The organism is Dyella choica, from assembly GCF_003977665.1.
Taxonomy (GTDB): domain Bacteria; phylum Pseudomonadota; class Gammaproteobacteria; order Xanthomonadales; family Rhodanobacteraceae; genus Dyella_B; species Dyella_B choica.
The window spans coordinates 1-115,343 of sequence record NZ_RYYV01000004.1 but is presented as its reverse complement, the minus strand read 5'-3'; the positions used below and the strand labels follow the sequence as shown (position 1 = coordinate 115,343).

89 protein-coding genes and 1 pseudogene (1 of these 90 running past the window's edge) are annotated in these 115,343 nt (G+C 59.8%); 45 read left to right on the top strand and 45 right to left on the bottom strand.

The features are described from left to right. The 6 genes from EKH80_RS06665 to EKH80_RS24435 all read right to left on the bottom strand — a co-directional run. Positions 1-84, bottom strand: the beginning of a protein-coding gene (locus EKH80_RS06665; protein WP_126683951.1) for a fimbria/pilus outer membrane usher protein. It extends 2,253 nt beyond the left edge of the window; 84 of the gene's 2,337 nt are visible here — the first part of the coding sequence; its start codon is at positions 82-84; the stop codon falls past the left edge of the window. 3 nt (positions 85-87) lie between these two features. Further along, complete coding sequence (locus tag EKH80_RS06660; protein ID WP_230473467.1) at positions 88-807, bottom strand: fimbrial biogenesis chaperone; 720 nt, start codon at positions 805-807, stop codon at positions 88-90. A 14-nt stretch (positions 808-821) separates the two neighbouring features. Beyond that, a complete protein-coding gene (locus EKH80_RS06655; protein WP_126683950.1) occupies positions 822-1,346 on the bottom strand; it encodes a Csu type fimbrial protein in 525 nt (174 codons plus the stop codon). 282 nt (positions 1,347-1,628) lie between these two features. Further along, a complete protein-coding gene (locus EKH80_RS06650) occupies positions 1,629-3,914 on the bottom strand; it encodes an FdhF/YdeP family oxidoreductase (protein WP_126683949.1) in 2,286 nt (761 codons plus the stop codon). Positions 3,915-3,980: 66 nt separating this feature from the next. After that, positions 3,981-6,803 (bottom strand): type 2 lanthipeptide synthetase LanM family protein, encoded by a 2,823-nt coding sequence (locus EKH80_RS06645; RefSeq protein WP_158628780.1) that lies wholly within the window; start codon positions 6,801-6,803, stop codon positions 3,981-3,983. A 92-nt stretch (positions 6,804-6,895) separates the two neighbouring features. After that, positions 6,896-7,090, bottom strand: coding sequence for a DUF6229 family protein (locus EKH80_RS24435; RefSeq protein ID WP_425481133.1), 195 nt, complete (start codon positions 7,088-7,090; stop codon positions 6,896-6,898). Positions 7,091-7,805: 715 nt separating this feature from the next. Between EKH80_RS24435 and EKH80_RS06640 the strand changes: the two genes are divergently transcribed. Then, positions 7,806-8,771 carry an alpha/beta fold hydrolase gene (locus EKH80_RS06640; protein WP_158628779.1) on the top strand — a complete coding sequence of 322 codons (966 nt, stop codon included), beginning with the start codon at positions 7,806-7,808 and terminating at the stop codon, positions 8,769-8,771. A gap of 25 nt (positions 8,772-8,796) precedes the next feature. Here EKH80_RS06640 and EKH80_RS06635 read toward each other — a convergent pair whose 3' ends face one another. Continuing rightward, the gene (locus EKH80_RS06635) at positions 8,797-10,260 is read right to left on the bottom strand and encodes an asparagine synthase-related protein (protein WP_158628778.1); all 1,464 of its coding nucleotides are present in this window, start codon (positions 10,258-10,260) and stop codon (positions 8,797-8,799) included. A 707-nt stretch (positions 10,261-10,967) separates the two neighbouring features. Between EKH80_RS06635 and EKH80_RS06630 the strand changes: the two genes are divergently transcribed. The 3 genes from EKH80_RS06630 (at position 10,968) to EKH80_RS06620 (ending at position 13,627) form a co-directional block, all read left to right on the top strand. After that, entirely contained in the window at positions 10,968-11,780 is an 813-nt protein-coding gene (locus EKH80_RS06630) for a helix-turn-helix domain-containing protein (RefSeq protein ID WP_126683945.1), read from the top strand. Positions 11,781-11,816: 36 nt separating this feature from the next. Beyond that, positions 11,817-12,761, top strand: coding sequence for a nitroreductase family protein (locus tag EKH80_RS06625; protein WP_126683944.1), 945 nt, complete (start codon positions 11,817-11,819; stop codon positions 12,759-12,761). Positions 12,762-12,844: 83 nt separating this feature from the next. After that, entirely contained in the window at positions 12,845-13,627 is a 783-nt protein-coding gene (locus EKH80_RS06620; RefSeq protein WP_126683943.1) for an NIPSNAP family protein, read from the top strand. Between the two features lie 163 nt (positions 13,628-13,790). Here EKH80_RS06620 and EKH80_RS06615 read toward each other — a convergent pair whose 3' ends face one another. The 6 genes from EKH80_RS06615 to EKH80_RS06590 form a co-directional block, all read right to left on the bottom strand. After that, positions 13,791-14,639, bottom strand: a complete 849-nt coding sequence (locus EKH80_RS06615; RefSeq protein WP_126683942.1) for a sulfotransferase family protein — start codon at positions 14,637-14,639, stop codon at positions 13,791-13,793. A gap of 65 nt (positions 14,640-14,704) precedes the next feature. Continuing rightward, a complete protein-coding gene (locus EKH80_RS06610) occupies positions 14,705-15,712 on the bottom strand; it encodes a LacI family DNA-binding transcriptional regulator (protein ID WP_126683941.1) in 1,008 nt (335 codons plus the stop codon). Between the two features lie 16 nt (positions 15,713-15,728). Then, complete coding sequence (locus EKH80_RS06605) at positions 15,729-18,431, bottom strand: glycoside hydrolase family 2 protein (RefSeq protein ID WP_230473466.1); 2,703 nt, start codon at positions 18,429-18,431, stop codon at positions 15,729-15,731. Positions 18,432-18,435: 4 nt separating this feature from the next. Next, positions 18,436-19,824 carry an APC family permease gene (locus EKH80_RS06600; protein WP_126683940.1) on the bottom strand — a complete coding sequence of 463 codons (1,389 nt, stop codon included), beginning with the start codon at positions 19,822-19,824 and terminating at the stop codon, positions 18,436-18,438. Positions 19,825-19,931: 107 nt separating this feature from the next. Beyond that, positions 19,932-23,138 (bottom strand): TonB-dependent receptor, encoded by a 3,207-nt coding sequence (locus tag EKH80_RS06595; protein WP_126683939.1) that lies wholly within the window; start codon positions 23,136-23,138, stop codon positions 19,932-19,934. A 204-nt stretch (positions 23,139-23,342) separates the two neighbouring features. Further along, entirely contained in the window at positions 23,343-24,359 is a 1,017-nt protein-coding gene (locus EKH80_RS06590; protein ID WP_126683938.1) for a glucokinase, read from the bottom strand. Between the two features lie 516 nt (positions 24,360-24,875). On the opposite strand from EKH80_RS06590, the gene EKH80_RS06585 reads away from it, so the two are divergent. Continuing rightward, the gene (locus EKH80_RS06585) at positions 24,876-25,340 is read left to right on the top strand and encodes an SRPBCC family protein (RefSeq protein ID WP_126683937.1); all 465 of its coding nucleotides are present in this window, start codon (positions 24,876-24,878) and stop codon (positions 25,338-25,340) included. 132 nt (positions 25,341-25,472) lie between these two features. Here the strand turns inward: EKH80_RS06585 and EKH80_RS06580 are convergent, their stop codons facing one another. Continuing rightward, positions 25,473-26,267: a GntR family transcriptional regulator gene (locus EKH80_RS06580; protein ID WP_126683936.1), complete on the bottom strand. Its 795-nt coding sequence runs from the start codon at positions 26,265-26,267 to the stop codon at positions 25,473-25,475. Between the two features lie 136 nt (positions 26,268-26,403). Here EKH80_RS06580 and EKH80_RS06575 point away from each other — a divergent pair, with 136 nt between their 5' ends. From EKH80_RS06575 to EKH80_RS06565, 3 genes are all read left to right on the top strand, one after another. Next, positions 26,404-26,976 (top strand): YbhB/YbcL family Raf kinase inhibitor-like protein, encoded by a 573-nt coding sequence (locus EKH80_RS06575; RefSeq protein ID WP_126683935.1) that lies wholly within the window; start codon positions 26,404-26,406, stop codon positions 26,974-26,976. A 35-nt stretch (positions 26,977-27,011) separates the two neighbouring features. After that, on the top strand, positions 27,012-27,908 hold the full coding sequence (locus EKH80_RS06570; RefSeq protein ID WP_126683934.1) for an AraC family transcriptional regulator: 897 nt from the start codon (positions 27,012-27,014) through the stop codon (positions 27,906-27,908). Between the two features lie 261 nt (positions 27,909-28,169). Further along, positions 28,170-28,892 (top strand): alpha/beta fold hydrolase, encoded by a 723-nt coding sequence (locus tag EKH80_RS06565; protein ID WP_230473464.1) that lies wholly within the window; start codon positions 28,170-28,172, stop codon positions 28,890-28,892. 126 nt (positions 28,893-29,018) lie between these two features. On the opposite strand, the gene EKH80_RS06560 is transcribed toward EKH80_RS06565, so the two are convergent. Beyond that, positions 29,019-30,029: a tetratricopeptide repeat protein gene (locus tag EKH80_RS06560; protein ID WP_126683933.1), complete on the bottom strand. Its 1,011-nt coding sequence runs from the start codon at positions 30,027-30,029 to the stop codon at positions 29,019-29,021. 284 nt (positions 30,030-30,313) lie between these two features. On the opposite strand from EKH80_RS06560, the gene EKH80_RS06555 reads away from it, so the two are divergent. The 3 genes from EKH80_RS06555 (at position 30,314) to EKH80_RS06545 (ending at position 32,664) form a co-directional block, all read left to right on the top strand. After that, complete coding sequence (locus EKH80_RS06555; protein ID WP_329955471.1) at positions 30,314-31,213, top strand: SOS response-associated peptidase family protein; 900 nt, start codon at positions 30,314-30,316, stop codon at positions 31,211-31,213. A 116-nt stretch (positions 31,214-31,329) separates the two neighbouring features. Beyond that, a complete protein-coding gene (locus EKH80_RS06550; RefSeq protein WP_126683931.1) occupies positions 31,330-31,635 on the top strand; it encodes a hypothetical protein in 306 nt (101 codons plus the stop codon). Positions 31,636-31,776: 141 nt separating this feature from the next. After that, entirely contained in the window at positions 31,777-32,664 is an 888-nt protein-coding gene (locus EKH80_RS06545) for a phytanoyl-CoA dioxygenase family protein (protein ID WP_158628777.1), read from the top strand. Between the two features lie 585 nt (positions 32,665-33,249). On the opposite strand, the gene EKH80_RS06540 is transcribed toward EKH80_RS06545, so the two are convergent. Continuing rightward, positions 33,250-37,137, bottom strand: coding sequence for an ATP-binding protein (locus EKH80_RS06540; protein WP_158628776.1), 3,888 nt, complete (start codon positions 37,135-37,137; stop codon positions 33,250-33,252). A gap of 102 nt (positions 37,138-37,239) precedes the next feature. On the opposite strand from EKH80_RS06540, the pseudogene EKH80_RS24430 reads away from it, so the two are divergent. The 3 genes and pseudogenes from EKH80_RS24430 to EKH80_RS06510 form a co-directional block, all read left to right on the top strand. Next, positions 37,240-37,359: pseudogene (locus tag EKH80_RS24430) on the top strand (ESPR-type extended signal peptide-containing protein); the annotation flags it as partial. Between the two features lie 6 nt (positions 37,360-37,365). After that, on the top strand, positions 37,366-43,242 hold the full coding sequence (locus EKH80_RS24065; protein WP_268991830.1) for an autotransporter-associated beta strand repeat-containing protein: 5,877 nt from the start codon (positions 37,366-37,368) through the stop codon (positions 43,240-43,242). Positions 43,243-43,571: 329 nt separating this feature from the next. Continuing rightward, positions 43,572-44,600: a transposase gene (locus EKH80_RS06510; protein ID WP_196240346.1), complete on the top strand. Its 1,029-nt coding sequence runs from the start codon at positions 43,572-43,574 to the stop codon at positions 44,598-44,600. Positions 44,601-45,053: 453 nt separating this feature from the next. Here EKH80_RS06510 and EKH80_RS23955 read toward each other — a convergent pair whose 3' ends face one another. Next, entirely contained in the window at positions 45,054-45,761 is a 708-nt protein-coding gene (locus tag EKH80_RS23955) for a helix-turn-helix domain-containing protein (RefSeq protein WP_196240345.1), read from the bottom strand. A gap of 131 nt (positions 45,762-45,892) precedes the next feature. Here EKH80_RS23955 and EKH80_RS06500 point away from each other — a divergent pair, with 131 nt between their 5' ends. From EKH80_RS06500 to EKH80_RS06460, 9 genes are all read left to right on the top strand, one after another. After that, a complete protein-coding gene (locus tag EKH80_RS06500) occupies positions 45,893-46,819 on the top strand; it encodes a pyridoxal-phosphate dependent enzyme (RefSeq protein ID WP_126683928.1) in 927 nt (308 codons plus the stop codon). Positions 46,820-47,108: 289 nt separating this feature from the next. Then, entirely contained in the window at positions 47,109-47,558 is a 450-nt protein-coding gene (locus EKH80_RS06495) for a hypothetical protein (RefSeq protein WP_126683927.1), read from the top strand. Between the two features lie 207 nt (positions 47,559-47,765). Further along, the gene (locus EKH80_RS06490) at positions 47,766-48,686 is read left to right on the top strand and encodes a hypothetical protein (RefSeq protein WP_126683926.1); all 921 of its coding nucleotides are present in this window, start codon (positions 47,766-47,768) and stop codon (positions 48,684-48,686) included. Positions 48,687-48,737: 51 nt separating this feature from the next. Next, positions 48,738-49,118, top strand: coding sequence for a hypothetical protein (locus EKH80_RS06485; protein ID WP_126683925.1), 381 nt, complete (start codon positions 48,738-48,740; stop codon positions 49,116-49,118). 71 nt (positions 49,119-49,189) lie between these two features. Beyond that, positions 49,190-49,969: a carbamoyltransferase N-terminal domain-containing protein gene (locus EKH80_RS06480; RefSeq protein ID WP_158628774.1), complete on the top strand. Its 780-nt coding sequence runs from the start codon at positions 49,190-49,192 to the stop codon at positions 49,967-49,969. After that, the gene (locus EKH80_RS06475) at positions 49,941-50,588 is read left to right on the top strand and encodes a DUF6445 family protein (RefSeq protein ID WP_126683923.1); all 648 of its coding nucleotides are present in this window, start codon (positions 49,941-49,943) and stop codon (positions 50,586-50,588) included. Before EKH80_RS06480 ends, EKH80_RS06475 begins: the two co-directional genes overlap by 29 nt. 52 nt (positions 50,589-50,640) lie before the next feature. Then, positions 50,641-51,375, top strand: coding sequence for a heme oxygenase-like domain-containing protein (locus EKH80_RS06470; protein ID WP_126683922.1), 735 nt, complete (start codon positions 50,641-50,643; stop codon positions 51,373-51,375). A 39-nt stretch (positions 51,376-51,414) separates the two neighbouring features. Next, the gene (locus EKH80_RS06465; RefSeq protein ID WP_126683921.1) at positions 51,415-52,629 is read left to right on the top strand and encodes a cytochrome P450; all 1,215 of its coding nucleotides are present in this window, start codon (positions 51,415-51,417) and stop codon (positions 52,627-52,629) included. 455 nt (positions 52,630-53,084) lie between these two features. Beyond that, positions 53,085-54,371: a glycoside hydrolase family 27 protein gene (locus EKH80_RS06460; protein WP_230473463.1), complete on the top strand. Its 1,287-nt coding sequence runs from the start codon at positions 53,085-53,087 to the stop codon at positions 54,369-54,371. 162 nt (positions 54,372-54,533) lie between these two features. Here EKH80_RS06460 and EKH80_RS06455 read toward each other — a convergent pair whose 3' ends face one another. From EKH80_RS06455 to EKH80_RS06445, 3 genes are all read right to left on the bottom strand, one after another. Further along, positions 54,534-55,403 (bottom strand): single stranded DNA-binding domain-containing protein, encoded by an 870-nt coding sequence (locus EKH80_RS06455; RefSeq protein ID WP_126683920.1) that lies wholly within the window; start codon positions 55,401-55,403, stop codon positions 54,534-54,536. A 48-nt stretch (positions 55,404-55,451) separates the two neighbouring features. Next, positions 55,452-56,123: a hypothetical protein gene (locus EKH80_RS06450; RefSeq protein ID WP_126683919.1), complete on the bottom strand. Its 672-nt coding sequence runs from the start codon at positions 56,121-56,123 to the stop codon at positions 55,452-55,454. A gap of 533 nt (positions 56,124-56,656) precedes the next feature. Further along, on the bottom strand, positions 56,657-58,411 hold the full coding sequence (locus tag EKH80_RS06445; RefSeq protein ID WP_230473462.1) for an aspartyl protease family protein: 1,755 nt from the start codon (positions 58,409-58,411) through the stop codon (positions 56,657-56,659). A gap of 339 nt (positions 58,412-58,750) precedes the next feature. Between EKH80_RS06445 and EKH80_RS06440 the strand changes: the two genes are divergently transcribed. Continuing rightward, complete coding sequence (locus tag EKH80_RS06440) at positions 58,751-61,237, top strand: hypothetical protein (protein WP_126683918.1); 2,487 nt, start codon at positions 58,751-58,753, stop codon at positions 61,235-61,237. A gap of 402 nt (positions 61,238-61,639) precedes the next feature. Then, on the top strand, positions 61,640-62,245 hold the full coding sequence (locus tag EKH80_RS06435) for a hypothetical protein (RefSeq protein WP_126683917.1): 606 nt from the start codon (positions 61,640-61,642) through the stop codon (positions 62,243-62,245). A 284-nt stretch (positions 62,246-62,529) separates the two neighbouring features. On the opposite strand, the gene EKH80_RS06430 is transcribed toward EKH80_RS06435, so the two are convergent. Further along, positions 62,530-64,047: a right-handed parallel beta-helix repeat-containing protein gene (locus EKH80_RS06430; protein ID WP_230473461.1), complete on the bottom strand. Its 1,518-nt coding sequence runs from the start codon at positions 64,045-64,047 to the stop codon at positions 62,530-62,532. A gap of 342 nt (positions 64,048-64,389) precedes the next feature. Between EKH80_RS06430 and EKH80_RS06425 the strand changes: the two genes are divergently transcribed. After that, a complete protein-coding gene (locus EKH80_RS06425; protein ID WP_230473460.1) occupies positions 64,390-65,142 on the top strand; it encodes a hypothetical protein in 753 nt (250 codons plus the stop codon). Between the two features lie 127 nt (positions 65,143-65,269). Here the strand turns inward: EKH80_RS06425 and EKH80_RS24060 are convergent, their stop codons facing one another. The 4 genes from EKH80_RS24060 to EKH80_RS06405 all read right to left on the bottom strand — a co-directional run bounded on the left by EKH80_RS24060 (position 65,270) and on the right by EKH80_RS06405 (position 67,955). Next, positions 65,270-65,818, bottom strand: coding sequence for a hypothetical protein (locus EKH80_RS24060; RefSeq protein ID WP_158628773.1), 549 nt, complete (start codon positions 65,816-65,818; stop codon positions 65,270-65,272). 57 nt (positions 65,819-65,875) lie between these two features. Continuing rightward, positions 65,876-66,031 (bottom strand): hypothetical protein, encoded by a 156-nt coding sequence (locus EKH80_RS06415; RefSeq protein WP_230473459.1) that lies wholly within the window; start codon positions 66,029-66,031, stop codon positions 65,876-65,878. Between the two features lie 50 nt (positions 66,032-66,081). Beyond that, positions 66,082-67,011: an MBL fold metallo-hydrolase gene (locus EKH80_RS06410; RefSeq protein WP_126683914.1), complete on the bottom strand. Its 930-nt coding sequence runs from the start codon at positions 67,009-67,011 to the stop codon at positions 66,082-66,084. A gap of 341 nt (positions 67,012-67,352) precedes the next feature. After that, a complete protein-coding gene (locus tag EKH80_RS06405; RefSeq protein ID WP_126683913.1) occupies positions 67,353-67,955 on the bottom strand; it encodes a TetR/AcrR family transcriptional regulator in 603 nt (200 codons plus the stop codon). Between the two features lie 140 nt (positions 67,956-68,095). On the opposite strand from EKH80_RS06405, the gene EKH80_RS06400 reads away from it, so the two are divergent. Then, positions 68,096-69,118, top strand: a complete 1,023-nt coding sequence (locus tag EKH80_RS06400; protein WP_158628772.1) for an SAM-dependent methyltransferase — start codon at positions 68,096-68,098, stop codon at positions 69,116-69,118. Between the two features lie 166 nt (positions 69,119-69,284). Here EKH80_RS06400 and EKH80_RS06395 read toward each other — a convergent pair whose 3' ends face one another. Continuing rightward, positions 69,285-69,653: a nuclear transport factor 2 family protein gene (locus EKH80_RS06395; RefSeq protein WP_126683911.1), complete on the bottom strand. Its 369-nt coding sequence runs from the start codon at positions 69,651-69,653 to the stop codon at positions 69,285-69,287. A gap of 130 nt (positions 69,654-69,783) precedes the next feature. Between EKH80_RS06395 and EKH80_RS06390 the strand changes: the two genes are divergently transcribed. After that, positions 69,784-70,665 (top strand): LysR family transcriptional regulator, encoded by an 882-nt coding sequence (locus EKH80_RS06390; protein WP_126683910.1) that lies wholly within the window; start codon positions 69,784-69,786, stop codon positions 70,663-70,665. On the opposite strand, the gene EKH80_RS06385 is transcribed toward EKH80_RS06390, so the two are convergent. Continuing rightward, positions 70,592-71,245, bottom strand: coding sequence for a hypothetical protein (locus EKH80_RS06385; RefSeq protein ID WP_126683909.1), 654 nt, complete (start codon positions 71,243-71,245; stop codon positions 70,592-70,594). The two genes, EKH80_RS06390 and EKH80_RS06385, sit on opposite strands and share 74 nt — an antisense overlap. A 390-nt stretch (positions 71,246-71,635) precedes the next feature. Here EKH80_RS06385 and EKH80_RS06380 point away from each other — a divergent pair, with 390 nt between their 5' ends. Then, positions 71,636-73,540, top strand: coding sequence for a hypothetical protein (locus tag EKH80_RS06380; RefSeq protein WP_230473458.1), 1,905 nt, complete (start codon positions 71,636-71,638; stop codon positions 73,538-73,540). A 12-nt stretch (positions 73,541-73,552) separates the two neighbouring features. Then, complete coding sequence (locus EKH80_RS06375; protein ID WP_126683908.1) at positions 73,553-75,160, top strand: hypothetical protein; 1,608 nt, start codon at positions 73,553-73,555, stop codon at positions 75,158-75,160. Positions 75,161-75,296: 136 nt separating this feature from the next. On the opposite strand, the gene EKH80_RS06370 is transcribed toward EKH80_RS06375, so the two are convergent. Then, positions 75,297-76,313: a S41 family peptidase gene (locus EKH80_RS06370; RefSeq protein ID WP_126683907.1), complete on the bottom strand. Its 1,017-nt coding sequence runs from the start codon at positions 76,311-76,313 to the stop codon at positions 75,297-75,299. An 87-nt stretch (positions 76,314-76,400) separates the two neighbouring features. Next, the gene (locus EKH80_RS06365; RefSeq protein WP_126683906.1) at positions 76,401-76,958 is read right to left on the bottom strand and encodes a MarR family winged helix-turn-helix transcriptional regulator; all 558 of its coding nucleotides are present in this window, start codon (positions 76,956-76,958) and stop codon (positions 76,401-76,403) included. 200 nt (positions 76,959-77,158) lie between these two features. Between EKH80_RS06365 and EKH80_RS06360 the strand changes: the two genes are divergently transcribed. The 4 genes from EKH80_RS06360 (at position 77,159) to EKH80_RS06345 (ending at position 82,547) form a co-directional block, all read left to right on the top strand. Further along, complete coding sequence (locus EKH80_RS06360; protein WP_230473457.1) at positions 77,159-78,352, top strand: WD40/YVTN/BNR-like repeat-containing protein; 1,194 nt, start codon at positions 77,159-77,161, stop codon at positions 78,350-78,352. A 99-nt stretch (positions 78,353-78,451) separates the two neighbouring features. Then, positions 78,452-79,258 carry a 3-oxoadipate enol-lactonase gene (pcaD, locus tag EKH80_RS06355; RefSeq protein ID WP_126683904.1) on the top strand — a complete coding sequence of 269 codons (807 nt, stop codon included), beginning with the start codon at positions 78,452-78,454 and terminating at the stop codon, positions 79,256-79,258. 949 nt (positions 79,259-80,207) lie between these two features. Continuing rightward, a complete protein-coding gene (locus EKH80_RS23770; protein WP_158628771.1) occupies positions 80,208-80,369 on the top strand; it encodes a hypothetical protein in 162 nt (53 codons plus the stop codon). Positions 80,370-80,432: 63 nt separating this feature from the next. Then, positions 80,433-82,547, top strand: a complete 2,115-nt coding sequence (locus EKH80_RS06345) for a carboxypeptidase-like regulatory domain-containing protein (RefSeq protein ID WP_126683903.1) — start codon at positions 80,433-80,435, stop codon at positions 82,545-82,547. 538 nt (positions 82,548-83,085) lie between these two features. On the opposite strand, the gene EKH80_RS06340 is transcribed toward EKH80_RS06345, so the two are convergent. Then, positions 83,086-85,377 (bottom strand): eCIS core domain-containing protein, encoded by a 2,292-nt coding sequence (locus EKH80_RS06340; RefSeq protein WP_158628770.1) that lies wholly within the window; start codon positions 85,375-85,377, stop codon positions 83,086-83,088. 58 nt (positions 85,378-85,435) lie between these two features. Then, positions 85,436-86,512 (bottom strand): DUF6765 family protein, encoded by a 1,077-nt coding sequence (locus tag EKH80_RS06335; RefSeq protein WP_126683901.1) that lies wholly within the window; start codon positions 86,510-86,512, stop codon positions 85,436-85,438. 329 nt (positions 86,513-86,841) lie between these two features. On the opposite strand from EKH80_RS06335, the gene EKH80_RS06330 reads away from it, so the two are divergent. Both EKH80_RS06330 and EKH80_RS06325 read left to right on the top strand, forming a co-directional pair. After that, positions 86,842-87,270 (top strand): GCN5 family acetyltransferase, encoded by a 429-nt coding sequence (locus EKH80_RS06330; RefSeq protein WP_126683900.1) that lies wholly within the window; start codon positions 86,842-86,844, stop codon positions 87,268-87,270. Between the two features lie 85 nt (positions 87,271-87,355). Next, positions 87,356-87,802 carry an SMI1/KNR4 family protein gene (locus EKH80_RS06325; protein WP_126683899.1) on the top strand — a complete coding sequence of 149 codons (447 nt, stop codon included), beginning with the start codon at positions 87,356-87,358 and terminating at the stop codon, positions 87,800-87,802. A gap of 35 nt (positions 87,803-87,837) precedes the next feature. Here EKH80_RS06325 and EKH80_RS06320 read toward each other — a convergent pair whose 3' ends face one another. After that, positions 87,838-88,278: a hypothetical protein gene (locus EKH80_RS06320; RefSeq protein ID WP_126683898.1), complete on the bottom strand. Its 441-nt coding sequence runs from the start codon at positions 88,276-88,278 to the stop codon at positions 87,838-87,840. A gap of 298 nt (positions 88,279-88,576) precedes the next feature. On the opposite strand from EKH80_RS06320, the gene EKH80_RS06315 reads away from it, so the two are divergent. Further along, positions 88,577-88,984, top strand: coding sequence for a hypothetical protein (locus tag EKH80_RS06315; protein WP_126683897.1), 408 nt, complete (start codon positions 88,577-88,579; stop codon positions 88,982-88,984). 372 nt (positions 88,985-89,356) lie between these two features. Next, complete coding sequence (locus EKH80_RS06310; RefSeq protein WP_126683896.1) at positions 89,357-89,710, top strand: hypothetical protein; 354 nt, start codon at positions 89,357-89,359, stop codon at positions 89,708-89,710. A 120-nt stretch (positions 89,711-89,830) separates the two neighbouring features. On the opposite strand, the gene EKH80_RS06305 is transcribed toward EKH80_RS06310, so the two are convergent. Next, positions 89,831-91,390, bottom strand: a complete 1,560-nt coding sequence (locus EKH80_RS06305) for an MFS transporter (RefSeq protein WP_126683895.1) — start codon at positions 91,388-91,390, stop codon at positions 89,831-89,833. A 221-nt stretch (positions 91,391-91,611) separates the two neighbouring features. Between EKH80_RS06305 and EKH80_RS06300 the strand changes: the two genes are divergently transcribed. Continuing rightward, the gene (locus tag EKH80_RS06300; RefSeq protein ID WP_126683894.1) at positions 91,612-92,481 is read left to right on the top strand and encodes a LysR family transcriptional regulator; all 870 of its coding nucleotides are present in this window, start codon (positions 91,612-91,614) and stop codon (positions 92,479-92,481) included. Between the two features lie 307 nt (positions 92,482-92,788). Next, positions 92,789-93,262, top strand: coding sequence for a Fic/DOC family protein (locus EKH80_RS06295; protein WP_126683893.1), 474 nt, complete (start codon positions 92,789-92,791; stop codon positions 93,260-93,262). On the opposite strand, the gene EKH80_RS06290 is transcribed toward EKH80_RS06295, so the two are convergent. Then, the gene (locus EKH80_RS06290) at positions 93,249-94,031 is read right to left on the bottom strand and encodes a hypothetical protein (RefSeq protein ID WP_126683892.1); all 783 of its coding nucleotides are present in this window, start codon (positions 94,029-94,031) and stop codon (positions 93,249-93,251) included. The two genes, EKH80_RS06295 and EKH80_RS06290, sit on opposite strands and share 14 nt — an antisense overlap. A gap of 779 nt (positions 94,032-94,810) precedes the next feature. Next, on the bottom strand, positions 94,811-97,093 hold the full coding sequence (locus EKH80_RS06285) for an RCC1 domain-containing protein (protein ID WP_158628769.1): 2,283 nt from the start codon (positions 97,091-97,093) through the stop codon (positions 94,811-94,813). A gap of 126 nt (positions 97,094-97,219) precedes the next feature. Between EKH80_RS06285 and EKH80_RS06280 the strand changes: the two genes are divergently transcribed. Next, a complete protein-coding gene (locus EKH80_RS06280; protein ID WP_126683890.1) occupies positions 97,220-99,118 on the top strand; it encodes an eCIS core domain-containing protein in 1,899 nt (632 codons plus the stop codon). Positions 99,119-99,344: 226 nt separating this feature from the next. On the opposite strand, the gene EKH80_RS06275 is transcribed toward EKH80_RS06280, so the two are convergent. Beyond that, positions 99,345-100,034 (bottom strand): DUF4386 domain-containing protein, encoded by a 690-nt coding sequence (locus tag EKH80_RS06275; protein ID WP_126683889.1) that lies wholly within the window; start codon positions 100,032-100,034, stop codon positions 99,345-99,347. 237 nt (positions 100,035-100,271) lie between these two features. Further along, positions 100,272-100,592: a hypothetical protein gene (locus EKH80_RS06270; protein ID WP_126683888.1), complete on the bottom strand. Its 321-nt coding sequence runs from the start codon at positions 100,590-100,592 to the stop codon at positions 100,272-100,274. 767 nt (positions 100,593-101,359) lie between these two features. Here EKH80_RS06270 and EKH80_RS06265 point away from each other — a divergent pair. Then, entirely contained in the window at positions 101,360-102,310 is a 951-nt protein-coding gene (locus EKH80_RS06265) for a hypothetical protein (RefSeq protein WP_126683887.1), read from the top strand. 45 nt (positions 102,311-102,355) lie between these two features. On the opposite strand, the gene EKH80_RS06260 is transcribed toward EKH80_RS06265, so the two are convergent. The 8 genes from EKH80_RS06260 to EKH80_RS06225 all read right to left on the bottom strand — a co-directional run bounded on the left by EKH80_RS06260 (position 102,356) and on the right by EKH80_RS06225 (position 109,034). After that, positions 102,356-103,591 carry an SIR2 family protein gene (locus EKH80_RS06260; protein WP_126683886.1) on the bottom strand — a complete coding sequence of 412 codons (1,236 nt, stop codon included), beginning with the start codon at positions 103,589-103,591 and terminating at the stop codon, positions 102,356-102,358. Positions 103,592-103,806: 215 nt separating this feature from the next. Continuing rightward, entirely contained in the window at positions 103,807-104,361 is a 555-nt protein-coding gene (locus tag EKH80_RS06255; protein WP_126683885.1) for a hypothetical protein, read from the bottom strand. Between the two features lie 33 nt (positions 104,362-104,394). After that, positions 104,395-105,171: a hypothetical protein gene (locus tag EKH80_RS06250; protein ID WP_126683884.1), complete on the bottom strand. Its 777-nt coding sequence runs from the start codon at positions 105,169-105,171 to the stop codon at positions 104,395-104,397. 9 nt (positions 105,172-105,180) lie between these two features. Further along, entirely contained in the window at positions 105,181-106,080 is a 900-nt protein-coding gene (locus EKH80_RS06245; protein WP_126683883.1) for a CBASS oligonucleotide cyclase, read from the bottom strand. Further along, a complete protein-coding gene (locus tag EKH80_RS06240; RefSeq protein ID WP_126683882.1) occupies positions 106,080-106,580 on the bottom strand; it encodes an HORMA domain containing protein in 501 nt (166 codons plus the stop codon). The genes EKH80_RS06245 and EKH80_RS06240 overlap by 1 nt, the downstream gene beginning before the upstream one ends. After that, positions 106,577-107,056, bottom strand: a complete 480-nt coding sequence (locus tag EKH80_RS06235; protein ID WP_126683881.1) for a hypothetical protein — start codon at positions 107,054-107,056, stop codon at positions 106,577-106,579. Before EKH80_RS06235 ends, EKH80_RS06240 begins: the two co-directional genes overlap by 4 nt. Then, complete coding sequence (locus tag EKH80_RS06230; RefSeq protein ID WP_230473456.1) at positions 107,053-107,976, bottom strand: AAA family ATPase; 924 nt, start codon at positions 107,974-107,976, stop codon at positions 107,053-107,055. Before EKH80_RS06230 ends, EKH80_RS06235 begins: the two co-directional genes overlap by 4 nt. Before the next feature lie 572 nt (positions 107,977-108,548). After that, positions 108,549-109,034: a winged helix-turn-helix transcriptional regulator gene (locus EKH80_RS06225; RefSeq protein WP_126683880.1), complete on the bottom strand. Its 486-nt coding sequence runs from the start codon at positions 109,032-109,034 to the stop codon at positions 108,549-108,551. 116 nt (positions 109,035-109,150) lie between these two features. Between EKH80_RS06225 and EKH80_RS06220 the strand changes: the two genes are divergently transcribed. From EKH80_RS06220 to EKH80_RS06210, 3 genes are read left to right on the top strand one after another with little or no spacing between them, the layout of a single operon-like run. Further along, positions 109,151-112,333, top strand: a complete 3,183-nt coding sequence (locus EKH80_RS06220) for an efflux RND transporter permease subunit (RefSeq protein ID WP_126683879.1) — start codon at positions 109,151-109,153, stop codon at positions 112,331-112,333. Positions 112,334-112,345: 12 nt separating this feature from the next. Further along, positions 112,346-113,572: an efflux RND transporter periplasmic adaptor subunit gene (locus tag EKH80_RS06215; protein ID WP_126683878.1), complete on the top strand. Its 1,227-nt coding sequence runs from the start codon at positions 112,346-112,348 to the stop codon at positions 113,570-113,572. After that, positions 113,569-115,035, top strand: a complete 1,467-nt coding sequence (locus EKH80_RS06210) for an efflux transporter outer membrane subunit (RefSeq protein WP_126683877.1) — start codon at positions 113,569-113,571, stop codon at positions 115,033-115,035. The genes EKH80_RS06215 and EKH80_RS06210 overlap by 4 nt, the downstream gene beginning before the upstream one ends. Positions 115,036-115,343 lie beyond the last annotated feature (308 nt).

The following is a 115,343-nucleotide window of genomic DNA, read 5'->3' as shown; positions in this document are numbered from 1 at the left end:
GGCTGCCCGTCCTGGGAGCGCCATGAGCGCGCCGGCCAACGCCATACCCAGCAACGCTTCGCAGCGGGCTCGGTGATCGGCCACGCGTCAGGGTGACGTGTCGATGACGGCATGGTCTTCAACCGCTAATGCGTTGACGTTGGCGCGGATGACGATAGGTGTCTTGAGCGCACCCTGGCTGTCCAGATTTACCCGCCACTGCATCGACCGGCCGGCCAGTGCGTAGCCGAGCAAGCCCTTGTCCACCGTGCTGGCTTTGCCATCGGCAGCTATGAACTGCACCATGCTGATGCGTGCCCTGCGCCTTCCGGTATTGGTGACTCGCAACCACCAGCCGTCTGCGCCATGTCGCACATGCCAGCTCAGTGTCGGTGCCCCCGTCATGCCCTCCGGTTCGACGAACACCGGCACGGAGTAGCGCAGCCGTATCGTCACGCCATTTTCGCCGGCGTTATCGGCAGCAGGCAGCTCATCGATCAAAAGGCGGTAGCTTTGCTCTTCGATGGGATTTCCCTGCTCGCTTCGTACCAGCCGGACGTACTGCTCGCCGTGCGCAGGAATTTCGATCAGCGGCGGGCTGGCCACCAGCTCCTGGGTGGCGGACAAGTTGTCCTGACTGCCACCCTGTTCCCAACGAAAAACGCGCACCTGCCCGTACAAAGACTGGTCGCCAGGGTTGCGCAGAGTAAGGATGGCGGCCCCTTCGCTGTGCCGCAGCTCGATCATCACGGGGGAAATCTGCAGCGACGACGCTCGCCCGATACCGCAAAGCGTCAGCATCCCCACCGCAAGCAGCAGGCGTCGCACAGGCGCGCCCGTACTCAGAAATAGACCGTTGCGGTAACGGTGGTTTGGTACGTATCGGGTTTGGGGGTCGATTGCACAGGCACCTGGCCGTACACCGTGATGGACTGCGCGGAGCCCGTTCCGGTGCCACCTACTGTGTTGGTGCCTTGTGTATTACCCCATGTAGTCGTGTGGCCGCTGTCCTGGTAGAGATCGAAGTTAACGGTGGTGCCCGTGTTGCCGGTCGCCGTGCCTGCCATCAACCGGGCAGTAACCGTCGAACCCGTCACTGTGCCTGCATCCAAGCCGACGTTGTAGGGCGTGGTGTTGCTGCATGTGACCGACAGCGTCGTCTGCTGATTGATGGCGGCTGTCAGTACACCCGTGCTGCCGAAATTCAGCGGATTGGCGGTGATGCTGCAATTGGCCTGCAGGGTCAGAGTGACATTGAAGGTCGAGGTACTGGTGCCGTTGCTGTAAACGGTTGCAGCAATCGGTGTCGGCAACGTTCCTGCGATCACAGCCGCAGCCAGCGCAAAGCCTAGCCAGTGGCGCTTCATGGAGAGCCCCCCCTCAAGTTGCGGAATGATCAAGCAGCATGCCCGTCACGCACAACTTCCACACCGCTTCCTGGGCATGAACGGCTTTATCTTTCTCGCATTTAAATGCAAGGTCAAGTATCGCCTGGCGATGCCCCGAGGTGTAGGCTGGGATGGCAATCCCAGCATCGGGGCTCCGCACGGAGAGCTGGGAATATCATCCCAGCCTACGCCCACACTCGGGCAAGGCGCCCGCATGGGCTGATGGTCTCGCATCTTGCGTTGTAGTCGTTCTGCAAATAGTTACGCGCCTGCTACGCGTGACACGCGAACCGGAATCGACTTGTAGGAGGGCGTGCCGCTCACTTTGTCGATGTAGCTAAGCGGCACCAGGCAATTGCCTTCCGGGTAGTAGGTGGCCACCGCACCGCGGGCGATCTTGTAGGCAACGGCGATGACCTTGCTCAGGCAACGTTCCTGGCCCTGGCCGAAGGCGGTTTCCACGCGGATTTCGTCGCCCTCCGCGATGCCCCGTTCGGCGAGGTCGGCCTCGTTCATGAACACGACGTCGCGTCGCCCGAAAACGCCGCGATAGCGGTCGTCGAGGCTGTAGATGGTGGTGTTGTACTGGTCGTGGCTGCGGATGGTGGTGAGCTTCAGGATGGTCGGATCGGTGCGGGCGGGATCTTCTTCCAGGCCACGGAAGAGCAGGAATTCAGCTTTGCCCGAGGGCGTGTTCCAGATGCGTTCGGTGGGCGGCAGCGGCAGCCTGAATCCGCCCGGATGACGGATACGTTCGTTGTAGTTTTCAAAATCGGGAAAGACCGATTCGATGGCGTCGCGAATCCGGTCGTAATCGGCGATCAGCTCCATCCATGCCACGCGGCTGTCCGGCAGCGTGGCGGCGGCCAGGCCGGCGACGATGGCGGGTTCCGAGCGCAGCGCTTCCGACGCAGGCGTCAGCTTGCCGCGCGACGCATGCACCATCGACATCGAATCTTCCACCGTCACCGCCTGCGGACCGCTCGCTTGCATGTCCCGCTCGGTACGTCCCAGGCAAGGCAACAGGAAAGTGTGCTTGCCGGTGAGCAGGTGCGAGCGGTTGAGCTTGGTGGCGATATGCACCGAGAGCTCCAGGCGACGCATCGCGGGAAAGCACGCCTGCGCATCGGGCAAGGCCACGGCAAGATTCCCGCCCAGGCAGATCAATGCCTTCGAACGGCCATCGACGATCGCCTGCATGGCCGCGACCGCATCATGACCGTGCCTGGCCGGCGGGCGGAAGCCAAAGGTTTTTTCGATCCTATCCAGCAGGCCGGCCGTGGGCTTTTCGGTGATGCCGACCGTGCGATCGCCTTGCACATTCGAATGCCCGCGTAACGGACAAATACCGGCGCCTGGCTTGCCGAAATTGCCGCGCAACAGCAACAGATTGGCAATCTGCTGCACGTTCTGCGTTCCCATGCTGTGCTGGGTCATGCCCATGCCGTAGGTGACGATGGTCGCGTTCGATTGGGCGTAGGCATCGGCGACGGCGCGCAATTCGGATTCGCTCAGGCCCGACGTGGCCACGATGGCCGGCCAGGTTGTTGCGCGCAGATCGGCAGCAAGGGCTTCAAAACCGTGGGTGTGCGTCTTGATGAAAGCGTGATCGAGCACGGTCGAGCCGGGATCCGCTGCCGCGTCCATCTCCAGCAGCGCTTTCATGATGCCCTTGAGAGCGGCCGCATCCCCGCCGACCTTGACCTGCAGATAGGTCGATGCAATCGGCGTCGACCCGAGCGTGGCCATCTCAAGCGGGTCCTGCGGATCGGCAAAGCGTTCCAGCGCGCGCTCGCGCAGCGGATTGAACACGATGATGGGCGCGCCCCGGCGCGCCACTTCGTGCAGCGTGCCCATCATGCGCGGATGGTTGGTGCCGGGGTTGTGACCCATGGCGATGATCAGTTCGCAATGATCGAAATCATCCAGCGACACCGTGCCCTTGCCGATGCCGATCGATTGCGGCAAGCCCACGCTCGTCGCTTCATGGCACATGTTCGAGCAATCCGGGAAATTGTTCGTGCCGTATTCGCGCGCAAAGATCTGATAGAGGAAGGCCGCCTCGTTGGAGGCCCGTCCCGAGGTATAGAACTCGACCGTATCCGGCTCCGTCATGCCGCGCAGGATTTCGCCGATGCGCGCAAAGGCCTCGTCCCAGCCGATCGCCTCGTAGATGTCCTTCTGCGCGTTGTAGACCATGGGATGCGTCAGGCGCCCCTGGTCTTCCAATTGATAATCGCTCCATGCACGTAGCGAAGTGACGGTGTTCCTGGCGAAGAAGGTCGGCGGCGCGCGCTTGGTGGTGGCTTCCCAGGTGACGGCCTTGGCGCCGTTCTCGCAGAACTGGAAGGTCGACGTGTACTTCTTGTCCGGCCACGCACAGCCGGGGCAGTCGAATCCCTCCGGCTTGTTGGTGCGCAGCAAGGTTGCGGTCGCTTCGCCGGCTTCCATTTGCTCGCGTACGGCCCGGGCCGTTGCGCGTAAAGCGCCCCAGCCGCCGGCGGGATTGTCGTAGGGGCGAATGCCTGGAATCTGTTTATCGGCCATGGCGCCACCTCAGATGTTTCAAGCCTGGCCATGATAGCGAATAAACCAATCAAGCCGATGTTTGGCTCATCGCTCCAATAGCAGCGGCGAGGGCAGGGTGCATTGCCGATGCAATCGGCTCAGGCCGTGGACCGCACCAGCAAGCCCATTCATCAGGCCCGGGGTGAAGGCAGCGCGTGCCCGGCCGGTGACTATCCCGCGATTCTCTTCGATCGACGAAACGATCTGCGCCACCGATTCGTTCAGATCTTCGGCACAAGCAACCGGGTCCAGTGCGGCAGCGCGCAACTGCAGCTCCCACAGCGAAAAATCCCCATGGCACAAGGTGTGGCTGATGCCCCACTTGCCGCGTGCGGCGGCAATCGCGCGCCGCAGCCTGTGCAAGTGGTGCGCATCGCCGACGCGGGCATACAGATCCGCTGAGGCGAGGCCGATGCCAACGCTGCCATTGCACCATGTGTCATGGCTCTTATTGAGTTGCGGGTAACGTTTGTCGATCCAGTTGCCGCAGCTTTCCTCGTAAAGCGAATCTTCGAACGCGAACGCCGCGTCAGCCAGCACGCCCCAGCGGGCGCGCTCGTCTTCGCTGCCCGCTTGCGATGAGGCAAGGCGCGCGAGCGCCCAGCCGATGCCGGTGGCGCCGTGGGAAAACCCGCCTATCGCCTGCTCAAAACGGGTCATCCAGCGCGCGCCGATCGCATCGACGACCGCGGTTTTTTCCAGGTGCTGTCCAGCGCATGCGGCCAGCGCCAGCCAGCGCGTATCACGGGTGGCCTCAGCCAAGCTCAGCAGCGGTACGATAACGCCGGCCGCACCGTCGATGACGTCGAAGCCATCCTCAGCGCGAAATCCCCTTGCTTCCAGTGCTTCGGCGCTGGCCACCGCGCGTGCGATCAGCTCCGGGCGCCGCAGCAGGTCGCGCAAGGTCAGCCACGTCCAGATTTGCGCGCCGTAGCCCTCAAAACCGCCGATGCTTCTTGGCGGCTGGATGGCTTCAAGCGACACGAGGGTGCGCAGCGCGCCGTCCAGCGCCTCTTCGGTACCCGGCACCGGGTTCGCGCGGCCGTCTTCGACTTCGCGCAAATAACCCGCGAGCGCCACCGTGACGCCGCCAAGCCCGAAGTAGAGATCGCCTTGCAGGGGTTGAATGAACCAGCCTTCGCTGGTGGTTTCCGGCGTAATCCATGTCATCGAGCCGTCGGCACCGGGCACGGCGAGCCTCAGCAGGCGTTCCACCACATCCGCCGCCAGTTGGCGGCGACGTGCATCCAGCTGTTCGCCATGCGGTGCTTGCGCACGGCAAAGGCGGTCGTCACTGATCGGGTCCGGCAGATTGCCGCGCCGGTTGAGTTCGGTCGTAACCAGCGCGCTGCGTATGGTCAGCTCTTCCAGATCGATACGCATCACGCGCCAATCCGCCAGGGCGGCGTTGATCCGCGTGCGGGCCAGCGGGGCGACGAAAACCGGAATATCGCCGTACAGCAGATCGTCGATCGCGCCGCTTATTTCCTCGGGGGTGGATGAGGTCACCGAGGTGAGGGCGGCGTTGCGGGTGAAAAGGTCGCGGGCGCGTTCGATCGCCTTGGCCTCATCGTGCAGCGACGCCGGATGCCACAACATGCGGCCAATCTCCGCATAAGACTGGGTCGGAAGACGAAGATCGCGCACCGGGCAGCCTTCGAAGTCGAGCAGCCATGCTTCAAGCACGCCTTTTGCGTCGAGTTCGCGCAAGCTGTTGGAGGCGGCCAGGAATCCTTCGCTGATCTGGTTCCAGTACGTGGAAACCTGGGGAAGGGCGCTGGGATGGTTCTGGGAATGGACGATGTCGGTGTCGACCAGCTTCAGTCGAGCCTCGGTCGTGCCTGCATCGACGATAACGGGAATCTGCACCTTCGGTTGCTGGTCAGGCAGCGCCCCGGCTGCCGAAAGGTCGGCCCCGTCGAAGCCTTCGCCCGACGCACGAAACGGCACTATGCCAGTGCGCAAGACCGAGCCGGCGATCAGCGCCTGTGCCGCATCGTGGGCTTGTCCGCCTCCCGAAGCGGCGGGTTTGGGAATGACGGCGAACAGGCTTTCAGCGTCGATGACCACCGGCACAGGGCCGGCAGCGATAAGGTTCTCGTGATGAATATCGGTGCCGCCGAGCAGGCGCAGCACCGCCAGCCAATGGCCAAGCCGCAGATAGAACGCGCGCAGCTCCTCTTCGCCCTCGCAATAGCGATGGACCACGAACGACGCCCAACCGTAGTCGCCCTGGTCGACCACCTTGGGCACGCAGATGCGTTCGGCGGTCTCGCCGAACACGCGCTGCAAAAACCTATCCAATGCAAGGTCGACTCGCAGCGAGCGCGGTTTGTACATGACTTCGCCCGCTTCCAGAGACAGCCGCGCGACGGCCTGGCCGCCGGCATGCAGATCGCCTTGTCCCAGGCTCAGAGCGGTGAGGCGTCCTGCAGGGCGTTCGAAGAAGCACGCCAACAGGCTGCGATCGGCGGCAAAGCGGGTTGCGAGCGTTTGGATCGCGCGGGCTTGCTGATCAAGGGATCGTTGCAGGCGACTATGTAGCGACGGGTAGCGTCGATCCAGATGAGCGGTGAATTCGGCTTGCTGCGCGATTTCGACAAATTGATCGTGACGGTCCGCGTCGCTTTCCGCGGTGAGCCAACCGCATCGATTGGCCGCGTGCAATTCCAGCAATAGCACGCGGTTTAGCTTGAGGCGTGCGTTGGAACGCAGCGCTTCGTCAGCGGTCTTGCGGATCAGCGACACTTCGCCGGCATCCAGCCCGGTGACTGCGGTAAGACACTGCTCCAAAGCAGCGCGTGCGGAAGCGGTGAAGTGGTCAATGATCGGTGCGAAGGCGTCGGCAGTACGAGTCTCGGCCATCATTCGATTCGGCGCCTTCCTTATGATGAGGCGAGGGGACATGGAAAAGGCCAACACACGACCGGATTCAGCGGTGTGTTGGCCTCGGTGGAAAATCAGCAACAACTGCAGCCGGAAGCGCAGGACTGCGTTGTCCTAAACATGGTGTCGATCCTCTCGGCACTCGCCCGAGTGGTCATTTTTTTCTCGGTGGAGCCATCCACAAAGAGCGGGCCGGCCGGGTTGCCCAAGCCGCTGATGCTATCGGCGCCTTCGAGCCAAGCGGAAACGACATTATCATTCTGCTGCATAGCTGAACTCCTTCGTAGGTCATGAAGAAAGGAATTCGGTCGCGATTTTTTCGATACCCGCAGGCACCGAAAAGCCGCTGCCGAATGCTAGCGTTCAAAATGTACGCAGCGGCCCCTATCCCAAGCCGGGATTCATGACGCTTGCACCATTGCTCCCCTGGGGCGGACGCCGCTTCGTAACGATGAGTCGACAAATGTGTAGATGGCGTGTAGACGCCGTCATCCCGTTCCGAGGCCTGGGCGGGACACGGCCTAAACGCCGTGGCAAACACTTGATGTTCGATGCCTTCGCGTGAATCCAGGTAACAAGCGCCTTAATAGTGAGTTCAAGGCGAGATCGAAGAGCTAACCGGAAACGGCCTTTCTCCCCTGTACACAGGGGAGGGTTGGGGTGGAGTTGTACGAGCTTGCCGCACTGTTTGAGTTCATCGCGAGCTTGCTTCACCCCACCCCAGCCCTCCCCTACTACACGTAGGGGAGGGAGCCGATGCCCGCCAGTTGAGACATGGCGCTAATCAGGTGCAAGCAGGGGCCGGAATGACGGCATGGTTGTCAGTAGTGCCTAGCGATAGGCACTGGAAACCAGCAGGACGAACTGATATCCAGCCTCCCTGCGCGAAGTGGTCGCGTTTTGGTTAGGGATGATGCCCCGATGTCCATATTGCGTCGAACGGCTCGCTTTCTTATCGCCCACCTATTTCTTCTCGCATGGCTCGTGTCGCCCATCGCTGAAGCCACCGCCAACACAGAGGATGTCTTCGACCAACTGCAGGAAAATGGATGGTATCTGCCTGCGCCGGGAACGCATGACGGGATCTACGTCACCGAGCTTGGCCATGGCCCCGCCGTGGTGGTGCTGCACGGCGGGCCCGGCGGAGACTTCAGCTATCTCGTCGATGCCGTTCGGCCGCTCGCCAACCGATACCGGTTCATTCTGTTCGATCAGCGAGGCAGCCTGCTGTCCCCCGTGCCGGAAGAAAAACTCAAGAGCCTCTCTCTTGCCCAACTGGTGGACGATCTGGAAGCCTTGCGCAACGCCTTGGGCGAACCAAAGCTTGTTCTGCTTGGCCACTCCGAAGGCACGCTGCTGGCCCTCAGCTACTATCAAAAATTTCCGCAACGGGTTTCCCGGCTGATACTCACCGGGGCGTTTCCGCCCGCCACGGACCCGGGCATGACCCTGGACGACCTATGGAAACCGGTGACCGCTCGACTCAAGGCATTGCAGGGGCGTCCGGAGGTCGCCAGGCTCATGCAGGAGGCGGGCATCCCTGACGACGGTCGCCCGGATGCATTGAGCCCTCGATTGAGGTGGCAGCGAACCAAGCTCGTGGATTGGGCCTCCATCAACGTATGCCGCCTGAAGAACTGGCGCACATGGAAAGGTGGCGGGGTCTACTACAACACCGCCGTATCCCAAGCCATCGGCAACAGCGATCCTGAGCAATACGATTTTGTCAGCACCCTGCGACAAAGCCCCGTGCCCGTCGAAGTCATTCAGGGCGATCAGGACTTCGTCGATCCCGGCGCGTCACGTTGGCAGGCGATAAGCCATTCGCTGCCCGTCGTGCATGTGTCGGTCATCAAGCAGGCGTGTCACTACAGTTGGATCGACGACTCGCACGCATTCACGGCCGATCTTTCATCTGCCTTGCGGGGATTAGCAGCCGGTACGCGCTAGGAGCTGAGTCCATTGGGCTTTGCCGTTATGATTTACGCTCGCTTTCGGCTTGAGCGGCAGCTCCGGCACCATGTGTGCGGTTGAGCAACCAGGGTAGGGTGACAGCGAGCAGATAGAACTTGGACGCGAAGTACTTGTTGCCCAAAAACCGGCGGTTCGCGTCCAGCCAGGCCGGAGCACCCGGCATCACGTCGCGAGCCTGTTCGGCAAAGGTGCGCACCTGGTCGAAGCGGCGGCTGGCCAGGCCACGCAGGTCGAAGCGAAAGCTGCCCTTGGATTGCACGTAGGGCAGGTCCTTGAAGTGTCGCGCGATGTACTTGCGCATCAGCACCTTGTTCACGCCGCCGGGGCCGATCAGGTATTCATCGGGAACATGATGGAAAACCCAGTCGCGCAACTGTTCGTCGCAGTAGGGATAGACCAGCCGGAGCGCCACGGCCCTGGCCATGTACATGCCTTTGGCGAGCATCCCTGATTCATAGATGGTGCACGTAATGCGGCGCACCGCTTCCTTGGATCGAGCCGCATCGATGTCAGGGTAAAACTGTTCGAGGCGTCGCCGTGAGAGAATTGATATGTCGCACCCGAGCAGGGCATCCACTTCCGCATCGCTGAAACGCGAGCCGGGAAGGAGTCGCTCGAAAATATTCATCTGCAGTGTCGACAGCACAAAGCAAAGCTTGAAGCTGCGGCTGACCCATTTCGATGTGAACAGCGCCTGCGGCAAACGAATGCCGCACGCCAACAGCGCAAGCAATCGGTCCGTGTTGTGCATAGGCGTGCCGAAATATTCGTCTGTGCCAAGGCCGTCGATGATGCCGTCGCCGCTCTGTGCGTGAACTTCCGTCACCAAATCGGCGTAGGACAGCGCGGCGAAATCGGCGGTCAGCAAAGGGATGCGCGGGAGCATGGCGAGATAGCGATCGTAGGCGCGCTCCGGATTGCACGCCAGCGCCTCGTGACGCAGCCCAAGCTTCTTTGCGACGAACTTCGCGGATGGAATTTCATTCTCCTCGCTGCCGCCCAGATAAGTGAAGCAGGTCGTGTCGGGGCGCGTCTCGGCCAGCGCGATGGCCAACGTCGTGGAATCCTTGCCGCCACTTTGAAGCAGCCATGGGGCGTGCATGCGTGCCGTGGTGCGTGCGATCGAATTGCACAGCAGACGGTGATACGTCTCCAGCAGCTGGTTTTCGTCGACCGTTCCAGACGTTGGGCGCGAATGAGCCAACGCCGACTGAAACGCGTAGTGGTACTGCGGAGTGGCGTGCATGTCCTGCGCCGGGTCGAAACCGGTACCGGCAAGTTTCACATTCCGATAAATGGAATGCGGCGGATAGACGATCGAATTGCGTAGCAGGTCGGCGAGTGACACGAGGTCCAGCGAGACCTCGCCGCCCTGGAACCGCTCGAGCGGTGAGAAATCGATTTCGCTAAGATAAGGCGAGGTGGCGATCTGAATGTTCAATTGGCCGGGGGTTCCGGAGCTCAAGGCAAAGCTCGTTGCTTGAATGGAGCTCTCGTCTATCTGGGAATCTTTCATGGCTCGAAACCTTGACCCGCTTCTTCGGTTACCTTGGCTGCGGTCGAGGTTGCCGGCGCCGCAATGTTCGACGGAGTGGCCGAGATCATGAGCCGGCAGCACCTCTGCCGGACCACGCTTCTTGCCGGCAACCGAATTCACAGCTTGAGCGATCGTGGGCGCGCATCGAAAACAGGATGCCGCTGCGCGCACCGGCATCGGTGCTTCCTGGTCGAGTTGCCTGATTCCCGAGGAGCATCGAAGCCGCGGAGCGGCTCGTTGCCTTCGCACCGCCCATGACCCTTCGATAGGACATAAAGGCACTCCCGCGCCGCGTTACGCTAGTGCGCCATAGGGAATAAACCCAGCATTGCGATGCGAGACATCGCAGTTGGTGCATCTCCCCATTGGCAGGTACCGGGCGGTAGTGTGATCTTAGTCGCGCTTCTGTGGATTTCCGGTATAGGTACGGGGGTACCCGTTAGCATGCGTGAACCTGACGTCGAAGGCAGGTATTTCGGCCTTTTCCAGCCGTCGAACGGGATCTGAGCGTATTTCGGTACCACGCCGGCATTGCGGTTACCGCAGAGTGCCTTCTCCGGATGACCAAGGACGATAGACCGCTCTTATCGCATTTATGATGCCCCCACCCGACGCGATCTTTTCCGAATAATGCAATGCGCATTGCCCACCGTCTCCCGGCCCCCTCGTTAAGTTTGTTCGTCGACCGCTATTGGAGCTGGGAGAGCGACGGCGGTGCGCTGCTGCGACTGCTGCCGCTGATGCCCAGCCCCGGTGGATTGGAGATCTTCTTCCACTACGCCACACCGTTCGCCGTCGGTACGGATACGCAGATGCAAACCCTGCCGCATGCGCATGTTGTGTGTGTGCGCAGCCGGCCGGTCGAACTATTCCAGCATGGCCCACTCGGTTTCGTCGCCGTGCGCGTGCGGGCGGGTGCGGGGCAGCGGCTTACCGGCATGCCGACGGCGCTGCTCTGCGACCGCTTCACGGATGCGGCAGACATCTGGGGGCCGGCAGTCCATACGCTGCTGCAACAATTGGCTGAAGCGGCCGATATGAATGTGCGCGCCGCCATACTCGATCGTTTCCTGTCCGCACGCCTGCAGCCCGCAGGGCAGGGGGTCAACGTCCAGCATGCCATCAGCCGCCTGCTGCAGCAGGCTCTTCGGGTCGAAACCTTGGCCAACGAGATTGGGATAAGCACGCGGCACTTGGAAAACCGCTTCCACGACGCCACCGGCATTTCCCCAGCACGCTTCCGGCGCCTGGCTCGCCTGCGCCGCTCACTGCGCGAACTGCTGCTGGCACCGCCTGACTCGCTTCTTACCGAACTGATCGATCCGGCTTACTTCGACCAGGCCCAGCAAGTGCGCGAATTCCGCGAGCTCACCGGCTTCAGCCCGGGCGAACTACGCCGCGCCGCGCCCACCTATTCGCATTTCTACAATCGCCCCTGGCCGCGATGATCGAAGCTGAGGGCTCCCCATCCCAGGAGTCCAGCCATGATCTTCGTTGCCGACCTGCAGGCCCGCGCGGACGCGATCGATGCCGTGCATGATCTGCTCAGCGAGCTTGCCGTCCATACCGCCACCGAGGAGGGTGTGCTTGCCTATAGCGTGCGGCAGCACCTGGACGACCCCTCGCGCTTCCAGGTCAGCGAACACTATCGCGACAGCAACGCATGGGAAAACCATTTGGCCAGCCCGTACGTAAAGGCCGCGCTGGACCGTCTCCCGCTATTGCTGCAGGCGCCACTGACGCTGTCCAGCTATGCGGAAAAGGCCGCGCTGCCGGCCAGTAGCACCGAATTGTCCGTCTCGTCGGCCATCCGCCAGCGCCGCGCGGTTCGGCACTACCGGCCGGATCCCGTCGATTCACACATTCTCGATGAGCTGATCGGACTGACCTTGGCAGCCCCATCAAGCTGGAATCTGCAGGATCGCCAGCTGGTGGTGGTGACCAGCCCGGAAGGCCGCGCCGCCCTGACCCTGGCGACCGGTGGCCAGCCGCAGCCGCAGGAGGCGCCGGTGGTCGTGGTGTTCCTGGCTGATTGCCTTGCGCATACGCGTGATCGCAGCGATATCTGGCAGCAGGCCCGCGCCAACGGAGCCTGGAGCGCGGACTTCGCCACAAACTTCGCTACGGCATCGCAGGAGTTCCAGGAAGCTTTGGCCGCGCGCGGTGCCCTGCGCGAATACGCGATCAAAGACGCCATGATCGCGGCAAGTTTCTTCATGCTCGCCGCACAGAGCCATGGCTTGGCCACCTCGCCCATGAACGGTTGGGACGAGGCGCTGGTCAAGCGCGCCATCGGCGCCGAGCATCGCAACGATCTCGCTGTCGCCCTGCTGGTTTCGCTGGGCCATGCCGCGGAACAGCCGCTGCCGCCTGGACGCCGTCCGGCGGCATTCAACGTGTTCCACGAGCGAGTGCCCGGTCAGCCGTGAGCTCAGTCAAGCAGATATAGGGCTCAAAACGTCCTATATCTCGCTTAGGTTGAGCTCGGCCTTTCCACCTGCCGGACCTCCCCATGAATTCAGTGCCCACGACCGTCTCGCCTTTCGGTAGCGCCGCCCCGTGTTCCGATGGCGACAATGCCGAGTGCACGGTCGTCGAGCTGCGGCAATACACTCTTCACCCAGGCCGGCGAGACGTCCTGATCGAACTGTTCGAGCGCGAGTTCGTCGAATCCCAGGAGGCTTTGGGCATGCGCCTGCTCGGGCAGTTTCGTGACCTGGACGATCCCGACAAATTCGTCTGGCTGCGCGGGTTCAAGGACATGCCGTCGCGCCAGGCCGGACTGACCGGGTTCTACACCGGTCCGGTCTGGATGGCGAATCGAAATGCCGCCAATGAAACGATGGTCGATTCGGACAACGTACTGCTGTTGAAGCCGGCTTGGGCGGGCTCCGGCCTGGGGCACCAGCCGCTCAACCGTGCCGCCGCCGGCAGCCGGATCGATCCCCCGGGGCTGGTCGACATTACGGTGTTCTCATTGAAGTCGGCGGCCGATCAGCGCTTGCTGGACTTCTGCAGACAGGATATGACGCGCGTTCTTGAGCACGCTGGCGCACACGTCGTCGCCTGGTACATAACCGAGGACGCGCCCAACAATTTTCCCCGGCTACCGGTTCGGACTGGCGAGAACGTGCTGGTCGGCGTGGCCGTGTTTCGCGACGCGCAGCAATACGATGCGTTCATCACATCGAGCGCCTGGGATCGGTTGATCACCCCGGCCCTCGACGCTTGGTTGACGGGCCAGACTCAATCCATGCGCCTGACCCCCACGCCGCGCTCCACGCTGCACGATTAACGCGATCCATTTTGAATGCGCTGAGCGCGTAGGCTGGGATGATAATCCCAGCTTCCGCGCGGCACCCTGGTGCTGGGATTACCATCCCAGCCTACGCGCTGCCCCACGCCGCGCTCCACGCTGCACGATTGACGTGATCCCTTTTTGAATGCGATGAGCACCCTTACACGATCGGTACCTGGTTGACGTTGTTCTTGGGGTCCTTCCAGAACGCTTCGTTCGCAAAGCGTCCAAAGACTTCGCGCGGCAGCACCGGCTGGCGTTCGATGGACTGCACCTTCGGCCGGACGGCATGCAGGCCGGGCATGCCGACGCGGGCATCGAACTCGTCGGCGTTGTAGGCGATGTGGTCGAAGTCGTGCTCGAACCAGGGTTCGTCCAGGAATCGGTAGACCGCGCGCATGGCTGCAGCCGGATCGCTCACGAGGCTTTCGTAGGTCAGCATCAGCAGGTGGTTTTGCGCATACTGGCCGTAAAACGCTTCCTTGGTGGCCTGGTAGGCGAAGCCCACCATGCCGCGTGGATCGGTCAACGCCTCAACGCGCGAGTACACCGTGGTGTTGGTGTCGAAACGGAACACCTTGCTGACGCTGACCGGCTGCCGCTGCACCAATCGTTCCATGCTGTCCAGCACCCATGCCAGCTGGCGCACGCATGCAATGACTTTCACGCTGGGGAACAGCGTATGGAGCAACTGCATTCGGCTGCACCACAGCCGGCTGGTGTCGAACACCACGCCGGCATCGGCGTCCTGCAACGAGTAGAAGTTCTCGACCAGCCCGCGCAACAGCGCGACGCGCTGCGCGTCGGACACATCGAACGAAAAATCGTTCTTGCTGCTCGCTTCCGCCATCACCACGCCCATGATGTCCGCCAGAGGACTGGTCATGCCTGCGCGGAAGCGAGGATTCTGGTTGAGGATGGCGGCCAGCAGGGTCGTGCCGGAGCGCGGCAGCCCGGAAATGAAATGGAACTTCCGCGCCGGGTTGCCGGCGGCTGGCGTGGCTGACATGGGGCGGTTTCCTCTCGATCGGTGGCTTGGGTTGCAAGGGCATCAGCTACAAGATGGCGCCCGGTTCAGGGCGCAGGCGCGGTCGATGCGCGCATGCGCATTTCGTAGCCGACCTCGACCATGCGGGCTTCGCCCTTGCCCAGCACGCGCAGCAGCAGCTCCTCGGTGGCGCGCTTGCCCATTTCGCGCACGGGCTGGTGAACGGTGGTCAGTGTTGGCCACACCTGCGTCGCGATGTTGGTGTCGTCGAAGCCGCAAATGGAAATCTCGCCGGGCACCGCCACCCCGGCCTCCGCGGCGGCCCAGATCGCGCCGACGGCCATGTCGTCGTCGGCCGCGAAAATGGCGGTGGGCCGCTGCTTCAATGCAAGCAGCTGGCGGGCTGCGGCAACGCCGGACTCGAAGGAAAACCGGCCCTCGACCAGGTAGGCGGGGATTTCCTTCAAGCCCGCTCGCTTCAGGCCGTCGCGGTAACCGGCAAGGCGCCAGATGCCTGCGCCGTGCTTGGGGTCACCGAGGATGTGGGCGATGCGCCGGTGGCCCAGGGATGCAAGGTGCGCCACCATCGCTGCGGCGGCTTCGCGCTCACGCAGCATCACACCGATGCAGTTCTTGGGTTGGCGCGGGGCGATCGAGGCAAACGGAAGCTCGTTCTTGCGCAGGTGATTGAGCAGTTTCGGATGGTCGGTGATGGGGGGAGTAAGGATCAATCCATCGGGCCGGTGCCGCGAGAGGATCCCCTCGACGCGCTCGACGAAGTCCGGCGCCGTCGAGACCAGCGGCTGCACCATCATGCTGTATTGCCTTGCTTCGCATGCCTCCAGCACGCCGGCCTGGACTTCCATGATGTAGCTGGGCGACAGGTTGTCGTAGAGCAGGCCGATCATGAAGGAGCGGTCCGTCGCCAGGCTGCGTGCCGAGGTCAGCGGCCGGTAGTTGAGTTGCGCAATGGCCGCATGTACGCGTTCGCGCACTGCGTCGCGTACATTCGGCTCGTTGTTGAGCACGCGCGACACGGTCTTTTTCGAAGTGCCGGACGCGCGGGCGACATCGTTGATGGTCACGCGTGACATGGAAGCCTTTGTGTCTTCAATGATCCGTTCCCTGCGCGGCGGCCGCCGGAACACTTTGGGCCGGAACGTTCCATCCGCTCACTTCGACGACCGTTGCTGCCGTTCCCCGCGCTTCGTAGCGTGCGGTCAGGGTCATCTGCTCGCCGGGCCAAAGCGTGATGTCATTGTCATTCCACTGTATCGGCAGCGCAAGGTCGCCGTGTGCGCCGCGCTTGATCGACAGGTGTTGGAACAGCGCCACCGCCCTGGACGATGCGGGCACCGACAGCGTGACCGTGGTGACGTCGTCATTGCCCTCGTGCCGTGTGGTTGCGTGGATCTCGCTCGTCGCGGCCGGCAAGGACTGCAGCATGGTCAGGTCCGCGTACTGCGTTACCGGAGTGAGGTACCAGTTCGAATGCGCCCAATCCAGCGCATCCGGCCGGGTGGACAGCCAATAGACGTTGCGGCTGACCGGCTTGCTGTCGGAAGAGGCCAGGTCGAGTTCGATGAAGTAAACGGTCGACAAGCCCGCGACGGCGGGCAGTGCCGCCAACTGCCGCGTGTGGTTTCCTGCCGCGTCGATGTCTTGCAGGTGCTTTTCGTAACGCACGCTGCCGTCCAGGTTGCGCACGCGGATGTTCGCTTGCAGGCCGCGAATATCGTCAAGCGAGTGGTTCACCAGCACGATGCCGTTGGAGTCATACGAATACTGGATGTGCACCCGCTCGTTGGCTTTCTTGGCGCCGAAATAAGCGCCGGCGGGATTCATGAAGTAGTCGTACAGATGCCAGTGCAGCGAGGGCCACGCGTTGTTGAGCATCCAGTAGATGACACCGGTCGCCGGCTTGTCGGCATCCATGTGCGCATTGAACGCCTCGAACTGCGCACGGACGTTGTCGTAGTTGTCGAGCTGCGCTTTGGCGACATAGTCGGCAAGACTCGTGGGCGTGCCATAGCGATGGGCCAGCGCCCGGTCGAACGGCGTCAGCACCGCGAATGGCGACCAGTCCGCGGAGGCGTGGTATTGCCTTGCCTCCGGGTATTTCCACAGGGCCTCCTGCTCCTGCGGAGACAGCATGCGCACGAGGTCTTCCAGGCGCGGGATGTCGGCGCCCGCACTGACCTCGGAGTCGAAGCCGAATGCGCCGCCCAGTTTGTCGGCATACCAATAGGCAGGTGGTATCCAGTCATACGGGCCGGCCATCTTCATGCCGGAAGGTCCGGTTTCGGCGGTCGCCTGGTCAGCCGCCGCCGAGACGATGGGCAACGACCAATCCGCGGCGTGGAGCGCATCGGCGTAGAGCTTTGCGATGCGTGGCGCGGGCGCATTGTCGCTGCCGATCAGGAAGCCGATCACGGAAGGATGGTTGCGCAGCAGGCGTGCCTCGCTGGCCATGGAGTCTTCGGCGATTTTTTCGTCGGCGGCATGCCAGGGTTCGCCGCCGGTCTTGGCGGCCGACTCCCATTTGTCGCAGCATTCCCAGCCCGCCAGGATCAGGATGCCGTTGCGGTCGGCGAGATCGTAAAAGCGCTGGTTCTCCAACTTGCCTTCACTGCGCAGGGTGTTGAGCCCCAGGTTGACGACGTAGTCGAACTCGGCCTCCATGCGCGCGGGGTTGTCGCGCATGAACAGGTCCGGCGCCCAGCCCGCACCGCGGATCAGCACGGGCTTCCCATTGATGAAGAACTGGCGGTAGCCCTGTTGGGTCAGATTCGAACTGACGCTGCGTACGCCAAACGTTGCCGTAGCCCGGTCGGAGGCGGCGCCATCGACCGCAGCGGTCATCTCCAGCTGATACAGCGGATGTTCGCCCATGCCGACCGGCCACCAGATCTTCGGGTGATTCAGCGCGAGGCCAGGCGTTGTCGCGGGTGAGAACGAAACGACTTGCGTCTGTCCGGGCGCGAGGTGGACAGTCTGTTGCATGGGAACGCCAGCCACGGTGCCGGTGATCGTTGTGTCATGCGCCACAGCGTCAAGATTCTTTGCACTCACCTTTACAGTCAGCGTGGCGTGCGCGAGATCGGGCAACGACAGTGTCGAGAGTACCTGTGGAAAGCTCAACTCGACCGGTCCGGTCTGCACGATGTCCACGCCGCGCCACGGGCCCATGTTGTTGTCGGGCGGGGTAGGGTTCCAATCCACCCAGCCGATCGACAGGCTCATTCTTGGATCGGCTGGATGCACGCGCATGGCGAGGACGTTGGCGCCTGCGTGTACCCATGGCGTCACGTCGAATCCGCGCACGGGATAGGCGCCGGCGACCTCGCCGTGGTCGGCGACCAGGTGCCCGTTCACCCAGACGTCGGCGCTCGCGATCATGCCGTTGGCACGCAGCAGCGTGTGCATTCCCGCCCGGTTCTTCGGCAACGTGAATTCGCTGCGGTACCACCAGGGCGTCACGAAGAGGTTGCCGCTCGAATCCGGCACCTGCACCGCGCGCAGATTGTCGCTGTAGAACACGTCGTTCTTGTATACGCCGTTTTCCAACAGTCCGGCCATGACGGTCGCCTGGCCGGTCACCGGGTACCAGCCTTCGGTGGAGAAGCCCGCCGAAGAGATGTCGGCGCCCCTTTGCTGTGCCTTCGCGCTGTCTTGAATCCGCCAATGACCGATGGCGGTGGTGGAGCCGGCATCGACGGCTACCTGGGTGGGTGCGTAGGCCGTTTGGGCGTGCACGGCCGAGACCGCCATCGCCGCCATCATCCCAAACACGTGCCTGGCTGGAGTCTGCATGACGTCACTGATTCCCAAGATAGGTTTCGCGTATTTCAACCGGCGCGAACGGCCAGGACCGGTTGAGCCTGGCCCAAATCGCAAACACCACCAGGCCCACGATGATCCATAGGCCGGACAGGATCAGCGACAGCGTGGAGGCGGACACGTACACATAGATCCAGCCTAGCAATGCGATCACGCAGGGGACGGGATAAAGCCATTGCCGATACGGGCGCTCAAGCTTCGGCTGGCGCTTGCGCAGCACCACCAGCGCGGCGATTTGCGCGATGGACTGCACGACGATGGTTGCGGCCAGCAGCATGTTGATCACTTCGGTCAGATCAAAGAACGTGCCGATGGCCGTTACCACGCCCATGGTGAGCAGCGCCACGTGCGGGAAGGCGTGCCTGGCGTGCAGGCGTGCGAACACGGACAGGAATACTTTGTCCTGCGCCGCCTGGAACGGCACGCGCGAACCACCCAGCAGGCCGGTGAACACCGAGGCGAACGCGGTCACGATGATGAGAACGGTCATGACGGCGGCGGCGAAGTGCCCCCAACTACGCTCCACCACCAGCGAAGCCACCGATTTGGACTGGGCAATGTCCTGCCACGGCGCCACGCCAAGCACGCTGATGTTGAGGAGCAGGTAGACAACCATCATCGCGATCACCGAGACAATGATGGAACCGGGCATCGTCCGGCCCGGACGGCGCAACTCGTCGCCGATGTAGGCGGTGGTGTTGTAGCCGAGGTAGTCGTAGATGCCGATGATCAATCCCGCGCCCAATCCCACGAAGAAGTGGCTGCCGAAGGTTCCGGCCGGGTAGGTAAAGGCGAAGCCCGCATGGAAGTGGGAGAAGCCCGCCGCCGCCACGCCGACGACGGAGACCAACATGATCACCCACAGCGCAATGGTGATCGCGCGAACCGATTCGATGCGCCGGTACAGCAGCCAGGTGACGAGGGCGGTCGCCACCAGGCCGATGAGGTGCACCGGCCACCAGCCCAGGTGGGGGAAGAAGAACTCCAGATACTCCACCATGCCGATGATGCCGGTGGACATCAGCAAGGGGATCGCCAGCAGCATCGTCCAGATGAACAGGAACGGCATCAGTTTGCCGGTGCGATACTGGAACGCTTCGCGCAGGTAGACGTAGGTTCCCCCGGAACCTGGCATGGCCGCCCCGAGTTCGGCCCAGACCAGGCCGTCGGCCACGGCCAGGATGGCGCCCGCGATCCAGCCGATGACGGCCTGCGGACCACCCATTGTGGCGACCATGATGGGAATGGTGATGAATGGCCCGATGCCGCACATCTGGGTCATGTTGATGGCCGTTCCCGAGAACAGGCCGATGGAGCGATGGAAGGCGTGGTCGCGAACGGGCGGGGGCGCGCTGGAGTCCTGCATGCTTGCCTTGTTGTGGTGGGATACGAATGTCTTTACTTGTCATTCCGGCCTTCGCCGGAATGACGATTTGCCTTGAAGCAACGGCTACATGGCGCTGATTTATACGGCTACCACTGGCCGCGTATGCCAAACATGAACATGCGCTCGGAGAAAGTCGAGTGCGCCGGCTGATCGGGCCACACCAGGTAGTAGTGCTGGTACTCGTTGGTGAGGTTGGTTCCATCCAGGAATATTTCGGCGTATTTGTTGATCTTGTAGGAAATCGACGCATCCAGATATTTCTGCGGCGCTTCGTACATCTCCATGCCCGTGATGCCGCCCACGCTGTCCATCACGGCTCGCCGCGAACGGTAGTTGTAGGCGAGGCGAGCCTGGAAGTGGCCGTCCTGGTACCACAGGATGAAATTGCCGGACTTGGTGGAGTTGTCCTGGAAGGGAATCTTCTGGCCGGACAGGTCCCTTTCGCCCGAGTTACTTGGCGCGTAAGTGGCGTTCACCTCCATGCCCGTCTTGGACAGAAAGCCCGGCAGGAAGGTAAAGCCCTGGCGATAATCGAACTCCGCGCCCTTGATGCTGTTGCCGGTGCCCTGCACGGGTTCGGTGATCACGATGCAGTGATTGCGCACCACGCCGTCCTCGTCGGGCAGGGTGCAGTTGGTCACGCTGCCGTTCTTGATGAAACTTTCCACGTTGATGCGGAAGAACGCCAGGCTGAGCATGCTGGTGGGATTGATGTAGTACTCCAGGGATGCGCCATAGTTGGTGGAGCGCCACGGCTTGAGGTTCGGGTTGCCCGTCGAGGTGCCGTTGGAGACACGGAAGATCGGCCCCTGCGGTGTCTCCGCCAGCGAGTAGTTCAACTGCAAGCCGCCCGCCCAGGTACTGAGATCAAGCGGCATCATGTTCTTGGAATAGGCCAGCCGGAACTTCAGGGCGTCGGTCAGGTCCAGCGAAAAATTCAGCGACGGTAGAACGTCGTTGTAGCTGCGCCTGGTGACGGCGGTGCCTGCGTCCGCGGGCTCGTCGCCATACGAACCCGGAGCGCCACTCAAGTGCTGGGTAACGTCCAGATTGGTGTGGATCACGCGCACGCCCACGTTGCCGCTGTACGGCATGTCGCCGAGGGTGCCGTTGAAATCGCCCTGCATATAGCCCGACAGCTCCTTCAGCCCCACGCCCCAGGTCGTTCCCGGCTCGCCCACCTGGACGGTATCGGGGTAGAGCGATTTCCAGTACGAAACCGGATTGATCAGGGCGTTGGGATCGACCGCCCAGAAATTGATGCCCGAGCCGAGCAGGTTGGTGTATTTTTTGAAATTGCCCGACAGCGGTGCCGCGGTATTGGGCATCGATATGGCGGACAGCGGGCCTGCGCGGTAGTAGCCCAGCGCATTGCCTGCGGTGCAGGAGCCGCTATCCATGATCACGTCGGCGCCGACATAGCGTACGAGGCAGCCGTTCGGGTCGGTGGCGCCGATGCCTGCATAGACCGGCGTTTCCAGCGTCCAGCCGACGTTCCTGGCGCTGCGGATACTGTTGCGCACGCCGAATTCGAGCTTGATGCCGTCCTGGAAGTCGTATTGCCCGTCGAAACGCAAGGCGTTCAGCGCCACCTTGCGATCGTAGTCGCCGGAGGATTCCAGCGTTTTCATCGTCCAGCCGTTGGGGTTGGCGAAATCGGCCGCCAGCGAGGAAGGCATGCTGACCGTGATGTAGCGGCCGGCGAAGTTCGCGATGATCGGGATCGTGTTCTGGGGCACGCCGTTGGCGTTGAACACACGGTTGCCGCCCAATTGCGCCGGGTAGACGAAGGTACCGGGCGGCACGGCGCCGGCGGGTACGCCGGGCATCAACACGTTGGGCCACAGTGCGCCATCGGAGTCGGACACGTTGATGTCGGTTTCGACGTTCGACTGGAACGCCGTGTCACGGATGCCGCGCAGGCTCGCCGTGAAAGGTCCGCCGTCGTCGTAGTCCAGCTGGAGATTGAAGTTCTTCGCATTGGAGCTTTTCTGGATGATCTGCGAGTACGACTCCACGTCGCCCGGCCACTTCTCGTACACCTGCGTGGTGAATATCTGCGAGCCCTGCCAGCCGGGCTGCGGCGTGCCGTAGGCGCCGAGGGCGGGGCTTCCGGTATCGCGCGATTGCAGCGGCACATAGGTTGCGCCCTGCCAGTTGGTGGAGTTGAACTGGATGCCGAAATTGCGATCGTACTGGCGCTGTTGCGAGTAGAAGTAGTCGCTGGTCACGCTGAAGCCATCGCCGAGATCCATCTGAAACGACGCATTGCCGGACTTGCGTTTGCGCTGGGTGGTGATCTCATTGATGCCGATGTCCTGGCTGCCCATGAAGACGCCGTTGGACTTGCCGTCGCCATTGACGTCCACGCTGCCATCGGGGTTCTGCACGATCCTCGACGGGATCGGCGCACCGTTCCATGGCGTGAGGAAGCCGTTGTAGCCACCCGCGCTGGCGGCATTCTCGCCGTTGAGCACTACGCCATACTGATCGAGACCCTCGGTGGAGTTCGTCCGCGTGGTGTTGGAGAAGTCAGCGGAGATAAGCAGGCCCCAACGGCCATGGTCGTTGTAGGAAACAAGGCCGTTGGCCTCGGGCCCCAAATGGTGGGTGGTTCTGCCGCGTTCTCCATTGGCCGAATAGCTGTAGGTGAATCCGCTGGGAAGATCCCAGGGGCGGTAGGTATGCAGGTCGATGGCGCCACTGATGCCGCCATCGGTCTCGTTGGCGGTGGACGATTTGACCACGTCGACACCGTGGAACAGCGTGGAAGGCAGCATGGTGAAGTCGGGCTGCTGCGAATCGATCTGGTCCGCCGTGATGAACACTTCGCCATTCAACATGGTGCCGACCTGGGGCAGGCCACGCACGTCTACCGAAGTGCCCACGCCAGCGTCGCGGTTGATCTGCACGCCGGTGACACGCTGCAACGAGTCGGTGATGGTGGTGTCCGGCAGCGCGCCGATGTTTTCCGCCGTGATGCTGTCCTGGATGTTTGCCGCGTCGCGTTTCAGGTCGATGGCGCGCATCTGCGAAGCACGCACGCCGGAGACGGACACGGCCGACAGCATCACCGCGTTTTTCTGGCCGGCGCTGCCGTCGGTTTTCTTGGTGTCGGCCTTTTTGGCGTCAGGAGACGCCGGTGGTGAGGACTGCGTCGTGCTGGCCTGCGTAGCCTGGCCGTCCGACGGGCTATAGACGAATTTCGACGCTGCAGCGGACGTCGACACGACCGCGAACAGCGACATGCTGACGGCAAATGACAATGGATGCTTGCGAAATACGGTGGACATGGGCTCTAACCTCGTTGCTGTTGCCTGTCGAACCTCTGGTGCTGCATGGAATTCAAGAAAAAGCGTGTAGCCCGGCGGTGCCTGCGGGTTCGCACGCCGTCGTGATGCAACTTCTCTTTTGTCCCCAACCAAGGCTTGGTGAGCCCAGGTCAACCATTGGGTGTTACTGCGCGGGACGCACGCCCCGCGGTCCTGCTATGTGGCTCATGCGCGTACGCCACTTGCTGCGGCGTGTCGCAACGTTGCTGTTCCTGACATGCCACGCTCGAGGTACCACTGGGCCGCACCCTGCACGCCGTGCCGGCCATGCTCGGTTACCCACACCGGTACTTGCGCCAGCAGCGTGCGCGCGCTGCGACCGTGCAGGAATCGCTCCTCAAAGGTGCTGTGCTTGAGCAGCTCGAACACGGAAGAGAGGAAGCCGCCAGCCAGATACACGCTCGTGGCCATGAAGGTCATCGCAAGATTGCCGGTGAAGCTGCCCAGCGCGGCACAGAAAATTTCCACGGCCTCCAAGGCATGCATATCGCTGCCCCCGATGGCTGCCGTAGTGACGGCTTCGGGCGTCGCCAACTTTGGCGACTCCCCGTGCAGGGTGCACAGGCTCGTGTAGAGGGTGAGCAGGCCTGGCCCTGACACGAGGTGTTCAAATGCCACATAGCCGCCATCCGGCGCGAGGTGCGCGAGAATTTCGCGCTCACGCACCGAATTCGATGCGAAATCCATCTGGCCGGCTTCGGTCGGCAACACGAAACCGCCGGCCGGACTGGGAACATGCACCGCCGCGCCTAGGCCCGTGCCAGGCCCGATCACCAGGGTCGGGCCACGGGAAGGAGGTGCGCCCGGTCCACACAGGTGGCGGCCACCATGAGCGAGCGAGCCGTCGAGCGCGTAGGCCAGCGCTTCGAAGTCGTTGAGTACGGCAACCTCATCCAAGCCCAGCGCGTTGCGCAGCTGCCTCAGATGGATGGGCCAGGCGAGATTGTCGTTGACGACCTCGTCGCCCACGATCTGGCCGGCGCAAGCGAGCACGCAGTGCTTCAATGGGGCTCGCACATCGGCGTCGATAAAGGTTTGCAGCAGTTTCGGCAGGGTGGGGAACTGCGCACACACGAACACGCGATAGCCGAGTGTTTCAACTACTCGGCTGCCGTCGAGCGACGCGCGCATCAACGCCACTCGCGCGTGCGTGCCGCCAATGTCTGCGGCCAGAAATAGCATTGCCGCGCCCCCCGCATATCGATCCGAATGGTCAACTGCCACGTCCAGCGCACCCCCGGCATTGGAACTGTTTATCAGCCTCCACCGTAATTGACACCGGTGTCAAGTCGTGGCGCAGCATGGGTGGAAAGCGTCAAGGCCGAGCTGGCGCCGGTGCAGGCTCAGGGCTGGGACGCCATCGGTGGTCTGCGCGCACTCTCTTGCGCAGACTGACGCGGCACGCATGACCCAAAGCAGCGTTACGAGGGAAGTCACAACCCAGGCCATGAATGCACAGTCTGCAATCGATTCGGGAAGCGGGGAGCCGCACCATGCGCCTCGATCGTCATGGATCGCCCGTCGCGACGGCATGTTTTGGTGAAGAATGGGGCGTCGAAAGAAGCTCTGATTTATTCAGAGCTTCCGCGGTGCAAGGATGCACACGCGTCTGAAAAAATCCAGGACGGATTTTTTCAGACCATCCCGAAGTGAGATACTCTTGGCATTACCAATGCGCGGCGGCGTGGATTTCCAGTAATGAATCTCTCACTCAACGATGCCAGCGATATTCCTGGCCATTTCAGCGAAGAAGTGGTTTTGGAGCGGCCCGTTTCGGTGGTTTGGGAGCATCTTGTTCGCCCTCAAAGCATGCGCGAATGGCTTGGCGGCGACGATTATGCGGTCGAGGTGGATACGACTTGGGCGTTAGGAAGCGCAATTGTCGTTCGTGGCGTACACCACCTGCCATTTGAAAACAGGGGGGTAGTTCTTGCATTCCGCCCATGCAAAGAGCTGAGCTTCACCCATCTGAGCTCGTTGTCACGTCTCCCGGATCAGTCCTCGAGCTATACGAAGCTTAGCTTCGTGCTCGACGCCGATGGGGACCAAACGATTCTCAAATTCAAGGCCTCCGGATTTCCCACGACAGCCATCTACAGGCATTTACGCTTCTATTGGATGGGAACGATCGGCGCCTTTAAGAAGTATGTAGAGTCGCCATAGTTCTTTTGCAGGGCAACGTCCGCTTTCGATCCATAAGCAACGTGACGGCTGCATCAATGTCGCGCGCAACTCCCCGGCCATTGGCGAACATATGGGCCAAGCTGTCCTCGGCCACCACGCAGAGGCCCTGTATCAGCCGTGCACAATGTAGCCGGCTGACGACATGCTTGCGTCGGCGATGGGCGCATCCATCAACAAACGGCTGCGCTCAGGAACGATCACAACTGTCATATGTTGTATTGGCTTGGCCTTGGCGTCGTATAGCAGGCGCGTGAGTTTCAACAACGGAACTCCCAGGCCTACTTGCAGAAGGTCCGCGTGCGCCGCGTCAGCCGCTATCGCCGTGACTTCCTGGACGGCTCGCCCGACCTTCACGCCGTGTTGCATCAGCAATTTATGCAGCGGCGTTTTCTGTAGCACGGTGCGCGTCAGACGAAGACCGAGGCTATTCGGCAACCATGCGTCGGTCACCATGACTGGCGTGCCAGAAAAACGACGCACACGGATGGCATGCGTGGCAGCGACCTGGGGGGCGATGCCTAAAAGCTCGGCTATCGCAGCCGGAGGTTCCTGCTGCTCCAACTGCAGCACGGTCACCTTGGTCACATCAGCGGTCCGGCGCAAGGAGTCGATAAGGTCGACCGTAGCCGCAGGTCGTGTCAGTACTGAATTGGCAAGTACGAAAGTGCCACGCCCCTGGCGGCGTTCGACTAGCCCCTGTGCCTCAAGATCGTAAAGGGCACGCCGCACGGTGATGCGTGACACCCCAAAGCGCGAGCACAGCTCGTCTTCGGTGGGCAGCATGTCGCCCGCTCCGTAGCTGCCATCCAAAATTCGGGTGCGCAGGGCCAGGAACAGTTGATGATGAAGGGCGGTGCCTCTGGCGCGAAGTAGTTTCTGTGCGGAAGGAGGAGATGGCTCAGGCATGGGGGGATCTTACCCAGTCTGCGCTCACTTGCCTATCGATCCGTTGTTATGTTGATATAACAACATCACGACCCGAGGCGGCCGGCGGCACTCATGGGGAGTGCCAGCCGGCTCAGCCATCGAGAGCATCGCACCTATGATCGGCCGCATTCTTGGACGGCTTTTGCGCGATCGCCATGCAGGCGAGCGCTGGCTGCTGTGGAACGAACTCCCTACCGCCGCTCACGGAGATGGCTCGATGGAGTTGAAATGTGCGGCCTTCGCTCACGGTACGACGATTCCCCGTCGGTATGCCGGAGATGGCGTAGGGGACAATGTGTCGCCTCCGCTCCACTGGACGGGCGTGCCGGACGGTACTGCCGAACTTGTGCTTGTCATGGAAGATCCGGACGCGCCACTGCGTCGACCATTCGTACATCTCATTGCCGCCGGCATCGCACCCGACGGTCCACAGATGGCTGAAGGCGCGCTTGATGGCCAACGTAGCGATACACGGATCATTCTGGGCCTGACCACTTTCGGAAAACCCGGCTATAGCGGGCCACGTGCCCTAGCTGGGCACGGACCGCATCGCTATGTATTCCAACTATTTGCATTGAAGCAGCCTTCCGGGCTGGCTTGGGGTGCACGTCGTAAAGGGCTACCCGGTGCCTTGAGTGGGAAGGTGATCGCCCGTGCGCGACTGGACGGCTACTTCGAGCGTATCTAGTTCGACGAAGCAAAGGCGTCTTCCGATAGGCAGGCATGAGCGTGGACTTATTGACATTCTCTGAATCCGTGCGCCAGCGCTTCCGCTCTCCCACCATTGAGACGGTGTTTGCGCGCCTTACCTCGGCGGATCCGATCGCCATCTCGCGTGTCATAGCGGCACCAACCTGGACTGAGCGGGTGCCCCCCGAGGATGCTTTTACTATCCATATCCAGGTCAGTTCGTCGGCGAAGGCGGAACTATATGTCGATGGCAGGCCACGAAGGTTGCCCATACAGGGGCCGTGCTCCATTCGTATTCTGGACATGAGCACGAGCCCTTATGCGCATATCGAGTCGGACATCGAGTTCATTCGCTTGAATTTCAGCCAGCGAACGCTCGATGAACTGTCATACGACCACGGACAACGGCGAATCCCACGCTTTCAACAGGTCCTGGATGGCGAAGATCAGGTGCTGTATGGCCTTGGTTGCGCCCTGATCGCCCGCTTCAACACGTACGGGCCGGATGACCAGCTTTTCCTCGACTACCTGGCACTAGCCATGCACGCGCACCTCATTAAGACGTACGCGGATATTCGAGGGGAGGCCAGCTGGCGTGGTGGTCTCGCTCCTTGGCAATTTAGGCGTGCGTGCGAAATGATGGCCGCAAACCTGGGAGGGGATATGGGAATCGCTGATCTGGCGATGGCTTGCGAGCTATCGGCAAGCCATTTTGCGGCCGCGTTTCGCCGAACGGCAGGCATGCCTCCTCACCGCTGGCTGATGAACGAGCGAGTCAATCAGGCCAAACGATTACTCAGGAGCGGCCGGTTGAGGCTGGCCGATATCGCGCTTGCTTGCGGATTCTCCGATCAGAGTCATTTGACCCGAGTTTTTCTGCGTATCGAAGGCCAGCCCCCGAGTCGATGGCGGCGGCTGTGCCGGAGTTGATCGTGTCGAACGGCGCGCGACCTCGTACATGCCCTCGCATAGCGATCGGATGAATTCTTTGCCTGGTGGTTCGTCGTGGTTTTGTCCAAAAATCCGCAGCCCTATTCAGGAATGCACGCGCTTCGAGTAAGCAAGATGCGTTGCCGGCCATCTTGTCTACCCTTAAGCGCAGGACTTTCCATCATGAAAACCAGATCCACATTCACCCGGTGCTCGACGCTTGTCACAGCTCCTTTTTTACTATTCAGCATGTGCCTAGCCATGAGCAGCCCATCCGCAGAAGCAGGTTCCGCCGTACGACCACAGGTGAAGAACGTCATTCTCGTGCACGGCGCATGGGCTGACGGCACAAGTTGGTCCAAAATCATTCCTCTGCTCAACGCAAAGGGGATGAACGTCGTTGCCGTACAACTTCCCCTCACGTCGCTGGCTGACGACGCCGCGACCGTCAAGCGAGCCATTGCCCTTGAGGATGGCCCGATCCTTTTGGTCGGACATTCCTACGGTGGAGCGGTCATTACCGAAGCCGGCAATGATCCAAAAGTGCAGGGGCTTGTGTACGTCGCCGCTTTCGCGCCAGACAACGGTCAGTCGGCAGGCTCCCTGGGAGCAACCGTTGCGCCCCCTCCCTTGGCTGCTGAGATCAAGCCGGATGGCGAAGGGTTCCTGAAGCTCACCAAGGACGGCATTTTCGAGAGTTTTGCCCAGGACCTGAGCGCGCCCGAGAAAGCCATTTTGTATGCGGCACAAGCGCCAACCCATGCAAAATCATTAGGTGGGGCCGTCAGCAATGCGGCTTGGCACAGCAAGCCTTCCTGGTACATCGTCGCTTCCAAGGATCGCGCGATTCCGCCCGAGCTCGAGGCCGCCATGGCCGGCAAGATTCATGCAACCACCACAACCATCTCCTCCAGCCACGTTCCGATGCTTTCGCATCCTGATGTGGTGGCCACGGTCATCGAGCAAGCCGCTGGCATGAAGTAGATCCTGGGCCAGTTCGGCAAGGAGTTTGATTGCGCTCATGTAGGCACTTGATGGCGGCCTGTCAGGTGCGAGGTGGCCCGGGACTCGGCAGGTCCCGGGCTCTACTTCAAAGCCCACACTGAAGCGCTACGTCCCGCTCCGTGCCTTCTCCTTGCGCAATTGGGCCAGTCGCTCGCCGCCACGTGCATAACCGTGAGCTATCGCGCGCTGGAACAATGCGATGGCTGCATCAATGTCGCGCGCAACGCCTCGACCATCGGCGAACATGTGGGCCAGGCTGTCCTCGGCCACGCCATTGTCCTGCTTGGCCGATTCGTTGTACCAGAAGAGCGCTCGTTGATAGTCCTGCGGTACACCCTTGCCGTGCTCGTATTTGTCGGCGAGGTTGCACTTGGCGGCGGAGCCGTTGACGAACATCGCGTGCAAACGGAACGAAAAGCCGTCGCGGTATTTATCGACGTAGGGGCCCGGACCTGGCGTTAGCGCGGCGGCGCGGTGATACCACATGACCGCTTTGGCGAGGTCGATCTTGCCTCCGCTTGAGGTGCCGTAATGGTGCTCATAAGCCACGTCGAAGACCATCGCGATTTCCTTGCGCGCGGCGAGCACGTCCAGGATCCACTCGCAATCGTCGACGCGTTCGCGTGGAGTGGGATCTTCTTCCTCGGCCGTCGCCTCCTGTACCTCGGCGTATTCGAACCGCCAGCCGTCTTCGGTATCCGGCGCTGGGCTGAATGTCAGCCACCAATCGGCCTCGCGCGATCCGCCTGACTCCCGGCGCATCGCGTTGATGATGCCGAGCGCCTCCAGACCCTTCGGGTTGAGATTCGGTGTTGCCGGCGCATCGTGGTATGTCACGCGCGTCGTTTCATGCAATTTGAGCACCTGGCTGCCCGCGGGAGCGCCGTCGCCCGCGCGCGTAATGCTTTCCTTGCGGAAGCTGGTGCGGGTTTGTGCCAGCGCGTCGGACTCCGCGGCGCTCTGAATCCGGCAGTGCTTCTTCACGAACAGCATGAAATCGCTGGCGAATTCCTTGAACGTGACCTGCGCGCCGGGTTTCGCGTAAGGGTTGGCGGTGTCTTGAGGTACCAGACCGGGAATCTTCGGCAGCGGCGGCAACACGTTGTCTGGATTCATGAGTCTCTGCTGCGGGAAACGGCGAGAGGCGACGGTATACGAACGGATCGGTCTATGCCAGGGTCAGTGCGGCCCGCTTTGAGACGAGTGCGTACGCTGCCAGATGCCGAACGTTACTGCTCGTCATTCCGACGAAGCGCCTCGGCCTGTGCCGAAATGACGACTCGCTTGCCTCACTCCCTTGAAGCGCTAGACGGCGCACGCGGGTGTACTCTCATGACGTTACCCTGCGGAGCGCTGCCATGTGTTATTCCGCGCAGGTGGTGGCTAGCTACGAGCGATTCGTGCGCGAATTCGGCGCGATCCTCGATATCCATGAGTTCGTCCAGCTGTTCGTCAGGAAGCGGGCGGACGGAGGCTGGGCCAGGCTTCCGAAAGGGATGCGCGACGCGTTTCGGCGTCCGCAAGGGGAGGCGGGCTTTGAGCTGGCCAAACTCGTCGCCGAGGGTGACCGTGAGCTGGAAGCGGCGCTGGAAGCTGAGCTGGCAGCCCAGGAGCAACGCCACGCCAAGGCCGAGTCGGTGCTTGCCAGCCCCAAGCCCACGAAGAAAGCGGTGGAAGACAAGCGCATCGCCAGCAACAAAATCAAAGCGGCTCGCCGCAACCTCGATGACCTGCGCCGGCAGTCGCCCGATCCTAAGGACAGTCGCATTTACCCAGGCAGCTTTGCGCCGGTGATGATCCGTGACCCGAAGGCGCTCGCGCGGACCGTCGTGCCGATGCGCTACCAATGCCGGTTACCGGGCTGGACCGAAGCGATCGAGCGGAAGTACCCGGGCACCTACAATGCCCGTCGTGACAAGCTCGAAGAAACCTGGTTCCAGCTGTTCGGACACCAGCACGGCATCATGATCGTCAGCAAGTTCTACGAGAACGTGGATCGCGGCGGCGAAAACGTGGTCCTGGAATTCACGCCAGACCCTCCCCAAGACATGCTGATCGCATGCCTATGGTCGAAAACCCGCAACAAGGACGGTGCGGATCTATGGTCGTTCGCGGCGATCACCGACGAGCCGCCAGCCGAAGTCATCGCCGCAGGCCACGATCGGTGCATCATCCCGATCAAGCCGGAAAACCTTGACGCGTGGTTGAACCCGAACCCCGGTGATCTGGCCGCGTGCTACGCCATCCTGGATGATCGGCCGCGGCCGTACTATGCGCATCGGGTAGACAAGGCCGCGTAGATCATGGCATGAAGGTTCGCCGCGTGGGCGGTAAAGGTAATCCAGAGTGCTGACGTCAACTTTTATGAGAACATCATGGCCTGGGAATGGCCACGCTTCAAACCTGGATCATGATCTTGATATCCGCGCTTGTCGCCGGCCTCGTGCTTTTGCTGCTCTTGCTGCGCTGGGGTACGCGTGTCGCATTGCACACGCAGCGCCAGCAGGCGGAACAGGAGTCGAAGGTTTTGGCCTTGCTGGCGAATCGTGGCTCATTCACGGGCCAGCCGATGGAGAACCTGGTGCAGGCACTTGGCAGAAACTATCGCTATTCCGGGCTCGATTTCGGCCGATTCATGCTGGAGTGGAAGGTGGGGAAGTTACGCATCATCGGCTGGGGCAAGGAAGATATTTGCGAATCCATTGACGTGGAAGGCCATTAGCCTGGCCGGGGTTGAAAAACTATGGAAGCAGTGAGGCGCACGATGGTCGAGACGGCGACGAGTCTAGGTATCGAGGAGCTGCATACCTACTGGGCTTGCCAGTGCGCGCCCGGATCTGCTGCACCGCTACCGCAGGATGTCGTGAAGACGTTACTGGCAGGCTTGCGTCTCAACGTGCTGGAAACCCTGCGTTATCTGCACCAGCAGCAGCCAAGTTTTGCGCAATTCGAAGCCTGGATTGGCGAATGCAATGGCGGCGAATTGAAAGAAGACTCGCTGGATCGCTTGCGGCGTGCGTTGGCAGGCGAGGCCGTCGGTGCCGAAGTCGGCAATCTCGACCATGTCGAAGGCCTGAGCGCGGACGACCTTGCGCACTGGGACGAGCATGGCTACGTCATCCTGCGCAACGCGATCAGCCCGCAAGCGGCGGAAACCGCGGAGAGGGCCATCTACGATTTTTTGGGGATGGACCGCGACGACACGGAGTCCTGGTATCGCGCATCGCTGGGCCATTCGATCTGGGTGCCGCTGCTGCGGCATCCGGCGCTGGTAGCCAATCGTCTCTCGCCGCGTATTCATAAGGCTCATGCCCAACTGTGGGGGCGCGAAGACCTTTGGGTCACCATCGACCAAGGCGGATTCAATCCGCCGGAGCGCAATAACTGGCTTTTCCCCGGACCGCATTTGCACTGGGATGCCACGCTCGCCGAACCGCACTGCCTTGAGCTGCAGGGCATCCTGTATCTGGCCGACGTTGCCGAAGACCAGGGGGCATTCAGCTGCGTACCGGGCTTTCATCGTACGCTGAAGCAATGGCTGAAAAGCCTTCCCGAAGGCGTGACTGCGCAGGATCATGCGCATCGCACGTTGACGATGAAGCCGATTGCCGCCAAGCGCGGCGACATGATCATCTGGCATCACCTGTTGCCGCATGGCAGCAGCCCGAACCGCGCACAACGACCACGCGTCGTGCAATACATGTCGCTGCGGCCCACGCGTTTTGCCTACACCGAGGAATGGAAGGCTTGATGCGATCGCTTCGCTAGCGACGGCATCCCGGTAGTCAGGGCGCGTTGTCGCTGGGTCCCGGCCTTCGCCGGGACGACGAACTATCAAGCATCACGGCGAATGGCGGGTTCTATCGCTCTGCCTCTACTTGTTGCGCATTCCGACGACCAGCAAATAGCCGCACGCCGGAGGCCACACAGAAAGCTGCACCGGAGATCAGGCCATAGCTGGCCGCCATGGTGATGCCGAGAGGATTCAGAACCTTGTCCGGCTGACCGCTCAGAAACCGCGCGTAGGCATACATGGTCACTGGGCCTAAAAGAGCACACCAAAGGCAAAGCCTTGCGGTTGAAAGCGCTTGCCGAGCCCGGAGCAAGACTGCCATCGGAACAACGCACACGAACGTGACCAGATAAGTGAATGGCACGCCGAAAAGTATGATCAACAGAAGGACTCCCACAACGGCGCCTGGTGGTGACCGGTTGTGGTCGTTTGCACCGATAATGCCGCCGACGAGCCCGATGGCCCCGAGGAGTAGCGCCAGACCTACGGGCACCACCCACGGAGAAATGAGCGCACCCCTCCATAGACTTCGCTTGTGCTGCATCAACAGACCAATCCTATCTTCCAAGAGTGTGTCTCTTCTTCCTCAGTGGCCACCGGCTCGTCGTTGCTGCCTTTTAGTGCTTCCAGCAAGCAGGCAACGCGCATGACATCCGGCGTATCAAAGCCTTCGTGGCAGCGGGCGTAGGTACGTTGAAGCAACGCGAGCGACGTATCAGTCCGTTCACTTGGCAATAGGGCTAGATCGGCGGCTACGCGCAGCTCAAGCAGCAGAGCGTTTTGCTGTTGCGCCAAGGCGAGTGCGCGAACCAGCAGCGCTTTTGCGTCGTCTTCTCGCCTAGGGTCCAGCGTCATGATGCAGGCAGCCTGCTGGCGCAGGAATTCCGGCAGCATGTGGAAGTCTTCGTACGCTTCGGCGCGGGCGATCGTTTCTTCGATGCAGCTTATCGCTTCGGCGAAGCGGCCCAGGCGGAATAGGGCATCGGTCAAGTAGGAGCGGAAAGTGACCACCACCAGTGGCATGGCGATCATGGCAGCCTGAACGCTGCCGTGAATATCGTGCAGGGCCTGTTCGTCACCGCGGACGGCGCGCACCCAGCCTAGCGTGCCGACAGCGACGGCGGCCCACAGTGCCATGGCATGCTCATCGGCCAGCTGCACCAATTCCAGCAGCACGCGCTCGGCTTCTTCGGCGTCGCCGATGTGGCGCTGCAGTTGCGCGGCGAACGCCAGCGCGAAGGCAAGCGAATGTGAATGGCCCAATCGGCGAGCATCGGCCACAGCCTGTGCCATCTGTTTGCGAGCCTCGTCGGGTCGCCCTCGAAAGCAAAGCGTCCAGGCCAGGAAGCAGCGACTGGAAATGCGGCAGTCTTCACCGTACCGGGCGACAAGCTGCTCGCCTTGTACGCTGGCCGGCGTCGCAATTGCGCGCTCCGCGTGGCGGGCGGCATCGTCATGGCGCCCCAGCCAGAACAGGTTGTTGCTGTAGGCGTAGTCCGCCACCAGCTGCTGGGATGGGTCGCCCGATGCGCGTGCGATGCGCTCCAGCCGCTCGGCCAGCTCGATCGGTGCCGAAGTGACGCGCTCGCCAATGCCGCCTTGCCACAGGCCAAATATCACCGGAAAAGTGGTCGCATCGTCCTCGACGTCGTGCATCAATGCCACGGCACGCGTGAATGCCTGTTTCGCCTCCTGGGAGCCGTAGCCCTTCAAGGTGACGCACACGCTGCCGAAACCCGCCTGCAGCGCGAGTTCCAGCCGTGCTTGCTCGCGTTCGTCGCGCAATTGCGGAAGCAGCGCCAGGCCGGCCTGGAAATGATGCGCAGCTTCACGGTCGGCGGAGCGGCGTGCCGCCCAGCGCCCGGCCTTGAGCCACAACTCGATCGCTTCGCGCGCTTCGTCCGCCAGGGCAAGGTGCCGCGCAAGAACTTCGGGTTGGTTTTCCACTAACGCGGAGAACGCTGAGCGAAGACCCTGCACGATGCGCTTGTGATTGGCAACCCGGCCATTGCGTGTCAGCGACTGGTAAGCGGCATCCTGGATCAGCGCATGCTTGAACTGATACGTGCCGTTGCCGGTGCTCAGGACCAGCCCGGCTTGCTGCAAGGCATGCAATGCCTGCTGCAGGCTGGTAGCTTGAAGTGGGGATAGCCATTGCAGCAGGCTCAGGCTGAAATCCCGCCCCAAGGTGGCGGCCAGTTGCGCCGTGGCCTTGGCGTCGGGGCCTTTACTGTCCATGCGGGCCGCAAGCAATTCCTGCAGAGACAGCGATGCCTGTGGAACCGGCGCGTGCGCTTGGGTTTGCGCATTCATGCGCGCCATTTCTTCCACATACAGGGGGATGCCATCGGACCACGCCACGATCTGCTCGACGGCCTTGGGTGCCAGATCGGCTTCAAGTTGACACACAAGGTCCATCGCCTGCGCAGTCGACAACGGTGGCAAATCCAGCGTCGCCTTCGTGTGCTGCCACCCGCAATCCGGCCGGCTGGTCAGCAAGGTCAGCATGGGGGCGGCGGTACCTTGCTGGACATGCGAAGCCAGTACATCGAGCGTGGACGGATCGCACCAATGCAAATCTTCCACGACCAACAGTGTTGGCTTGTCATGCCCTAGAGTCTCAAGCAAGGCAAGCAGCAGTTGAAAGGTCTTCTCGCGTTGTTTGAGCGGTGTCAGGGTGAGTTCGCAGCCGGCTTCACCTTCACCCAGATGCAGCACATCGGTCAGCAGCGATAGCGCTTCCCGCGCCGGCACGGCGTTGGGGAGGGTAGATAACGTGCGCAGGACATCCATCGTCTTGTCGCGCTTTTGCGGCAGCGTGTCGTCGTCGGCAAAGTCGGCTAGCGTCGTGAACAGTGTCAACAGAGGGTGGAAGGGCGTACTGCTGAACTCGGGCAGGCAGCGCAATTCGAAAATGGCCAGAGATTCGTTGGCCAAGCGATCGAGGAGGCTGCGGACCAGGCGTGATTTGCCGATGCCCGCATCGCCCCGGATCAGCAGGCTGGAGCGGTGGCCTTGCCTGGCTTCTTGCCACAGGTTGAACAGCGTCGCCAATTCCGTTTCGCGACCTATCAAGGGGCTGAGGCGGATCGCTGAATCCAGGCGATTGTCGGCACCGGTTGCTCCTTCTACGCGAAAGATCGCAATCGATTTATCGGTGTCCGCGCGACCGAGCGTTCCTTGTGATGAAAGATGGAAGTAGCCGAGGATCAAATGCTGGGTAGGTTCGCTGACCACGACTTGGCCGGCCAGGGCCTTCTCGGTCAAGCCAATTGCGTGGCCGGAAGCGATGCCGGCGGCGTCGGGTTCATCGGATTGCGTGTGGGTGATGACGATGCCGGTGTGAATGCCGATCCGTGCCGCGACCGGAGCTTCGATCTGGCTGAGCATGGACAAGGCGGTGCGCACTGCTGTTCGTGCGGCGTTCTCGCGCGCCAGCGGCAGCCCGAAATAGGCGAGCAGCCGATTGCCATGTGCTATCACCCTATGGCCCGACGCGGACGCCAAAGTGGCATGACAGCGCAGGCGGGGTTGCACCGAGGCATCGGCGATGGCTTCGACGTCTTCTTCGCCAGGCACTTCCAGTTCGCAGCACAGGATGGTGACCAGTCGCCGTTCCGCCATGGCCTTGACCGGCAGTTCGTGCACGGGAGTTGCCATCGTGGCGAGCGAGCCGCTTTGGATCAAAGCGTGCAATTGCTGCGTCTCGGCTTCCGGCGCCAGCCCCAATTCCCGATCAAGCGTCCAGCGGCAGGTTTCGTAGTGCGCGAGCGCTGCGGCGGTGCGGCCGCTCGCTGCCAGCAGCCGCATCACATGACGATGGGCGGCTTCGTTCCAGGCATCCCAATCCAGCATGCGCCTGGCGTGCATCAGCGCCCGATCGAGCTGGCCGGCCGTCTCGCAGTAGTGACGCAGCCGGTCCAGCAGTGCCAGCGCCTGTTGCAACATATGTTGGCGCCGCACCTCCAGCCAATCCTCGAACTCGGGACAATCAGGGAGGGACAAGCCGCTGAGGAACTCGCCTTGATAAAGGGCGGCGGCTTGCTCCATGCGCGTGATGGCCGATTCGTAGTCGGTGTCGTGCGGAACAACCCGGCCATGGGCTGCCGACAGGAACGCTTCGGTGTCCAGCCACAAGCTGTAGCACGGATTGAGCCGTAGCAAATTGCGCTGGGCGATCACCGCAGTCGCATGGCCGGCCTGTTCCAGGCTGGAGCGCAGGTTGGACACGAGCTGGCGCAGATAGCCGGCCGAGCGGGCCGTGAACAGCTCGCCCAGCTTTTCCCGCGTGTGCCATCCGTTTTCCAGGGCGAGGTAGGCCAGCAGGCCCCAGCCTTTGCGATAGGAGGGGCCGCCGACGGGCGCACCGTCGATCTCCATTCGCCATCCACCCAATACCCACAACCGCGCCTGAGGCTTTGTCTCTTGCATGTCCACAGGGCCCCTGTCTCCCTGCCTGTCTTCGCAAATCCCTGTGACGCCTCTGTGACGCCCCGCTTTGACAATCCGCGCCGCCAAAAACAGGGAAATCCAATGAACCGCGTCTATCGAATCGTTTTCAACCAGCATCTTGGCATAACGCAGGTGGTCTCGGAATTAGGCCGTAATGCACGGATCAGCTGTGACGGCCGTCGCGCCCGTTGCGGATGCGCGCACCGGATGGGGCGCATCGCCATCGCGATCACGGCAGCGTTTGCCGTGACGGCCGGCATGCCTGGCTCGGCCTGGGCGACAACCTATACCGGTGCGGCTGGGCTTGGCGGTTCGACCGGTACCGCGCGCAATGTGCCCCCAGGCGACTGGGGCGTTGGGGGGAACGGTGGCGGGGCGGCGGCGCAAAACGGGACTTCGCCCTCTGCGGGGGGATTGGGTGGGGATATGTACGAGGTCGGCGGCCAAGGTACCGCCGGCGGCGGCGGCGGTGGCGGCGGCGGTTCTTACACCCCGTTCAATCTCTATGCGGGCGGTGCGGGTGGCAGCGCCTATCAAGGTTGGGCAGCCGGTGGTGCGGGCGGTACGGGCGGCGCCGGCGGTGGTGGTGGTGGCGGCGGTGGCGGCGGTTATGCCGGTGAGTACCTCGGAACGGCATTCTCCTCGCCGATGTTCATCGGCGGAACCGACCAATATGTAGGTGGCGCTGGCGGTGCCGGTGGCAATGCCGACAGCGGCTTCTCGACGGCATCAGGGGGAAGTGGTGGCTCGGGTGGCGACGGAGCGGTCGGTAGCGCGTTCAACCTCACCGTGTCGTCCGGGGGAGCGAGTGTCGGCGGCAATGGTGGTAACGGCGGATCGAGTGGTGGCGCCGGTGCGACGGGGGGCATTGGAGGGGTCGGAGGGCTCGGTGGCAATGGCGGCGATGGTGTGGGTGGCTCCGCTTTCGCCCTGACCAATCAGGGCAACATCACAGGCGGCAATGGTGGCGCTGGTGGTGCGGCAGGGGGTGGTGGAGCGACTGGCGGCAACGGAGGCACAGGCGGCAACGGTGTTTCGGGATCGGCCATAACCGTGTCGAATACCGGCACCATCACCGGTGGCAATGGGGGTAGTGGCGGCGCTGCCGGTAGTGGCGTTGGTGGTGCGGCGGGCGCCGGTGGCTCGGGCGTCGTTGCGTCGGGCAACTCGACCGTCATCAACGCCGGCACCATCTCCGGTGGCTTTGGCAATGGCGGGGCCGGCGCCCAGGCTGCCGCGGTGAATTTCACCGGCGGCGGCAACACGCTGTTGCTGGAAGCGGGCTCCAGCTTGAGCGGCAATGCCGTCAGTACCGGTGGCGACACGTTGAAGCTGGGCGGTACGGTAAACGGCAGCTTTAACGTGACCAACGTGGTTTCCACGCCATCCGGCAGCCTCGGCGGCGCGCAGTACATCGGGTTCAGCACGTTGCAGGAATCCGGTTCGGCCGTCTGGACGGTCACGGGTACCAACAGCAGTGGGACAGGATGGTTGCTCAATTCTGGCGTGTTGTCGGTGTCATCGACCAACGGCGCCGAACTCGGTCCCTCGGTGACGTTCAACGGCGGCACGCTCAATTTCACCAACAGCAGTGCAGCGACTTACGCTGGAAGCATCGTGGTCGGTGCTGCCGGTGGGACGCTCAACTCCGATGGGGGCAACCCCATGAACTTCGCCAGCAACGAAGTCGCCCTCACCGGCGCGATCAGCGGCGGCGGCGAACTGGTGCTCAACGCCGATCCAGCGAGCACGAATGGCTACGTCCTGTTCAGCGGCGGCACGGGCAAGCAAGCGGTCAGCACCCTTACCGCCGACAACGGCATCGTGCAAATCGGTGATGGCCGCAACGCGGCTGGCGTGGTGGTCGGCAACCTCAACGTCAATGGCATGGCCGAATTGAGCGTGGCCCACAACGGCGTGCTTACGGTGAACGGAACCATCAATACCGCGCCGACGTCCACCTTCGACGTCAGCGGCGAACTGGACGTGACGACGAGCGCGGTCATCAATACTCAAGCCGGGTTCAATGGATCAGGCACGATTTCGGTCGGCCACGGCGCAACGCTGAATCTTCAGCAGGGCTTCTACGGGGAAGGTACGCTTACCGTGACCGGCAGCGGCACGCTGCTCGACACCGGAAGCGCCAGCAACCTGTTCGGCATGACGATCGCCAACGGTGCGACGTTCCGGGTGGGCAGTGGCGGCACGTCCGACGCCATCAACTTGGGTTCCTTCGGCGGTCCGTTCGGTGGCATGAACGACAACGGCACGTTGGTGTGGAACCATTCCGACCAGGCCACTGCGGGATGGTCGATCAACGGCAGCGGCGCATTGATCCAGGAAGGCACGGGCACCCTGACCTTGAGCCAGGCCAACGGCTATACCGGCGGCACCTGGGTGAACAGCGGAAATCTGTCGGTGGTGTCCGGCGGCAGCCTCGGCACCGGCGATTTGTCCATCGCCGACGGTTCGCAAGTTGTCTTCGCCAACGCGTCGCAACAGATTACATCGCTCAATGGCGCCGGTACGCTTCAGCTCAACGGTACCACGCTGCAGATCACGGACAACAGCAACAGCGTTTATTTCGGCGTGGTCAGTGGCAACGGTTCGTTGAGCCACACCGGCAGCGGATCGCTGATACTTGAGGGCAACAGCAACGCCTTCTCCGGCAGCACGACGGTGGCGAGCGGTACCTTGGTCGTCGGCAGCGCGGCCGGCAATGGCGCGGCCTTGGGCGGCAACGTGACGGTGGACGGCGGCGCGACGCTGCGCGGTCATGGCACCATCGGAGGTAGCGTCAATGTGTTGGGCGGCGGCTACCTGGCTCCAGGCTATTCCATCAGCACGCTTACCGTCGATGGCGACCTCAACCTGGCCCAAGGCGGCGGGCTGAACTACGAGTTCGGCGCGCCGGGTGCGAACTTTCAGACCACCGGTACCGGCGACAGCGTGCATGTCGGCGGCAACCTTTCGCTCAATGGAGCCACGCTCAACGTCACCGATGCCGGCGGCATGGGGCCGGGCTTGTACAACGTACTCACTTATGGCGGCACGTTGAGTGAAACCAACGGCGGCCTGACGCTGGGCACCACGCCAGCCGGCGAGACTTTGCAATTGCAGACCCTGACAGGGCAGAAGCAAATCAACCTGATCGATACCACTGGCCTGACGCTGAACTTCTGGAACGCCAATGGCCAGGCGTCTTCAACGCAGATGGGGGGCGGCACCGGCACGTGGTCCAACGCAACGCAGCAATGGACCAATGCGACCGGCAGCGTGCCGAATATCATGCAGCAGCCGCAGCCTGGCTTCGCCATTTTCGGCGGCAGCGCAGGCACGGTGACGGTGGACGCCAGTGCGGGCGGGGTCCAGGCCACGGGTTTGCAGTTCGCATCGAACGGCTATGTACTGAATGGTGGCGCGTTGCAATTGGTGGGCAGCAATGGCAGCGCGCCGGTGATTCGTGTGGGCGACGGTAGCAGTGCCGCGGCCAGCATGAGTGCAACGATCAACAACGTACTGACCGGCAGCGCGGGGTTGACCAAGACCGATGCCGGCACCTTGGTGTTGGCTGGCAATAACACTTACACCGGTGGCACTACGATCAATGGTGGCACCGTGTCCGTGGCGAGTGACGCCAACCTGGGTGCGACGTCCGCCGGTATTACGTTCAACGGAGGTACGCTGGAGAACACCGCAGCATTCACCACCGCGCGGGCAATCAACCTTGCTGGCAATGGCGGCTTGCAGACCGACGCAGACTTTACCGTATCGAATGCGATCACCGGCGGCGGTGCGTTGACCAAGACCGGCGCAGGCACGCTGACGCTCACGGGCGCCAACGGCTATACCGGAACCACCACGATCAATGCCGGCACGCTCGCCTTGTCCGGTAGCGGCAGCATCGCCACCTCCAGCGATGTGATCGTCAACGGCGCATTGGATATCAGTGGCGCAACGAATGTGGCGTCCATTATGTCGCTCGACGGCATCGGCTCGGTGAATCTGGGCAGCCAGCTGCTGATCCTTTCTCGCGCCAGTGGAAGTTTCGCCGGCACCGTCCAGGGCCACGGCGAATTGATACTGGCCAGTGGCAAGGAAGTGCTGATGGGGGCAAACAGCTACACCGGCGGAACCCTGATCACTGCGGGCGCTACCTTGCAGCTTGGCAATGGCGGTGCGACGGGTTCCCTCGCCGGCGATGTCCTCGACACGGGGACGCTGGCGTTCGATCGCAGTGGTGGCGCAAGTTTTGGCGGTGCAATCTCCGGCAGCGGCAGCGTGGTCCAGCAAGGCAGTGGGACCTTGGTATTGACTGGGACCAACAGCTACAGCGGTGGCACCACGATCAATGCCGGCACGTTGCAGTTGGGTAATGGCGGCACCGCAGGCGCCTTCGTCGGTAACGTTGTGAACAACGGTGCGCTGGCGTTCGATCGTGCGGATACGGTGACCTACAGTTCGGTGATCAGCGGCAGCGGCAGCGTGGCGCAGATCGGCGTCGGCACGTTGGTGATGAATGGCGTGAACACCTACACCGGTGGTACTACAGTTCAGTCCGGCACCTTGGAAGTGGGCGACGGCTTGCATGCCAACGCTTCGATTCAAAGTAGCGTGAAGCTGGATGAAGGTGGAACCTTGCGAGGCCACGGCACCATCAACGGTAACGTAACCAGTGATGGTTCGGTCTGGCCGGGTGGTTCGCTCGGCGCACTGACCATCAACGGCAACTACACCCAGAACGCCGATGCGAGCTTGCAGATCGACGTAACACCCACGCAGGCTTCCGAACTGGTGATAACAGGCAACGCCAGCCTTGCAGGCGCGCTGAACCTGATTTATGCGCCAGGCACCTACAACAGCGCGAACTTCACGCTGGTGCAGGCCAAGTCGCTGAGCGGACAGTTTGCTTCGACCACATCGACTGGCTCGGTGCCGACAGGGCTCGATACGAAGCTCTCGTACAGTGCGACGCAGGTTCAATTGACGCTGGGAACAGCAGCCACGCCAACGCCCACTCCATCGCCGACTCCAACGCCGGCACCGGCACCGGCACCGACCCCAACTCCCACTACGACCCCAACGACGGCGCATACTGTGGTCGCACCGCATGACGCCAGCCTGTACACTAACTTGATGCAGGACGCTGGCCTGGCTGGCAGACAATCGCTCGCCACAGTAATCGATGCAACGCTGCGCTCTACCGAAGCAGCGTGCGGTAATACTGATGCATCGCGTAGCAATACCGTTACCTCGGGCTGCGACAGTGGTCTGTGGGTGCAATACAGTGGCACCAGCGATTCGCTAACCGGCAGCAACGGCCTCAACAGCAGCCGGTTCGGCCTGCAAGGTGGCTGGGATCAAGCAGTGGCGGATGTTGCACACCTCGGCGTGGAAGTGGGTTTTGATCGCAGCAACGGCTCTGACCACAACGGTGGCAACGGCTCGATCGACAACGTGCATGGCGGTTTATATGCATTCGGCAATTTGGGTCCGGTGGTGTTGTCAGGCGCCGTCGACCAAGCGCACAGCAGCTACCACATGTATCGCCAGACCGGCGTGGGCCGCGGTATTGCCTCGCCAAGCGGCGAAATCACGTCAGCAGCCCTGCAGGTGGCGTGGCCGTTGACGACGGCGCAGTGGCAGATCACGCCAGCCGCAGGTGCGACATATCAGCACCAGACCCTGGATGCGTTTGGTGAAACCGTGCCAAGCAATAGCCCGTTGGCTTCCGCATTTGCCGTGAGCGGCGCGCATGCCACGTATAACACCATGCAGCCTTACGCGTTGGTGTCATTCTCTCGAGCGTTTGTGGCGCGAGGTGTGAGCTACCTGCCGCAGTTCGAAGTGGGTTATCGCTACGACACGCGCAACTGCAACACACCGGTGGTAAGGGAAACGGCGCAAGACGGAACGATGTTCGCAATACCTGCCGACAACCTGGGCCGCGGCACGGCAACCTTGGGTGCGCGTATCACGGCTAAGGCGGGGGCATCGTGGAGCCTGTACCTGAATTACCAAGGACAGTTCGCCCATCATCTGAGCGACAACGCGCTGAGCGTAGGCTTTGCCAAGCACTTCTGATCAGTTCACAGGCCTCGACACAAGGATGTGTCGGGCATGAATGAGTTAAAACCAGTGAAGATGTATTGAATGTATTGGTGAATGTATTGGGATGAATGTATTGGGACATCCACGAAAATGTATTGGGACATCCACGAAAGGAGATGCATAGGACATGTATTGGGTGTTGGGTGTATTGGGACATCCACGAAACGTGTATTGGCACACAATGTATTGGGACATCCACAGGAGATGCATGTATTGGGACATCCACGAAATGACTTTTCGCCGACAGCCGCGCGCGCCGTTGACTGACATCAGCGGCTTGTGGCGAGGCGTAGTGTGGGGTCATGGCCTACCCACGCAACCAAATCGTCGACTCGGAAACAGAGGGCTTCTTCCACTGTGTTACCCGATGCGTGCGCCGCGCTTTCCTTTGCGGGGAAGACACGTATAACGGTCGCTCTTATGATCATCGGAAGGCTTGGGTGGAAAGACGACTGTTGGAGTTGGCGGAATGCTTTGCGGTCGGGCTGTATGCCTATGCTGTGATGAGCAATCACGTGCACGTAGTGATGCATGTGAATCCGATGGCGTCCAAGAACTGGTCCGACAAAGAAGTGGCCGAACGTTGGGTTCGGTTGTTTCCGGTTCGGGTTGACAATGCGATTGACGAGCGACTGTGCCAGGAAAAGGCGCGGCGCCTGCAAGGCGACTCGGAGCAGATGGTAGAGCTGCGCAGTCGGCTGGGCAGCGTGTCGTGGTTCATGCGCTGCTTGAACGAACCGATTGCCCGCCAGGCCAACCGCGAGGACGGTTGCACGGGGCGTTTCTGGGAGGGGCGTTTCAAATGCCAGGCCTTACTGGATGAGCAGGCGGTATTGGCTTGTATGGTTTATGTGGATTTAAACCCCATTCGCGCAGGCATGGCAACCGAGCTGACTGCCTCGGAGCACACGTCGATTCGCCGTCGTCTTCAGGATGTACAGACCAAGGCGACCTCGCTCAGTGAAGCGTTGCGCCCCTTGGCCGGAATGTTGCTGGCGCCTGTGGTTTCGTTGCGAACTCTCGATTACGTGGAACTGGTGGATTGGAGTGGCCGGATGGTGCGCGATGACAAGCGGGGCTCGATCGCAGCGGAGGTGCCCGCAGTGCTGGCACAGCTCGGCTTGCGCGAACGGCAATGGCGAACGCAAATGTTGGGTATCGAGAGCCAATACTGGCGGGCGGTGGGGACAATGGAGTCCCTGGTGGCGAAGGCGAGAGCCTTGGGGCAGTGTTGGCTGAAGGGGGCAGGAAAGGCAAGGCAACCTGACTACGGATGGGGCTGTCGGGGCATTCGTCCAGTATTCCGTGGTGGCAATGAGCAGATACTTTGACCGGTTTCAGGAAGGAGATGAATCGACGGAATCTTTCAGGGACGGTAAGAAGAGTTTGAGTGGCAGAAATCAGCGAAGAGATGCGCTGAAGGGGTTAAGCATACAAGTTCATGTAAGCCAGCCTCTGGCTTGTAGGCGATTGTGCTTTGCAGTTCAAATAGTGGATGTCCAGAATTAGGCTTGTTCAAATAGTGGATGTCCAGAATTAGGCGGTTCAAATAGTGGATGTCCAGAATTAGGCGGTTCAAATAGTGGATGTCCAGAAAAGACCAATAGTGGATGTCCAGAAAAGACCTCAGAAAAGACCTCCAGAAAAGACCAGAAAAGACCGTCCAGAAAAGACCGGTGATGAGCAATCACGTGCACGTATTGGCCGTTGGACTTGCTCCAGGATCAAGTGGAGAAGTCGAGTTTGTAGTTCAGTAGCTCTATAAGTCGAGCACGCCGCCGCCATTACTGGAACGACTCCAGGCCAAGATGGCGATACGCGTCGGCAAGCTCGCACCACGCCTCGCAGTGCTCGCCGTCGTTCTGCGCCAGCTCGGCCATTGCGAGCAAATAGAGCATCGAATTTTCCGGCAGGTCGAGCAGTTTCAGGAGCACCCCTTTGAGACGGGCGAGTTCGTTACGGACTGTGGCCGGACAGTCCGGGCGCAATGCCTTATTGGCGAGCGAAAGCGCTTCCACATAGCTGCGCAGCTCGTCGCGCGCTTCCAGGGTGTTTGGATAGGCGTGCGGTGCGTCGATCGCGTTGACTTTCGCCAGTTCTTCACGGACGACAAACTGGGGCGCTCCATGCTCCAAAGCCTTGCCATTACTCGCTTCGGGCGCATTGCTGCAGATCAGCTGCTCAGCGGGAACATCAAAGAAACGTGCCAGTTCGCGGGCGATTCTGAACAAGACCGGCTTGCTGGTTTCCGCTCGCTTGATCGATGAAATCGACACCCTGATGTGTCGCAGAGAACATTCGTTCGCCAATTCGTCCTGGCTGAGTTGGCGGCTATATCGCAAATGCTTCAGCAGCTCCGCCTCAAGAACAACGCGGCCTTGTGTGCGAGCACCCTCAAACGTATCGCGACCAGTGGTAGTCACGGCGAATGGATGTCCTGAAGTGTGCGGAGATGTTGACGTTACTTCCGTTTCACAAGCGCCACAAACCATCGAACCCCTTTCAGTGCACAATTTATATACTGCGCGTCGCTCGCCTACAAGACCACGAGCAAAAGCAGAAGAGGGTGTTCAGAAATTTTCGTGTCGACAGCCATTTGGATCGATTCAACACCGAGGGTGACATGATTACTCACTTCGAAACACCACTGTTGGAGTCACGAGCCTTGTCCAGGCGTTGCATGAAAACGATTTCTCTAAAAATGGAGGCGTGGCAACCGACCGGTTCGTTCAAGAATCGCGGCATGGGCTATGCGTGTTCGATCTATCGCGAGCGTGGCGCGGAACGTTTCATTTCATCATCCGGCGGTAATGCCGGCTTGGCCGTGGCTTATGCAGGGCGCAAGCTCGGCGTGCCAGTTGTTGTCGTGGTACCGAAAACGACGCCGGAGCGGGCAAGGCGCCTCATTGCACGGGAAGACGCTGAAGTCATCGTTCATGGCGACAGCTGGAATGAAGCTGATGCCTTCGCACGCAGTCTTGTACATGAAAATGATGCATTCATTCATCCATTCGACGACGAATTGCTTTGGATGGGGCACGCGTCCATGATCGACGAAATCGCGCGGTCGGCGTCTCAACCTGACGCAATCATTCTGTCGGTGGGTGGCGGAGGTTTGTTGTGCGGTGTTATCGAGGGGTTGCGCCGCAATGACTGGCACAACGTGCCGGTGATTGCGGCAGAGACAGTCGGTGCGGATTCCTACGCACAAGCACTGAAAGCGAATCGGGTGGTCAATTTGCCTGCGATTTCCAGCATAGCAACCTCATTGGGTGCCCGCGCGGTTTCGTCCGCGGCGCTGCGTGCGGCGACACAGCATCCGGTCGAGAGCGCGGTAGTAAGCGACGCTGCAGCGGTCGCCGGCTGCCTTGAATTGCTGGAAGAGCACCGCGTAGTGGTCGAGCCGGCCTGTGGCGCATCGGTTGCAGCACTCGACGCCGATCTGCCGGCGCTGCAACGTGCAAGAAATGTAATTGTCATCGTATGCGGCGGAGTCAATGCAAGTGTCGAGCAACTCCATGCATGGAGCCGCACGCTCGCGGTCGCGTGAATCGCATTTCGAGAATCTGATACGAATCTGAACCTTCATTGTGCGGTCGGCATCCCAGACAATGTTTGCTCACGCCGAGGGAGGGCGCAGTGCCGCAGCAGCGTCGCACTAGCAGCCTTCGCATGCCAAGTCATGAACGTGGGCGTAGTGAACGCAGACGTAGTCGTTGGGCACAGTGTCGAATCGATGGCGAGACGTTGGCGGCCGTTCAATCGGATAGCCGTCTTGCGCAGAGATGCGCATCTTGAATGCCGAACGGATCGTCGCATGACCATGATAAGGAGGTGACATGGAAAAGCGTACGAAAAACCCATCTGTTGCACGAGAGCCCGAGTCAGAACTTCAAGGCAAGCCGTCCGGGCCGGAAACTGAACTCCTCGGTGCCCTGGAAAAAGCCGTCGCCGATGCGCAAGGGCTGCTTGGGGCGACGTCGAACCCGTCATGGCCGTACGTGATCGAGGCGCTCAAGGATCCACAAGTCCAAAGTCACTTCATCGAGCACTTGCTCGATGCCGAAGTATTTCGTACGGCTTATTGCCTGAACGGTGAAAGCGATCCGGACGAGGCTCGCATCGTGTTCGAATTCAGCTGCACGGAACGGAAGATTTCCTTGTTCGCGCCGCGCTTTCTGGTCCATTTCAACATCGCCACCCGCCAGGTCTCGCAAATTGAAGATCCGGCCCCGATGCGGATCCCTGTGGGCGGATCCATGCCCGGCATGCAGTACTGCCTCTACTAAGTAAGCAAGCGCTCCCGAACCTGTCGCTGTGCGCCACGCCTCCGCTGGGGCAATCCTCAACGGGGAGTTACTGCGAGCGAAAAACTTGGGGCGGCCGCTAGTTTCTTGAGTGCCGCTCACCGATTGGCATCGAGGTGAGGCGCGGCGCTCGAAGGCCGATGCGGAACCCAGTCTGCGCCATTCATCTATGAATGTGACGGAGGGAACATGAATTACGGCATTCCTGAATTCAATCAACCCAATCTTGCTGGTTACATGAACGTGCCCGGGAACGTGCCTGGAAATGTGCCCGGGAACGTGCCCGGAAACGTGCCTGGAAACGTGCCCGGTGGCATTCCTTGGGGTGGATGGGGTGGACAACCCGGGTTTACGTTCTCGCCCGGTCTGGCAGGATTCGCGCCGGGTCTGGCGGGGCTTGCCCATTACACGCCTGGTCTGGCTGGAATCCATCCGGGCCTGGCAGGGCTAGGCTATACACCCGGTCTGGCCGGATTCCACCCGGGTCTGGCGGGGCTTGCCTATCACACGCCTGGTCTGGCCGGCATCCATCCGGGCCTGGCAGGGCTTGGCTATACGCCCGGCCTGGCCGGATTCCACCCGGGTCTGGCGGGGCTTGCCTATCAGCCGGGTCTAGCCGGCATCCATCCAGGCCTGGCAGGACTTGGCTATACGCCCGGCCTGGCCGGATTCCAACCGGGTCTGGCGGGGCTTGCTTATTACACGCCTGGTCTAGCTGGAATCCATCCGGGCCTGGCGGGGCTCGGCTTTACGCCCGGCCTGGCCGGATTCCACCCGGGTCTGGCGGGGCTTGCCTATCACACGCCTGGTCTAGCCGGGATCCATCCGGGCCTGGGAGGGCTTGGCTATGTGCCTGGTCTAGCCGGATTCAATCCGGGTCTGGCGGGACAGGTCTATGCACCTGGTCTGACCGGGATCATTCCAGGCTTGGCTGGGCTGGTTGCCCCCATGCCGGGTCTGGCGGGACTCGCCTACGCACAACCCCACGTTACGGGCCTCTCGCCGGGTTATGTAGGCCTCGCCGCGCAGCATCCGGGCTTGGCATCTCAGACGTTCCGGGTCCATGTGCCGAGCCTTGCCGGTCCGGTGGCCATGGATGTCGTGAAGTAACGCGACAAAAAACGAAAGGCTGCTGCGTGGGTGTAGGCAGCCTCCCTTCAAATGAGCGAAGACGCGCGCGCCTTAACCCCACTACCGACGCCGACAACAGACACGTCGGCGCCGGTAGATCCTGCAGGCGCGCGCGCACCGGCCGAGGCCGCCGAAGAGCGCGCTGATCCTTCTTTCTCGCAACTGGAAAAGCTGCTGATGATGGTGGCATTCGATCCGGCATTTGCGGAACGTCTCATTGCCTATGGGGAAACCGCCAAGACACGCTATGCATTCGAATTCGAGGAAGGTGCTCTGCTCGACCAGCTGATGTCACACCACGGCGCGGGGATGCGGGCGATGCAAAACGTATTGCGCGCAACGATCGACACCTGCGAATGCCTCGCACGAGAGAATGCGAAGCTTGGAGGTCCGATACGCCGTGGCGTCTGACGAACGATGGAAACTTTTCGGGCCGAGCTGCGGAAGACACATCGACATGCCATCGAAATAGGGAAGAAACGGTGTACACACTTGGCGTCGCTCTCTCGCATCATCCATGTGCCTGCCTGCTGGGAGAGCGGGGCAGTCCGGTCTCGATCGAGGAGGCGCAGTTGAGCGGCCAGTGCGAGCAAGTATTGCCCGGCGACTACGGTTTGCACCCCATGAGCATGCCTGAGCGAAGCGTCGAATATTGTCTGTCGAGCGCTGGCATTGCCTACGTCGACGTCGACGTGATCGTGTTTTGCGACGCAAGCCCCGCAGCGAGTCGGTCGCGCAGACTGACCGTGGCGGACTGCGTGTTGCGGCTGCCGTGCTCGCCGCAATCGCGCATGCTGGTGGTGGACCCTGCATTGGCTCAGGCATATAGTGCTCTGCACGCATCCGGATACGATGAAGCCGCCATCCTCATTATCAGTGGAAGTGAAGGCGGCGCAGTCCGGTTGGGTGGCGCGCCGGGGGCGTTCGTCCCGCCCCTTGAGCGGGCGGATATTTTTCACGCCAGCGCGGGTGGCATCTGCAAGCTTGCACGGGTTTCGCGCGACCAGCTCGACCCATCGGGCGCGCGATCCTCGTTCGAGGAAACGATGTTGAGTTTGAGTGCGCTGGCGTTGGAGAAGACCGGTTGCACCTGTCTATGCCTGGCGGGCGATCCCGCACTGAATCAGGCGTTGTGCTCACGCATCCGCCATGCCTTGCCTGTAAGCGAAGTGTTCGTCCAACCTGCGGTCCACGACGGCACTGCGTTTGGTGCCGCACTATATGGGTGGCAATATGAGCAATCTTCGTCTTTGCATCATTGACAACTTCTATCCCGATCCGGACCTCGTACGGCGCTACGCGCTGTCGCTCCCCTTCAAGGAGATGGAATCGAGCCAGGAAAAAACGTACTACAAGGGTCAGCTTACCATGCCTCAACACGGCTTCAGCCAGGTGGGGCTCGAATTGATTGCAGACCAGTTGCGCAAGCTCATCTACTGGCATATGCCAACTGGGGAGTTTCGATTGATCTTCGAGCGAGAGCAGGACGATCCCGATCGCAAGACCTGGGTTCACTTCGATTCGATGGTGACGCGCTACGCGGCGATCGTCTACTTGAACGAGCCCAGCCAATGCGAAGGCGGCACGGCATTCTATCGCCATCGTGAGACAGGCTGGGATGATGTGCCTGACTTCGAATCTAGCGCTTGGCGCGAAGCGATGGCTCGCACCAACAAGACGCCGGAGACGTTGCTGAAAACGTTTGAGAAAGATGGCTTCGACATCGACAGCAAGTGGGACCAGCTGGCCGCCGTACCCATGCGCTTCAATCGATGCATCGTATTCGATAGCCGCCAATTCCATGCGCGACTGAGCGGATTCGGTCGAAGTTCGGATGATGGCAGGCTCACGCAGAATTTCTTCTTCAATGTCGCAACGTGAGAACTACGACAAACCAAATCCATCCACAAAATTCGAGGAAAAGCGAGTCATCATGAAAACGCCCGAATCAGTCCTCAAGTCTACGCGTCAAGCGATCGAGCAGCTGTTGAACGAAGAGGCGTCCACGTTCGGAGCCACCGTTCCACGCGCCAACCATCTCATCGACGAGAAAGAGAAGCTCGATATCAAATACTATCTGCGGCATCGCGTCGAAACTGTCCGCCGAATCCGAGCCACGGCAGCCACCGACGCGTTGGCGCTCGCCGCGATGGTGCAGGAGGACTACGAAGCGGCAAGGCGGTGGGCCGACTATGTCGAGACCGAAATGAACCATGACCGGCTCTATCTTGCCGATCTGAAGGCTCATGGCTTGTCCGAGACCGCGGTGCTCGGCACGCCGCCGATGCCTGCCACGACCGTGTTGATGCAATTGCTGATGCAACGAATCGCCGAGTTCGGCTCGCTTCCGGCTGTCGCGTACTCGCTGTACGTTGAATGGAATTCCTCGATCGCGTCACGCAAGGTGGTGGAACGTGCCGGCGCCGCGCTCTCCGAAGACCATGTCAAAGGCGCCCGCGCTCACACCGGCATAGACGACAAGGACGGACATTACGATGTGATGGTCGACATCGCGTGTTCGGTCATGCAGGCGCGCCGTTACCCGATGCAAATCCTGGAGGGCCTGATTCGGGAAATTGCCGCCGTATTTCGTGGTTATTTCCACGAACTACACCTCTATGCGGCGCCTGCTGCCAACGGGGATGCACGAGCGCGCCAGGCCGCGTGACCGTCAGCGCAGTCGCCTGCACGACCTGAGCGCGACACCATGCTGCGATTCGATCCACTCGCCGAAGCGCTGCACGAAGCGCCGTACGACTACTACGCGCGCTATCGAAACATTGCCCCGGTTCATTGGGGCAAGCCGGTCAATGCGGGTATCGAAGGCGGCTGGTACGTGCTGGGCAATGCCTTGACGCGTGCCATCCTGGCAGACAGCCGCTTTGGCCGCGAAAGCCATCGCAGCGCCGATCCGGGCCTGCTGCCGCCCGAATTGCAGGAGCTTTATCACCTCGTTGACCACTGGGTCATGTTTCGCGACCCCCCGTATCACACGACGTTGCGGTCGGCGCTGGCCGATGCATTTTCGCGTGATGCACTCCAGGTGATGCACGACCGATGCCGGGACATTGCCTGTGCCATGACGGCGCGGATCGAGCAGCGTGCGAGCCTCGACGTGATGGCTGACTATGCGATTCCCTATGTGCTCACCTGCCTGTGCCTGTTCGTTGGCGTTCCCGTGGAAGACGCGCCGTGGATACGGATGTGGGCAAAGCCGCTCGCGCAAGCGCTCGACGTCAAACGCTCCCCGGACGTCTACGCATGCGCCGCAGAGGCGGCGCGTACCCTGCGGGCGTACGTCGGTGCCCAGCTCAAGCTTGCAGGAGATCGCGACGCCAATACAGTGATCGCGCAGCTCGGCAATGCCATCTCGCTCGGCCGCTTGAGCCGACAGCAAGCCATCGATTCCATCATCCTGATTCTGGTTACGGGCCAGGAAACGAGCCGAAACCTGATCTGCAACGGCGTGCTCTCACTGCTGCGTCATCGGGACGCATTGGTCGAGCTTGCTGCGAACCCCGCCGAAAGGTCGGCTGCAGTGGTCGAAGAGACGCTTCGCTTCGAGTCGCCGGTCCATCTTGCGGGCCGCGTAGTTCGCGAGGACATCGAATGCGAAGGCTACCGCTTCTGCGCCGGCGACTCGGTAGTCTGCTGCCTCGCGGCGGCCAATCGCGACCCGCAGGACGTTGGCGATCCGGATCGATTCGATCCTTCCCGACCGAAGATCCGCCATGTCTCTTTCGGTGCGGGCATCCATACGTGCCTTGGTGTCGGTCTGGCGCGACATGAGGCGCGCGCCGCGTTCGAGTCGCTCGCGCCTGTGTTGTGCCGTGCCGAACTGGTCGACGAGCCTCCTGACTGGCGCCGCTCCGTGTTGTTTCGATCGCTGGAAACGCTATGCATCAGGTTGGGCGATCCATGATGGGGGAGGGCGGCGGACTATCGAGCGCCCGTGCCTGAAGCAAGCTCCTCCCCCTGCTTGCACCTGATTAGCGTTATGTCTCAGCTGGCGAACAACGGCTCCCTCCCCTACGTGTAGTAGGGGAGGGCTGGGGTGGGGTGAAGCAACCTCGCGTTGAACTCAAACACTGCCGCAAGCTCGTGAAACCCCACCCCGGCCCTCCCCTGCAAACAAGGGAGGGTGCCGTTTCCTAAACGTTGCTTCCCGATGGGAAACGTTCGGATGCCTCGGATTTTTCTCCTTATGCAGTTTTCCGCATGCCATGTGCTGCATTCCGCATGCCGCAAAAAAGCAATTTTCTGAGCGTCTCTTGTATGGTAGTAATGTATGACAAATACGCCGTGCATTTCGCGCCGTGCATTCGGAGACCATCGATAATGTTCCCATCAAATTCTGGCCACCGTTGGCGCCCATGGATGCTCAGCATGCTCGTGGTGCTGTCGCTCCTATTGGCGCCGGCTGTGCGAGTTTCGGCGCAGACGCCGCCGGGCAACGAGCCGGACAGCCAGAAGTTGTTCAACATGGAGATGGGGCCGAACCGTTCGATCTTCCGGGAGTCGCATGATCCGACGCGTACCGCCAACGGCCTGGCCAAGACGCCGCCGATGGGGTGGAACAGCTGGAACAAGTTCGGCTGCAACATCGACGAGAGAACCGTGCGTGCCGTCACGGACGCCATGCTGGCAAGCGGCATGCGCGATGCCGGTTATCAGTACGTTGTCATCGACGACTGCTGGCAGGGCAAGCGGGACGCCGATGGCAACATTCTGCCCGATCCTGCCAAGTTCCCCTCAGGCATCAAGGCACTGGCCGACTACGTCCACGCTAAAGGACTTAAGTTCGGCATCTATTCGGACGCGGGCAGCATGACCTGCGGCAGGCACCTTGGCAGCCAGGGCCACGAGTACCAGGACGCACTTGCCTACGCCCGCTGGGGTGTCGACTACTTGAAATACGACTGGTGCTACACCGGCACGCGCAACAGCGAGGAGGCCTACGCACTCATGGCCGATGCGCTGCGCTCCACCGGGCGTGACATCGTCTTCTCGATCTGCGACTGGGGCATCAGCCGGCCCACGATGGTGGACAAGTCCATGCCGTGGGAATGGGGCGAGAAGATCGGCAACCTGTGGCGTACCACTGAGGACATCTACGATGCCTGGGCGGGGCGCAAGGGCACCAGTCTGGGCATGGTCAACATCCTCGACCTCACCGAGCCGCTGTATGGCTACGCCGGTCCGGGGCACTGGAACGACCCGGACATGCTGGAAATCGGCAATGGCGGCATGAGCGACGACGAATACCGTGCGCAATTCAGCCTGTGGGCGATGATCGCTGCGCCCCTGATTGCCGGCAACGACATCGCCCAGATGAGCGATGCGACCCGCGCCACCCTGCTCAATCGCGAGGTGATTGCCGTCGATCAGGATGGCCTGGGTCGCGCGGGGCACCGCGTGCGCAAGGACGACGAGCTGGAAGTGTGGGCCAGGCCGCTGGCCGACGGCGGCCGGGCGGTGGTCCTGTTCAACCGTAGCGAACGGCCGGCGGACATCACGGCGAACTGGACCGACCTGGGTTTTCCGACCACCGTCGCGCTCAAGGTGCGTGACCTGTGGACACACAAGTCGCTGGGCAGCGTCACCGGTCATTTCACGGCGAAGGTGGCGCCGCATGGTGTTGTGATGGTGAAGCTGGGCCAGTGAGCGACATGGCATGGCAGCCCCAGCGCGACATGGCGAACGCTTAAGGAAGCTCTGATTTATTCAGAGCTTCCGCGGTGCAAGGATGCGCGTCTAAGAAATCCAGGACGGATTTTCTCAGGCCATCCTTAAGTTAGCGCCATTAACCGCACCATTCGTAGCGCGTCATGGCGATGCTTTGGCCGCTTCATTGGACAACCAGCGCAAGCGCGAGCGAGAAGTCGGGTCCATGACTACGCGTTCTGGCATGCCACGTAGCAGACCGGTTGCCGTCAGCGACTCTTCAGCCGATGTCAGGCGTGGCGCGAGCTGCTTGTCCAGCGTTGAGTCGTCTTTGACCACGCCCAGCCAGACGAGGAAAGGCCCGTCTGTCCGTATCGGCAATTGCGGGAAGTTGTTCGGCACATCAAGGGAAACCAGTACGCCGGCCGGATGAACGCCCGCGATCTCGTATTTGGCAAATGCCGCTTGAGCCTGTTTGGCAAAAACCTCTTCGCTGCCTTTTTTGATGGTAAAGATTTGCGCCACCACGACGCCATGCGCGCCGTCTTGTTCGGCTACGGGATCGACTGCCGGCAATACGGGGATGCTTTGCTCAGGCCGCAGCGGACGCATTAGCGAGACGTTGTCGCTATCTGGAAGGATAGCGTTCACCTTGCTCCTGTGCTCCTTCCACACAGGTCCGTAATAGAAAGCTGCACTGACGATCGGGCGCGCGCTGATATCCTTGAAGCCGCGTAGCCATGTGAAACGATTGGGATTGCCACGCTCCGTGAATTGGCCGAAAACGATTGCGCCCAACTGCTCGAAGGTTTCGGGAAAGAAAGCTTCGAAGAATTTGACGAAATGCGTTCGCTCACCGTTCGCCGTGACGTAACGACGAAACTCGACCACCTGGAAATCCTGCAGGTGCTTGACGCTGTTCAAGTCGATTGTAGTGGCTTCGTTGACGGGTTCGTGGGGTGTCTGTGCGAAAGCGCCCGGCGTAAGGGAAAGTGCGAGAAGGCCGAGCAGTAGGCGTGCGGTCTGCTTCATGGAACGTCCTTGGAATGGTGGCTTGCGATCAGATGGAGCACCGACGTATCAGCGGGTGAATTCCATGGTCCAATTGGTTTCCCAGGAGCGGCCACCGTCAGCCGAGAATGCTTGCTCCCAGTGGAGTTGGTTCTTGCTGACAACCTTCCAGATGAAGCGCACTGTGATGGGTTTTCCATTGAAAGTGTCCGGTCCCTCGAAGGTGCCGACGTTGCCGGAGAAAGCGCCATTGACGGGTGGTTGCAGAACGCCGGGATCGTTGTGGTTATCGACCCAGTACAAACTCCATTGCCGTGTTTGAGAATGATAGAAGTGCAAGCCAATGCCGACGTAATCCTTCCAGTGCTCGGTACGGTAGTGCTCTTCGTTGCCGATGCCGCCCGGTAGCGGCTGGAATTCGTCAGTGGCGTCGAATTCCACCCATTCATGGGAGCCAGTCAGACGCCCTTGCAAGTGACGGTTGTGCACGTGCCACTTGCCGTAGAGAAAGTCGAAGTCATGAGAGCCATCTTGTGCGCTGGCAACCGGGTTGTTGGCTGGCACTGCGGCTTCGGACGCATCGGAAGGATGGCTGGAAAGGAGCATCGACAGCATCAAGCCGGCCAAGCAGAAAGGAAGAAATCGGTTCGTCATGAAAAAAGTCCCGAGTCGGATAAATGAGGGCAAAGCGAGCGCTATCGCGTTCACCTGGCGCGACACGTTAGGCGGCAAATAGGACAACAGACGTCCTATATTTGGATCCGCTTGGCAGGTGCGGGGGGCGCCGGTGCTATCGAGGGTAGGGCGACGGTGTCAGTGAGTTCTGTTTTAGCCGTCCCAATGGGGATGACGAATCGGTTTCGCACTTGCCATGGAATCAGGCCTGCGCCTATTCAAGCGGCTCAAAAACGAGTTCAAGGCGAGATTGAACAAGCAGCCGGAAACGGCGCCCTCCGCCGTTTGCAGAGCCTGCCCGGGACTCCCCCTGCAAGCACCTGATTGGCGCTATGTCTCAGCTGGCGGGTATCTGCTCCCTCCCCTACGTGTAGTAGGGGGCCGTCCTTTCTTCTCTCCTCCTGCAAGCAGGAGGAGGTAGGGTGGGGCGAAGCAACCTCGCGGCGAACTCAAGCACTGCAGCAAGCTCGTGCAACCCCACCCTAGCCCTCCCCTGCAAGCAGGAGAGGGGGCCGCCCGTCGTGCAGCTGAGACTCGACGCTAATAAAGTGGGGGCGGGCGTAATTGAGGGCCGACGGGCCCCTTCACCTCGGCTTGCCCTATGGCGCAGTCGCGCCCAGCCCATACTTGACAGCGCGCGCCTCGATTTGCGGATCGATGGCATGTGCGGCGACCAGGTCGGCATGGCCTGCATCCGTCTGGCCTTGGCGGATTTTCGCCAGACCCAGGCCGTAGCGCGACCACGCAAATTGCGGCCGTTGCGCCAAGGCCTGCTCGTAGGCCTTGATGGAGTCGGGGTAATGTCCCAGTCGCAACTGCACCAGGCCCAGGCTGTCCAGATAGGTCGGGTTTTCTCCGTCACGCTTGATGGCCTTGCGGCAATCCTTCAAGGCCTCCTCAAGCATCTGGTTGCTCAGGCTGCGCGCCCAGCAGCGCTGGTTAAGGGCTGAGCCAAGCAGGGCGTCGTTGCTGTGCAAGCGAATCCAATCGTCCAGGTAGGGTAGGGCGCTCGTGGGTTGCTCGAGTTGAATGTACAGCGAGGCAATCCAACGCGCTTGCGTTGAGCCTGCAGAAACCAGCGTGTTCGCCGCTGTCACGTCGGCGGCGGCTCCCGTGCGGTCCTCGTGCGCAAGGCGAAGCTGTGCTCGCAGCAGCAAGGCATCAGCGTTCTTGGGCTCAAGGCCAAGGGACTTGTCCAGGTCGGAGAGCGCGGCAGCGGGCTGCTTCTGCGCCACTAACACCCTGGCGCGGACCGCGTAGTAGTCGGCTTGCCCGGGGGCCATGCGAATCGCCTCATCCAGGTCGGCCATGGCCGCTTTCGATTCGCCACGAGAAAGATGCGCCTGGCCACGCAATGCGTAATCGTTCGCGGTCTTGGGGCTGTCGCCAGCCGCAGCGCCAGCGTGGTCGTCATCGCCCGACGCTGTGGCAAACGTAAACACGCGCCCGCCGTTGTAGGTGAAATAAACTTTCTTCTGGCTGTTGGCGATGAACATGTGATGCGCAAGGATGAAGTCCACGCCCAGCAACATGTCTGTTTTGCCGTCGCCAATGCCTCCGTCAAGCACTTCCATCTGGCTGTGCTGGATAGTCTCCGTACCGACCGTAAACTTATCGACGGGTACGATCCAGGTCTTGACCAACTTGCTGCCAACGCCGTAGGTGGGCTTGCCCGGTTTTACCTCCGGCGCCTTCAGATCGATGCCTACGTGCTCGGCGGCATCGCGCGTGAGAAGGGTGAACGAAGCCCCCGAATCGAGCAGCGCACGCACCTTCTTGCCGTTGATGGTTACGGACAAAAAAGTACGCCGATCGCGCTCGCTATTAGCCGGCTCGATATCGGCTACGTCGTAGATGCCGGCCTTGGTCCAATACGCCATCGACACCTTATTGCAGTGATCCGCTTCAAACAGCGTCGCTTTGCCATTGGCCAGGTCCAGTTCCAGGTCGGCGGCGTCGAGCAGGTTGGCGCCCAGCAACCCGCGGCCGGTGTCGCTACCACCCACAAAAAAATCTATTTTGTGCAGCGTCGAATCGAGGACGCCAAATTCCTTGATATCGGTGTAGCTGGCATCCGAGGAACCGCCGATACCGCCGATGCGAACGCCAATCGGCAGGGCTCGTGTCCTCAAACTCAGCGACGTCGCGGCGGCCTTCGACATGGTGTTGTAAAAGGCCCCGGTATCCAGGGCAAGGCGCGTAGGGGTGCCGTTGATTTTCACCATGGTCGTGGCTTGCCCCCCAACCATTTCCACCGGCAAGGTGCCGTATTTCCCCAAATGGCAATCACTCCCCCAGGCGTGGCTTGCCAGCAAAACACCCACACCTGCACAGCAAAAGCGCAGCATCCTCATCGTTCCCCCTCCTTGATGGGGACATGCTCGCAGAATGCCTGCCGGGTCGTCGAGTGCCGGGTGGGACCTAAAGGAAATTGCATAGACGGCCACCGAGTCAGGTGGAGCAGCGCCAACGCGACGCCATTCCGGATGATCGTCCCCGTTCGTACGATGCGCACGGGGTAGACAAGGTCGTGTAGACCATTGTGGCTACGCGGCTCGAATGAGAACGCCAATGGAGCATGCTTGCCTCTATACTCGGTTGGCTTGCAGGTTCTGCCCGGCAATGCGTTCCAGCACGGGTTTTGCCTGCCGTAAACATGTTGTTTCGTGAAGGACCACTCAGGGGCGATAAGCATGACTACGACTTCCTCAACCCTGTCGATCGAGTCGGCGGTGAGTGACAGCGCACTTCAGGCCAACGAACCCAACTGGGATGCGATCATCGACCAGGCCGGCCCGGCCGGGCCGCTTGAGCGCGTGGTCAGGCCAGGTCAATGGTGGCAGGTCATTGTCGGAGTGCGCCTAAATCTGGCGCATGTCCTTCACCATGCGGCTACGGCATCGAAGGAGACTTTCAGTCATTATCGATTGCTGATATTTGCCGACACCGTGGATGTCCGGCACGACGTGCTCCATCCCATCGAATGCGAATGGCTCGATATGGTGGTGGTTCTCGCCCGGCGGCTGGAAACCAACGCGACGTTCCATCTACGCTCAGACAGCATCACCGTTCTCGGCTTCTATGCAGGGATGGTCACGACCGCTAGTTGCAAGGGGCAGTTGACCAAGCTGCTGACATGGGGCCCTGACAAACCGCATACGATCAGCCGAACGGACGACCTCACTGATCCCCTGACGCCCCAAGTGATCATGACGCACTATTTGGTCGAAGGCGAAGGCTATATACAGCTGCCGGCCACGCCGCTGCCGATGGACTTCTCCCTGATGCCGATGGCAGCGTGCCAGCCGTTGCTGGAGCGGATGCTGCTGGCTGCGCAGGAACTGGGGGCGCAGGGCAAGGGCGAACTTGGCCTTGAACTGTGCACGCGCCTGCAGGGGTTGTTGGCTCTGCTGCCAGACCGGGCCGAGTGGCAGCCGCTGGCATTGGCTGCGGCAAATCTGCGTGAGTTGCTGCAGCCGGTGCGCCTGTTTCCCGAACAGGTGCCGTATCTGAGCGCATCCTTCTATGGCGACCTGGCGCGGGAGCATGTGCCCACCCTGCAGGCCTATGCAGGCAGTTACGCGCGATTGGCCGACCGCACCTTCGAGCTTGAAGCGCGCAAGCAGGCGGCGCGGCGGGTGCTGGGCGAGAAGGGTGATGCTGGCGCGTTCCAGCAGTTGGTTGCCACACAGCTGGCCGAGAACCTGCGCCTGGCTACCGCCAACGTCAAACGTGCGCAGGACGCCATCGAGCCTCAGAGTGCGAACGTCCGACGTGCCGAAGCCGCTTTCAAGGCCGGCCTGGACGCGTGGAAGGCCGCCAAAGAGGCCGCCGCGGCGTGGGCGATTGTCGGCGCGGTGTTCACCTTTGTAGCCGGCGTGGGCTCGATGTTTGCCGGCAATGCCAGCGGTGCCGCCGGCGCGGCCAAGGCGGCGGCAGACGTGGCGAGCACGGCAGCCAAGCTGGCCGAGATCATGAAGAAGCTGGTCAAGGTCGGCCAGGCCATCGAGAAAATCGTGAAACTGTGCCTGGCCATCGTGGCGGCCGTCGACAAGATCGCCGATGCAGGCAAGTTCGCGCGTGACCTGTCCGCGATCAGTCGCGAGGCCCTGTCCGACGACGCCAAGAGTGCGCCTTCAGCCGCTGCCTATTGGGATCAGATGTGGGTCGAAGTGGAGACACAGCTCGCGCCCGCCATCAAGGAGGGTATCGACGGAGCGGAGGAGTACCTGAAGGAACTCAAGATCCTGGTGATCTATGGCCGTGCGCTCACCACCGCGCAGGCGGCCCTGCCGGCACTGATTCAGGAGCTTGCGCGCAACCGGCTGCAAGCCGAAATTGCCGCGCGGCAGCACGACGCGGTGGCAAGCGAGATCGCCAACTTGAAGCAACAGCAGATGTTGTCGACCCAGACCATGGTGCTGTTGTGGGGCAACTACCGCGCGATGCAGCGCTCGCTGCTGGTCGCGCTGTACCAGTTCGATGCCGCGTGGCGCTACTGGGCGTTGGACAGCACGATCGTCGCTCGCGATGACTATCGCGGCATCGCCGACCTGGCCGGCGACCTCAAGGCCATTGCCGACCTCAAGCAGATGCAGGCGCGCGCATTGGAAAGTTTCAGGCCGGCGCCGCAGGAGTATCGCCGTGCGGCATACACAGTGCCGCCTGCGCAGCGCCAGGCGCTGCTCGACGGCCAGCGCATTGGCTTGTGTCTGAGTTCCACAAACAGCCCGCTATCCGGCTGGGGCTTGACCAGCCGCGTACGCGTAACGGAAATCCACGTCTGGGTGGAATGGGCGCCGGGCAAGCGACCCAATCGTGGCGTCGTCGAGTTCACGTTGCGCACCGGTGGGGCGTACGACGACCGGCGCCTGGTGGGCCGGGAATCCAAACCCTTCCATTTCCATGGCGCGCCGGTAGATCTGACCTTCCGTTACGACCTGGCGGGCACGCCCGCCGACCAGCCGGGCGATGCGGTGCGCGTGCGCGCAGCCATCGCCGAGGAATTCCGCACGTCCTACAGCGAGCCTACGCTCTATGCCGACTGGATCATCTCGACGCCAAAGGTAGCCGAGGGTGATGGGGACACCGTGGACATCGGCAAGCTGAAGGCGGACGTCATCGGGATTCGGGTGGAGTTCTCGGGCACTTACATCAAGGATCCGGATCGGAAGTTGTGAGCCGGAGAGGTCGAGGCGAATTCATAACGCTCATGCACAACGGCGGGAAAGTGGCGATCTTTTTCGAAGCTTGGGCCGCCACAAGCGCCCTGCGTGCCTGCCGTTTTTGACAAGTTCTTCACGCAATCTCCGTGTAGCTTGGGCGGTGGGAATAAATGGCGGGAACAGGGAATAAGGGGAACATAGGTTTTCGCAGTCCATACGGTCCTGGCTCCGTTCTCGGCAGTCGGCGCATAGAGTGTGGATGACATCGCACCAAGAGCGCTGTCCTGCCACTTTTATGCTGTTCTTAATCGATGTCCGCAGTTATGCCGAAAAGGCTGCGAGCTGATACGAAAGTTGCATTGCATGAGGCGCTGGCCAATAGGCCATTCCAATGGAATTCTTGCCTGGAGGTGTGCGATGGGATACTCGGTCGACAATGTGAAGGCCTGGATCGGGGAAGCGACTTTGACCAAGTGGACGCAGATGAGCGTCACGAATATTCCGAAGCCAGATGGCGGGTACACCTACACGGCTGACAATCTACAAGCCACTAACACCAGTGGTGCCGCCACCGCGTGGATCGCTGGAAAGGTGAAAGAGTTGAAGTCGGATGTCAGTGAGTTTGGGGGAGCTCAGATGATTGGGGGTTTCTGGATCAAGCTCGGCGCAATCACCGAAAAAACAAAAATAGGAAGGTGTTTGCACATGTCCGGCTTGGCGGTCTTCCATCTTTTGGACAACACCAATTTTGACAACGTAACAATCCAGGTTGTTGGCAGCACTGTCTTTGATCATCACTTTGTGTTGTTGGATATCTATCATGCCGGTGATAAAAAGAAGCAGTGCTTTGTTGTCGATATTTGGCAGGGTCGTGTCGACAAATCAAATAATTTCGTCTATACGGATGCCAGTCATCCCTACTACAGACACGGTAAACTGAAAACTTATTTCGAATTTGTCCTTGGGGCCAGCCAGCGCCAATTGGACCGCAGCCTGATAACTCAGGCCAAGCAGGTGAACTGAGGCGGAGAAATCTCCGCCTCACAAACTCCCCCTGCAAGCACCTGATTAGCGCTATGTCTCAACTGACGTATATCTGCTCCCTCCCCTACGTGTAGTAGGGGAGGGCTGGGGTGGGGTGAAGCAACCTCGCGGCGAACTCAAGCACTGCGGCAAGCTCGAACAACCCCACCCTAACCCTCCCCTGTGCAAGCAGGGGAGGGGATCGCCCGTCGTGCAGCTGAGACTCGACGCTAATCAGGTGCAAGCAGGGGGAGGAGCTTGCTTCAAGTTACATCCGTGGCAGCTCAATGAAAGCTGCTGTTTGCATCCTGACCATAGGGCGCCGCCTGCCATTGGGCGGACGTCAAAGTCACCCCTTGGTCATGGGCCATGAATTGCCAAGGGCCGGTATAAGTATTGCCGCTGAAAACGTTGCCCTGGCTGAAGGTGATGGCCTGCTCGACGATGTCGCCCTGATATGGCGACCAAGTGGGATAGCTTCCCCAATTGGAAAACAGGCCTTGAAATCCACAGCCATTGGCCGGCGTGCAGCTCGATCCGATGTTCGACGGCGAGAAGCTGAAGACGTTGTTATTGACCTGAACGTTCTGGCTTTTCCAGCGGCAGTCGGAAAAGTAGGGGGTGTTGTTGATGGTTCCCGAAACGCATGTTGAAAGGTTCGCCACGTTGGGATTGACCAGCGTGCAGTCGCCAGTGCTGGTGTCGGCCGGAGAGTTGCAGTAGCGATCCGCGTTTTCCCAGATCACCACGCCGGACCAATTGTCGGTGAAGGTGTTGCTGGTAATGGCAATGGATTGATACCGAGCAGGAACACGGCTGTCACCGCCGCTTTCGGAAATGTAGATGGCGCCGGTGGGGAAGCCGGGGTTGGTGGGGCCTGAAACATTGGCGTTGCGCTGGAACACGTTATTTTTTATCAACGCGTTGTAGGAAGTCTCGTAGATGATCCCGGAGTTTTCTTCATCGCTGAAGACATTGTTTTCGATGTCGAAATCATCGTTGTTGGTGTCGGCCCACAATCCCGGTCCCTCATGGTTGTTGTGGAACCAATTGTTGGTGATGGTCGCCGTATGGGTGGCCCAGAATTTTCCGCCCCCGGTGCAGCCGCAGCCGGGTTGAGCGGTTTCCCAGCCATAGGTGTTGTTGTAGGCAATTTCGTTGTGGTCGATCACCACATTGGAGACGCCGTTATCCTCATAGGCGCTGAAACCGTATTGTCCATTGCGGGTCAGGCAGTTGTATTTGACCGTATTGGAAGTTCCAACAAACAGACCAGCACCCGCATTTCCCTGGATGGTGTTGTTCTGGATGGTCCACCCATGACCGGCGTCGTGATTGACGACTCCCTCGTTGTTGTTGGCACCTGCCGTCCCAAAGTTCTGAATCGTCAGGTACTCGATGGTCACCCCGGTAGCCTGACCGGTGAAGGCATATAAGTTGGTGTTCTTGCCATCCAGGATTGCGCCCGGGGCACCGATGAAGGTGCTGTTGTTGTCCGGGGTGATTTGGCCATAGATGTCCGATGCCAACGTGTGTATGCCGGGCTTAAACCAGTATGTCTGCCCTTTTTGGCCGAAGTCGACAGCATGGTTGTCGCCTGCCTCCACCGTAATGGCACCTGGCGGTGCAGCCGAAGGGCCGGTCAACAAGGATGGATTCCCGCAGACAGCCGCAGCAGCGGGAGCAAGAGCAGGGGCAGCGGCATAAGCAGGCGTGGGAGCCGGAGCGCCAGCGAGTGCCAATACAGTAAAGACCTGGCCGATTAATGCGGTGCGCATGGTGCGATGAAATTTCAATTTCATGGATTCATTTCCTCATTCCTTTAGTGAATCAGAAAAAATCAGGCCAACACGTTGCTCAAAGCAGGCACGTCAGCTACGCGCCAGCTTTCAGCGTGATCACGTGTCGGAAAAAGGACGTGACTGGGCGCGTTTTTTGAAATGGTCGGACCAAAGAAAACGGACGGCCCAAGCTGCACCTTCCGAAAATGGCAGTTTGATCACAGATTCCGAAACTTCGGCCTAGGCCAAATGGCCTAGTGAGTCGCCAAGGTATTTGGCCGGTACCGAAATATTTCCATCATGTCGAATTCCGGAAGGGCCGCTCGTCGGCTTTCTTTAACGACCCATTTCGAGGAGCAAACCATGCGTGAAAACAAGTTTGGCGCTTTCTTGATCAAATGCTCCGTCCTGCTCATCGGGTTTGGGGCGGCGCACCAGGCGATGGCACAGGATGTCGCGTCACCCTATCCGAAGATGGCCCCGATCGAGCAATACCTCATGACCGATCGCGGAGCCGAGATAGCCCTGGCACGCAGTGCGGCGCCGGAATCCATTTCCCGTGATGCGACGATCCTGGTGCTGGGACGCAAGGGCTATGAGAAAGCGGTGGAAGGCCAGAACGGGTTCGTCTGCCTGGTAGGCAGAAGCTGGACGGGACCGTTTGGCTGGCCCGAATTCTGGAACCCGAAGGTGAGGGCGGCCGATTGCCTCAACCCCCAGGCTGCCCGTTCGATCGTGCCGATCTTTTATCTACGCGCCAAGATGGTGATGGCGGGTCGCTCCAACGCGGAAGTGCTATCGGCACTCAAGGCCGCGTACGAACATAAACAATTGCCGGATCTCGAAAACGGTGCCATGGAATACATGCTGTCCAAATCGTCGTATTTGACCGACGAAGAGGGCCACAACATGGCTCATCTCATGTTCGACACCCGGGTCAAGGACGGCAAGGATTGGGGTTCCGGTGCGGCCGGCTCGCCGGTCATGTCCGGCTCCTTCTGGTTCGACTCCCCGCAAGAACAGTCCCAAATGAAAGGGCTGCCACCGATTCTTGTGTTCCTGGTCGGCGTCCCGAACTGGTCCGACGGCACGCCGGCGGGCAAGCATAACCACTGATATAGGCGCTGCACGTAGGCAAAGGATGGCAATCCCAGCTTTCGCCGGCGTGTTGTGGCTCGAATCATCATTTCAGCCAGCCGGTCACCGTAGCGTTCCCCGTCGCCCGGTGACCGGCGGTCTGGGATCAAGCTGCTATATGCCCATCATCAGCGCCATGATGAGCATGCAGCAGTTGATCCACTATGGCTTCACCTTCCTTGCGTTCGGTCGCGCGGAACGATTTCGTGGCGTCCTGATGCCAGGCAAGCTCCGCAGGCGGCGGAATCACCGCGATCGACGGGAAATGGGGGAAGCAATGCGTATCGGCCTTGCACGCGAAATCCAGCGCGGTCAGGTCGATGGATTGCGGGATATTATTGAAACCGCTCACGTAATACAGTTTCTTGTGCGTGTGGTCGCGCACCACGGTCCAATTGGACCAGTCCCCCGTCTGCAAACCGTTGCCGTCTTGCACGGGCGTAGGCTTTATAGCTCGCCGCGCCTGAGCCAACACGAGCGCTGGCTCTTCAAAGAAGGTTTGGTCAGCGTGATGGATCCGCTTCGAACCCGCGTTTAGCGGAGGCTCCGCGTCGGACGAAACAGCGTAGAAATACAAATGTGAGTGCAGTAGCGACATCTCGCCAGGAGCATGGTCAGTCCCTCGGCGGTCAGTGATTTGATCATTATTGCGCAAGCCATTCCTTCGCGATCCAGTCACCAGCAAGGCGCCGGCCTTGGCGATGCCTTCTTCCTAGCCAAGCTTTTCCACCAGCACGGCGCAAAGACCGGCGAAACTGTCGTCCTTCTGAATCTGCAAGGGGGCAGCGTATTCCAGCGCACCCACTACATCGAGAAAGACGGTGAACTGCTGCCGCCACACAATGACGCCGGCGGATACGGTAAGCATCTCGCGTTTGGGTTGCGCATCGTTCCGCTGCAGCGGAGCAGGGTGCATTATCAAGGTTGCAGACGCATACCGTCTTGGGCGAACACTACGGGCCCCTTGTAGTGTTCGCGAATGGAGGCCTCGACGCTGGCCTGCTGTTGATCGATCACGGGCGACAAATGACTGAGCAGCAGTTTTTTCGTTCCGCTATCGTTAGCCACTACGCCTATCGCCCTGGGCGGAGTGTGCAAGGTGTAAAGCACCGGCCGAGAACCCGGCGGATCGAGCACGACGCAATTGAAAACCAACAGGCTGGTGTGTTGCGCTATGCGACGCAGATTTTCGATTCCGTTGGCTTCGATATCGCCGCTGAAGGTGATGCTTTGATGATGGTAGTCGATGCGATAGATCACTGCCGGTACGTCGCCGTGGTGACCAGCGATCGCGCTGATTTCCAGTCCTTGCGCTGAATAAATGAGCTTCGGTGTCTTGGGGGCATTCGCGGATGCGTCGATATTCGTCGCATCGATCGTCACCGGCGCTGCGAAGTCGTGTAAATAGCTGAATGCGCCATCGGGACCGAACAACAGATCGATAAAGCGGCTGGTTGATGGGAATGTGGCTTCATCTCCTTCGCCATGATGCCCAGTGGGGCCAAAGACCCGGACACGGACTGGACCCTCACCTGAAACCGCGCGTGCTTTGAAAAAACCAGGCAACTCGCCGGTGTGATCGATATGCAAATGCGTTAACAGGACGACGTCAAGGTTGGCTAATGAGAGCTTTGCCTCGCCGAGCCGTACAAATGTCCCGGGCCCCGCATCAACCAGGATACGAGGATTGCCGTCGACCAAAACGATATATCCCGCCCCGGCTCGGCCAGTCGCTCCGGGGCCACCAGACCCTAACACCCTTAGCTCCAGGGGCGAGGCAACGGACGCGGCGATGCTGCTGTTGGCGGCGAACATTAAAAGTGCGGCATAAAACGAGAGCTTGAACATGAGTGCCTCCACCGATGATTGTTCGGCGCGCATCCTCAACTATTGGCGTACGCTGGTGCAACTCGCCGGGACGCAACTGTCATGCTTCATCAACGGCCGTGGTTCGAGTGGCTGTATAGCAAGAAGATCGTGAAAATGGGCTCAGGCGATGCTTGAGTGGGCGGTGTGTCTAGGGATGCTCTATGCGCGTCTGGCGGAGCGTAGGCTGGGATGGTAATCCCAGCGCCGGGATGCCGCATGGAAAGCTGGGATTATCATCCCAGCCTACGCTCCGCCAGACGCGCATACAGTGAGACACCCGAGCGTGTGGTGACGGGTACGTGGAATAGATCAGGGCATCTCTAGAGCTTTGGCGTAGTTGCTCCCGCCATGAAGAATTTCAGCGTCCGCGCAAGCTCGGTACGCAAACCTGCCGAGTCATCGTCGAGCCAGCGAAGCACTGCGCCGAGATAGAGGAAATGCAGGTGGCTGGCCAGCAGGGGTGCGGCGATATCGTTGCGGACTTCGCCTTCCGCCTGCGCCTGGGCGATCAATTGCGCGTAGAGCGGCACCATGTCGGAGTCGCTCTGCCCAGGCTGGTCCTTTCCGATGGCCTGGAAGCGGTAGCGAATGTACGGCGCGGCATAGTCGCGGTGCGATTCCCACCATTGCGCCGAGGCATCCAGGATCGCGGCAAGCCGCGTTTGCAGGGTGCGGCGCGCCATGGCCTTGTGCAGCAATGGTCCGAGATCGTTGGCCAGTTCGCCGTGCAAGGCATGAACGAGTGCCGCCTCTTTCACCGGGAAATGGTTGTACAGGGTGCCGCGAGCGACATCCGCTTCAGCCGCAATCTGCTCCATGGTGACGGCCTCGAAGCCAAACCGCCCGAACAGCGTCAGCGCTACTGCGGAGAGGTGCTCGCGGGTGCGGTCGCGCTTGCCCTGGGTGCGGGTGGGTGTGGACATGTCCGGCTCAATATTGAACAATGTCCATAATTGGACGATGTTCAATTATGGCGGGATCAGCATACCACGGCGCGGCGATGGTCGCCCGCCGGCGGTGCGCGCTCGCGCTTTTCACTTGCCAACGGATACGCACAAGCGCCATGTCCATCAAACCCTTCCTGAAGCTGTTAAAGAACGACCAGCTGACCGCCTTCACCGGCGTCAACATCTTGTTCAAGCCCTTCTATCGGCTCGCTTATCTGTCCGCAGCAAAGCAGGGCGGGCTGCTGGACCTGTTGTCCGAAGGACCGGCAAGTCTTGAAAGGCTCGCCGCGCTCTACTGTCAAGATGCGAAAGCCCGAGAGGCACTGGAGGCTTGGCTGCAACTGGGCGTGCGCCTCGGATTTCTCCAGTTGCGTGATGGGGAATATGGCCTGAAGGGGCTGGCCAGGAAACTGGCCTTGCCTCAGAACGACGCGCCCCTGGCCCTGCTTCAGGAAGTGGCGGGGCTGCATCACAAATTGATTTTGAATACGCTGGAGAAACTGAAAAAGGGGGAGCTATGGAGCCTTGCAGATCAGGACGGAGAATTGATCGCCCGTTCTTCTCGGGCCCTGGAAGTATTCCTGACCGAGGCCATCGATCTGAGCTTCCCCGTAAGCGGTGCCGGCAGATTGCTTGAAATCGGCTGTGGCTCGGGCTACTACATCAAGTACGCGGTGACCCGAAATGCATCGCTCTCAGCCATCGGTCTAGAACTGCAGCCCGATGTAGCTGAAGTGGCGCGCAGAAACATTCAGGAGTGGGGCCTTGAGGATCGGGTGGAAATCGAAAACGGCGACATCCAGGCGAAGATCCCGGATGAGCACTTCGACATCGTGACCCTCTACAACAACATCTATTATTTTCCGGTCGAGGAGCGGGTCGCGGTCCTGCGGCATATCGGAAAATTCCTGAAGCCCGGCGGCTTTCTGCTGCTGACCACTTGCTGCCAGGGCGGAAACCTGGGCATCGAAGTCCTCAATCTCTGGGGCGCGGCCACGGCATCGGGCGGGAGGCTACCTTCCGCCGACGAAATGGTGGACCAGCTGCAGGAGGCCGGCTACCGGGACATCGTGACAACCAGTCTGATCCCCGGCGACCGGTTTTATGCATTCAAGGCTTATCGCGGCGACTTCAGCTGACGGGCGCGAGGTATCCCCACGTATTTTTTTGCCCGACATCCCAGCGAGCGCTGGGATGTCGGCGAGGTGGTTTGAAATATCCCGACTCACTTGGAAAACCCCATTGCGACAGCGGCTGTCTTCCAGAGCGGATCGGTCATCGATATATCGTTCGCTTGGGTCGTGGTTACGTGTTCGAAATCATCACCTTCTGGACGATCTTCCACGTTCCGTGGACCTTCAAGCATGACAGCATGTCCGTGAAGACACGCGGCGGTACCTGCAGTTTTACCTTCAAGACCGCGAGCTCCTTCTCGACATCGATCGATAGGATCTGGTCATCGCGCTCGAAGCCCTGTTGTTTCGGCGCTTTCATGCTGCGTACGGCTGCCAGCCATGTCGCAATTGGCGTCACGCTCACGTTGCCGTCTTCGCCGATCTTTGTCACCGAACTGGATGGATGAAATACGGACGCAAATTTCTCGGCATCCATTTCATAGGCGGCATCGAAATAGGTTTGAGCGATCGATCGCAAAGCGGGAATTTCCGAATCCATAGCTACCCTCGTTAGTTGCAGTGCCAAGCCGAAAGACTTGGCGTTACGTTGCCGAGCAAGCCTAGGGTAGGGCCACTTATGAGGGTAGACCTATTGCGAAGGATAGTGTCATGAGCCATATTCATGAATCATGAGAAACGAACTGAACGAACTCGCTACTTTCGCGATGGTCGCCCGAGAACGAAGCTTTACTCGCGCTGCGGCAAAGCTGGGTGTGTCCCAGTCTGCGCTAAGCCACACTATCCGCGGGCTCGAACAGCGGCTCGAGTTACAACTTCTGGCTCGAACAACCAAGAGCGTCGCCCCAACTGCTGCAGGGGCCGCTCTCTTGAAGGATTTGGCTCCGGCGCTTGAGCAAATAACTCTGGCCCTGGACAAAGCGCGAAGCGTCCGGCGCAGCCCTGCGGGCCGCCTTCGAATCGTGATGTCGCGCTCGGCCGCCGTAATGGTATTGCTGCCAAAGCTCACGGCATTCGCTGAGGCTTATCCTGACATCGTTCTAGACGTTGTCACCGTGACGGGCCCTGTAGACCTCGTTGCGGGCGAGTTCGATGCCGGTATTCAGCTCGGCGAGTACATTCAGAAGGATATGATCGCAGTGCGCGTCACGCCGGCGTTACGACTGGCTGTAGTGGGGTCGCCTGGCTATTTCTCATCACGAAGCATTCCGCAAAAGCCGAAAGATCTCAGCGATCATCGATGCATAACACTACGCCTTGCGAGCGGCCCCTATCGATGGGAGTTCGAGCGCGGACGAAAGTCAGTCACGATCAGCGTGAACGGCCCGCTCATCATCGATGATACCCACTTGGTGATTCAGGCGGCGCTCGCTGGGGCGGGCCTCGGTCTGGTCTATGAAGAGCAGGTCGCAGAGGACATCGCCAAGCGGCGGCTCATTCGTGTCCTGGAGGATTGGACGCCGCCGATTCCCGGCTTCTTTATGTACTATCCCAGTCGTCAGCATCAGCCTGCTGCACTGTCGGCGCTGGTAAGCGCGCTGCGACTGTCGTGACAAGCATTTGCCTGCGTAACTTGCCATGTGAAATCGACACCTCGGAGACCATCAGGCTCTTGAGGAAAACCTCCAGGTCCTGAAGAAACAGCGGCCAGCGCAGCTCATTGCGTTTACGAAAGATGCGGGTTTCACCCGTTGCTGTGTCGAGGCTTGAAAGGGCCCGCATATCGATAATCTTTGGGCCGGCCTCCTTGTGTTCGAAGTACAGCTGCCCGGCATGCCTGGCCATCAGGAAGCCTGTCTCGCCCGACTTGAGTTCGATCCAGCACTTCATTGAGCCGCGGCTGCGCGAGTCTGGGCACTTCAGTTTGTAGCTGTGCGAGAAAAGCTCACGCTCTTGCTCGAGACGATGCAGAAGCTCAGACGTTGCCGCTAGGAGCATTTCCCGGCTCTTTACGGTCTGAGCATTTTCATCCATGCCGCGAGCGACACTGAAGTTGTCCCACAAGCCTATGGCTACCCGAAAAGCAGTGATTTCCGGCGCCCCATGGCCCGTTAGAAAGCTAAGCTCCTCGGTCGAATAGGTCCGAACATGTATGAGTTCGCCAGCCGAGACCGTAAATTGATATTGATCCATGTCGCAAAGCCTAGCATTGGAAAATAAGCCCATCTTCCCTCACCGTCATTCCGGCCTGCGCCGGAATGACGGTGAGGGAAGTAGGCTGGGTTGCAAAACCCAGCATTGCGATGCAGCAGCATGCGCGCTGCTGGGATTGGCATCCCAGCCTACACACGGGATCGGGCATTCTTAGACCCATTCACGTCGCAACGACATCGCGATGGAAAGAATGTCAAAGCAGCAATGTGATGCCCAGTACCTCGCACGAGTCAAGGAAAGTCGAGCTTTGGTGGTGTGATCACAGGGTAATGCAGTGCAAGTATGCGGGTTTTGGGTGTCTTCCTCGATGCAGGTTAGCGATCCCCAATTCCAGTCGGCCCGCATACGGCCGCACAAGGAGGCATTCCCATGTCCGATACGAATCGCGTCTCTGGTCCTGACGCCCTCCCCAATAAGTCTTCCGCCAAGCTGGGGCCAGGAACAGGATTGAACACCCCCCGTTTCGGCCAGCTCGCCGACGTTGCCTACCAGTACTTCACCCCGGCCTTCGTGCAGGACCTCGCCGATCAGCCCCCGTTGCAGGAAGAGCTCAACAACTGGTGGACCCTGAACCTTACCAGCTGGGTCGCGCAGGCCATGCCCGCGGCACCCAGCTGGTTCTATGACCCGGCCACCACCAACATCCCCTCCGATGCCGCCTCCGTGGCCATTCAATGGAGCGCCTTTTCCGGACGCATCAAGCAGTTTTACTCGGCCAATCCGCCCGTCGCTCCCGCCAACCCTTACAAGCTCAATGCCACCCAGATCTACTCCTTGGGAGACACCGGCTACTACGCCGATAGCAGCAACAAAAACGTCGCCCTGCCGAACATCCCCTCCACCCTGTGTCCGCAAGCCAATTGGAACGGCACCCTAAAAACCTTCGGCCCGTACGGACCGCGCGGATGGCAGGACGAATACTGCGAATGGTCGGTTTTCCGCAACGCCTCCAACCAGGTCGTGCGAGTGGATTTCACCTGTGAAAACCCGGAGTACTGGACCACGCTGTGGAAGGTCAGTCCCGAGCGTGTGGTGCAACTGTATAACTCCACGCTCAACGCGAATGCCCAGTCGCAGAACCAGATCACCGTCACGCTTGCCGACCTGCAGCTCACCGATGCCAGCGGCAATCCGGTGATAGACCCCAATACCGGCCGCCCCGCGTACAACCCGCTCAATAAATGGAACAGTGGTCCGATTTCCGTTCGCGGCGCTTCCAATCCTTCTGGCGGCGCGATGCATCTGACCAGCACGCCCAACACGCTGCAAACCGAAATCGGCCTCGCCGGCGCCTCCAGCGTGCAGTACTCCTCCGGCAATCTCTACCCGCAGCCCTTGATCTGTTGCGGCAACTTCGGCCAGGAGTATCGCCACAGCGATCCGCATATTGGCCAAAGCGTTTCGCAGGCGGTGAACCCGAACACCGGCTCGTACAACCTGGCCAACCTCGCCAACCCCTTCGGCCTGTACATCCAGCTGCCGAATTTCGCCAACTGGACGTTTGGTTCGAACATCGTGCCAGGGCAGGGCGGCATTCCCGCGAGTGCGCAACCTTCGGACATCTGGCAGATCGTCCGCGGCTCGCAAACCTGCATCGATCCGGTCACCGGCCAAGCCTTCCCGGGCAACATGATCCTGCATGCCGCCTGCCAGATCCCGCTGGCCTGGCTGCAGGCCAATCCCAATCTCACCCTGGCCGACATTCAGATCAACGGACGCCCCATCCAATGGGCCGGCCAGATTGCCGAAACCTTCAATATGACGCTGTATGCGCGGCCGCTGCCGGCCGGCAGCACGAAACCGCCGACCAACCCCTGTACCTCTACGCAGACCGCGCCGTACGTGCCGCTGCAATGCATGTACTCGCAACTCTGGAATGGCTACTACCCCATCAATGAGCCTGCACCAACGGGAGCAGCGCTTTCTCTCGCCAGCAACACCACCTTCGTTGCGCCGTGGTTGCCGGCAAACGGCAAATCCCAGGCCCTTACCCTGACTTGCACGACGGTTCCCAGTCCGCTCTCCGACCTGCAAGTGGCGTTCCTGCTGCCGGGCAGCGACGCTGTCGACACCAATATCAGCGTGACAGTGAGCGCGGCCACGCCCGTCACTTATGCCGTACCCGGCAACTCTTACCCGGACAATTATTTTGCCCTTTCGCTCGCGGTCACCGTCGGCTCAAGCAGCGCACCCGGGTTGCGCTCGGTGCAAATCACCGTCAACAGTAACTCGAACGTTTTGCCCGACGCCGTCTTCATTCCCGAAATCGAATAAGGACTCCCGTCCATGGACCTTCGCAACTTCACTCGACTCTACACGGGGCTGCGGAATCACCGCAGCCTCACCCTTGCCTTGGTAGCGGCGTTTCTGGTCGCCGCTGCCGGGTGTGCTTCGGAAATGGCGGGGCCTAAGCCCAAGCCAGAGGTCGCCCCTGCCTACGGCCAGGAACAAGCCGCGCAGAGCAGCGCTACCAGCACCGCCAGTCCTTGCCCGGCCTCGTCCACCATCCAGATGCAGGCCAGCATGCCCACGATCTTCCTCACCAGCGGCAACCAGATCGGTGCCGATTGCCTTGCCTGGCAGGAATTCATCTACTTGAACTGGCGCGCCCAGCCTGGCAACCCGGGCAACCCTGACCCCACCGCCAGTGCCGCAGACTTTGGCTTGCCCACGGACATCCAGCCCAAAGTCTGGGAAAGCTATGAGAGCCTGGGCGAGGTGTTTGGGACTTCCAAAAAAGCCAGCAAGTCTTCAGGCCCCAAGCTGCTGCAGCTCGCCGATACCTCCGAGTTCGCCAATATCCATTTGCTGTCCATCGGCCAGGCCGGTAATGGCAAGTGGCTCACTTCGCAGGGCGGCGATCTGGTCTACTACGACGTGCGCCTGAACCTGGACGAAGCCCAATTCATCCAGCAAAACCATCTCACCACGTTTGCCGGCCAGCAGGCCTGCGCCAGCAATCAGCAAGCGCAACAAAAAGGCGTGGGCGGACTCAATCTGCCCCAAGGTGGCGGCCAGGACACGGACTGCTCCGGCAATCCTCAAACCTACGGACTCAACCTCGGCACCATCGAGCTCAAGTCGTCCTGGGTGCAGTTGCCTGCCGACCATTCGCTGGACTATCGCTACCTCACCACCCAAGCCAACATCGTGCCGCCCATCGGCAAACCCTATACAGCCACGGTCGGCTTGGTAGGGCTGCACATCATCCACAAGATGCAGGGCGGACCGCAGTTCGTCTGGGCTACGTTCGAGCAGATCGACAACGACCCTGACAACAACAATGGCAATCCACAACCGCCGCAACTTCCGCCCAACTCCAACCAGCAGCCGTCTCCTGGCTATGTGTTCTACAGCGCCAGTTGCACCCCGGCAACCGATCCTTTCTACCAATGCAAGCCGAACGAGCTGCCGGGCACCGCTTGCACCACGCTCGCGCCGCCTTACCAGCCAGCCGGTTGTGATCCCTACAACGCGCCGAACCAGGTCACACGCATCTATTCCGTGGACTCCACCGCCAACAGTGCCACCGGCTACGCATGGACGCTGATGCCAGCGAATTCGGTGTTCAACTATTACCGCCTGATCGAAGTGCAGTGGCCGAACGCGCCCTCACCGCTGCCGCCGGGCTCCACCACGCCCCTGACCACGGGAGACATCACGCCTAACGCTTCCACCCTCATCACGGCGAACAGCACTGCGGAGACCTACGTGCAAAATACCCACACTTGCCTGAGCTGTCACATGAACGCGCCCATCGCCACGCCCTCCAGCGTCGCGCTGATGCGTGTACAAAACGGCAGCATGCAGCGGCAAATCCTGCTGGGGAAGCAGACCACCAACACTTACGCCAGCGACTACTCCTTCATCTTTACGGCCGGAACCCAGCACTGACTCGCAGCATTCAGAAGTAAGCAAAGCTGGGATCCAGCGACTTGCAGATCGCAAAGGCGCTGGATCCCAGCGTTCGCTGGGGTGACGGGCAAAAAACGTAGGGATACCTCTACGCACGACCCCGCAGGTGCGAATGTCAGTGCATTGGCTTTTCACCCGGCCCGGCTTCTTTGGCCAGCGTCGCGTGCGCCAGCTCAAGCGCCTTGTCGAGCGCAAGCTCGGGCGGGGTCGGCACATCCGGCTTCACACCGACACCCTGCCAGTCGGTGCCGGTGATGGGATTGATCGAGCGCATTTCCGGCAACTTGATCAGGAAATGGTCGGTGAGGCGCCGACGCTCATATGGATGCGCGCCACCGCCACTGGCTTCGCCGACTACGGTGACTCGATGCATAGCCTGAAGGTCGTAAGTGAAAGCTTCGGCTGCGGAAAAGGTCTTGTGCGAGATAAGCACATACACCGGCTTGGTGCCGCCGAATCGGCGGCCGGGTACCCATACCGGCGACGTGGCGCGGGTAAGCCGGTTGCTCGGACGGTCGTAGATGGCGCTCATTTCCGCCGGACGGTCGAGAAGATAGGCGGCCATCAGCATGTCCATGCCGCTGTCGCCGCCGCCGTTGTTGCGCAAGTCGATGATCAGAACCTTGGACTGCGCCAGTAAAGTCATCGCCGATTGCAGCAGGTCGGCCGCCACGCGCGGCGGCGCGAAGACGCGCAGGTCGAGATAACCGATGTCGCTGTCCAGGCGTCGCACGCTCTCGAAGCCGTAGTTGATCGCCGGGCCGGCCCAACTGTCGTCGTCTTCCTCGTATTGATCGACCGTTTTCGCATCGGGAGGTGGTACAGGCTGCGCGCTGTAGTTGATGCGAAAGTGTCCGTCACCGGAGAGCTTGCGCAGCTCGACGGTAAGGGCCTGGGCGAACGCTTCGGGCTCGCGGTAGGGCTTGAACGCATCGATGCTAGCCTGCTGGCGAAGCGCTAGTGCGACTTTGCGCCCAAGCTCCGGATCCACATAGCGGGCTTGGATCACCTCCGCGGCTTGTTCGATCACTTCGTGTTGATGGTCCGCTGTCATCACTGAGTTGTCGAGATCGGCGGCGGTGGCGAGGCAGGGGACGAGCGCCCATGACAGGGCCAGCAGGATGCGTTTCATGGAGGGGGCTACGCTATGTATTACTGCACGTTGATTAAAGGATGGGCATAGGCCTTGCGAGGCGCCGTTCCCGCACAAGCTTGGCCATCACGCAGCGCGTGTTCGTTTCTTCTTCGCGTCATTTTTGCCTGCACCCGTAGGGCGCTTCCTCAAGGTGCTCTTACTGGATGGAGATTCCGCACCCGATAGTTGCGTGCGTGCCTCGGCCATTCGATGGTTGAACGATTTCGTGCCCAGCGCCGCGATCGCCTCGTCGAGTGACTGCGAGAGAGGGCGCGATAGCGATGCGTCCAGGCTATCGGCAGCCATTTGCGTTATCTGCCAGCATTCGTTGAGTCGCGGCAGCATCGCGCGACCGCGCGGCGATAGACGAACCAACCGTTGGCGACCATCGACCGGCCCGGGTTCGGAGGCGAGCAGTCCTTCCTTGATCATCAAGGTGACCGTTTGCGTTGCCGCGGGCTGGGTAATCTTTGCGGCTTCCGCAATCTGCCCGATCGTGGAAGGCTCGCACGCCATCAGAGCACGCACGATCGGCGTGAACCGAGGGCGATAACGCAGGCCCGCCGAGGCATAGGCTTCTTCCACCGCCCCATCGAGCAGCTCGATCAAATGACGTAACTGGGTTCCGAGTCCAGGCAGCATGTGGACAAATATATAAGTGCTTATGTAATGTGTCAAACACCGTTTGGACGAGGTTGGATGTGATCACAAGGCCTGTGTAGATCCATCAAAACGATGGTGACTTCCGGCTCGTGACCGCCCTCGATTCGGCTGCCATGCTTTTGCGTTGCCATGGAAATTTCGTTTACACAAAAAAGGGCGGCGTGCCCAGGGAGATGAGTATGAAAAGAAGCAGGACAATCGACGCATTTTCTTTCCGGACGATGGCTCTGGCCCGCAAGGCGCTGCCATGGGCGGCGCTGGCGCTTGCATGCTCCCAAGGTGCCGCCTTCGCCAAGGACGCCTCGCTAACACCCCAAGCGGGAAGTCATTGGCAGAAGCTCCCGACCGAGCCGTACAAGGGAAAACAGGACGACATCTACTTTGTGAACCAGGACGTCGGCCTCTATGTCAATGGCAAGGGCAACATCTGGCGCAGCACCGACGGCGGTCATAGCTGGCAGAACGTGCTCAAGCAGCCGGGAACCTACTTCCGCGCCATCGGCATGGTCGATACGCAGCACGCTTATGCGGGAAACATCGGCACGGACTATTACCCCGGCGTCACCGACAGCACACCGCTATATGAGACCGATGATCGCGGTGACCACTGGCACGCCGTGACGAACATTCCCGGCGAGCCCATGAAGGGCATCTGCGGCATCGACATCATTCATCCCGATGGCACCACGCACAACAGCTCGGCTGCAGTGATCCATGCAGCCGGCAGGGTAGGTGGCCCCGCCAGGCTGATCAGCTCACTGGACGGTGGAACGACCTGGACCAACACCGACATGACGCCGTGGATCGCCATGATCGTGGACGTCAAATTCTTCGATGCCAGGAACGGCGTGATCTATGGCGGCTCGGACACCGACTTGTCGAAGTCGCATGCCCTCATCATCACTACCCACGATGGCGGCGCGCATTGGACGCGTGCGTACGAATCGAACCGGCCGGCAGAGCTGATCTGGAAAGGCAGCTTCCCGACACGCCAGGTGGGTTACGCCACCATCCAGAGCTACGACACCGATACGAAGTCCACCTTGCGCCGCGTGGCGAAAACCACCGATGGCGGCAAGACATGGAAGGAGCTGCCGCTGGTCGACGACAAGGAAGTCACCGAGTTCGGCGTGGGCTTCGCCAATGCCGATCTTGGCTGGGTCGGCACGACCAAGGGCGGCTTCGAAACCAAGGATGGCGGCAAGCACTGGGAGCACGTGGAGATGGGACGCGTGATCAACAAGATCCGTGTACTGCCCGATGGCGAGCACTTTGTCGCCTATGCCATCGGCTCGGATGTCTACAAGTACACCAGCGAGCAACTGCCCGCTGTCGCTTCGAACCCGGCAACCGTCAAGGTCGACAAACCCTAGGGTTTTTTCAGGCTTTGTTTTTTTACCTGGAGCGGTGGCGCCTGGCATCGCCACCTGCTCAGGCTCCGGCTCAACCCCACCCCCAAGGAGCAAAGCGCCATGCATGACACCCCTTTCATCACCACCGGCGATGGATGCCGCCTGGCATACCGCGTTGACGGCGACGAGAACAAGCCCACGCTCGTCCTGTCAAATTCCATCGGCACGACCCTGCACATGTGGGATGGCCAGATAGCCGCACTGACCCAGCACTTTCGCGTGCTGCGTTACGACGGCCGCGGCCACGGCAAATCGGATGCACCCGCAGGCGCCTATTCGATGGATCGACTGGGTCGCGACGTGATCGAGCTGCTCGATGCACTGGGCATTGAACGGGCGCACTTTCTTGGCCTGTCTCTGGGCGGCTTTGTGGGGCAATGGCTGGGCATCCACGCATCGGATCGTATCGACCTGCTGATCTTGAGCAATACGTCAGCTCACCTGGGGCCTGCCAATGAGTTCGATGCGCGCATCGCCGCATTGCAGACATCGCCCGATATGGCCGCCGTAGCGCAGGCATTCCTGGCCAATTGGTTCCCGGCCCCCATGCTTGAAGCAAAGCACCCCGCCACCGAACCGTTCCGCGACATGCTGCTTTCCACTCCTCCACAGGGGCTGGCGGGCTCCTACGCCGCGGTGCGCGATAACGACATGCGGCGAACGATTGCCCTCATCGATCGCCCCACGCTGGTGATCGCAGGCAAAGACGACACTGTCACGCTGGCGAGCCATGGCGAGCACATTGCGTCGACTGTGCCCGGCGCACGGCTGGTGATCATGCCGGGCGTCCATTTGCCCAACGTTGAGCACCCGGACGTGTACGCCCGCACGGTACTGGAATTTCTGCTGGATCGGGAAGCTGCCTGAGGAGCCGGGGATAAAGTCAAATTCTGCTCTGGTCATCGACACGCTTTTTGGCCTGCATCCCGCAAATGACGACGTTGCGGACATGCTATTTCAGAGCCGGTCGTCATTCCGGCGCAGGCCGGAATCCAGTTTTAATACGCGTCCAAAGGACACATTACTTTTTATGATGAGTGCTTCGCACGACGTATTTGGGCTGGATTCCGGCCTGCGCCGGAATGACGGGCAAAAACGACGGACATCGCCGCAATAAGCCAGATTGATAGAAAGGCAGCCCACTTCGGGTGTGTGCAGCGCCGAAACACACACCCTCGCACACATGGGTGCTGCCTGACCCAATCTCTTCGCGAAAATCGGGTCAGTGGTGACCCGATTTTCTAGCGCAAAACCGAGAGAAAACGCGTTTAGATCGAATTTGAATGCGCCCCGACGCGTGGCACACGAAATGCTTCCTCCCCTCGGGTGACTGTCGAGGGAATCATGGACTCCCGTCTTTCGCTAACGGAATTGCTGGTCGCCGTCCTCGCCGTGTGGCGTGGCACCCATCTTCTGTGGGGCGAAGATGGGCCATTCGAGCTCTTGTTCCGGTTGCGAAAACGGGCAGGCGCGGGTTACTTCGGGCAATTACTGGATTGTTTCTACTGTCTCAGCTTGTGCCTCGCGTTTCCCGTCGCTTGGCTAATGGGGAGCAGCTGGTTCGAACGCCTCTTACTGTGGTTCGGATTTTCCGGAGGCGCGATCTTGCTCGAGCGAGTCACCGTTACGCGGTTACCGCCGGCTCCCGAGTGGAGCGAAACACCGCCTCAGCCAAACCAGCGAGCTGATTGATCAGGCTGATCGAATCAAAAGGCAAGGAGAGCTCAAAATGTCATGTTGCGGAAATCGTCGCGCCGTTTTCCATCCGCCTGCGGTCTCTTCGAGCCGCAGCGGAAGTGCCAGCTATCGTCCGCCTGTGACGATCGAATTTGAATACACCGGCCACGGACAACTGGCGGTGAAGGGGCCGGCCACCGGTGTCGTTTATCGTTTTGAATTTCATGGACAGCGCCAGTCAGTGCACGGGGTGGATGCCGCTTCATTGCGTTCCATTCCGTCGCTGAAACCGTCGCGGTAAGCAGAGGGGCCGCAAGGCAGCATTTGACGCTGTTCCCCTCAAGGAAGTCACAAGGAGAGTACGATGAGCAAACTTATCATTCCGATCGATGCATCGCAGATCTCGGAGAAGGACCGGGAAAAGAAGCGATTGAGGGTCGCCGTTCGAGCGGGCAGGGAGACGACATCGGAGGTGGTCGTCATCGAGTCCGGCAAGGGCCAAGTCAGTCTGGAAGTGGATGCCAAACAGAGCCTTCTGGTCGCGGTCGGTCCAGAAAGCGCATCAGAGGAAGATCTCTTTCATCTTCGAACGATCAATATCAACGTTTCGCCTCGGCAGTGGGACGGAAACTCGCTGACACTCGCACCGATTGCCATTACACCGATCTATTGGCGATGGTGGTGGATCTGGTGCCGCGAGTTCACCATCACGGGCCAAGTCCTTTGCGCCGATGGCAGCCCCGTACCCGGCGCCCAAGTGAGCGCTTTTGACGTCGATTACTGGTGGTGGTGGTCGTCGATTTCCCAGGTCGGCAAGACCGTTGTCACCGATGCCAGCGGCCATTTCACCCTCAGCTTCAGGTGGTGCTGTGGGTGGTGGCCGTGGTGGTGGTGGGAGTCTCGCTACTGGAGACTCGACCCCGTTCTGGTGGAGAAGCTTCACCCGATCCTGAAGCTACATCCCGAGCTCGACGTTCGCGATCCCAGCGCAGCACTGACGCTCGATTTGATCGCAATGAAGCCTCAGGCCTCGCACTCTACGTCGGGCGTTCTGGCGAAGCCGACGATTGCGGCATCGCGTGCGCTGAGTCCCGAGCTGATCACTCAATCACGCGGGAAACTGCTGGCTTCGCTGCCGTATATCGAGGACTTCGAACGGCTGCGGATATGGCCATGGTTCGACTGGTACCCGTGGCTGGATTGCTCCCCGGACATCATCTTCAAAGTGACGCAAAACTGCGGCGGTGCGCAGGACGTGGTGATTGTCGACGAGAACATCCTCCAGACTCGTTGGGATATCCCCACCGATTTGAACGTCACGCTCACGGCCAATCAGAACGCCTGCTGCATTCGAACCACGCCTCCGCCGCCTGAGGGCCATTGCGTCTTGATGACCGAGGTGTGCCAGATTCCCGTGACGGAGATCGGCGGCAATGCGGGCACGACGGGCCCGGTCGGCTTTGCCTATCCCAACGATCGCGACCGGCCCTTCGCCGAGACCATCGTCCTATACGGGCAATTCGGCACCACCGCACAGGCCGACTACTACAGCATCCAGTACTCGCCACATAGCGCCAACACGTGGAACCCAGTTCCACCCACGGCGGTCCAGGGGTTCTCGCGGCTTTACTATGACGCGACCCTGGCCTGGCCAACGGGCTGGCAATCGGCGCTATTTCCAGCGGTGGGTGGCGTCTACGAGAGCCGCCAGCACTACGAAGCCACCCATCCCGGGCCGGCGTGGGGAGCGCCCTCGGGGCGGTCCTGGATAGGCGATGCCGACGCGTTGGCCAGCATCACGACGAAAGACTACTTTGCAGACGGAGCCTATGATTTTCAGGTTGTCGCGTACAAAGGCGCCGCAGGTGGCGGCCCGGACCTGACGACTGCGCAAGTGCTGCCAGGATGCGGCGAAGGTCAGAACAACACCGGCAACGTGGTGACAGTGTGGCTGGATAACCGTATTGCCAGCTTCCCGCCAGGCACCGTGCACGTCAACACCACGGAACCGGATTGCGGAGTCACGGCCGTTCGCTTGGGTGGCACGACCGTTCTGCCTTGCAGTTCGCAGGTGCTGCAACCCGGAACGCCACTGGAGATCGATTTCTTTGTCACGGATCCGGATGGTCATCTGGATGACTACAGCATCGTGCTCAAGTACGGCCTCAACAGCGAGAAGAATCTGCTTAGTGCCGCGGACGTTGGATCATTCAGCTACATCGCCGGCCCGGGCGTTTCCGTCGGTCCTGACTATTCGCAGGCCGTCACCCCGTCGATCAATCCACCGCAATCGGCGATTCGGCCCATCTGGAATGGCGGCAACATCACGCTTCACATCGACGACGCCTCGAAGGTGTTCCCCGAGACCTGTTGCTACCTGATTGAACTGACAGCGTGGAAGCGGAACATAGTCAATTGTGAGGTCGACACGCTGACGTACTACAACCAGTCCCACTACTCGTTCACCATAACGGTGTAGCGGTGTCTTGTTGCTTGGAGGCCGTCCTCTGCCTGGTGGAGGACGGCCTCATTCTGGATCAGCGAAATAACGGGTCCAGGTTCTGAGGCATCCCACTTTTTTTGCCTGCGTCCCGCCAGAGTCGGTATCACAGGGATGCTATCTCAGAGCGAATCGTCAATCCGGCGAAGGCTCACTGCTGTCCTGGGAACATTCGCAGACGCCGTGGCAATCGCTTGATGTTCGAAGCTTTCGCGCGCATCCAGATAACAAGCGACTCAAAAGATGAGTTCAAGGCGAGATGGAAGAGCTAATCGGAAACGGCTCCCTCCCCTGTTTGCAGGGGAGGGTTGGGGTGGGGTTGCATGAGCTTGCCGCAGTGTTGGAGTTCACCGCGAGGTTGCTTCACCCCCTCCCAACCTCCCCCTGCAAGCAGGGGGAGGAGCCTGCTTCATGAGCCAAACGGGTGAGCCAAACGGGGACATCCAAGATTTCGCACGTTCTGAATCATGGAAGTCCCAATCATTGCGTTCCGGGAAAAGCCATGGTCATGGCTGACCTATTTCCCTGAGAACTCGAACGTGATGCGCGAATCGGGGATCGGCGCACCGCTGCGAGAGGGGTCGGTGTACTTGAAGCCGGTACCCAGTGGCGGCACATCGCGTTCGATGGTTCGCGTCATGCCAGGTGGCAATTCCGATGTCGCGAGTCCGCGAAAGTACTTGTTCGCCTTCCAATTCCCCTGGACTATGATTTTTCCCTGTGGGGTGAGCGCGGCTTTCAGTTCGCCGATGTTGGGCGTATATCCGTAGGGATTGTTGATGAGCAGCGCCGTACTTTTTCCCTGCTGCTCCTTAGGAATCGCCTTCGTGCCATCCAGCACCAGGTCCGGCTTGACGCTAGGATCAATGTCCGTCTTGGTCACGCTGACCAGTTGCCGGTCCGGCGGAATGCCGAGGTCTGTAGCCTCTTGTCGACCGCCTCCGACCGTCATCACGTTCGCCGGCTTCCCTGATTTGTCGACGGGCACCCGCACACCCGTTTCTGAGCGCACTTGTCCCCCTTTGCCTGAGGCATTGCCTTCGACACCTTCGAAGGCCTTGTCCACTTCGGCAGAAATCTCCGGATCGATGCGCGGCGCCTTGACGGGCCCGGCCTTGACCGGATCGGGCCTTGGGCCACGGGGAGTGGGGCGAGGTCCTTCCATGGCCTTGATGGCGACGGCGGCTGCAAAGATTTGCATAGCGTCCATGAACTTCTGGTGCGAAATGACCTGCTGCGTGATCTCGTCGAGCGTCAGGCTCTTTCCCAGGGCATCGGCGGTCCGGCAGATCTCAAGAGCGCCCACGCTGTCGGACAGCAGGGACAAGCCAAATTCGTTCACCTGCTTCGCCTTGCGGAAGGTGTCTGTGTCGGAGAGATCCACGTGGTCGCGCAGCTCGGTCGCCGTGATCGCGCTGAGCGTCTTGTCTGCGATCGCGACTTTGTCGGCCCAGTACTGGACCCAGATCGGCTGGAGCGCTTCGGCCTTGATCCCGTGGTTCGGCGTCTGCGCGGCCGCGACGAGCCCGTACTTGTTGGTGGCCAACTGGCTCTCGACCTTGTTGCGATCGAGTGTGGGAGCCTCAGCCTTCGCAGCTTCCTCCTTCTTTTCCAGGCGCGCGTCGCGCATGGACCCGTAGTACGCCGCCTCGCCGGCGGCGATCTGCGCGGGCGTGAGCTTGGGCTTGAAGTCAGGGTCGTTGGCGCGCATCACGTCGAACCAGCCGGCGCAGCCCGTCCCGGCAGCGTGTGGCTCGAGGTCGAGGATAGACTTCCGCACTGAGGCGTCGAGCTTCTTGTACGCCTCGATATCCACGAACAAGCGCGGGGTCTCGAGCAAGGCGAGCGCGAGTACCGCGGCTTTCGAGGCAGACCCCGCCTTCTTGTAGATCGTGTTGTAGCCCAGGCCGAAGGTGTCCGGAATGTCTCCTTGTTCGGTCTTCGCGGAGCTGGACGTGACGGTCAGAGGCAACGTTGCCGGGTAGCCGAGTGTCCAGGGGATGGCCCCTTCGAGGTCGACGAAGAACCGGAGTCCGGTCTTCACGGCCGGCTTCGTGATGACCCATTTCCGGTTGCGGAGGTCCGGCTTCAACTCGTAGCTACCCTCCGTCAGGTCCGTGTCGACGCTGCCGAAAACCCAGCCGTGGGAGGTTTGGAACCCAACCCGGTTCTGACCCAGCCAGACGATGATCTGCGACACCTGCGCGCCCGCCATCGTGTCCACCGGCGCTTCGTCCTCAGTGGCGCTTTTTTTCGCCTTCGGCTGCCGCGCGACGTGTGCGTTGCTTGATCCCAGCGCCGGCATTGGCGCGCCGCTCAGCACAGCCTGAACTGCGGCATCGGCCTGTCGCTCGTCAGGGTCATGGGCTTGCGAAACGCGCAACGGCGCGCGGTCGAATACTGCGTGCTGTTGCTGAATCGTATGGGCCAACTCGTGCAGGAGGAGGCCTCGGCCGGAAGCGCGGTGCATCGGCGACTCTCCCGCGCCAAACACCACATGGCGCCCCACGGTGTAGGCCGATGCGTGCACCGCCCGTGCCGACTCCGCCGCGCGCTCGTCCGTATGCACCCGCACGTGGGTGAAGTCATGCCCGAACAACCGCTCCGCATGCAGCCGCGATGCCGCATCCAGCGGGTGGCCGGGCGAGGCCAGCACGTCATTCACCAACGACGGCGCCTGTGTGTTGGCTGGCGCGGAAGCCTGCGACGCAGCGCGTTGGGCCTTCTCAGGCGGATGGGTAACAACATGCTTCGACGGCGCGCCCGGCGCGGCTTTCCTGGGTGAAACAGGGGTTTTACGCGCGAACATCGTGGTCCTCCTATCGAGCGCGAACAGCCTGCAGACGGGACGCCGTGATGCGGTAATCCTACGCCAATCGAACACCATGGCTCGGAAGCAGCGTACCCATCACGTACGCACGGTGCTGCTTTACGGCGTCATGGAATTTGCGATAGTCGGAATGTTCGAATTTGGGTTGCCACACGGGCTTCGTGAGGCCATCTGTTTCCGCACTGTCGATACCCGTGGCCTCAAATTTCCAGGATCCCTCTCCCTTGGCCACGTACTCGGGAACCTCCTCACGCAAGCCATGGATCGATCCCTTGGCGACTTCTTCCATCAAATGACGCAGACGCTCGTCGGAGTCTTCACTGCGACTGTCTCGCAGGAGATTTTCCAGCGAGGTCTTGGCATCGGCCGTCAAGCCGGCCAGATTCTCGAAATCTTCTTGGCCGCTCTGAAAGCCTTTTATCGCGCGAAACGCCATATCCGCTGCGGTCATAAAGTCAGGCAGGTTGTCGCGTTGGATGGCTTGTTCATGGCCATTGACGTATCGCCACTTGGCCCAAGGTAAATCCGGCAAATGCAACGCAGCACCGTGCCCAAGCCTCGTGATCAAGCCGGCGACGGCATTTTCGGTGGCGTCTTCAACGACGCCAACCCATTTACGCAATTGCCCCAGTAAGTCGGTCGGCTCATGGTGCTCGCTGCGCAATTCGTTGACGATGTTGTTTGCGCTGATGGTGCCCGAGAATTTTTGATGGGCCCACGTGTCCACGTAGACATGCAGCGTCACACCCAGGCGATGCAAGCCATTTTCAGCATGATTTTGGCGAATGGTCTCTTTAACCATCTCGCGCGCCGTGCGACTGTTAGGGCGGCACACACATTTCTCGTCGAACGTCTGGCCTTCGCACGCGGGCAGAAAATGGAAGGGCGCCCATACCCGCTTGGCGCTGTCGGAGACCCAATTGAGGTAGTCGTACATGGCGTGCGCGCTGGCAAAGCGATCAAAACTTTCGCCGCCCGCAAAATCCAACACTCCCGTCACGGTGGAGTCATCCACGTACTGGCAAGCGTGCGCGATCGTCGTGGCTGACTCGCGATCGTATTGGGCGAGCCGGGCCAGAATGTAGATGACACCGTAATGGAAATCGTTGTTCATTCAAAATCTCCTTGTTTGAATGCTCGATGCTTTTTTCTCGAATACCGCCGTTCTGTAAAATGAACAAGACCCTGAGATGTTCCCACATTTTTTAGCCAGTATCCCGCAAAAGTTGGCGTCGCACAGAGGCCATTTCAGAGCGAATCGTCATCCCGACGAACACGGGGAAGGCACATGGACGTGCCTGGCTCTGAGGAGTGAGGAAAGCTGGGATCCGGTGTCTTTGACGCCTTGCCGGATCCCGGCTTTCCCCACTCCTCACTGCGCTTGCGCTATCTTGAATTCACCGCGGCAACAGCCGCTTAGCTCAAGCCTCAGGCGCTAGGAACATGGCTACCCCATATCCCGACGTACTCGATCCCGAACGGGTCGGAACCTACCCGGCTAAGTCGAAGTCAGGTGGCGGCTATGTTTGGGACGCCGTGCTGGAGTATCGCGTTTGGTGCTGTCCGGCGCGTGGCGCGCCCGACGAATTCGACGGCGATGACTACTACTATGCATTCGACTCCTACGCCGAAGCACAGGAGTTCTCCTCGTCAGCCCAAGGGGCCGATGAGGTGCTTGCACTCATCCTGCAGTGCGAGTACATCGACGAGCCGGAGCCTGGCCAATACTTGCATGTTAAAGAAGAGCGCATCACGGAGTGGCCAGTCCTATTCCTATCGCGCCCGCGGCGAACCCATCGCACCATTCCCGACTTTTTTGCACCCGACGCGCCAGCAAACCGGTTGGACATCTTGCGTGGCATAGGGGAATGACTATTCAGTCGGATAGCTTCGTGTTAATGGCAGTAGGCCGAAAGTCGTCGCGGCCGTCGCCGCTTACCTCAAGCGAAGCCCACTCATGCAAAACTCTCCGCCGCTCGGCGTAACAGAAGAACTGATCGCCAAGGCCGAAGCCGAACTAAACGTTCGTTTTCCCGACGAGCTTCGTGAAACGTGGAAAGTATTCAATTGCAATGAAGTGAAGGGTGGCTGGCGAATTTTTCCAGTCTTCGATCCCAATAACCCGAGAAAAACGTGTAACAGCATTACCTACGAGAACACCAAAGGTGTCTGGGGCCGACTAGTCATGACTCAAGGTCTTTTGGCCATTGCCGAAAACGGTACCGGTAACCAGCTTGTGCTTAAGGTCGTCGATGGGAGGGCTAGGCCTGAAATTTTTCACTGGCATCATGAAACGCAGCAATTAAGCGTTTGGAAGCCCGGTATTTCCTCCATCAAAGCTGCGGCCATCAAGACTCGCGAAACCGTTCTGCGTCTGCAGGAAAAATTTCGACCTAAGAGTTAATGATTTGACGGCGGCTGCGCCGCCGGAGCCTCAGCCTAGTAATGGAAGCACGAAGACATGCCTGGCCGGATGCTAAGTCTGGCTGTGGGAAGCAAGCTAATATCGACCGGGTTCTGCGCGGAGAACACCCAATAAACGGGCACCTGGATTCGACCCTTCGCGTCTGCCGGATAGGGATCAGTCAGTACCGAAGCCATACTGTCTACATGGATTTCATCGCTGGTGATTTCATTGAGGACCAGGACAAAACAATTCAGATTGACGGCTTTTAGTTTTCCAGCCTTGTCATCCAGGGTTAGCTGCGCATGGACAAAGTGTGCTTGCGTTGCACTGTTGATGGAGGCCTTGCCAAGTTTGGCTGACGCCTGGATGCCTCCGGCAGACAGAGACACGGTCGTTGGTTTTGCTATGGCGCATCCCATGATCAAAACAGAGGCGGATAGGATCAATGTTCGAGCCCTGTTCGCGATCAGCATCACTTGGTGCTCGTATAGGAATGGGGATTTCAACAGTCGCTTAGACTCTTGCGCGTTTGGGTAATTTAGCTCAATTCCAGGGTTTCATAGATGGGAAACGACGGAGTGGTTGGCTCAGGTTGCGGTAGCGGAAGGGGGCATTGAGCTGTTGAATGGCATTAGCGCTATTCTTCACCCTGCCTATCCAGCTGTTGAGACGGAAGCTAGGCGTAGGACTACTTCAGGTGATAAGACATACATGCAGCTTCTAACGACATTCTCGCTTCAAAAGCATGAGGGCCCGTATGAGTCGTGGCCAATGAAAAGCTTGGTGTCAAAGGAGGGATTCAGTTTAGGAAAGAGCATACCGGGCTATGTCTTGGAGGCACAGTATGGCTGCCGCTTCGGGTATCTTTTCGTCACCTCGTGGGACTGCCCGTTCGAGGAATCCCTGGAGGTCGTTCTGACCGACGAACAGCTTGAGATCATCGATTACAGATCGATTGGGGCTGCGTACGTATCAACCTGGTTAATGTCCCACGAACCTTTGGGGGATTCTCAGTTGCTCCTTCACTGTGACAATGGCTGGGACGTCCGCGTTACCGTTGCGCCAGAGCTTCAGCTCGACCATCGGCCTGCTGATTCAACTTCATTTTCTCCCTACCTTGTGAAAAGGTCTTCTCTGGAAAAAGTAAGCATGAAAAATCCCTGGTGGAAGTTCTGGTGAGCCAGCCAATGTCCGACTCCATGATTGACGACTGCGCGGGATGTTATGAGGCGGACGTTGCAGGCGACAAGGAATTGCTGAAGTCTGAGGTGGTCGCCGGCGGCTCGACCGTCCAGTGATTCGCATCGGGGATGTGTAGGGAAAGGGGAGTAGCTGCTATGGGACTGATGACCAAGACGCCCTTCGGAAGATGCTGGTTAGCGATGGATTCTGAACCGGGCTTCGCCATGGCGTAGCTGGCTAACACCAGGCCGAGTGCATAGTCCTCGCGAAGGGTTAGCTGTAGCGCGGCAGATACGCGAGAAGCCATAATCTTCCAGGGATGGTTGTTTCTCATGCTGGCGATTTTTTCTATGGACCAGGGAACTAACGATGAAAACACCTTCAGCAAAAATGATGTATGTCTCGATGGCACTTTTTACATCGCTCTTTCTCTTCGCTAATTGCGAGGCGCGGGAAAAGACTTGGTGGTCCCCGCCTCCAGAAGGGGTTATAAGAGACAAAGTCGCAGCGATTTCTATTGCGCGTGCCATCTATTTTTCGATGAATCCATCGCTAGAAAAATCATCGGAAAAGGTGTGGCAGGACGGCATGAATGCCGAACGACACGGTGATATATGGAAAGTGCAACAAAAGGCGCTACCAGCGGGCTCTCTTGGTGGAGGGTTGGAAATCGATCTTGATGCGAAAGACGGAAGAGTTGTCCAAATCATCTTCACGCAATAGAACACAAGGCGTCATCGACCATTCCATCGCAGCAGACAGTACTATTCACACGATCGCCAAACCGGGACATCCATGATCTCGCATGTGTGGAAGGTCCGCTTCGAAAGCGGCTTTTACGCGTTAGGTGGACTCGGCGCTGCAGACGGCTGGCATCCGCGATAGCTCTTTCGCGGACCCGAATGTCATGAAACTCGCCACGGCCAATACCCAGGAACCGATGCCTCCGTAAAGCATCATCCAGCCAAAGCCATGCACAAGCGCGGCGTGGGCGACGGCGTCGGAAACATTCACAAGGGAGGAACCCGGTAGCGATGATCCTTCTTGCACCAGCGTGCCGGCAGCAATCTTTCCGGCGATAGCGCGTAACTGGGAAGTATCGATCGGAGCCTGTGCTACGTGCCGCAGATAAGACAGAATGCCTTCCAGCAGCAGGAACCCCATCAGCGCGATATTGATGGCCAACGTAATCAAGCGCGCGCTCATATCGATACCCGAAGCCATGCCCGCACGGGCGTTCGATACCGAGCCAGTCGTCGTGTTGGTCACGGGCGTATTGGTTAAACCCAGGCCGATGCCGGCGAATAGACAGCCGGGAAGCATGGTCAACCAGCTGGCGTGATCGACGCTGCTACCGAGCTTCATCAACACGAAGCCCAGGCCGATCGTGAAGAGGCCGGCGGGGATGACAATGCGCGGCTGGTATCGAAGCGAGAGACGTTCCGCGAACGGTGGGATCACCAAGGTAGGCAACGTATAGGCCAGCAGGGACAAACCGGAAGCCACGACATCGTAACGGAGGCCGCTTTGGAAGTAGATCGGTAGGTAGATCATGAGCGGCCAGAAACTGAAGTTCATGCCGACGGAGCCGAAGAGCGCACCCGAGAAGGCACGGATGCGTAACACGGAGAAGTCGAACATGGGATGGGCGCTGTGCTTTTCCGCAAACAGGAAAAGGACAAAGCTGATCGCAACGACGACCATGCTGGTGATCGCCGCGGGACTGGCAAAGCCCAGATCGGGTCCTTGCGTAATAAAGAACGTAAGGCCGAACACCGCCAGCGACAGCGTAACCATGCCTGGCACGTCCAAGGTTTTCGCTTGGGGATCGCGCGACTCATCGACGCTGCCACTCACGAGGATCATCGCGACGGTCGCCAACGGCACCTGGATCAGGAATACCCAGGCCCAGTTCGACAGGGCCAGGATCGCGCCGCCGATGAGGGGGCCGAAGCCCAAGCCCATGCCAAGGATGATTCCCCATGCGGCAAACGCCTTGCTGCGCCGCGAGCCTTCCTGAAACTGATGCGAAAGGGCCGCGATCTGGCAGATCACCATGACGCCACCGCTCATGCCCTGAAGAAAACGGCTGACGATCAACACGGACGCATCGCGCGCCAGACCGCAAATCAGGGAGGTGACGCCGAACGCGAGGAGGCTGATGAGCAAAAGGCGCTTTCGCCCATAACGATCGGCCAAGGTTCCCGCAGCCATCAGCACTGTGGTACAGGCGATGGTGTAGGCATTCATGATCCACTGCACGTTGCTGAAACTGGCGTGCAGCGTTTTTTCGACGTTCGGCAATATCACCGGCACGCTGGAGATTTCCAGGCCGAACATCAGCGCAGCCAGGGAAATGGCGACCAGCGCGACGGCGCTCTTGCGCGAAGGGGAGAGAGGCACGAATCCTTCCTTTTTGGGAGTGGTTGCCGGCGAGCCGGGCGCATCATCGAGGGTCTTCCTCAGCTACAGGTGGATAGCAGGAGTCCGGCCAGCAGTGCCGCTACCGGTACCTGAGGCTCACATCGAGAGGGGATGGCGGGGCCATTGTGGGTGTGCAAAAGCCATGATGGAAATGATTTAATTTTGTGCTATTCATTAGCGACCATCATTAATCCAAGCCCATGGACTTCGATCCCGCTCTGCTGCGTGCCTTCGTCGCCGTCAAGGAAGCCGGCGGTTTCACCCGTGCGGCTCAGCGGCTCAACCTGACTCAGTCCGCGATTAGCCACCAGATCCGCAGGCTTGAGGAGCAGGTCGGGCGGCAGCTTCTGTATCGCACCACGCGTGCCTTGACCCTGACGGAGGACGGCCAGGACTTTCTGCACTACGCGGAAAAGATCCTGCAAACGTTCGACAGCATGGCTCAGCGCTTCCGGCCATCGCCCATCTCGGGCGTCGTGCGCTTCGGCGTGATCGAGAACTTCATGGGAGAACGGTTGCCGACGCTTCTGTGCCAGTTCGGCCGCGCGTTCCCTTCGGTGCGGCTCGACGTGAGTGTCGGCATGAATCTCGACTTGATGCCCATGATCAAGGCCGGCGAACTCGATCTGGCCGTGGTGATGTCAGCACCGGATAGCGACGACGGCACACCCTTGCGGCGAACACAGTTTGTATGGGTGGCCGCCGAATCGTTCGAGGTGTTACCGGGTGCATCCTTGCCGTTCGCATTCTTCCCGTCGCCATGTATCAACCGGCAGGTGGGGCTTACGGCTTTGGACAGTACTCCCGTCGAATGGCACGTCGTCTTCACCTCGCAGAGCCAGCAAGGCATCCGCGCTGCGGTAATGGCAGGGCTCGCCATCACGGTATTGACCCGGGATGATGTTGAACCCGGCATGCGCATCGTCGATGGCATCTACGGCTTGCCATCGTTGTCCGATGCGGATTTCACTCTGATCTGGAGCGCTGGCGGCAAGACGCCAGCGGCTGTCGAGTTCGGCCAATTGATCCAGGACATGTCCGTTGCTTCTAACGCGCTGATGCGTCGCTGAGCAACCTATCGCGAGATCGCGCGGTGATTAGGGAGTGTTATCGAGGGTAGGGCGAGGGGCTGACCTATTCACGCCCGCCATGCGCGAGCTCTGGGCGCGGGCCATTCGTGAAAACATGTCGAATGAGGAGTTCACCAAGGCGGCCATCGAGGTCACTCGTGGATAAATACGGCGCAGGAGCCGATCCCTACATCGACCCAGGCAAGGGCGCGTTACGCAACAAATTTGGCATATAGGACGAACAGCATCTCGATCGCCTCCATGCCATGGAGGCGGTTCGCGCAGCGAAGGTTTGGGACACGCCCCCTTGGCGACCAGCTTCGATCTCAAGCATCTGCAAGTCATGCGCGAGCATCTGTTCAAGAAAGTCTTCGACTGGGTTGGCGAGCTCCGTACAATCGATATCAGTAAGGGTGCGAGACGGCTCGCGTCCTGGCCATACATTGTTTCTGATAGCAAAGTTCTTTTTGCAGCGCTTGCTCGCGAACGCGCAAACCTCTCAAACGCTTCCCTCGACGAGTTTGCCCTGCGCGCGGTGTACTACATGGGGGAGATCAACGCCCTGCATCCATTTCGTGAGGGCAACGGTCGCACTCAGCGCGAATTTATCAGTCAATTGGCCAAGGAGGCCGGATATAAGATTTCATGGAGCGGCATCAGTCCCCTGGAGGTGATCGCTGCTTCGGCTGCATCCATGCCAGGCGAAGAAGTCCCGCTCTATGCATTAACAGAAACGCGCTGCATTGTTCGTCACCCTCGGCATACGCTCATTTTTGCTTAAGGAAACATTGGTAGCCGCCAACCAAATCGACGCTGTCCACCCATGGCTTGCCCTGTTCATTCCACCATTTATCGATCACAAGCTGCCCACTTGGATTGTAAGGACGCGGCGGTGGTGGCGGGAGATTGGGGGGGAAGTTGGTTACCTTCGGCATCTTGAGGCACAGCCATACGATCGACTCAAAGCTGAAAGCAGGTCCATTGAGAGGACCACGTATAACTTGTTCGCCAACGTTCAACCAGGCGACAGGAATCGGGATATCCTTGCCCAGTTTCACTTTTACCACGATGGCGACAGGGACATGCTTGCCCGAAGAAAGAACATCGGTAAATTCATCGGTATTGCTGATGGCAGCCGTTGTGCACAAATCATGAATGAAGCAACCTGGAAGCCAACGCGTCTTGACGCCTTTCGTCATAGAGAAAGAGGGAATGTCATCATTTCCCTCCGACGCAAGCTTGCCGTTCAACATGGCCGGATAGCTGAAGTGCGAGCAATTGAATCCACGAAACCAGCTCGCCTCGTTCTTGATCCAACTGCAATAGAACTTCTCGAAGTCGATCCCGTCCCGACTCATCTCGAAAATATTTTTTTCGTGCGGCTGCAACTTATCTTCGTCAATGTAGAAGTTGCAGCCGGAGATCTGATACATACCAGGGTATGTACTGGATTTGGAGATGGGAACAATGCCGCCTGAGCTGAAGCGAAGGTGAGGCCGCATCAGCGTCATTTCAACGCCTGAGTTGATATCTTTGCCGAGCCTGGACATGGGAAACCTCCGCGAATAAGGAAATTTCATGAATCCGCTGCTGCATTTAGGTCGAGCTAATTCAATCCGACAAAATCGACTCGCTATCTTCGAAGGAAGATGCCTGGTCGATAGGCGCAAAGAACGCGTCCCGCTTTCGCCCCCTCCTGCAACAGGCTTCCGGCTAGGAGGCGCTTTTGAAGAATAGCTACTCCGCTTATCCTAAGAAAGTCCTGGCAGGGAGGCAAGTCGATGCCATCGAAGCTTTTCGCAGCGCAGCGAGGGTGAAGGATCTGGTGGTCCGTGAAGAAATGACAAAAGGACGCGCGCGAGTTTGTGACTCCAAGGAAAGTCATGGTCATGGCGCCTCGCGCGTTTACCTCAAAGGATCGAACATGATTCCAGCGGGAGAGGTAGGCGGCACCGTCACCGGCCTGACGTCAGGGTCGGAGTGCGCTTTCCAGATGTGCCCCTCCGCCCCCTGATTCGGCCGTTAGCTTGAAGATCATCGTTAGATGGCTAAGGGGTTGTTATTGGGTATCCGGATTCTAGTGTGGGATCACCTTATGGATGGCCTGACCCCCAACGGCCTTATCCGTGTGGGAATTGCTTGCTGCTCGGTGATGTTCCCGGGCCACGCCAGTGTGGAATTTGCGCAGTACTGGCGAGGCCATTGAGCGTCACGTCCGTGGTTGCGTCGACGCGCGGGCTCGCGCGTCGACACACACAGTGCACTGGAGCGAGTGCACGATGCCTTTGTGGGCATCGAATCCAATGACGTGATTCAGATGCTCCAGTCGTCAACGACCTTGGCTCAACGACTGCATGGCGTCCTCGCCTTGCGGTGTGAGAAATGGTTTGAGCTGTCTCCAGGACAAGTTGATGTCCTCATCGCACGCTTGGATCACATGCGGAAAGGTGGTCGAAAATACCATGCCGGTTTTCTCCGGATGCAGCTGCAGGTAATTCAGGTTGTCGTCGATTGCATCGGCGCAATCGCTGTCGTTGGCATTGTCGTGTTTGAAGTGTGCGACGATGATCGCAGCCAGGCCAGCTGGTGGCCGCCGCCGGCAATTATCCACGTTATCGCAGTGGTTGACCTCTTTCAGGAAGTCCCAGTGGCTGTCCTTGATAAAGTCCCAAGGATTCACAGTCTTCCCGGTGTCAAGGTTCCACACCGTATAGCCCGCTGTGCCGCCCGAAGGGTGGGCGCCGCCACAAAAAGCCGAATAGGTTTCCTGCGCGACCAGCCATGACGGTGTCAGTAGGTCAATGGCGTAGGCTTGGTTGTAATCGGGGGTGCCATTGAAACTGGAGGACGCGCACTCGTAATAGCCCGCGATTTGATCAGCGAACCAGTCACGCATGGCGGCATTGAAGCGCGCGGCATGCGGCGTGGAAGTGGGCAGTTCGACGAACGAAATATTGCCGTTCAACGCACTGATCGTACGCAATCCGTCGGATGACTGGTTGACGTTGAGTTCCTGGGACGCCACGCGCGGCGCATTGAAAGCGAGCCGGGACGGACTGCCATCGACTGCATCGCAGCCCGCACCGAGACTTGTGCCCGCATCGGCGACACGGGTGAGCTGGATCGGCGCCTTGTGCGAGCCATCCGCGGCAGACCATGTGCCGGCCATCACATCGCCCACAGGCACTTGCAAGTTCCAAAGGGCGACCGGTTTTGACCCGTCTGACGCCTGCCCGCTGGGCGATGCTTCGTTCCATGTCGCGCCGGAATTGTCGTTGGCCTGAAGTGGAATGCTGAAGCGGTGCCGGAGGTAGTAATACATCGAGCCGTTAAGTGTGTCCGGGCGCTCCAGGCACACCATCACCTTCGAATCGCCAAATCTGCCGCGCCAGACCCCAACGCGCGCCTCGAGGCCGGACATTTCGTTAGGATCGCCGGTTACGAATCCCGGTTTTTGCGGACATTGGTTGTAGTCGTGCTTGCATGGTTGCGTGCAGCTTAACGTGCCGCCGGTCATGACCGCACAAGTGCGATTGCGATCCGTGGCGACGAAGGTGACTCCGAGCGGGATCGCCACGGTTGGCTTGATCACGTCTTGCTTGTCGGATGCGATGCCGAGCTGGCCTCCCCAATTGTAGCCCCAACACATCAAGGCGCCACTCGCCAGCGCGCAGGTTTCGTTATCGCGGGCGAACACGTCGGTCACACCGTAGGCGATGACCTTGACGGGATGCTCTACTTGGCAGGCGATGTCTTTCCAGGACGAAAGGCACGTTTGATCGCCATCCGCGAACTCTCGGACCTCTTTCGCGTTCCAAGGCAGCACATTGGGCGAATGCTGTGCATGGTCGCGAGAATAGCCAAGACCGACTTGGCCGTGGCTATTGTCGCCCCAGCACCATAACGCGCCCTTGATGATCGCACAGACATGATGTGCGCCTGCCGCCACAGCGCTTACATCGTGCGCAAACACGCGCAGCGGTGGGTAATCGCCTGCATAGTCCTTAGCGTGGGGATCGCTCGCGAGTCCGGTGTGGCCCCAGCACCACAGTGCGCCATCCGCGATCGCGCAACTGAGGTCGCCGCCCGCAGCCACTTTGGTGGCGCCATGTGCGATCACCTGCCACGGCGTGGATTGTGCGTTGCCATCGCTGTGGCCGGACTGTCCATAGGAGTCCGACCCCCAGCACAGCGCCGCACCATGGGCAACCGCACAGGCGTGATCGTCGCCGACCGACACATCCGTTACGCCAGAGGCGATGAGTTGCTTCGGTGCGACCCCTTGCTTGCCTGTCGCGGGTATTTTTTCCCAGCAATCCAGTGCGCCGCCGACAATGGCGCAGGCTGAGAAATCGCCGACTGAAAGTTGCGTTGTGCCGCGCGCGATCATCTGCACCGGGCGAAAGGTGACCTCGCCGCTTCCTCCTCGTGAGCCGCCAAGGAATGGGCTTTCGCTCACGCAATCGACTGCGCCACTGGAATGCAACACGCAGCGATGCATGAAGCGGAATCCGAGTTGCGCAATGCTGCCGCTATCACTTGTAGCCGCATTCGCCATGCAGGCCGCGGTAGCCAATACGAGAAAAAAGAACAGGCTGCGGAAATAACGCATTGATTCTCCCTTTAATATGCTGAAACCTGATTCCCGCATATTGAACATAGCCAGTCGACCGATAGTTTTGAGAGCCGACGATTGCTATCGTGGTGCCTGCCCGTGAATCCCTGCCAAGGATACGACATGAAACTCCGCAATGGCCCTGCCGACACGGCGCAGCACCAGCCGGCTGCGACCGCGGCGCGTCAGGCCAAGGGGACTCAAGCCGGCACCCCGCTTGAAGAGTCCTCGGTCAACGCAACGCTGCAACGCGTTGATATGCAGGCGCGGATCGACCGGTCGCCACGGATCGTCTCCCAACTTCGCGCCGTGCAAGCCATGCTTGGCGACGCGGTCCAGCGCCAGGGCAACGGTTCGCAGACAGGCCTGCCGAAGCCGCTCAGGACCGGCATCGAGTCCCTCTCCGGCATGGACATGTCCGATGTCCAGGTGCATCGGAACTCCGGAAAGCCCGCCCAGTTGAACGCCTTGGCCTACGCCCAGGGCAAAGACATCCATCTCGGGCCGGGCCAGGAGCGGCATCTTCCGCACGAAGCCTGGCACGTCGTGCAGCAACGCCAGGGCCGCGTAAAAGAAACCGTGCAGACAGCGGGCGTGGGCGTGAACGACGACGTGGGGCTGGAGAGGGAAGCGGATGTGATGGGAGCGCGGGCATTGGCGGGTGGGGCAGGCAAGAAACAAGACCCACGCCCCAGTCCGAGCCGCCAGCTCGCCACGGCTGCAAGCGTGCAGCGCACGGCCGCACCCGTGGTTCAGCGCTATGTGACTTTCGACGCGCGCCAGCAGGAAAAAGTGGTCATCGGGCGCCAAGGCATGGCGGGCTACGACATCGGGAACCTCGACGCGCTAGTGGACGCCCTGTTCGGCGACAAGAGGAGGGAGCCAGAGGTAACCCACATACTGGGCCCGTTCCTCGTTCGGACGGCGGACATATGCTTCGACAGCTTCGAGAGCGCTGCCCTCTGGGTGTCGACCAGAGGCCGGGAGCCGAAGCAGGGGGCCGCCGAGAAATCGCTGGAAGTCGAGGAAAAGAAAGAGGAGAAATGGAAGGAGCCGGGGGAGATCGTGTGGGCATTCCGTATGGAGGGCGCGCCCAAGAGCCCCAAGCAGCTCTCCGATGTGCAGAAACTCGTCACGCCGCAAGCCGCCTTCGACGCCACCATGGCGGAGCTGACCGAGGATATCCAGGGTCGTGAGAAAGAGGTGGAAGCGCTGCGCCTGCAATGGAATAGCATCGCAACAAAGGAAGCGACCAGGCGCTCAGAGAACATCGATAAATTCGGCAAAAAGGCGCGGAAGAAGTCGCTCGATGTGAGGACGATCCTGACGCAGATCAGCTCGAAGAAGGATCAGTTCGATAGCCAGATCGAGCAAGGTGAAGTCTTCGCCTCGCGCGTCTACGTCGACGGGTCGAACATCATTCCGGCGAACAAGCGAGGCGGCACCGTGACCGGCCTGAGCGCCGGGATCAATTTCAGCGTTGGCTCGGCCGACCACGCCTCGTATTTCGCCACCACCTTTGCCGGCAAGGGCGGCATCGTGATCCGCTTTGCACTCGACAAGACCGAATGGCGCAAGTGGAAGATCGCCAAGAGCGGCCCGCAGGAAAGCGGAATCGGCCCACGCCCGCCGAACATGACAACCACGCTCAACGACGTGGCCCAGCCGGGGGTGAAATACCAGATGGAGGAGAGTAACCAGTTCTTCAATGAGGTCGTAGTCAAGAGCATCCCGGCAGTGGTGACGCCACTGCCTAAGAACAACGCCGCCTGGAGGCCTACCGGGGAAGAACTTCAGCGAACGGTTCAGCGCCTCGCCAAGGCACAGCTCAAACTCGAACAGGAACTCGAAGGCAGCGATTCGCCAGACTTAGGCGCCGAGCGGGCGCAGAATGACGTCGCCAAGCAGCAACTCGCCAAGGAGTGGGTGCCAGGCCCTCTCGAATCGCTGACGGAGCTCTACACGGCCATGAACCTGACCAAGAATGCGCTGCACTCCGTGCGACGGAAGACAGGGCGCTAGGGTGGGTGATCCGTTCCGCTCGTCATTCGGCTCCATCCGTCATTCCGGCGAAAGCCGAGGCGCCTTACAACAGCGGAGCTGGTCAATCCAGTTTCAATGCGTCGTGCGAAGCACTCAAAACGGCCTGCGCCGGAATGGCGATGAGGCAAGAGGGAGCGGGATTGGGTTGGACTTCATTACTTGTGCGGTGGACAGTACCAAGCCCAAAAAAGGGAAATCCCAGGCATCAACGGCTTGCCGTCGCTTTCCGCCCCACGCCGACAATCAGCAGCCATAGCGCAATACCGATCTCGCCACACGCGGCGGGCAACATGACGAAACCGGGAACGTCGTAGCCGGGCCTCAATACCTGGGCGAAGAACAGGATCAGATAACTGAAGCATCCCAGCATCAACAGTACGCCAAGCAGCCGGGGCAGGAAGCCGGAGCGGAAAACCAGATAGCCAAACGGAAACAGCCAGAGTCCCCAGAACATCTCGGCGAGGGTGATTCGGTCGTCAAAGGCATCGAGCGACGCTTGCACCATCGAGTGCAATGGATTGGCGGTCAGCGCCTGCCGATAGGTGTCGTCGTGCAGAAGGGTGAGGATATCCAGCTGATAGGCAACGGCCAACAAGTCCATCGGCACGGATACCAGGGCCAGGGCGACCATGGCCGCGGCTGCCGATCGGTTCACCGGGCTGAGCAGTTTGTACAGGGCAAGCGGAAGCAGGACGAACGCAACGTGGGAGATCACATTGACGGCAATACCAGCGCGGAACAAAGACTCCGACGCCACGAGATGGTTGAAGGTGGCAGTGACATCACCGCTCACGATGATATGCGAGGGTACGTATTGCAGGCTGAAAATGCCCGTCACGACAACGATGACGTACAGCAGGCCCGCAAGTCTTGCGGTCTTGGCCATGGAATCCATGATTTGCCTCGTCCCTTCCCGATAGGCGTAGGCAGGGATCATAGGATCCCACGGAAAACCGTGTATAGGCCGAGAGTCATCCAACCTCATCGTCATTCCGGCGAAGGCCGGAATCCATGTCTCATACTTGCCCTGGATTCTGGCCTTCGCCGGAATGCCGACTCGCTTTGAAACGCCATCGGCGGCACACCGCTCTTCAGTCGGTGTGCCGCAAAGAGATTTACATACTCAAACGAACTATTCGTCCCGCTCTGCATGCAGCTGCCCATCGCTATGCACGCGAAGGAAGTAAAGCGCTGCGCGCAGACCTTGCACTTGTGATGGGCTCAACTGCCTTGCATCGATATCAGCTTGTCGACCAGCCGCCTTCGCCTGGCGGGCGGTTTTGTGGTCTCTCAAGAGATTTCGAATGACGCACATCGCCAAAGACGCACCAGCGATTCTCATGAGGTTGGCATGTCGCTTGGCCTGCTCGGGCTCCAGGGGCAGGTGGGACTCGTTGATGAGCCAGAAGGTTACAGTTGGGTGAACTCGTGTCGTATCATCGCTGCAGATCATGATCAACTCCCAATAAGTTGGTTGTGATTTAGCGGGTCGTATGGGCGCCAACCCCTGCGACCCGCGCTTCTTGCTGCGTTGCTGCAATGGTCTCCGGCGTAGCTTGCAAATGAAGTGGCGCCGGTGACGGTCTGACCTTAACAGATGGCTTTGCTTGTGCGATGTAGGTGTTCGCCTTTTTTTCGTGCGCGGATGTGCTGGCGATGCATAATCACAGAATTTTCCATATCTGTTCCATCGGTCTAAAATATTTTATTACCCACGTAAGCTCGCGATTAGACACATTACGTCGCGCTGCTCAAAATTGGTGGCTCACCCAAAAGGGGTTATGCAAGCTCATCTAGCTCTTATTACAAATTAGGTTGATGGCTTCAAAGTATGGTTGCATTTCATTATTTTCATAAAAATATCTTGGAAATATACGTAGTGCTTTTCTGTGTCTGAAAGAATTACCAGGGGTAACTGCAAAAGAGCGTCTTCACCACTTCTTCACTTATCTGATGGGCACTATCGCATCCCTGGGGTGTGTACTGCAGTGCGTCGTTATCTTTAGGTTCATGCTTTTTGGCTGGCAATATCGCCGCCGAATTGCCTTTTTTTGCCGAGCTTTCATCGCTTAAAATTGGTATCGGCTTTCATTCAAGAGTCCTAGGGGAGGTCTCATGATCAAGGCTTGCGGTATTGTCAAATTGGCTGTTAGGTCGACTGCCATTTGTGCCATCGTAATGTGTCTCAGTGGATGCATCACGGCAGGAGTCTGGCCGCACATGGCAAATATGCAGGACTTGGGCCATCCGCCGGGTCACAACTGTAATCAGGTAGAGGCCTACCAAGTAGCCTCGGGCATTAACTCAAACGTTAACTATAAATGCCTAGATTCAGCGATAAATGAACTGGAGGACATGGAAAGCCAGATCGGCAATTACCGTCGCGAAATGAATTACACGGTAGTTGGCGCGGGTACCTATGCTGGTTACCTAGCAACGCGAACCAGAGTACCGAGGATACCTTTGAAAAATATAGGCGTCGCACTTGCCGCGCTGGTTGGGTTCAATCAAGCAACAGGTGCCGACAACAGACTACCTATTATTGCCGCTGGCGCAAATGCTCTTACCTGTGTAAGAGACACTGCCGTGGCGCTAGAAAGCACTTCAAGGACAAACGCGCCTGATCCTAGCGCCCCGGCTCCGCAATCTCCACCGACGCCCCAGGTGGCGCCGAACACTGACAGGCTTGCTGCAACATGGATGCAATCTTTGGCCAATTCGAGCCAAAATGCGGCTATTCAAAGCCTTCTCTCGCAGCATCCAACCCAGCAACAAAAAAACCTCATTACTCAAATGACAAGCACCCAGGCGGCAATAGTGCAACAAAATGTTTCTTTTGTCGCTAAGGCTGTGGCGAATTTTAATGCACAAGTGGATGCCTCAAAAAGCGCGTTGTCGACTCAGATATTTATATCCGTAGACAGGATTCGAAGAACAATTAGATCACAGCTCGCAAGCGGCCAAATTAACTTGAAGGATATCTTTACTCAGCAGCAGCAAGCTGTGCAGCAAATAGGCGGTGGTGTCGTGAAGAACGATGGAGATATAAACGGTGCAATCGCCAATGGAAACGCAGCTACGCTGTCGACAGTCTCGTCTATCGACAATACAAAAGCGCTGCGAACAGTCTTTGACGATTGCGTGGCAAACACCAGTGCGACTATTCAATAGGAACAGAGCGTCAAAGGAGCATGCCTCAATCTATCTTGGATTCGGTTATCGCAGATTTGCCAAGATTTTTTCAGGGTGCCGGCATGCCTCCAGCATTCCGTTGTACCAAACGGCCAGTGGGCGATTGGGATCGTTCGATACTTCAAGCTCGTAGTCAGCTCTAAGCTCAGCGACGGATACAGGAGCCAGATGGCCTGGCCGGCTCATCTGCCCAGGGTTGGTTCGCAAAGTCCTAGTTAGGTTGTATGACCAATCATCGTAACGGAATGAGAGGGCATCTTGCTTATCGCTTGCGTAATCAACTATGACAATAGGACGCCGGCGATCGCGTACTTCAGAAAACACGGCATTGAGATGCAAGTCGCTGAATCCATACCCAAGGAAAAGAAGGCAATCGGCTTCGTGGACAAGACGATTTACCTGGGCGAAATATGTACGGAATGGCTGACGTAGGATTTGCTGAGGTTTGCCGTAGCCTGCGACGATAGTGGACGTGGGATATGGTGTGCCCTCCATGGAGTCCTGACTGTTACGACCGTACGCATAGATCGCATCGCTCTTCGACGACGAGTCTACCCAGGTGATGCCATGTATATCGTGATCAACTCCGGTCATCCCGAAGTGCACCGAACCATGAAGGTGGTAGAGGAAGTTCCAGTCTGTTCGCGCCAGAACTGACATTGGATCAAAATTGCCGGTTATGTTGAAACCGGTGTGGAGCCCAGGCATCGCCTGACTGATGAGATCATCGTAGTTCAACGTGATGATGCCGATCTCGAATTCTTCCCACAAAGCGATTAGAAATTTTCCAAGTTCAGCAATCTCAATCGATTTCGCTTTACTGGCTTTCTCGCAGTCATCAACAAATCGATCGACAATGGCATCTATTGATGTATTCACTAGCCTGCGCAAAATGTGTCCATCAGTTGGCTTCACCTCACCAAAGTCTATAACGTCAGGAAGAATTGGAGCCATTATTAAAGCGTTGAACCCTTGAAGTCGGGACGGATCCGATACATGGGAAATCAATAGGTTTATTTGATACAAAACCTCCTCGAAATTCGTCCATTTGCGACGCTTAGATTTTGGCGATCCTCCATAGTAGAGGTTGATTGCATCTCGACAAAAGCGATAAAGATTGGTGCTAGGGTCGGCGGCCAGCGGGTATTCTTTCCCGGCATGTTCATCTAGTAGTTTGTCGACATCTCTAACCGATGGCATGTCGAAATCAATCGAGGCGCCAGCACCAACAGTGATAAGTAATTTCCGTTTTTTAGGCATAAATTATCCGCAAACTAGAAGCCCAGACCAGTGTATCCTTTTCGCGTGAGCATCTCTGGTCGAACGAGGGCCTGGGATAGAGCGATTAGAGCGTGTTGTTTGTGGTGTGGTAATTGGCCATTTCCCGCAGCGACTAGGTCGCTTTCGATCGTAATTGCGAGGGTGCCCGTCATCCTTCGATCCGGATCCATCCTAGTAGGGGTTGGCTCCGTGCTTCATTGGTCACTGCCATTTTCAGCAAGTTGGCTCGTTGTTGTGAAGGGTTTCGCCTCGATCTCCTCAATTGCCAAGCGTTGCCAATTTGCTAGTGCCAATCCTAAAAAATACATGGGCAAGGAAAAACCGAACGCCACACCAAGCCAGATATGGCCGCCTAGATATTGCCAATGAGGAAATGCTTGTGCGGCTACCATGTACTGCACGAACGCTAGACCTATTCCAAGAAGAAAACGATCACCCGAACGACCAAGAGTAGCGATTGAAGGGTAGGTAAATATCGCAATCGGCTTCTCAGTTTCCGCAATAGACACGCTCAGGCGTCTGAGCATGGTCACGATGGCGTGGCCGATCAGGCCTATTAAAAAAATCGCCAGCATGCAGGCCCAGCGGACGGAGTCACCTGGAATTGTTAAGTCTGTAAATGGAAGATTAACCTTCGCCGAAGCCGATGGCAGGTATGCTGTGCATACGATTAAAATGAACCATACCCCGAGCAACTTATGTAGGGTGTCCATGCACTTATTTGCGTTTTCCCTAAGCAACTTAGTCATTTCCGTCTCGGCGTGTAATCCAATTGATGAATGCTATGGGTTTTGCTCCATCCTTAAGGCTAATTTGATATCGCTCCATTCCGAACTTAGATCGTTGTTCTGCTTCTGAAAAATTCTTTCTGAAAGCGTCACGGCTGCGTTGGCTTTGGCACTCTCGTACTTGCCGAAGGCTTCAAGCGCACGAGCATTGAAGGTGTCTTCGCTAGGCCGTGATTGGAACAATGCGTAAACGTCGTTATAGATGGCCTCGCAACGACTGCGCAGCCATTCCATGCGAAGCCACTTTGAAAGGATTTGCTCGCTAAGGACAACCTGTGAGCCTACGAGAATAAAATCGAGACTCGCCTGACGATTAAGTAATGTGATTAGCCATGCGGTTGCATAGATGCCGACCTTAATGCGCTCGTCTTTTACCATCGCCAGAACTATTGCTTTGCTGAAATGGGTGTTTTCGAGAACCTGCGCTGCGAGGCGGGCCTCAGAAGTCCGAAGCGTGTTGTTGTAATACCCATCCGTCAATGCGTGGGTCAGCTTTACGTTATAGACGCTGCTCACGAAATCGCGTGCGCGATGATCAGCAGCACGAGGTGCGAAATACAACCGGATGACCATGGTGATTATAAAAAGTGCGGCGACCGACACGGCGAATACCGTCATCAGGCTTCCGTGCAGAGTTGGGCGCAAAGTTTTATCAACAAGAAGCACCACGATGGAAAGTGCCGCGCCAGTGTAGAACAGTACGTCCGATGCGAGCTCGGCCCGCGTGAGAGGGGTGAAATACCTAGTCCGGACGGGGTCTGAGCGGGACATGCACGCACCTCACGATAGCGGAAACTTCGGTCCAAAGAGGTTGCGCCAGGCAGCTAGCGCCTCACCATTTTTGCCCTGCCGTGCTAGGTGGATGGCTAAGCTAGCCTCTTGGCTAGCTGCTTGGAGCAAATCGCGAGCACGTGTCTTCTGCAGAGTTGTCATGCTGTCACTCACTGGCGGTCCAAGCCCAGCCGGATCTGGCCAGGGGTCGAAGATCCGATCGGCTAGGGTCGCAAACAGCCCCTGGAATTCGTAATCGAAGCGGCCTTGCCAGTCACCGTAAAGGCAGTCGAGAGCCATGACCTCCAGCATGAAAGACTGTTTCACCGGGCGCTCACCGTGTTTGCTGTTGTTATTCCAATATTTCAGCATGCGCACCAGCCCCTTCCACTCGCCCGAATAGGCTTTGTTGGCCTCGATTGACTTCTCGTCGTGTATCTCAGGGTTAGTTTGGATCCACTCTTGGGTATCGGCGTCAGGAATCTCGTAGTGGCTTCCCGATCGGAAGGCCGGAACCGCATCGATACTCAAAATACGATAATCTGTGTTGTCGTCCTGGTCCGGCTTCACCCCAAAACTGACATTCACAGCACGGCCATCCTCCTTCACGTTGTCCTTCCCGTACTTCTCGACTAACGCATCATGGAAGGCACGAATCAGCGCTGAAGGAGATTTCTTGCGATAGTGCTGCTCGTCATTACCCAGCTCGAACAGGATGTCAATGTCCTTCAGCGGCTTAGTCTTGGTGTACCTAGCATAGGATCCTGTGAGGAAGTCGCGCTCAATGTCAAACTTCGTAGAGAGGAAATCTCTCACTTCATTGTGGCGTGCTGATGCATTGTCTTGCTCGCGATCGTTGAGTTCCAAGCGGCTGCGGAACTTCCGAAACGCCTCGTTGAGGGTGATCATTAGGCCTTTCTCCAATAGGACGCACTTCCACTCAGCCCCTGGTGCTGCACGGTCCCACCAAGACTCTGGCGCACCATGCCATCGGTTGCACGAAAGGTGGCCGATGACCAACCGTCTACTGCAGGCTTGCCTGATTTGTTGTGAACGATCAGCCGATAGTCGGCCTGAGACGGCACGACACCTGCCTTCTGAATGGCATAGCGAAGCTGCTCGGTGTCTGTCCAGAACGACCCGTCGCCCGAGGTCCATTGATAATTGATGGTGATATCCCAGCGCGTGATTAACGCGTCGGTAGTCGGATGGTAGACCTCCAGTGTCACCTGTTCGAGGTGTTCTGATTCAAGCCAGGTCCGGATGCCTCGTTGGTACGTGTCCCAGTCGTTCGCGAACTTGCCGGGATCCAATCCGCTAAGGCGGACTATGTCCTTAAGACTCTTCAGGATGTTATCCGCCACGTACGTGACCGAGTGGGTGTAGGAATAGACGCTGACGGTCGTCACTTGAGCAACTCCTTCAGGTTAACCTTCAACGCCGGAGCGGAGTCGGCGGCTGACTGAGTGGTTTCGGACACTGCGATTCCTTCGGCCGCGTCCCTCGCCGTGATACGTTCGCTCAAAGCCTTGAGTGAACGTGTCACCCACGCCAGATCCTCCGCGTGGCATGGCAGCGATACCCTCCAGTCGCCTTCCAACGGATCAAAACCGAGGGGGCCTTCGTCTTCGGTTGAGTCGTCCAGCGAGTTGTCGTCGTGCACGCAGTAAATACGCGTACGAGGCCCTGAGCATGTAACCACAATGGGAGCGCCAGCAGCCGCTTGGTCGACGATCAAGCTGGTAGCGATACCTGCCACCGAGCGCAGTTCGGTGGCAGCGGTGGACTCGCGACCGCGTGTCAGAAGGCTGACGATGGCTGACCAAGTCTCCCCGCCGCTACGATGTGGTGTGCTGCGGAATGTACGGCTGATCACGGTGGTCATGACTGAGCTCCTTCGGTGCGAGCCCGCTTGGTGGTGGTCAAGCTGCTGCGCAAGAGGTCCATGGTCAGACGATTCGGATCAACGGCAACGCGAAGGTCGCTGGCCAATGCGGTAGCTACAGCCTTTCGTACGGCACGCCCATCAAGTCCGACGCAGATCTTGGCGCATTGCTCCAATTGTGGTGAATGCGCCAATTGCTTCAACGAGGGGTACTTTGATGCAAGACCCTCCAAGCACTCGGCGAGTATTTTGCGACACGCTTCTTGGTCTGGCAGGGGGACATGCACGACGAGATCGCAGCGTGATGTGAAAGCGGCATCGATCGCCTTCGGAAAGTTGGAGGTGGCCACGAAAAGCAGGTGCGGGTACTGCTCGGCCAGCGCGTCGAGTTGAACAAGTACGGCGTCGGTGGCTCGATGTACATCGATTGGATTCGCTTCCAGACTTAACTTAGAACGATCGGCGGCCAGTGTTTCCACTTCGTCGAGCAAGACAACGGTAGGACCGCCGGTGGCAGCTTCAGCGATGGCCTGCGAGAACAAGTCTGAGACGGCGCGCTGCGTTCGGCCCATTGCAGAGCTTGTTAGTGAGTGCGGCTCGACCTCTAAGAGCCGAAAACCCTTCGCCCCCTCCATCACGCTCGCGATGCGACTGGCCAGCCCCCGCGCCAAGGAAGTCTTTCCAGTTCCAGGCGCCCCCACCAGCAAGATCACCCCGTGCAGGGGCAGAGTCGTTCGACTGACTCCTGGTCGAACAGTGAAATTCAGAACCGCTTGGCCAATGAGTCTATCCTTGAGTGGCTTGTCGACAACGATCGACTCCCAGAGCGCCTCGAGATCCGGGCTCGGAAGCGTCCGGATGCGATGAATCCCTTTCGGGAGATCGTGCATCTGGGGTACGGCGACGGGAAACTTGGTCATTTGTCCCTCCCTAATAAATGGGGCCAAGCTACATGCGCCGCGTCTCACAAGGTGCGACGTCGAAATAAGATGAAAGCCCCTTCATGGCAATCGTTGAGGCTGTTCGCTTGTTTTCAAGACGGGTATCACACTTTTGGACGGGTGGACGTGCTAGGGGGGGGGCTTCAGTAATGCCTCTGAGCCAATCTTGGCGGATGAAAAGCAATCAGGCGGGATAATTCAACGTTATTAACTATCTAAAAATGTATTTTTGTTTAGTTATCAGTCAGATAAACTGATATGTTTAGAGAATTTCTGGCAAATAAAAACGATGCTCGGCCTTGCATTCCCGGGCTAGGGCAACGGTTCGCGCTCAGAATTGGTGACTTTTCCAGCTATGCTTGCGCCACTGGAAGTGATTGATTGTTATGGCGATGGTGTCTAACTTCAAACCTCAGGGGCAACGTACGCTTCCCGCAAAGTGCACCCCGACCCAAAACGGGCGCTACTAGAACGGAATACCTCTGATTTCCGGCCTTACGGGACCAGCGTCTGTAGACATCCAGCGGATCCGGCAACGTTTCCAGGGTTCATCAGGCAAGCGTCGATTCGACCCGCCCCGCCTTCGCGTGTCGTTTCTTGTGCCCTTGAACCACCCGAATATCCTCAGGCCCCAGTTCCTCTCCGACAGCATTCGCCAGGCGCAGCCGAGCAATGGGCTGGCTAGCGGGGTCCCGGATCACCGTCATGTCTTCACCATCCTCGAACAAGTGATCTTCGCCCCACTGGCGCAACGCGATCAGGATCAATCGAAGGTCGCGCCCCTTGTCGGTCAGGTGGTACTCGCTGCGCGCACCGCCATCGGAAGCAGGGCGTTTTTCCAGAATGCCGTTGGCCACCAGCATCTTCAGCCGCTCGGCCAGGATGTTCTTGGCCAGGCCCAGGCTCTTCTGAAATTCGCTGAAGCGTGTCCTACCCACGAAGGCATCGCGGACGATCAGCAGCGTCCACCAGTCGCCGATTTCGTCCAGGGTCCGGGCGACCGGGCAGTTCGCATCATCTAGTCGTACTCGGCGCATTTGTCCCACCTGGTCCGGAAGCTTGGGGCGCAGTCTAGCACAAACGGTTGCTTTATTAAACCAAGCGGCGTATAAATAGGTTTAATAACGAAACCTTTCGATCGAGAACCCACGCCATGTGGATCGTCCAACTGGCCCTGCGCCGGCCCTACACCTTCATCGTCCTGGCCTTGCTGCTGCTCATCCTGGGCGTGCAGACCGTGGTGCGGACCCCCAAGGACATCTTCCCGAACATCGGCATCCCGGTGGTCAGCGTCATCTGGACCTACAACGGCTTGCCGCCGGACGAGATGAGCGGTCGCATCACCGGAAGCTTCGAGCGCGCCTCGCTGGCCACTGTCAACGATATCGAGCACATCGAATCGCAGTCGATCAATGGCGTTAGCGTCATCAAGTATTTCTTTCAGCCGGGCACCAACGTCGACCTGTCGATGAGCCAGCTCACCGCGGTTTCCCAGGCGTGGCTCAAGCAGTTGCCGCCGGGGATCACGCCGCCGCTGATCCTCTCCTATAACGCTTCCAGCGTACCTATCATCCAGTTGGCGCTATCCAGCCCCACGATTCCGGAGCAGGGGCTGTTCGACCAGGCCAACAACTTCGTTCGCACCCAGTTGGCCGGCGTGGCGGGGGCGTCCATTCCCTATCCGTACGGCGGCCGGCAACGGCAGATCCAGATCGATCTCGATCAACGGCTGCTGCAGGAGCGCGGCGTGTCTGCCGAGGACGTCGTCAACGCGATAGCTGCGCAGAACCTGATCATTCCTGCTGGCACGGAAAAGGTCGGCGAGTTCGAATACAACGTGAAGTTGAACGGCAGCCCGAAGCAGGTGGAGGAATACAACAACCTGCCGATCAAAACTGTCAACGGCACCATTGTCTATTTCCGCGATGTGGCCCATGTGCGCGATGGCGCCGCGCCGCAAACCAATATCGTGCGCGTCAACGGCCAACCCGCGTCGCTGATGACTATCCAGAAGACGGGCAAGGCCTCGACGCTGGATATCATTGAACAGATCAAGCAGCGCCTGCCCCTGGTGCGTGAAGCAGCACCGCCATCGCTGGATATCCAGCCGATCGGCGATCAGTCCACCTTCGTCAAAGGCGCCATCAACGGCGTGATCCGCGAGGGCGTTACGGCGGCCGCGCTCACGGGCTTGATGATCCTGCTCTTCCTAGGCAGCTGGCGATCGACGCTGATCATTACGCTGTCGATTCCGTTGTCGATACTCGCTTCCATCATTGCCTTGTCGCTGCTGGGCCAGACCATCAACATCATGACCCTGGGCGGCCTGGCGCTGGCCGTCGGCATCCTGGTCGACGATGCGACCGTCGCGATAGAAAGCATCAATACGCATCTGGAAAGAGGAGAGGCGGTCGAGGAGGCCATTCTCAACGGCGCCCATGAAATTGCCGTTCCGGCCTTCGTGGCCACCTTGTGCATCTGCATCGTGTTTGTGCCGATGTTCCTGCTCGATGGCGTCGCGCGCTTCCTGTTCGTGCCCTTGGCCGAGGCCATCTGCTTCGCCATGCTGGCCTCGTACATCCTGTCGCGCACCCTGGTGCCTACGCTGGCCAAATACTGGCTGCACATGCACCAGCCGGCCGAGCCGGGCCGCGTCTCGCGCAATCCGCTGGTGCGCTTCCAGCAGGGCTTTCAAGATCGCTTCGAGTCGTTACGCCAGCGCTACCACGAGGCCCTCAAGCAGGTGCTGGCGAAGCGCCGTGTCTTCATCCCGGCGTTTCTAGGCGTCATGCTGGCTTCCTTGCTGCTGTTGCCGACGCTTGGCAGCAATTTCTTCCCTTCGGTGGATACGGGCCAGATCAAGTTGCATGTGCGGGCGCATGCGGGCCTGCGTGTCGAGGAAACCGCCAAGCTCAGCGACGAAGTAGGGGCCGCGGTGCGCACGGTGATTCCGCCGGGCGAGATCGTAAGCCTGGTCGACAACGTGGGCTTGCCGGTCAGCGGCATCAATCTGTCCTACAGCAATTCGGCGCCGACCACGGCCGCCGATGCCGACATCCTGATCACCCTGTCCGAAAAGCATGGCGCGACGGCGGATTACATCCGGCGCCTGCGCGAGGTGTTGCCGCGCGAATTTCCTGGGGTTTCGTTTTCGTTCCTGCCCGCGGACATCGTCACCCAGATCCTCAATTTCGGTGCGCCCGCCCCCCTGGATATCCAGGTCAGCGGTTTCAATGTCGCCGGCAACACCCAGTTCGCGCAGAAGCTGCTCGATCGGGTGCGCCTCGTGCCCGGCATAGCCGATGCCCATATCCAGCAGGCGCTGGACTATCCGGAATTCGATGTCAACGTCGACCGGAGCAGGGCGCAGGAACTGGGCTTTTCGCAGCGCGATATCGCCAACGATTTGCTGGTGTCGCTAACGGGAAGTTTCCAGACCAATCCCACCTTCTGGCTGGAATCGAAGTCGGGCGTTTCCTATCCGCTGGTCACGCAGACGCCTCAGCCGCAACTCAATTCACTGGACACGCTGCGCAACGTGCCGATTACGGGGGCATCCGCCAACGCTCCGCAGATCCTGGGTGCGGTCAGTTCGATTCATCGTGGCGTGGGGCCGGCCGTGGTCTCGCACTATAACGTGGCGCCCCTGATCGACATCTACGCCTCGCCGCAGGATCGCGATCTGGGCGCAGTGGCAACAGACGTCAACAAGGTCGTCGATGCCATGCGCAAGGAGCTGCCGAAGGGTTCGTCGATTGCCATTCGTGGCCAGGTGCAAACCATGCAAGCGTCGTTCAAGGGTTTGTACGGTGGCCTGGCGTTTGCGGTGCTGCTGGTCTATCTGCTCATCGTGATCAATTTCCAGTCGTGGACCGACGCGTTCATCATCGTAACGGCGCTTCCCGCCGCGCTTGCCGGCATAGTCTGGATGTTGTTCCTGACGCATACGCCGCTCAGCGTGCCGGCCCTGACGGGCGCCATCATGAGTGTGGGTGTCGCCACGGCGAACAGCATTCTGGTGGTGAGCCACGCGCGCGATCGGCTGCTGGCGTTGGGGGACCCCACCAAGGCCGCCCTGGAGGCAGGGTTTGCGCGCTTCCGCCCTGTACTCATGACCGCGCTGGCGATGGTCATCGGCATGCTGCCCATGGCGCTGGGCCTGGGCGAGGGAGGCGAGCAGAACGCGCCGCTCGGACGCGCCGTCATCGGCGGCTTGTGCCTGGCCACGCTCGCCACGCTGGTTTTCGTTCCCGCTGTTTTTTCGCTCCTGCACGGGTACCGGCAGCGTGCCGGCGCACCCGGCCGGTCGACGGAATTAGCCCAAGATTTGTCTTAGAGAGATTCGACCATGACTGCTGAAATTCATTCCGGAACAGGACGGCACAGGACGCGTTGGATCCTCTTTGCCGGATTCCTCATCCTGACCCTCCTCGTTGTCGACGGCTTGTGGTCTCGTCACGCGGCGCAAGCTTCGCTGGTCCGCGCCACCAACGAAACATCGGTGTTGAATGTGGCCGTCGTGCCGGCGGAGCTGCCACCCGCCGTGGAGGACATCGTTCTTCCCGGCACGGTCCAGGCGCAGTTCGATACGCCGATCTACGCTCGAACCAGCGGCTACCTCAAACGCTGGTATACCGATATCGGTGCCCATGTGAAAGCGGGCGACCTGCTGGCCGAGATCGACTCGCCCGAAGTCGATCGCGAACTTCGCCAGGCCGAGGCCGACCTGCTGACGGCGAAGGCGAATGCCCGCGTGGCCGAAGCCACCGCGCGGCGTGTGCATGCGCTGCTGCCGACCCAATCGGTTTCGGCCCAGGATGACGACCAGGCATCGAGCGACGCGGCGGCCAAGGCGGCACTGGTGGCGTCGAACGAAGCCAATGTGGATCGACTGAAGCAGTTGGTCGGGTTCGAGCATGTCGTCGCTCCCTACGATGGCATCGTCACAGAGCGAAAGACCGATGTCGGCAATCTCATCAATGCCGGCAGCGGCAGTGGTCCGGAGCTATTCCGCGTTGCCGACACCAGCAAGCTGCGCATCTATGTGCAAGTTCCGCAGAGCTACTCCGCGCAGATCAAGCCGGACGTGGCGGTGGCGTTGCGTTTCCCGGAATACCCGGGCAGAAGCTTCGATGCCAGGCTCGTGCACACGGCAAACGCCATCGATCCGGTGGCACGCACGCTGCTGGTGGAACTGGAGGAGGACAACGCCCAAGGTGAGCTGCTGCCGGGCGGTTACACGGATGTGCATTTTAAGATCGCCAACGAAGCCCAGGGTGTGCGCGTTGCGGCCAATGCATTGTTGTTCCGCGCCGAAGGCGTTCGCATTGCGACAGCCACGCCGGACGGCCATGTCGTTTTGCATCCCGTGACGCTCGGCCGCGACTTCGGCCCGGTGGTGGAAGTCACCACGGGCCTGATGCCGGGCGATGCGGTCATTCTCAATCCGCCCGCTTCGCTGGAAACGGGAGCACTGGTGCATGTTCGCAGCGCCAAATCCGGCACGAATACACCGCTTGGCGCCCATGTTGCCGAAGGGGCAGGGCACAGTGCCATCAGGGGCGACAAGACATGAAAACGAAGCCTGCTGTTCGCGTGCGCCCCTTGCTGGTAATGCTTGCGGCCACGCTTATCAGTGCCTGCGATCTGGCGCCCCAATACAGTCGGCCGTCGACGCCCCCGGTCAGCGCTTACAAGGAAGCGGGGCAGTGGATCACGGCAACGCCGAGCGACGCCATACCGCGCGAAAACTGGTGGACGGTGTTCCATGACGCAACGCTCGATACGCTCGAAGCGCGCGTCACGCAAGCCAACCAGGATCTGCAAGGCGCCATCGCGCGCTTCGACGAGGCGAGGGCGGATGCACGGCAAGCCCAGGCCGACTTTTACCCGACCATCGACGCCAACGGATCGGCCACGCGCAACCATCTTTCCGGCAACGTTGCCAATCCGTTGCCGCACCGCACCTTCCAGCAATACAACCTGGGACTCGACTTCAGTTACGAGCTGGATATCTGGGGGCGCGTGCGCAATGAAGCGCGTGCCGGAAAATACCGTACGGAAGCGTCCGCAGGCGACCTGGCCACGCTCGATCTCAGCGTGCACGCGGAGCTTGCAGTCGATTATTTTCTACTGCGCGGCTATGACTCCGAACAGGACATTCTCGACCGGACGGTGCAAAACTATCAAACCAACCTCGATCTCACCGAAGCGCGCATCAAGGTGGGCTATGCGAGGAAATCGGATGTGTCCGCGGCGCGGGCCCAGTGGGAAAGCGCCCGCACCCAGGCCGCAGAAATCAAGTTGAAGCGCGCCAAACTCGAACATGCCATCGCGATCCTCACCGGCGTGCCACCGGCGAACTTGAGCCTTCCCGGGCACTTGCTCGATGTCGAGCCGCCATCGATCGATGCGGCGTTGCCGTCGCAGCTGCTTGAGCGCCGGCCGGACGTCGCATCGGCCGAACGCCGCGTGGCGGCCGCGAATGCCGATATCGGCGTGGCCCGCGCCGCTTATTTTCCCACCATCAACCTCAACACCCTGATCGGGCTCGCAGCAGGCGGGGCCGGCTCGGTGTTCTCCGCTTCCTCGCAGGCCTGGTCGTTCGGCCCCAGCGCAACGCTGAACGTGTTCGACGGCGGCCGGCGCGGGGCGATCAATGCCAAGGCACGCGCCCAGCACGACGAGGCCGTCGCGACCTATCGCCAGACCGTGCTCAAGGCTTTTGGCGAGGTGGAAGACAACCTGGTTTCCCTGAACCAGCTGGCGCAGGAAGCCCAAACCCAGCAGGCCGCCGTAACCGATTCTGCCGAGACGACGCGGCATGCGACCGACCTCTACAAAGGCGGCCTGCAAAGCTACTTCGATGTCGTGCAAGCGCAAAACATCGAACTTCAGGCGCGCCTGGCGGATGTGGACGTTAGGACCCGAAGAATGACTTCGAGCGTGCTGTTGATCAAGGCGCTTGGGGGCGGCTGGAGTCGCGATGCGTTGGAGTTGGGTGCGACAACCGCCGAAAGCACTGTGCGCGCAAAATGAGCTCCGATTACGGCAGGCCTGATGTTTTTGCTCGTCATTCCGGCGCGGGCGCACTGCTCAGCTCCATCCGTGTCTGAAGCAAGCTCCTCCCCTGCATGCACCTGATTAGCGTTATGTCTCAGCTGGCGAATAACTGCTCCCTCCCCTACGTGTAGTAGGGGAGGGCTGGGGTGGGGTGAAGCAACCTCGCGGTGTGCTCAAACATGGCGGCATGCCCTGGTCTAATGGTTTCGGACACCGCGATAGGGGATGATTCCCGCCCCGAGACCGATCCCCATGAAACGATCTTCCCGCCGAACATTCGATAC

What these genes read in the sequence shown, in the direction of transcription:
- EKH80_RS06655 (WP_126683950.1), bottom strand. Translation starts at nt 1,346, where the DNA reads ATGAAGCGCCACTGGCTAGGCTTTGCGCTGGCTGCGGCTGTGATCGCA.
- EKH80_RS06650 (WP_126683949.1), bottom strand. Translation starts at nt 3,914, where the DNA reads ATGGCCGATAAACAGATTCCAGGCATTCGCCCCTACGACAATCCCGCC.
- EKH80_RS06645 (WP_158628780.1), bottom strand. Translation starts at nt 6,803, where the DNA reads ATGATGGCCGAGACTCGTACTGCCGACGCCTTCGCACCGATCATTGAC.
- EKH80_RS24435 (WP_425481133.1), bottom strand. Translation starts at nt 7,090, where the DNA reads ATGCAGCAGAATGATAATGTCGTTTCCGCTTGGCTCGAAGGCGCCGAT.
- EKH80_RS06630 (WP_126683945.1), top strand. Translation starts at nt 10,968, where the DNA reads ATGCGCATTGCCCACCGTCTCCCGGCCCCCTCGTTAAGTTTGTTCGTC.
- EKH80_RS06625 (WP_126683944.1), top strand. Translation starts at nt 11,817, where the DNA reads ATGATCTTCGTTGCCGACCTGCAGGCCCGCGCGGACGCGATCGATGCC.
- EKH80_RS06620 (WP_126683943.1), top strand. Translation starts at nt 12,845, where the DNA reads ATGAATTCAGTGCCCACGACCGTCTCGCCTTTCGGTAGCGCCGCCCCG.
- EKH80_RS06615 (WP_126683942.1), bottom strand. Translation starts at nt 14,639, where the DNA reads ATGTCAGCCACGCCAGCCGCCGGCAACCCGGCGCGGAAGTTCCATTTC.
- EKH80_RS06610 (WP_126683941.1), bottom strand. Translation starts at nt 15,712, where the DNA reads ATGTCACGCGTGACCATCAACGATGTCGCCCGCGCGTCCGGCACTTCG.
- EKH80_RS06605 (WP_230473466.1), bottom strand. Translation starts at nt 18,431, where the DNA reads ATGCAGACTCCAGCCAGGCACGTGTTTGGGATGATGGCGGCGATGGCG.
- EKH80_RS06600 (WP_126683940.1), bottom strand. Translation starts at nt 19,824, where the DNA reads ATGCAGGACTCCAGCGCGCCCCCGCCCGTTCGCGACCACGCCTTCCAT.
- EKH80_RS06595 (WP_126683939.1), bottom strand. Translation starts at nt 23,138, where the DNA reads ATGTCCACCGTATTTCGCAAGCATCCATTGTCATTTGCCGTCAGCATG.
- EKH80_RS06590 (WP_126683938.1), bottom strand. Translation starts at nt 24,359, where the DNA reads ATGCTATTTCTGGCCGCAGACATTGGCGGCACGCACGCGCGAGTGGCG.
- EKH80_RS06585 (WP_126683937.1), top strand. Translation starts at nt 24,876, where the DNA reads ATGAATCTCTCACTCAACGATGCCAGCGATATTCCTGGCCATTTCAGC.
- EKH80_RS06580 (WP_126683936.1), bottom strand. Translation starts at nt 26,267, where the DNA reads ATGCCTGAGCCATCTCCTCCTTCCGCACAGAAACTACTTCGCGCCAGA.
- EKH80_RS06575 (WP_126683935.1), top strand. Translation starts at nt 26,404, where the DNA reads ATGATCGGCCGCATTCTTGGACGGCTTTTGCGCGATCGCCATGCAGGC.
- EKH80_RS06570 (WP_126683934.1), top strand. Translation starts at nt 27,012, where the DNA reads ATGAGCGTGGACTTATTGACATTCTCTGAATCCGTGCGCCAGCGCTTC.
- EKH80_RS06565 (WP_230473464.1), top strand. Translation starts at nt 28,170, where the DNA reads ATGAGCAGCCCATCCGCAGAAGCAGGTTCCGCCGTACGACCACAGGTG.
- EKH80_RS06560 (WP_126683933.1), bottom strand. Translation starts at nt 30,029, where the DNA reads ATGAATCCAGACAACGTGTTGCCGCCGCTGCCGAAGATTCCCGGTCTG.
- EKH80_RS06540 (WP_158628776.1), bottom strand. Translation starts at nt 37,137, where the DNA reads ATGCAAGAGACAAAGCCTCAGGCGCGGTTGTGGGTATTGGGTGGATGG.
- EKH80_RS24065 (WP_268991830.1), top strand. Translation starts at nt 37,366, where the DNA reads ATGGGGCGCATCGCCATCGCGATCACGGCAGCGTTTGCCGTGACGGCC.
- EKH80_RS06510 (WP_196240346.1), top strand. Translation starts at nt 43,572, where the DNA reads ATGGCCTACCCACGCAACCAAATCGTCGACTCGGAAACAGAGGGCTTC.
- EKH80_RS23955 (WP_196240345.1), bottom strand. Translation starts at nt 45,761, where the DNA reads ATGGTTTGTGGCGCTTGTGAAACGGAAGTAACGTCAACATCTCCGCAC.
- EKH80_RS06500 (WP_126683928.1), top strand. Translation starts at nt 45,893, where the DNA reads ATGATTACTCACTTCGAAACACCACTGTTGGAGTCACGAGCCTTGTCC.
- EKH80_RS06495 (WP_126683927.1), top strand. Translation starts at nt 47,109, where the DNA reads ATGGAAAAGCGTACGAAAAACCCATCTGTTGCACGAGAGCCCGAGTCA.
- EKH80_RS06490 (WP_126683926.1), top strand. Translation starts at nt 47,766, where the DNA reads ATGAATTACGGCATTCCTGAATTCAATCAACCCAATCTTGCTGGTTAC.
- EKH80_RS06485 (WP_126683925.1), top strand. Translation starts at nt 48,738, where the DNA reads ATGAGCGAAGACGCGCGCGCCTTAACCCCACTACCGACGCCGACAACA.
- EKH80_RS06475 (WP_126683923.1), top strand. Translation starts at nt 49,941, where the DNA reads ATGAGCAATCTTCGTCTTTGCATCATTGACAACTTCTATCCCGATCCG.
- EKH80_RS06470 (WP_126683922.1), top strand. Translation starts at nt 50,641, where the DNA reads ATGAAAACGCCCGAATCAGTCCTCAAGTCTACGCGTCAAGCGATCGAG.
- EKH80_RS06465 (WP_126683921.1), top strand. Translation starts at nt 51,415, where the DNA reads ATGCTGCGATTCGATCCACTCGCCGAAGCGCTGCACGAAGCGCCGTAC.
- EKH80_RS06460 (WP_230473463.1), top strand. Translation starts at nt 53,085, where the DNA reads ATGCTCAGCATGCTCGTGGTGCTGTCGCTCCTATTGGCGCCGGCTGTG.
- EKH80_RS06455 (WP_126683920.1), bottom strand. Translation starts at nt 55,403, where the DNA reads ATGAAGCAGACCGCACGCCTACTGCTCGGCCTTCTCGCACTTTCCCTT.
- EKH80_RS06445 (WP_230473462.1), bottom strand. Translation starts at nt 58,411, where the DNA reads ATGAGGATGCTGCGCTTTTGCTGTGCAGGTGTGGGTGTTTTGCTGGCA.
- EKH80_RS06440 (WP_126683918.1), top strand. Translation starts at nt 58,751, where the DNA reads ATGACTACGACTTCCTCAACCCTGTCGATCGAGTCGGCGGTGAGTGAC.
- EKH80_RS06435 (WP_126683917.1), top strand. Translation starts at nt 61,640, where the DNA reads ATGGGATACTCGGTCGACAATGTGAAGGCCTGGATCGGGGAAGCGACT.
- EKH80_RS06430 (WP_230473461.1), bottom strand. Translation starts at nt 64,047, where the DNA reads ATGAAATTGAAATTTCATCGCACCATGCGCACCGCATTAATCGGCCAG.
- EKH80_RS06425 (WP_230473460.1), top strand. Translation starts at nt 64,390, where the DNA reads ATGCGTGAAAACAAGTTTGGCGCTTTCTTGATCAAATGCTCCGTCCTG.
- EKH80_RS06415 (WP_230473459.1), bottom strand. Translation starts at nt 66,031, where the DNA reads ATGCTTACCGTATCCGCCGGCGTCATTGTGTGGCGGCAGCAGTTCACC.
- EKH80_RS06410 (WP_126683914.1), bottom strand. Translation starts at nt 67,011, where the DNA reads ATGTTCAAGCTCTCGTTTTATGCCGCACTTTTAATGTTCGCCGCCAAC.
- EKH80_RS06405 (WP_126683913.1), bottom strand. Translation starts at nt 67,955, where the DNA reads ATGTCCACACCCACCCGCACCCAGGGCAAGCGCGACCGCACCCGCGAG.
- EKH80_RS06400 (WP_158628772.1), top strand. Translation starts at nt 68,096, where the DNA reads ATGTCCATCAAACCCTTCCTGAAGCTGTTAAAGAACGACCAGCTGACC.
- EKH80_RS06395 (WP_126683911.1), bottom strand. Translation starts at nt 69,653, where the DNA reads ATGGATTCGGAAATTCCCGCTTTGCGATCGATCGCTCAAACCTATTTC.
- EKH80_RS06390 (WP_126683910.1), top strand. Translation starts at nt 69,784, where the DNA reads ATGAGAAACGAACTGAACGAACTCGCTACTTTCGCGATGGTCGCCCGA.
- EKH80_RS06385 (WP_126683909.1), bottom strand. Translation starts at nt 71,245, where the DNA reads ATGGATCAATATCAATTTACGGTCTCGGCTGGCGAACTCATACATGTT.
- EKH80_RS06380 (WP_230473458.1), top strand. Translation starts at nt 71,636, where the DNA reads ATGTCCGATACGAATCGCGTCTCTGGTCCTGACGCCCTCCCCAATAAG.
- EKH80_RS06375 (WP_126683908.1), top strand. Translation starts at nt 73,553, where the DNA reads ATGGACCTTCGCAACTTCACTCGACTCTACACGGGGCTGCGGAATCAC.
- EKH80_RS06370 (WP_126683907.1), bottom strand. Translation starts at nt 76,313, where the DNA reads ATGAAACGCATCCTGCTGGCCCTGTCATGGGCGCTCGTCCCCTGCCTC.
- EKH80_RS06365 (WP_126683906.1), bottom strand. Translation starts at nt 76,958, where the DNA reads ATGCTGCCTGGACTCGGAACCCAGTTACGTCATTTGATCGAGCTGCTC.
- EKH80_RS06360 (WP_230473457.1), top strand. Translation starts at nt 77,159, where the DNA reads ATGAAAAGAAGCAGGACAATCGACGCATTTTCTTTCCGGACGATGGCT.
- pcaD (WP_126683904.1), top strand. Translation starts at nt 78,452, where the DNA reads ATGCATGACACCCCTTTCATCACCACCGGCGATGGATGCCGCCTGGCA.
- EKH80_RS06345 (WP_126683903.1), top strand. Translation starts at nt 80,433, where the DNA reads ATGAGCAAACTTATCATTCCGATCGATGCATCGCAGATCTCGGAGAAG.
- EKH80_RS06340 (WP_158628770.1), bottom strand. Translation starts at nt 85,377, where the DNA reads ATGTTCGCGCGTAAAACCCCTGTTTCACCCAGGAAAGCCGCGCCGGGC.
- EKH80_RS06335 (WP_126683901.1), bottom strand. Translation starts at nt 86,512, where the DNA reads ATGAACAACGATTTCCATTACGGTGTCATCTACATTCTGGCCCGGCTC.
- EKH80_RS06330 (WP_126683900.1), top strand. Translation starts at nt 86,842, where the DNA reads ATGGCTACCCCATATCCCGACGTACTCGATCCCGAACGGGTCGGAACC.
- EKH80_RS06325 (WP_126683899.1), top strand. Translation starts at nt 87,356, where the DNA reads ATGCAAAACTCTCCGCCGCTCGGCGTAACAGAAGAACTGATCGCCAAG.
- EKH80_RS06320 (WP_126683898.1), bottom strand. Translation starts at nt 88,278, where the DNA reads ATGCTGATCGCGAACAGGGCTCGAACATTGATCCTATCCGCCTCTGTT.
- EKH80_RS06315 (WP_126683897.1), top strand. Translation starts at nt 88,577, where the DNA reads ATGAAAAGCTTGGTGTCAAAGGAGGGATTCAGTTTAGGAAAGAGCATA.
- EKH80_RS06310 (WP_126683896.1), top strand. Translation starts at nt 89,357, where the DNA reads ATGAAAACACCTTCAGCAAAAATGATGTATGTCTCGATGGCACTTTTT.
- EKH80_RS06300 (WP_126683894.1), top strand. Translation starts at nt 91,612, where the DNA reads ATGGACTTCGATCCCGCTCTGCTGCGTGCCTTCGTCGCCGTCAAGGAA.
- EKH80_RS06290 (WP_126683892.1), bottom strand. Translation starts at nt 94,031, where the DNA reads ATGTCCAGGCTCGGCAAAGATATCAACTCAGGCGTTGAAATGACGCTG.
- EKH80_RS06285 (WP_158628769.1), bottom strand. Translation starts at nt 97,093, where the DNA reads ATGCGTTATTTCCGCAGCCTGTTCTTTTTTCTCGTATTGGCTACCGCG.
- EKH80_RS06280 (WP_126683890.1), top strand. Translation starts at nt 97,220, where the DNA reads ATGAAACTCCGCAATGGCCCTGCCGACACGGCGCAGCACCAGCCGGCT.
- EKH80_RS06275 (WP_126683889.1), bottom strand. Translation starts at nt 100,034, where the DNA reads ATGGATTCCATGGCCAAGACCGCAAGACTTGCGGGCCTGCTGTACGTC.
- EKH80_RS06270 (WP_126683888.1), bottom strand. Translation starts at nt 100,592, where the DNA reads ATGATCTGCAGCGATGATACGACACGAGTTCACCCAACTGTAACCTTC.
- EKH80_RS06265 (WP_126683887.1), top strand. Translation starts at nt 101,360, where the DNA reads ATGGCAAATATGCAGGACTTGGGCCATCCGCCGGGTCACAACTGTAAT.
- EKH80_RS06260 (WP_126683886.1), bottom strand. Translation starts at nt 103,591, where the DNA reads ATGCCTAAAAAACGGAAATTACTTATCACTGTTGGTGCTGGCGCCTCG.
- EKH80_RS06255 (WP_126683885.1), bottom strand. Translation starts at nt 104,361, where the DNA reads ATGACTAAGTTGCTTAGGGAAAACGCAAATAAGTGCATGGACACCCTA.
- EKH80_RS06250 (WP_126683884.1), bottom strand. Translation starts at nt 105,171, where the DNA reads ATGTCCCGCTCAGACCCCGTCCGGACTAGGTATTTCACCCCTCTCACG.
- EKH80_RS06245 (WP_126683883.1), bottom strand. Translation starts at nt 106,080, where the DNA reads ATGATCACCCTCAACGAGGCGTTTCGGAAGTTCCGCAGCCGCTTGGAA.
- EKH80_RS06235 (WP_126683881.1), bottom strand. Translation starts at nt 107,056, where the DNA reads ATGACCACCGTGATCAGCCGTACATTCCGCAGCACACCACATCGTAGC.
- EKH80_RS06230 (WP_230473456.1), bottom strand. Translation starts at nt 107,976, where the DNA reads ATGACCAAGTTTCCCGTCGCCGTACCCCAGATGCACGATCTCCCGAAA.
- EKH80_RS06225 (WP_126683880.1), bottom strand. Translation starts at nt 109,034, where the DNA reads ATGCGCCGAGTACGACTAGATGATGCGAACTGCCCGGTCGCCCGGACC.
- EKH80_RS06220 (WP_126683879.1), top strand. Translation starts at nt 109,151, where the DNA reads ATGTGGATCGTCCAACTGGCCCTGCGCCGGCCCTACACCTTCATCGTC.
- EKH80_RS06215 (WP_126683878.1), top strand. Translation starts at nt 112,346, where the DNA reads ATGACTGCTGAAATTCATTCCGGAACAGGACGGCACAGGACGCGTTGG.
- EKH80_RS06210 (WP_126683877.1), top strand. Translation starts at nt 113,569, where the DNA reads ATGAAAACGAAGCCTGCTGTTCGCGTGCGCCCCTTGCTGGTAATGCTT.